Below are 115,074 nucleotides of genomic sequence, written 5' to 3'. Positions count from 1 at the left end.
GAACGCGCACAGCCGCGGATCGATCCGGTCGATCCGCTCCAGCGCCTCACCCACTGCCTCACCCACCGCCCATGAGGACCAGGACTCGCTCACCATGCACCCCCGGGATCAGTCTCGCAGCGCCGCCTCCATCACCGCCCGCGCGATCGGCGCCGCGTCACCGCCCCCGCTGATCTCGTCCCGCGCCGCCTCCGCGTCCTCCACCACCACGGCCACCGCCACCTCCGGCCGCGCCGCGCCCTCCGCCTGTGCCCAGGAGATGAACCAGGCGTACGGCGTACCGGAGTTGCCCACCCCGTGCTGCGCCGTGCCCGTCTTCCCGCCGACCGTCACGCCGTCGATCCCGGCGCTCGTCCCGGTCCCGCTCTCCACCGCCTCGACCATCAACTGCCGCAGTCTGTGAGCCGTTCGCGGGGTCATCGCCTGCCCGTACGTGCGGTCGCCCCGGCGGGAGACGACATCGCCGTCGGCGGCGAGCGTCCGCTCCACCAGATACGGGTACTTGAGATCCCCGCCGTTGGCGACCGCCGCCGCGACCATCGCCATCTGAAGCGGTGTCGCCGTCGTGTCGAACTGCCCGATCGAGGAGAGCGCGAGCTGGTCGTCGCCCATCTCCTGGTCGAAGTTGGACACCGCGACCCCCGACGGGATCCTCAACCGCTTGTCGTTGAAGCCGAATCCGCGGACCGTGTCCACCATGCCGTCGAGCCCGACCCGCACCCCCAGACCGGCCAGCACCGAATTGCAGGACCACTTGATCGCGTACGCCAGCGACTCCTTGTCGCACCCCTGTGCGTCGTTCGGGAGCGTGGTGCGGGTGCCCGGCAGGACGTACGGATCGGGGACGTCCGTCGGCGCGTCCACGTCGTCGACCACCCCGGCGTCCAGCGCGGCGGCGGCCGTCACGATCTTGAAGGCCGAACCGGGCGGATACGTCTGCCGGATGGCCCGGTTGAGCATCGGCTGGGCGGGCGCGCCGGTGTACCGCCGCCACGCGTCGGTCACCTCGCCGCCCGTGCCCGACAGCTTGCCCGGGTCGTACGACGGGCTGCTGACCAGCGCGAGGATCTTGCCGGACGAGGGCTCGATCGCGGCGACCGCGCCGCGCCTGCCGTCCAGGCCGGAGTAAGCGGCCTGCTGTGGAGCCCGCTTGATGGTGGTGACGACCTTGCCACCGGGCTGGTGGGAACGGGTGATGTCGTTCCAGAACGGCAGCGGGGCCAGCATCGGGTCGGTGCCGTTCAGGATGCCGTCCTCGGCGCTCTCCAGCAGGCTCGTGCCGTACGTCTGGGAGGAGTAGCCGGTCACCGGCGCGTACAACGGGCCCTGGGTGTAGGTGCGTTCGAACCGCAGTTGCTGGCCCGAGTCCCTTGACCCGGTGACCGGTCTGCCGTCGACGAGGATCTGGCCGCGCGGCTGCTCGTAACGGTCGATGGTCTTACGCCGGTTGGCGGGGTTGTTGTCGAGGGAACCGGCCTGGACGAGCTGAACGCGGGCCGCGTTGACGAGCAGGGCGACAAGGAGCAGCAGACAGAACACGGCGGCCAGCCGGATATGGCTGATCATCGCTCGCCCTCCGTCGCCGTCCCCGTCTCCGTCCCTGTCTCCCGCCGCGTCGAACTCCCCGCGTCGGGCGGGGGACCACCGGTCACCGTCGCCGGTGCGATCACGCCCGTCTCCACCGTCTCCGGGCGCGGTCTGCGCGCCGAGTCGCTGAGCAGGATGAGCAGCGCGACGATCACCCAGTTGGTGACGACGGACGAGCCTCCCTGCGCCAGGAACGGCATCGCCATGCCGGTGAGCGGGATCAGTCCCGTCACCCCGCCCGCGATCACGAACACCTGGAGCGCCACGATCGAGGCCAGACCGACCGCGAGCAGCCGCCCGAACGGGTCGCGCAGGGCAAGGCCCGCGCGGTAGCCGCGGGCGACGAGCAGCGCGTACAGCATGAAGATCGCCGTCAGCCCGATCAGGCCCAGCTCCTCGCCCGCCGTGGCGAGGATGAAGTCGGACTTGGCGGCGAAGCCGATGAGGACGGACCGGCCGAGCCCCAGCCCCGTACCGAACATGCCGCCGGCCGCGAACGCGAAGAGGGACTGGGCCAGTTGGCCGGGTCCCCGGCCGGCATCGATGGAGGCGAACGGGTCGAGCCAGTCCTCGACCCGGCCGTGGACGTGCGGTTCGAGCCAGCCGACCGCGAACGCGCCGACCCCGGCCAGCAGCAGCCCGACGGCGATCCAGCCGGTGCGTCCCGTCGCCACGTACAGCAGGATCACGAAGAGCCCGAAGAAGAGGAGCGAGGTGCCGAGATCGCGTTCCAGGACCAGTACGAGGACGCTGAGCAGCCAGATCGCGACGATGGGGCCCAGCACCCGGCCGGTGGGCAGTTGCAGCCTCCAGATCCTGCGGCCGGTGTACGCCAGGGCGCTGTGGTTGGCCGCGAGATAGGCGGCGAAGAAGACGGCGAACAGGATCTTCGCGAACTCGCCCGGCTGGAAGGAGAGTTCATCGATCCGGATCCAGATCCTGGCACCGTTCACGGCGGGGAAGAAGATCGGCACGGTCATCAGCAGCAGCGCGGCGACCACGGACAGATACGCGTACCGCTGGAGCACCCGGTGGTCGCGCAGCAGCACGACGACGGCGATGAACAGCGTGACACCGAGGGTCGACCAGACGAGCTGCGCGGGCGCGTCCCGCACGCCGGGGGTCGACAGGTCGAGACGGTGGAGCAGCACCAGCCCGACGCCGTTGAGCAGGACCGCGATCGGGAGCAGGAGCGGGTCCGCGTACGGGGCGCGGAACCGGACCGCGAGATGCGCGACGAGTGCGAGCAGACCCAGCCCGGCGCTGTGCCGCAGAGCGTCGGGCGGGGCGGCGTCGTCGTGGGCGAGACCGACGGCGAGGTAACCGAAGAGGGAGATGAGGACGGCGCACACGAGGAGCGAGAGCTCGACCCCGCGCCGCTTGCGGAGGCGTAGTTCGGGCGGGGGAGAGTCCGCCTTCGTTGCGGTCATGGAGCGCAACGTAGCAACCCGACATGCCTTATGTCCGCTTATGTAAAGACATAAGGCATGTCGGGTTCAGCCGGCCGGAGCCATCGGCGCCACCGGGCCGGCGCTACCGGATCAGCACCAGCGGGGCGCCTTGCCGATGTTGTCGATGTACGCGGCCGAGGCCCACGCCCAGGTGCCGTCCGCGAGGAGGTACCAGCGGTTGTTGCCGTTCACGTTGTCGCCCCGCACCTTGCAGAAGATGTGGACGATGGAGCCGTAGGGGAGGCTGCCGACGACCCGGCTGCTGCGGGTGGGCTTGTCGCGCAGCAGGAGCCCGGTCCTGGCGGTGACGCGGCCCTTGTACGTGTGGGAGCCCATCGCCTGCCCGGCGGTCTGGGCCTCCTCGGTTCGGGCCGCCTCGGCGGCTTCCGCGGTCTCGGGGTCGACGGCGGCGGGGCGGTCGACGGCGGTGTGGCCGCCGGAGCTGACGGGCGGCGGGGCCGGTACCGCCGCGATGGCGGGTGTCGCGGTCAGGGCCGCGACGGCGACGGCGAGGGTCGCGGCGTACGGGCCGAAGGAGCCCCGGACGCGCTGGGGGCGCGCGGAACGCCGGGCACGTGAGAAACGCAGGGAACGCTGTGACATGCGTGACTCCTGAAGTTCGGGAAGGGGTGAGGGATCGACGGGACCCTCGCCCGATTTACCCTAGTTTCGTCACATTGTGTCCGCAACCGTAACTCTGCGTACCCCTGCCGCTGTCAGTGCTGGTACGGGTTGCCGCCCTGGCCCGGCTGCTGCCCCTGGCCGCCCTGGCTGAACGGGTTCCCGCCACCCGCCTGGCCGCCCTGCGCACCCTGCGCGAACGGGTTGGCGCCGTGCTGCTGGCCGCCACCCTGCTGGGCCTGGGCCGCGCTCTGCGCGAGCAGCTGCTCCGCCTGCTCGTTGGGCACCTGGTGCTCCACGCCGCAGAAGGTGCACTGGGTGTAGTGCTTCGTCGAGTAGGGGAACAGCGGCACGAAGAAGAGCGTGAACTTGGAGACGCGCTTGCGCAGCGTGTGCGCCGACGGATTGCCGCACTGGCCGCACACGAGCGTCAGTATCGCCAGCTGGTAGATGTAGCCCTTGGTTCCGAAGATGATCATGCGTGATTCCTTCTCTGCTCGTGACGCTCATGACCGGCGCACTCCGCACCCCCATGGTGCACGCCGGTGACAGCGGCTGTCAGGGCAGGCGTCCCGCCCGGTTGAGATTGATGAGGGGGCCGAGGAGATCCCCGTACCGCTCCAGCCGCCCCGCGATGTCGCCGACGCGGAAGACCAGCTCGTCCGGCGCCGCGCAACTCCCCACCTCTTCCCAGGACACCGGGGTGGAGACGGTCGGTTCCGTACGGGCGCGCACCGTGTACGGCGCCGCCGTCGTCTTCGCCGCCGAATTCTGGCTGTGGTCGACGAAGACCTTGCCGGGACGGAGCGCGCGGGCCATCCGGTGGACCACCAGCTCCGGCAGGTCGGCCTGGGCCTCGACGGCGAGCGACTTCGCGTACGCGGAGACCTCGGGCGACGGTGTCGGCTCAAGCGGCACGAGGAGATGGAGGCCCTTCGAACCGGACGTCTTGGCGTACGCGTTCAGCCCGTCGGCCGCCAGCCGTTCGCGCAGCCAGAGCGCGGCCTCGCAGCACTCCACGATGGTGGCGGGCTCGCCGGGGTCCAGATCGAAGACGATGCGGTCGGCGCGGGCCGGGCTGTCGAACCGCCACTGCGGCGTGTGGAACTCCACGACCAGGTTCGCGGCCCACATCAGCGTCGCGAGGTCCTCCACGAGGACCTGCTCGGCGATCTGGTCCGCCGACCGCGGGACCGTCGCAGTACGCACCCAGGAGGGTGTGCCCGGCGGCGGGTTCTTGGTGAAGAAGCGCTCGCCCGCGGGGCCGTCCGGGAAGCGGAGGAAGGAGACGGGGCGGCCCGCCAGATGGGTGAGCAGGGCGCCGGCCGCCGTCGCGCAGTAGTGCAGGACCTCGCCCTTCGTGGTGCCGGTGGCCGGGTAGAGGACCTTCTCCAGATTGCTGAGGGCGATCCGCCGCCCCTCCACCTCCGCGATTGGCGTCATACGATGAGAATCCCACGAATTCCGATGTAAGGGATTAACCGTGCGATCCATCTGGAACGGCGCAATCTCCTTCGGTCTGGTCAACATCCCGATCAAGCTCGTGAACGCCACCGAGAGCCACTCGATCTCCTTCCGGCAGATCCATTTGGCGGACGGCGGCCGGATTCGTTACCGGAAGGTCTGCGAGCTGGACGAGGAGGAGGTCACCTCCGCCGAGATCGGCAAGGCGTACCAGGACGCGGACGGCTCGATGATCCCGATCACGGACGACGATCTGGCCCAGCTCCCGCTGCCGACCGCGAAGACGATCGAGATCCTCGGATTCGTGCCAGAGTCCTCCATCGATCCGCTCCAGGTGGGCTCGGCGTACTACATCGCGGCGAACGGCGTGCCCGCCGCGAAGCCGTACACGCTGCTGCGTGAGGCGCTGAAGCGGAGCGAGAAGGTGGCCATCGCGAAATTCGCGCTGCGTGGGCGCGAGCGGCTGGGCATGGTGCGGGTCCTGGGCGATGTCATCGCCCTGCACGGGCTGCTGTGGCCGGACGAGATCCGGCAGCCGGAGGGGGTGGCGCCGGAGACCGACGTCAGCATCCGGGACGCCGAACTCGACCTGGCCGACGCCCTGATGGACACGCTCGGCGAGGTCGAACTGGAATCGCTGCACGACGACTACCAGGAGGCCGTCGAGGAGCTGATCGCCTCCAAGGCGGGAGGCGCCGAGCTGCGGGCACCGGAGGGGGCGGGGGAGCGGCGCGGGGGCAAGGTGCTGGACCTGATGGCGGCGCTGGAGGGCAGTGTGCGGGCGGCGAAGGAGTCGCGGGGCGAGGCGGGCGGGGGCGAGAAGGAGGACGCGGAGGTGACGCATCTGCCCAGCCGCAAGAAGGCGGCGGGCGGGAAGAAGACCGCGTCGAAGACGGCCGCGAAGTCCACGTCGAAGACGGCGTCCAGGACCGCGGAGAAGAAGACGCCCGCGAAGAAGACCGCCGCCAAGAAGACGACGACGGGCAAGACCGCCGCGAAGAAGACGGCGGCCAAGAAGACGACGGCGAAGAAGGCTCCGTCGAGGAAGCGCTCGGCCTGACGCGTCGAGGGCTGAGGCGTCGGGGCTGACGCCGTCCAACTCCGCGCCGTACGCCTGCTATTGATTCTGTTGGATTTTGTGCGACGGACCCTGGCGGTTCCGGGGAATTCCGGTGGACAATCCGGGGCGCGGGCGCCCCTTCATGCTCAGCACTGTCATCTCCAACTCGGGCCCCGTGTTCGGCCGTTGAGCCCGGCTCCGAGTGAGAGGGACAAGCGATGACCAACAGCAGACCGAGTTCGGCGCGTCGATGGCGTGCCGCCTGTGCGACCGCGCTCGCTGGGGTGCTCTGTCTCGGGACCCCGGCGGGGGCCCAGGGCGACGCGGGCGGGCCCCGGCCCGCCGGGTCCGCCTGGACGGTGTCGCGCGGCGGGCCCGCCGCCACCGTACGGCTCGACCCCGCCGACGGCTCCGTCACCCTCGCCGTGAGCGACGGGCGCCGCACCCTTGTCGAGCCCTCGCCCGTCGGCATCGTCACCGAGGACGCCGACCTGACGCGCGGGCTGCGCCTGGTGGACCGGAAGGACCGTGGGGTCGCCGAGCGGTACACCACCGTCGTCGGCAAGGAGCGCCGCCGGACCGTCGACATGGCGGAGTCCCGCTTCACCCTGGAGGGGGCGGGCGGTGCCCGGGTCGACCTCGTCGTGCGCGCGGCCGACGACGGGGTCGCCTACCGCTACGTCCTCCCCGCCGGAGCGGCGGGCGGCGCCGTACTGCGCGAGGCGTCCGGCTTCGTCCTGCCGGCCGGCGCGCCCGCCCGGCTGAGCGACTACTCGGTCAACTACGAGCAGCCGTACGACGGTACGACCGCCGGCGGCGCCGAGAGCGGGCAGTACGCCTACCCCGCGCTCTTCCAGGTGGGCGACGACCACGTCCTGCTCTCCGAGGCGGACGTCGACGGCCGCTACCCCGCGAGCCGGCTCGTCCACACGGCGGGCAGTGGCCGCTACGACGTCGCGTTGGCCGACCCCTCGGTGCCCATGCCCACCGACGGCCCCCTCGCGACCCCCTGGCGGACCGTCATCGCGGGCGATCTGGCGACCCTGACCGAGTCCACGCTCGTGGACGATCTGGCGCCGCCCTCCCGGGTCGCGGACACCTCCTGGATCCGCCCCGGCACGGTCGCCTGGTCCTGGCTCGCCGGCTTCGGCGCGGCGCAGCGCAGCCTGGAGACCCAGCAGCGGTTCGTGGACTACGCGGCGGCGCACGGCTGGGAGTACTCCCTGGTGGACGACGGCTGGAACACCACCGACTGGATGCCCCAGCTGATGGAGTACGCCGAACGGCGCGGCGTGGGTGTCCTGTTGTGGATGCACTGGACCGATCTCGACACCGCCGCCGAGCGCACCGAACAGCTCGACAAGGTCAAGAAGTGGGGCGCCGCCGGGCTGAAGATCGACTTCATGGACTCCGACTCGCGCGACCGCATGGGGTGGTACGACGAGATCCTGCGGGAGACCGCCGACCGCGAGCTGATGGTCAACTTCCACGGCTCAACGCTCCCGCACGGCATTCAGCGCACCTGGCCGCATGTCATGACGATGGAGGGCGTCCACGGAGCCGAGCAAGGGGATGTCCAGGCGGACGACATGGCGACACTGCCCTACACCCGCAACGTGGTGGGCTCCATGGACTTCACACCCATGGGCTTCCAGTTCGGGCAGCGCGACAACACCGAGGCCGCCGAGCTGGCGCTCTCCGTGGTGTACGAGTCGGGCTTCCAGAACTACGCGGGCAGCGTCGAGGCGTACCGGGCCCGGCCGGAGGTGGCCCGCTTCCTCGAACAGGTCCCCACCGTCTGGGACGAGAGCCGGCTCGTGGCCGGTGCGCCGGGTGAGGCGGCGACCTTCGCGCGCAGGAACGGCGACCGGTGGTTCGTCGGATCCGTCCGGGCGGGTGGCGCGGGTACGGAGCGGCTGCCGCTGACGTTCCTGGGATCCGGTTCGTGGCGGGTCGACGTCGTACGGGACGGCCCCGACGGGCTGGTCCGGCAGAGCGAGGTGACGGACCGTCATAAGACGCTCACGGTACCCGTGTTGGCGGACGGCGGCTTCGCCGCACAGATCTGCCGCGCCGTGCCGGGCCGGGGCAGCTGCGACCGGCCGGTGGACACGGTGCCGGTGGGCACGCTGGCCGTCACCCCCGCGAAGACCGACGCCCGGCCGGGAGAGACGGTGAGCATCGAGGCGGGGTTCGTGCTGGACGAGGCAGGGCCCGCCGAGGACGTGCGGATCGGCGCGCGTACGCCCGACGGCTGGGCCGTCGACGGCGAGGGCGCGACGGCGGACGAACTGGCCGACGGCGCCGGGCTGTCGGCGGCCTGGCGGGTCACGGTCCCCGCGGACCCGGCCTACGGGGCGACGGAGATCCCGGTCACGGTCTCCTACCGGGACCCGGGCGCCCGGCGTGGCGCGCCGCCGCTGACGGTCGAGCGCACGGTTCGCGTGTTCGTGGCGCGCGAAGGCACCGTGTACGTCAGCGCGTTGCCGTTCGTCTCGGCGGAGAACGGCTGGGGCCCGGTCGAGCGTGACCTCTCCAACGGCGAGAACGCCGCGGGCGACGGCGGCCCTCTGCGGCTCGGCGACACCACGTACGACAAGGGGCTCGGGGTCCACGCGCGGTCCGAGGTGACCGTCGACCTGAACGGCGCGTACGAGCGCTTCGCCGCCCACGCGGGCATCGACGAGGAGAAGCCGGACAAGGGCTCGGTGGTCTTCGAAGTGGTGGGCGACGGCCAGGTGCTGGCCCGCAGCGGAGTCCTGGGGCCGACGGACGCGGCGTACGCGTTCGACGTCGACGTGAGCGGGGTGCGGCAGCTGGCGCTGCGTGTCACGGACGGCGGCGACGGCATCGACTCCGACCACGGGGACTGGGCCGACGCCCGACTGCTCAAGGGATAGCGGCAGTTCCGGACGGGCCGCCGCCGCTCGGCGGCGGCCCGTCCGCCCCGGCACGCGGCGGCGCTAGGCCGTGTCTTCGAAGTAACGCCGGCCGCCTGCAAGGCGGGGCCTGCGGCGTCTGGTGCGGTGCATCGCAAGGCGGAGGATCGTGCTCGTACTGGGCGTACTCGCACGACTCCGACAACGAAGCGAGGTGCCGTGCCAGGCGTCGCAGGCCAGGCGGGACTTTGAAGACACGGCCTACGGGCCCGGCGCGTCCGGGACGAAGACACTCAGCCGGTACGTGGTCGGCACCCGCGACCGGCCGCAGAGCGTGTCGAGCCGGAACATCGAGAGGTCCTTCACCTCGTGCTCCGCGATACGCCTCCGGACCTCCGCGCGCCATCGCGCCTCGTCGGCGGTCTCGAACACCACCGCCCAGCGCCCCGGCCCCAACTCGGCTTCCGAGGGGCCCCGTTGCCGCTCCCGGCTCCGTCTGCGCCTGCGCTGTCCCGGCACGTGTCGAGCATCGCAATTCCGTGCCCCCTCGGCAACGTAAACACCTACGCCACTCGAATAGGATTTCTCCCCAGTGTCACCACCAGCAGCACCAACAACTTCAAAAGAGTGGAGAAAAGGTATGCGTGGAGGCAACGTCGCCGTGGTCGGCGGCAGCATAGCGGGGTGTGCCACGGCTCTGGCCGTGTCTCGTGGCGGAGCCGACAACGTCACCGTCTTCGAACGGGCCGACGCCGGACTCCGTGACAGGGGTGTCGGAATAGCCCTCCACAACGACCGGTACACGGAGCTGGAGAGCGCCGGATACGTCGCGCCCGAGATGCCGTGGGCGCCGCTGACCCGCCGTGTATGGAGCGTGCGGGACGGCGAGTCGGAGTACGGACGGGCCATCGGCGAGCAGCCGTTCCCGTTCCGCGCCTACAACTGGGGCTCCCTCTGGAGCGAGTTGCGGCGCCGGGTGCCCGAAGAGGTCACCTATCGCTCGGGAGCGCTCGTCGATGTCGTGGAGCCCGATTCGGACGGAGTGACCCTGCGGCTCGCGGACGGAACGAAGGAACGTTTCGACGCGGTGGTCGGCGCCGACGGATACCGCTCCGTCGTGCGCGAAGCCATGTTCCCCGGCCGCGAGGCGTCGTACGCCGGTTACATCGGCTGGCGCGGCACCTCCGCCGATGTCGCCGATCTCCCCTCCGACGGCAACGACGCGCACAACGTCGTCTTCCCCGGCGGCCACTGCATGATCTACCGCATCCCCGACGGCGTCGGCGGCCACCGGCTCAACTGGGTCCTCTACACCTCACCGCCGGAGTCCGAGGGCCTTCACCCGGACCTCAGGACACCGACCTCCCTGCCGCCCGGCCGGCTCAACTCGGAGCTCACCGCGCACCTGAGGGCCCTCGTGGCGGACAACTTCCCGCCCTACTGGGCGGCCAGGGTGCTGCGTACGCCCGCCGAGACCACGTTCATCCAGCCCATCTACGACCTTGAGGTGCCGCACTACACCTCGGGCCAGATGCTGCTCGTCGGTGACGCCGCCAGCGTCGCCCGGCCGCACATCGGCGCCGGCAGCGTGAAGGCCCTCCAGGACGCCACGGCCCTTGAGGCCGCCGTGGTGGCCGGGGGGAGCTGGAAGGAGGTCCTGGAGTCGTACGACATCAGCCGTGGCGCCGTCGGCTCCGCCATGGTCGCGCTGGCCCGCAGGATGGGCAGTGCCCAGGTCGAGAACACCCCGGACTGGAGCGCCATGGACAAGGCGGGCTTCGAGACGTGGTGGCAGGGCCAGAACAGCGGCTCCGACCGCAGCAGCGGCTTCGGGGGCCACAGCCTCAAGCGCCCGTAGCGGCGGCCCGACCGGCTCCTGACGGAACGTCAGAAAGTGCCGGGCGGGCCGCACATGCGGCCCGCCCGGCACTTCGGCGTAGGTGATTCAGCGCGCCGCGCTTCGCACCGGAGTCAGCTCCAGCGCCTCGTGCAGCGCCGTCGGATCGGTCCTGGCGTCGGCGCCGTCCACCCGCAGGGTCACCCGTCCCGACGTGAGGACCGTGACCGTACGGGCGGACTCGGCGGCCTGTGCCGGGCTCGGCGAGACCAGCAGCACGGCGATCCCCTCGTCAGCCAGCGTGCCGACCAACTCGTAGACCTGCTTGACCAGCAGCGGCGCGAGCCCCTCCGTGGGCTCGTCCAGCAGCAGCACGCTCGGCGAACCGAGCAGCGCGCGGGCCAGGGCGAGCATCTGCTGCTCGCCGCCGGACAGATCCGTACCCCGGTTGCCCCGGCGCTCACCCAGCCGGGGCAGCAGCTCCAGGACGCGCTCCGGGGTCCACCGGCTGGGCCTGCTTGTGTCGCCGCGGCCCGGCGGGCGGTAGGAGAGCCGCAGATGCTCAGCGACGGTGAGCCCGGCGAAGACCCGGCGGCCCTGCGGTACGAGACCGATCCCGGCACGCGCCACCTTGTGCGCGGGCTGCCCGGTCATCTCCTGGCCGTTCAGCCGCACCGAGCCGGCGGAGGGGCGGATGAACCCCGCCACGGTGTGGACGAGGGTGGTCTTGCCCGCCCCGTTGTGGCCCACGATCGCGTGGACGGAGCCGGCGGGGACGGTCAGGTCGAGGTCGTGCAGGACGGTGCCGCCGTGGTAGCCCGCCGTCAGACCGGTGAGTTCCAGCATCGGTGGTCGCCTCACCCTCTCGCTTCCGCTGTGTCTCGGACACCGTCGGACGCGGCGTCAGGGGCGGCCTCGTCGGCCGCGGTGGCGTGGTACGCGTCGCGTACCTCGGGGTGGGCCAGCGCCTCCTTGGTCGGCCCGGTGATCAGAACCCGTCCGGCCGCCAGCACCGTGACGGTTTCGGCGAGTTCGGCGACGACCTCGACATGGTGCTCCACCAGGATGATGGCGACGCTCGAAGGCAGGCCGCCCAGGATCGTGAGCAGCCGCCCGATGTCGCCGTCGGTCAGCCCGGCCGCGGGCTCGTCGAGCAGCAGCAGACGCGGGTCGCCCGCGAGGGCCGCCGCGAGGTCGAGCATGCGGCGCTGCCCGTGGGACAGGTCGGCGGCGGGCCGGGCGGCGGAGCCGGCGAGGCCCACGGCCTCCAGATGCCGGGCGGCGGACTCGGCGTGCTTCCGGTAGCGCGAGGGCCGCCACCAGGCGCCCCGGCGCAGCGGATGGTGCCGCCAGCCGGCCAGCACGATGTTGTCGAGCACCGACAACTCGCCGATGACGGAGGGCTGCTGGAAGCTGCGGGCGATTCCGAGACCGCTGCGCTTGGCGGTCGCCGTACGGGTGATGTCGGCGCCGCCGAGGGCGATGGTGCCGTGGTCGGGGCGGTCGGTACCGGCGATGAGGTTCAGCAGGGTGGTCTTGCCAGCGCCGTTGGGACCGATGACGGCGTGCCGTGCTCCGGGTGGGAGCTGGAGGCTGACGTCGTCGACGGCGGTGAGGCTCCCGTACCGCCTCGTGAGGTTCCTCAGGTCCAGCACAGGCGCCGTGGACGGCGCGCCGGACGGTGCGGTGGTGGCTGTCATGGGGCGACCTTCCCGGCCGGAACGCTGTCGTGGTCGGGCGGGAGTTGATCGGCTTTCGCCGCTTCCCGCCCGCCGGGACCGGACCCGACGCGCAGCCCGGCCAGACCGCGCGGCAGCAGATACACGGCGGCGACGAACAGCGTGCCGAGCAGCAGCGGCCCGTGGCCCGGCCACGAACTGGCCACCCAGTCACGGGTGAAGACGATGAGTCCGGCGCCGAGCATGGCGCCGATCACGGACGTGCTGCCGCCGATGACGGCGGCCAGCAGCGCGAACGCGGCGATCTCGAAGCCGACGTCGGCGGGGGAGAGGTACTGCTGGACGGTGACCATCAGCGAACCGCCGATCCCGGCCAGCGCCCCCGCGCCGATGTGCGCGATGAGCAGATAGCGCCCCACCGGGTGGCCGGACGCGCGCATCCGCGCCTCGGCGTTACGGGTGCCGGTCAGCAGCTTGCCGGCGGGCGAGCGCAGGACGAGCACGGTCACGACGACGGCGACGACCGCGACGACGAGCGCGTAGTTGTAGACCTCGTCCTCATCGACCATCCCCTCCCCGCCGAACAGCGCCTGCGTGGCCGGGAAGCCGACGAGACCGTCGGCGCCGCCGGTGACGGACTTCAGCTGGTTGATCGCCGCACTGGCCAGCTCGCCGATCGCGAGCGTGATCATCAGGACCGTGGTCCCCCGGGCCCGGATCACCGCGGGCCCCGTCACCAGCGAGAACAGCGCGGCGGCGATCGCCGCGACGACGATCTGGACCGGACCCGCCGTCCAGCCGGCGTCGGCGAGATTCGCGGTGGCGTACGCGCCGACGGCGAACGGCGCGGTCTGGCCGAGGGTCGGCAGCCCGGCGTAGCCGGTCAGGATGCCGACGCTGATCGCCAGCAGCCCGAGAGCCAGCGCGGAGCCGGCCAGCGAGAGGGAGTACGCGTCGAGCAGAGTCGGCAGAGCGACGAGCAGGACGAGCAGAGCGAGGAGCGGCGCGGCCCGGCGGCCCCGCGCGGCGAGGCCGCCGTCGTCGGGACCGCCGCGGAGCATCCGGGCCAACGGCCCGCCGCTCGCGGGCGGTACGGGCTCCCGCCTGTCGGAGACGGCACCGGCAGGCGCCTTCGCGACAGCCTTACCGGCCGCCTTCTCCGCGCCGTCACCCCGCCGCCCCGCGAACGAGGCGGAGAGCCGTCGCCGCAGCCACTCCACCGGGTCGGAGCCGCTGTCCCCGCCGCCGTGCGCCCCCGCCGTCGCCGGCTCGGTGAACTGGGACCGCAGGATCAGCACGGCGGCCATGGCCGCGAACAGCAGGTACGGCGCCCAGTCCGGCGCGAGGGAGACACCGAGAGTCTGCACCTCGCCGACCGCGATCGCCGCGAGCAGCGTCATCCACAGCGACCGCAGCCCGCCGAGCACGACCACGACGAGGGAGAGCATCAGCACCGTGTCGGCGGTGCCGGCCCCCGGCCCGATGATGGGCGCGCCGAGCACTCCGGCGGCCCCGGCCAGCGCGCCCGCGGCGGCCAGGACCCCGGTGTGCACCGCGCGCGGGCTGTGCCCGGTGGTGGCCAGCATCTGCGGGTCGTCGGCGGAGGCCCGTACGGCAGCCCCCACCCGGGTGCGGGTGAGCACCCACGTACCGAACGCCGCGAGCAGCACGGCCATGAGGATGAAGCAGAGCCGGTACGCGGGGTACCGGTGGCCCAGCAGCGTCACCGAGGAGTCGAGCGCCTCGGGGACGCGTACCGGAAGTTCGTCGGCCCCGAAGAACTCGATGAGCAGATTGCCACCGATCAGGGCCAGTCCGAACGTCAGCAGTGCTTGCGCGAGATGCCCACGACGGGCCAGGGGGATCGTGGCCGCGGACAGACCGGCACCGGCGGCGGCAGCCGCAGCGGTTCCGGCCGCGAGTCCGACGGCGAGACCGCCCCAGGTCCCGTCGCTCAACTCGGCACCGGTATAGGCACCGATCGCGTACAACATGCCGTGCGAAAGGTTCAGTACGCCCGCGGTGCCGAAGGCGAGACTCAGGCCGGCGGCGACGACGAACAGCAGCAGCCCGTAGGCCACCCCGTCGATCGCCGGCACAAAGTGGGCATCAAGGAGATTCATTTCAGCTGCCGAGCGTCGCCAGGTCCTGGACCATGACGTTGGCCAGCTGGTCACCGTCCTTGCGCACCTGGCGCAGGTACCACTGCTGCACCGGCGAGTGCGCCTTCTCGCCGAACTCCCAGGCGCCGCGCGGGCTGTCGATCTGGCCGAGACCGCCGATGGCGGTGTTGATGGTCTCCGGCGTCACCTCGCCCTTCTCGGCGGCGTCGGCGATCGCCTGGTCCAGCACGGCGGCCGCGTCGTACGAGGCCATCGCGTAGGTCGTCGGCTGGGTGTCGTGCTTGGCCGTCCAGTCGGCGGCGAACTTACGGTTGGCCTCGTTGTCGAGGTCGGCCGCGTAGTTCAGGACCGAGTAGACGTCCTTCGCCGCGTCGCCCTGCGCCTGGAGCACGCTGCCCTCGGTGACGAAGGCCGTGTAGAGCGGCAGGTCGGCGACGTCGGACTGCGCGTACTGCTTGGCGAAGTCGATCGCGGCCTTACCGGCGTAGAAGCAGTAGACCGCCTTCGCGTCCGTCTTCGCGATGTCGGCGAAGTACGGCATGAAGTTGGTGGTCTTCGGGAACGGCGTCCACTTGGTCTCGCCGTCGGGGTTGGCGAGCTTGCCGCCGATCTTCTTGAACTCGTCGGTGAAACCGCGCAGTTCGTCGTAGCCACCCTGGTAGTCGGGGCCGATCGCGTAGACCGGGCCGTCCACCTTCTCCTTGATGTACGGGGCGATGGCCTTGCCGGGCTCGTCGGAGAGGAAGCTCGTCGTCCAGACGTACTTCATGTCCTTGACCGGCGGGCGGGCGTTCGACCCGAGCAGCGGGATCTTCGCCTGGTCGATCAGCGGCAGCACCGCGTTGACCGAACCACCACCGACGAGACCGGTCAGCGCGTCGACCTTGTCCTTCTTGATCAGCTTGGTGGCCGCGGGGACCGCGGTGGGCGGACCGTCACCCTCGTCGGCCACGACCAGCTCGGCCTTCCGGCCGCCCAGCTTGTTGTCATGGGTGGCCAGGTACAGCTCGAAGCCCTTGCGCAGCTCCGTGCCCACCGGCTCGTACGTACCTGACAGCGACGCCACCAGGCCGATCTTCACTGTGTCGTCGCCGGCGCCGCTGTCGCTGCTGCACCCGGTGACGGCTGCCAGACCGAGTGCGATGGCGGCTGCGCCGACCGGCCGGACTCTGCGGCGGCCTCGCGGGAGGGTTATGTCGAAGAACATTGAGGGCTCTCATCGGGAGGAATGAAAAACGGGCGGGAGAAGCACGTACGGCAAAGGAACCGGACGTTGGAGCTTGGACGACCCGGACGTCAGCGCGAGGGCTGGACGTTCACGTCGCCGCGTACCTGAGGAGTCAGGGAATCGCCGACCTGGTTGATCAGTTCGGACATCATGTAGCTGACCTCGCCGATGTCCGCGTCCCTGGTGGTCGTCACCAGCAGGGACGCGCCGCTCGATACGGCCATCGAGAACATGTAGCCGCCCTCCATGGCGGTCAGGCTGTGCTCGACGGGGTCGGTGTCGGTCAACTGGGCAGCTGCGGAGAGCAGGTTGACGATTCCCGATGCGATGGCGGCCAACCGGTCGGCGTCGTCGCGCTCCACCCCGGTGTAGGCCAGCGCCAGTCCGTCCACGGACACGGCTATCGCCTGTGTGACCTCCGGAATACGTCCGGCGAAGCCGCTCAGGATCCAGCTGAGGTCGGTGGGTGAGGTCGTCATTTTTTGCTCCGTTGGGTGTCGTCGTCAGTGGCGGAGCGCCCGCGGTTGCTCGTGCTCCTGTTGATCCCCTGTGCGTAGGCCGCGAGGACGTCAGAGACTTGTCGGGAGTCCCGGCGGCGGGGTGGTTTGGGCGCCGCACCGGATCGCTGGTCGGCGCCGTCGCGCTTGCCCAGCTTGGGCCACTGCTGAGGCGTGTTGCGCTGCCGCAGCGGAAGTCCAGAGGAACTGACTCCGGCGATCCGGGGAACCGGCTCAGCGTGGACGGGGTGCTGGGCAGGCTTGTTGGCGCGCTCGCGCTCGTCGCCCCGGGGATTGCCCTTGGCGTCGCTCCGCGAACTCCCCGTACCCCGCGGGTCGGTCGACCCGTTGGATCCCTGGGATCCGTTGGCCCCGGCGGCCACGGCACCGGCCGGGCTGTAGTCGCCCGCGCCGGCGGTCTTCCTGCGGCCGACGTTTCCGGGCGCGGTGATCGGGCGCGGTGCCTCGTACTGCACACCGGGACGCTCCCCGGGCCCGCCCTGCACGGGCGGCGCCGTCTCCTTCGGAGCCGGTGCCAGCACATTGGCCGGGAGAGTGACCTCGGCGATCGTGCCGGGTCCCGAGGAGTCGCGCAGTTCGACGACGATGCCGTGCCGGGCGGCGAGCCGTGCCACCACGTGCAGACCCATGGAACGCACGTCGCCGATGCCCGACTTCGGCTCCAGCAGACCCTTGTTGAGAGTGGCGCGCCGCTCGGCGGTGATGCCCACGCCCTCGTCGACTATCTGTACGACCGCCCGGTCCCAGAGCCGCCAGACCGCGACCCCGACCTGCTTGTCCGGGGGCGAGAAGCGCGTCGCGTTGTCGAGGAGCTCGGCCAGGATGTGCGCGACGTCGTGGACCACGCGCGCCGCGATGCCGATGCCGGACTCGATGACACCGAGGGAGACCCGGTCGAAGCGTTCGATCTGCTGCGCGGCGGCCACGATCACCGTCGAGCAGGAGATGTCCGCGGACCGCACCCGGCCGTGGCCGTAACCGCCCAGCACCAGCAGGTTGTTGGTGTTGCGCTCCATGCGGATGGCGAGGTGGTCGAGCGCGAACAGGATCTTCATGCGCTCGGGGTCGGCCTCGTCGCGCTGCACCGCGTCGAGCTCGGACACCATGACGGTGGTCAACTGGGCGCCCCTGCGGGCGACACCGACCAGTGTCTCGGCGAACTGCTCGTGGATGTGGGCCTGTTGGGCGGCCAGTCGGACGGCCTCGTGGTGAACGGCGTTGAACGCCTCACCGACCTCGCCGATCTCGTCCAGACCCGTGGTCTTCACCGGGTTGCCGGACCGTTCGGCGACCTGCTCGGGTGTGGCACCGCTGAGTGCCCCGGGCTGGGACAGGTCGGTCATCACCCGCGGCAGACCCGTGTGGGCCACCTCGTGTGCGGCGTTGCGCAGATCCCGCAGGCGGCGGATCATCACTCGGCCGAGCCGGACGGCGACGACGACGGCGCTGATGAGCGTGAGCAGCACCAGCGTCACCTCGCCCCCGGCCAGCCAGGCGAGCGCGGTGCGCGTCTCGGTGACCGTGTTGAGCACGGAGCTGTCGATACGGCTCTCGACCGACCGCAGCAGATCCAGCCGGTCGGTCGACGCCTTCTGCCACTCCTCCGGCTTGACGGTGAGTTCCTGGTCCGCCGCTGTGCGGCTCACCTCGTCCTCAAGTCGCCGGGCCTCCAGGGCCTTCGGGCCCGAGAGTGTGCGCTCCAGCCAGGTCCGCCACTGCTGCGGGCCCAGGTCGAAGAGCACGCCGGTCGCCTCGGTGTAACCGAGCCGGGTGGCGTCGAAGGTGCGCTTGGACGCCTGGGTGAAGCCACCCGTGGCCTGCGCCCTCATCACCGCGACCTGCTGCTGGCCGATGTGCTCGGAGGCCCGCGACAGCGCGGCGGCGGCACGGATCTGGTCGGCCACGTCGGAGTCCACGCCGTCGGCCTGCGCGATTCCGTCGCGGTAGTCGATGAGGTCGGCGATCACGATCCGGTAGCCGAAGGTCAGCGCGGTGACAGTGCTTCCTCCGGAGCGCACCTGGGCGCGCAGGGAGGGCAATTCCTCGATGAATTGGTCGATACGGTCCAGAGCGCGCTGCGCGTTGCCCGGTACGGACGACAGGCTGTCGCGCTGAGAACGGAATTTGGCGACACTCTTGTCCGTCGCGTTGGAACTTTTGCGGAACGCGTCCGTATCTCCTTGAGTGGAGACCAGTGCGGTCGCGGACGCTCGCTCACGTTGCAGATGGTGGGTCAACTCGCTTACGGACGAGGCGACATCGACCATGGCAGTGAGCCGGTTGGCCTGGAGCGCCTGTTGGGTCGCGGGAGCGAGGGCCAGCACCGCGAAGGTGACGGCCACTACGAGAGGCACGGTGACCAGCAGGACAAGGCGACGATTGATTTTCACTGCGCGGCTCCATCGCCGGAACCGGTGCTGAGTATCGGTGACACGCAGATACCTATTAACGGGTTGGGGGGTGTCGGTGGGGATCGCGAGTAGATCGTGTGCAACGTTACGGAAGGGACTGGCGAGGCCCCCGTGGCGCGGCTTGATCCTATGCTGTAGCACCTCGTTACGGACGCGTTCATCCGCGAAAAATGACGGTGCCCAAGCGGCCACGAACGATCCAACTCGGCCGAAAAACAGGGCAGAAGACGCCCTCGTGCGCGTAAGCGGAATCGTCGAATCGTTTCAACTCCCCACCCCCCGCCGCAGCCCACCGCCCTCTGGTGCCCTTCTGCCGCACGGCCACCGGAATGTCCCGTACCGCGCTTCGGCGTGGCGACTTGACTGGAGTGCGGACTTCCGGAATGAGTTCGCGGAACAAGAAAGATCACGGGGGCTTGAATTGGCCTCCAGGGGGCGGCATTTCGGTCGCCACGGGACAAGTCGCAGCGATCATATGGCGCCAGGATGCCGCGAGTTGGCGGGCTGGACGGGGGATCCGCGGGGTGAAGGGGGCCGTCTCGGGCGTCGCGGAGGGAAGGGGAAGGGGGCCGTCCGGGGCGGTGTTTCCACTGGCCCGTAAGGTCTGTCCGTAATCGGCCATGGCGGGATTACGACCCATGCGCCCGGCTTCCGGAACCGTCCGTTCGCGAGGAGATCGCGTGGAGAAGCGGTGTTGGACCTGAGGCCGGATCTGGCCGAAGTGTGGAGTGACGGAAGTCACGTTACATCCGGCGGAGTTTGAGGAGTCCGCCCAAAGCCTCACCGAGGGTCATACGGTGACAACGCTGGGCGTTCGGACCCCGCGACGGGACGGTGTCGACGCGATGAAGGCGAGAGGGCCGGCCGGTGACGCGCGGCAGGGGAGCCGGCACGAAGCGGAGGAGGGCGGATCGCGAGGGGTGATCTCGCGGGGCGGGCGGCGGACCCCCGCGGCATACGTTCGCTCGACGAAACGCGTCCGCTCGACGGACCACATCCGACCGACGCGGTCGTGGCATCCCGCCGGAGCATCACGCCCTCGGCAGCGGCCCGCGCCGGCCCTCATCGACCGGCTCCAGGCAGTACGGACCACACACTGTCGCCGGACATGAAGAAAGACCCTCCGATCTGGCTTCTCGCCTGATCAGAGGGTCTTCACGGCACCTGAACCACGGTGCCCCCGGCAGGATTCGAACCTGCGCACCCGGCTCCGGAGGCCGATGCTCTATCCCCTGAGCTACGGGGGCGTGTCGCCGTGGACCTTGGCGACAGGTGAAACCCTACCAGCCCTCATGGGGTCGTCGTGAACAGGTATTTGGCGTGGTGAGTGCCGGGACCTGCCCCACGCCGCGCGTCCCCCACCCGAGGGGAGAAGTGGGGAAAACCCGGACGCGGCCCGGGAGCCCGCCCTACTCTCGGATTGTGTCAGGCATGTCAGGCCGAGTACTCGTTGTCGATGACAACAGGGTCATCCGGCAGTTGATCAGGGTCAACCTGGAGCTGGAGGGCTTCGAGGTCGTGACCGCGGCCGATGGTGCCGAGTGTCTGGATGTCGTCCACCAGGTAAGGCCCGATGTGATCACCCTCGACGTCGTCATGCCGCGCCTCGACGGGATCCGCACCGCCGCCCGGCTGCGGGCCGATCCGATGACCTCGCACCTGCCCGTCGCGATCATCAGCGCCTGCACGCGGTACGAGGTGGAGACCGGGATCGCCGCGGGCGTGGACGCCTTCCTCGCCAAGCCGTTCGAGCCGAGCGAGCTCGTGAGGGTCGTCCGCCGGCTGGTGCGCCGGGAGGACCCGCCGTCGTTGGACGGCAGGCATGAAGTCGGGCGTGCGGGGAGCACGCCCCGAAGCGCACGCGGCTGACGTACGCCCCCGCCGCGGAACCGCGCGCCGCCGTCCAGACGGAGACCGTCCTGCGGCTGCTGCGCGCGCAGGGCGCCGACGCCCGCACCGGCGCCGACGCCACGGAGCGGCTGTCGGTACGGCCCGTGCCCGCCGCCCTCGCGGGGGACCTCTTCGCCCGCCTCGGGCCCGACGCCGCCCGCCGGGGCCTGCTGCGGCGCCGTCTTGGAGACCCGGGGCACCCGGGCAGCCGCCCGTATCGCGAAACCGGTTCGCGAAGACGCCCCCCTCCTCCCATACGCTTGTGCCGTGACACCCGCCGACCTCTCCCGAACCGTGCTGCACGCCGTGCGCCGCGCGGTCGACGAGGGTGTACTGGCCGGGCCCGTACCTACGAGCGTCCAGGTCGGGCGCCCCGGGCCCGGCGGCAGCGGCGACTACGCGACCTCCGTGGCGCTACGGCTCGCGGGCCCCGCCCGGCGCAGCCCCCACGACGTCGCGGAGATCCTCCGCACCGAGATCCTGCGCCGCACGCAGGGGCTCTCCCGCGTCGACATCACCGGACCGGGCTTCCTCAACTTCACGCTCGCCCCCGCCGGCCGCACCGCCCTCGTCCGCGCCGTCCTCGACGCCGGAATCCGTTACGGACACGGGGACGCCCTCGCCGGCACCACCGTGGTCCTCGCCCCCGCCGCGGAACTGCGCGCCGCCGTCCAGACGGAGACCGTCCTGCGGCTGCTGCGCGCGCAGGGCGCCGACGCCCGCACCGGCGCCGACGCCACGGAGCGGCTGTCGGTACGGCCCGTGCCCGCCGCCCTCGCGGGGGACCTCTTCGCCCGCCTCGGGCCCGACGCCGCCCGCTGGGGCCTGCTGCGGCCCGCCGCCCACGACCGGCCCGCGACCGGCGACGGACTTCTCGTACAGCACGAGAGCAACCCCCTGTTCACGGTGCGGTACGCCCACGCCCGTACCCGCGCCCTCGTCCGTAACGCCGCGGCCCTCGGCATCCCGGGGGACGGCGCTGGGTCGTGTCCGGAAAGTCCCGTCTGGCCCACGGCGTCTGGCACGCGCGCTCGCGGTGTTGTCGGAGTCGCTCAAGTACGTCCAGTACGAGAGCGATCCTCCGCCGTGCGATCGCACGCACCAGACGCCGTGGGCCCCGCCCCATGGGCGGACGACGCTACTTCCCGGACACGCCCCAGGGCGGAGGCCGTCGAACCGGCGGCCCGCGCCCTTCTCGACAGCATCGGCGACCACCCCGGCGTGCTCGCCGCCGCCGCCCGCCTGCGCGCCCCCGACCGGGTCGCCCGCCATCTCGAACGCACCGCGGAGGCGTTCCTGCACTTCCAGGAGACCTGCCGCCCGCTGCCCGCCGGCGACGAGAAACCCTCGGCCGCCCACCGGTCCCGGCTCGCACTCGCCGAAGCCGCCGGGACGGTGCTGGCCGGTGGCCTCACCCTCCTCGGCGTCGACGCGCCCGCACACCTCTGATGCCGTCCGCCGAGTCGGCCGCATCCGACGTAACCAAGAGAGCAGCAAGACGATGAGCCGTTCCGCCCACCCCGCCGGCCCCCGCTACGGCGACGTGCACACCGAGGGCCACTACTCCCCGCCGCCCGCCGACCTCAACACGCTGGACGACAAGATCTGGTCGCGCACGGTCCGGCGCGACGAGGACGGTGTCGCCACCGTCGCCGGGCTGCCGGTGACCCGCCTCGCCGAGGAGTTCGGCACCCCCGCGTACTTCCTCGACGAGGCCGACTTCCGGGCCCGCTGCCGCGCATGGACCGACGCCTTCGGCAAGGACGCCGACGTCTTCTACGCGGGCAAGGCCTTCCTGTCCCGCGCCGTCGTCCACTGGCTCAAGGAGGAGGGGCTCAACCTCGACGTCTGCTCCGGCGGCGAGCTGGCCACCGCGCTCGACGCGGGTATGCCCCCCGAGCGCATCGCGCTGCACGGCAACAACAAGTCCGTGCACGAGATCGAGCGCGCCGTCGCCGCGGGCGTCGGGCGCATCGTCCTCGACTCGTTCCAGGAGATGGTGCGCGTCGCGCACATCGCCAAGAGCCTGGGCCGGGTCCAGCCCGTGCAGATCCGGGTCACGGTCGGCGTCGAGGCACACACGCACGAGTTCATCGCCACCGCCCACGAGGACCAGAAGTTCGGCATCGCGCTCGCCGACGGCCAGGCGGCCGAGGCCGTCCGCCGGGCGCTGCGGCTCGACGGCATCGAACTCATCGGCATCCACTCGCACATCGGCTCGCAGATCTTCGACATGGCCGGCTTCGAGGTCTCCGCGCGCCGTGTCGTCGGGCTGCTGGCCGAGATCCGCGACGAGCACGGCGTCGAACTCCCCGAGATCGACCTCGGCGGCGGTCTCGGCATCGCGTACACCCCCGACGACGACCCGCGCGAGCCCCACGAGATCGCCAAGTCCCTCACCGCGATCGTCACCCGTGAGTGTGAGTCCGCCGGCCTCCGCACCCCCCGGATCTCGGTCGAGCCCGGCCGCGCGATCGTGGGCCCGACGGCCTTCACGCTCTACGAGGTCGGCACCATCAAGCCGCTGGACGGGCTGCGGACGTACGTGAGCGTCGACGGCGGTATGTCGGACAACATCCGCACCGCGCTGTACGACGCCGAGTACAGCGTCGCGCTCGTCTCCCGCCGCTCCGACGCCGAGCCGATGCTGTCGAGGGTCGTCGGCAAGCACTGCGAGAGCGGTGACATCGTCGTACGCGACGCGTTCCTGCCCGCCGACCTGGCGCCGGGGGACCTGATCGCGGTCCCTGCCACCGGGGCGTACTGCCGCTCCATGGCGAGCAACTACAACCACGCGCTGCGCCCGCCGGTCGTCGCGGTCAGGGACGGCGGGGCGCGGGTGATCGTCCGGCGCGAGACGGAGGAGGATCTCCTGCGGCTCGATGTCGGTTAGCAGAGATTGATGTCTCGTATGACGGACGGAGGGGAGAAACTTCCGTCCGGTGCGTGAGACTGGTCCACATCGCTGTGAGAGGGAATCGAGGTCGCATGATGCGTACGCGTCCGCTGAAGGTGGCGCTGCTGGGCTGTGGGGTCGTCGGCTCAGAGGTGGCGCGCATCATGGCGACGCACGCCGACGATCTGGCCGCGCGGATCGGCGCGCCCCTGGAACTCGCCGGGGTCGCCGTCCGCCGTCCCTCCAAGGTGCGCGAGGGCATAGACCCCGCGCTGATCACCACGGACGCGACGGCGCTGGTCAAACGCGGCGACATCGACGTCGTGGTCGAGGTCATCGGCGGCATCGAGCCCGCCCGCACACTGATCACCACCGCCTTCGAGCACGGCGCTTCCGTCGTCTCGGCCAACAAGGCGCTGCTCGCCGAGGACGGCGCGACGCTCTTCGCGGCGGCCGAGAAACACGGCAGGGACCTCTATTACGAGGCCGCCGTCGCCGGCGCCATCCCGCTGCTGCGGCCCCTGCGGGAATCCCTCGCGGGCGACAAGGTCAACCGCGTACTCGGCATCGTGAACGGCACCACGAACTTCATCCTCGACCGGATGGATTCCTCGGGTGCCGGCTACTCGGAGGCGCTGGACGAGGCGACGGCGCTCGGTTACGCGGAGGCCGACCCGACCGCCGACGTCGAGGGCTTCGACGCCGCGGCGAAGGCCGCGATCCTCGCCGGGATCGCCTTCCACACCCGCGTACGCCTGGACGACGTCCACCGCGAGGGGCTGACCGAGGTCACCTCCGCCGACATCGCCTCCGCGCGGCGCATGGGCTGCACCGTCAAGCTCCTCGCCATCTGTGAGCGCGCCGCCGACGGCAGGTCGGTCACCGCCCGCGTACACCCGGCGATGATCCCGCTGAGCCACCCGCTCGCCTCCGTGCGCGAGGCCTACAACGCGGTCTTCGTGGAGGCCGAGGCGGCCGGCCGGCTGATGTTCTACGGCCCCGGCGCGGGCGGCCCGCCCACCGCCTCCGCCGTGCTCGGCGACCTCGTCGCGGTCTGCCGCAACAAGATCGGCGGATCGACTGGCCCCGGCGAATCCGCGTACACGCGGCTGCCGGTGAGCTCGATGGGCGAGGTCGTGACCCGCTACCACATCAGCCTCGACGTGGCCGACAAACCGGGTGTACTGGCCCAGGTCGCCACCGTCTTCGCCGAGCACGACGTGTCGATCGACACCGTGCGCCAGCAGGGCCGGCTGGACAGTGAAGGACTGGGCGGCGAGGCATCCCTCGTCGTCGTCACCCACCGCGCGCCCGACGCCGCCCTCTCGGGGACCGTCGAGGCGCTGCGCAAGCTCGACACCGTGCGCGGTGTCGCCAGCATCATGCGTGTTGAAGGGGAGTAAGGGACCCATGACGAGCAATGGCACCCACCAGTGGCGCGGCATCATCGAGGAGTACCGGGACCGGCTGCCGGTCACCGGCACGACGGCGGTGGTCACGCTCCGCGAGGGCGGTACGCCGCTGGTCCCCGCCCAGGTCCTCTCCGAAGTCACGGGCTGCGAGGTGCACCTCAAGGTCGAGGGCGCCAACCCGACCGGGTCGTTCAAGGACCGCGGCATGACGCTGGCCATCACGCACGCCAAGGAGGCGGGCGCCCAGGCCGTCATCTGCGCCTCCACCGGCAACACCTCGGCCTCGGCCGCCGCGTACGCGGTACGGGCCGGCATGGTCTGCGCGGTCCTGGTGCCGCAGGGCAAGATCGCGCTGGGCAAGATGGGCCAGGCGCTGGTGCACGGCGCGAAGATCCTCCAGGTCGACGGGAACTTCGACGACTGTCTGACACTGGCGCGCGGGCTGTCCGACAACTACCCGGTGGCGCTGGTCAATTCGGTCAATCCGTCCCGTATCGAGGGCCAGAAGACCGCGGCGTTCGAGATCGTGGACGCACTCGGCGACGCCCCCGACATCCATGTGCTGCCCGTCGGCAACGCGGGCAACATCACGGCGTACTGGAAGGGCTACACGGAGTACGCGGCCGACGGCCCCGCGACCCGTACTCCGCGCATGTGGGGCTTCCAGGCGTCCGGTTCGGCGCCGATCGTGCGCGGCGAGGTCGTGAAGGACCCGCACACCGTGGCCACCGCGATCCGTATCGGCAACCCCGCGTCCTGGCGGCAGGCGCTCGCCGCCAGGGACGAGTCGGGCGGCTTCATTGACGAGGTGACGGACCGACAGATCCTGCGCGCCTACCGGCTGTTGGCCGCGCAGGAGGGCGTTTTCGTCGAGCCCGCGTCGGCCGCGTCCGTCGCGGGTCTGCTCAAGGCGGCGGAGGACGGCAAGGTCGATCCCGGGCAGCGGATCGTCTGCACCGTCACCGGGAACGGGCTCAAGGACCCGGACTGGGCGGTCGCGGGAGCGCCCCAGCCGGTCACGGTGCCGGTGGACGCGGTGACGGCGGCGGAGCGTCTCGGACTCGCGTAGGACCAGGCCCTGTCCGCGAAGATCCGCCGTCCGCCGATCCGCCGGACAACCCTGGTGCGCCCCCGTCGCAGCCCGCACGGGCCTTACGGGGCACGCACAAAGCACACCAAGACCCTGCATAGGCGCACAGGAAGCCACGCGACACGCATCGTGCGCCTCCTGTGCGCCCTATGTCGCGACAGAACCTTCCTTCGATAGGCTGTACCCGACCCGCCCCGCCGCATATGCCGTGGTGTTGTTGCCCTCGTGGCCGTCGGGTGTTTCCGTTTCTCGCCGAAACCCCGTGGTCTCGCAGCCTCGTCTCCCGTTCAGCCTTCCTCGCAGTCACACAAGGAGAGTCGTCTAAGCGATGGCCGGTCCAGCTTTCCGCGCCGCCGCCGTACGGGTGCGCGTCCCCGCCACCAGCGCCAACCTCGGGCCGGGATTCGACGCCTTCGGCCTGTCGTTGGGGCTCTACGACGACGTGGTCGTACGCGTCGCCGACGCCGGCCTGCACGTCGACATCGCCGGCGAGGGCGCCGGGACACTGCCCCGCGACGAGAACCACCTGCTCGTACGGTCCCTGCGCACCGCGTTCGACCTGCTCGGCGGCCAGCCGCGCGGCCTGGAGGTCGTCTGCGCCAACCGCATCCCGCACGGCCGCGGCCTGGGCTCGTCCTCCGCCGCGATCTGCGCCGGGATCGTCGCCGCGCGCGCCGTGACGATAGGCGGCGACGCCAGACTCGACGACACGGCGCTGCTGGAGCTCGCCACCGAGATCGAGGGCCACCCGGACAATGTGGCGGCCTGTCTGCTCGGCGGATTCACCCTCGCCTGGACCGACGGAAGCGCGGCGCGGGCCATCCGGATGGAGGTCGCCGACTCCGTGGTTCCCGTGGTGTTCGTGCCCGACCGGCCCGTCCTGACCGAGACCGCCCGCGGGCTGCTCCCGCGCTCCGTCCCCCATGTGGACGCGAGTTTCAACGCGGGCCGCGCGGCCCTGCTCGTACAGGCCCTGACCAGGCGTTCCGACCTGCTGTTCGCGGCCACCGACGACCGGCTCCACCAGGAATACCGCGCTCCCGCGATGCCGGGGAGCGTGGAGCTCGTGCACCGACTGCGGGCCGACGGCGTCCCCGCGGTCATCTCCGGCGCCGGACCCACGGTCCTGGCGCTGACCGAGGACAGTGCGGCCGACAAAGTCGTACAGCTGGCCGGCGATGGCTGGGCGGCGCACAGGCTCGGCCTCGACGCCACGGGGGCGAGTGTTCTGCCGCTGGGTCCTCAGTGACGGTGGATTGCCGGTGAGTGAGAGGGGGAATGTTTGTTGGAGCCGGTAGTGTTAACCTCAAGTCTGCACCCGAAGTCTTTGTGGCTCGGTGCTTCGCGTCCCCATTCGGGACCACCATTCTTCCGGGAGCCTCCCCAACTGCCTGAGCAGCCTGCCTGAGCAGTTCTGAGCACGCCCCGGAACCGGCACGACACCCCTCGCTATGTCCAGGAGTGGGCCGAGCAGGGGGACCTCGGGCCGGACCCATTGCACGTACGCAAGTCTTCCGCCGTACCCGGCGGGACCATCGCCCCGGCTGCGGCCGGTGATCGACACGATCACAACCCGCGGTCGGACAGCACAACCGGTCGCCGAGCCAGAAGGCCGACGTCCGCTCCAGGGAAGGACCCTTCGTGAGCGACACCACCGATCTGATGGGCGTGACTGCCGACAACAGCGTCGACACGACCGCGCCCGCCGAAGGTGCTGCCACTGGCACCACCTCACGGCGCCGCCGCTCCGGCACCGGCCTCGACGGCATGGTCCTGGCCGAGTTGCAGCAGGTCGCGTCCGGCCTCGGCATCAGGGGCACCGCGCGGATGCGCAAGAGCCAGTTGATCGAGGTCATCAAGGAGGCGCAGGGCGGCGGTTCGTCCGCCCCGAAGAGCGCCGAGACCGCCGGCGGCGACGCCGAGGCGAAGCCCAAGCGGCGCGCCACCTCCAAGGCCCGTACGGGCGACGCGGCCCCGGCCGCCGACGCCCCCGCGGGCAAGGCGGCCGACACGGCCGCCGCCCCGGCCCCGGCCGAGAAGGCCGAGAAGGCCGACGCGCAGATCGACATCCCGGGCCAGCCGGCCAGCGACGACCAGCCCGCGGGCGAGCGCCGTCGGCGCCGGGCCACCGCGCAGGCGGGCAGCCCGGACACCAAGACCGAGAGCCGCGCCGAGTCGGGCACCGACACCGTCGTGGACGAGCGCCCGGACGCCAGGGCCGAGGCCGCCGTCTCCGCCTCCGCCCAGTCCGACGCCGACGGACGCCGCGGCGACCGCCAGGAGCGCGGTCAGCGGGGCGAGCGCGGGGACAGGGACCGCGGGGAGCGCGGTGACCGGCAGAGCCGCCAGCGTGAGCGCCGTGGCAAGGGCGACGACCAGCAGGGCGGTGGCGGCCAGCAGACCGGCGGCCAGCGCCAGCAGCGCCAGGGCCAGGGCGGCGGTCAGAACCAGGGCAACGGGCCGCAGGACGACTTCGACGACGAGGCGGGCGGCCGGCGCGGCCGGCGCGGCCGGTACCGCGACAGGCGCGGGCGCCGTGGCCGCGAGGAGTTCGGTGGCGGCGGCGAGCCGCAGGTCGCCGACGACGACGTGCTGATCCCCGTCGCGGGCATCCTCGACATCCTCGACAACTACGCGTTCATCCGGACCTCCGGCTATCTGCCGGGCCCGAACGACGTGTACGTGTCACTCGCCCAGGTCCGTAAGAACGGCCTGCGCAAGGGCGACCACGTCACCGGCGCGGTGCGCCAGCCCAAGGACGGCGAGCGCCGCGAGAAGTTCAACGCGCTGGTGCGGCTGGACTCGGCGAACGGCATGGCGGCCGAATCGGGCCGCGGGCGGCCGGAGTTCCAGAAGCTCACCCCGCTCTACCCGCAGGACCGCCTCCGGCTGGAGACCGACCCGGGTGTGCTGACGACGCGGATCATCGACCTCGTCGCACCGATCGGCAAGGGCCAGCGCGGTCTGATCGTGGCCCCGCCGAAGACCGGCAAGACCATGATCCTCCAGGCCATCGCCAACGCGATCACGGTCAACAGCCCCGAGTGCCACCTGATGGTCGTCCTCGTCGACGAGCGTCCGGAAGAGGTCACCGACATGCAGCGGTCGGTGAAGGGCGAGGTCATCTCCTCGACCTTCGACCGCCCCGCCGAGGACCACACCACCGTCGCCGAGCTGGCCATCGAGCGCGCCAAGCGCCTCGTGGAGCTGGGTCACGACGTGGTCGTCCTGCTGGACTCCATCACCCGCCTGGGCCGCGCGTACAACCTCGCGGCCCCGGCCTCCGGACGCATCCTGTCCGGTGGTGTCGACTCGACCGCGCTCTACCCGCCGAAGCGCTTCTTCGGCGCGGCGCGCAACATCGAGGACGGCGGCTCGCTGACCATCCTGGCCACCGCGCTCGTCGAGACCGGCTCGCGCATGGACGAGGTGATCTTCGAGGAGTTCAAGGGCACCGGCAACATGGAGCTCAAGCTCGACAGGAAACTCTCGGACAAGCGCATCTTCCCGGCGGTGGACGTCGACGCGTCCTCCACCCGTAAGGAAGAGATCCTGCTCGGCAGCGACGAGCTGGCCGTGGTCTGGAAGCTGCGCCGGGTGCTGCACGCACTCGACCAGCAGCAGGCCATCGAGTTGCTGCTGGACAAAATGAAGAAGACGAAGTCGAACGCGGAGTTCCTGCTTCAGATTCAGAAGACGACTCCGTCGCCCGGAAACGGCAACGACTGACAGGTCGTTTCGGGAAAACCCGTCCCGATTGTTCAACTTCCGCCTGGATCCGCCCCGTTACTCCGGTGACGGGGCGGATTTCTGCCTGTAATATCCGACGAGCCGTTCCATCCCCCCACACGGCGCCAAACCAATTCCCTTGATTAGCGGGAGATTTGCGTGCGTGTGTCGCGTCAGGGCCGACCGGCCCGGAAAATGCGAAGACTGATTGCCGCCGGTGCGGCGACCCTTACCATGCTCGCCGGCGGACTGGTGGCCACCGCCCAGGCCGCGGACGGCAGCGGTGAGAAGTTCCTGCCGCCCAAGGGCGCCGAGGTCGTCAGTTCCAACGAAGCCTCACCCCGCATCATCGGCGGCACGAACACCTCGATCAGCAGCGCCCCCTGGATGGTGCAGGTGCTTTTCGAGTACGACAACGACGGACTCTTCTACTTCACCTGCGGTGGCACGCTCGTCGCGCCCAACAAGGTTCTCACGGCGGCGCACTGCGTCACCGACGAGAACGGCAAAGCGCTCGACATGGTCGGCCACGGCATCATTCTGGCCAACACCGCCAAGCTCGCCGGCGGCCCCAATGACGAAGGCACCGGGGTCACCATCAAGAAGTCCTACTTCGCGGGCTCGTACAACGCGGCCGAGATCGACAACGACTTCGCGCTGCTCACGCTCTCCAAGCCGCTGACGGGCACCCCGGCGCAGCCCGCGTCGTACGGTGACACCGCCCGGTACGCGCCGGGCACCACCGCCACCACCTACGGCTGGGGCATGACCGGCTCGGACCCGGACTTCGACAGTCTGGCCGACACCCTCCAGCGGGTGACGCAGCCGCTGCGCTCGGACGCGGAGTGCACCGAGAACCTCGACACCGCGCTCGGTACGCCGGGCGCCTTCAAGCCCGGCCACATGATCTGCGCGGGCGCCGGCGGCACGGGCGACAACAGCACGGGCAAGGCGACCTGCCCCGGTGACTCGGGCAGTCCGATGATGGTGAACGGCCGGATCATCGGCATCACCTCGTGGGGCGTCGCCACCCAGTCCGAGCTGTGCAACCTGGGCGGCCTGTACGACGTGTACACCAAGGTCTCGACGTATATGCCGGCCATCCAGCCGCGGGTCGACGACACCAACTTCAGCCGTGACCACCGGGCGGACCCGTGGGCCCGCACGACCTCGGACGGCAAGGCGTACACGTTCAGCTCCACCGGGGAGAAGCTGGCCGCCCGCAAGGCGTTCACCGGCACGTTCAGCGCGTACAACCTGGTCGTCCAGACCGACCTGAACAGGGACGGTTACGAGGACCTCGTCGCCCGGGGCAACTCCGGCGACGTGTACTGGCTGCACCGCTCGGCGAGCAGCGCCACCTACGTCAAGACGAAGATCTTCTCCGGCTGGAAGACGTTCCGGGCGATCGTCACCCCCGGCGATGTCAACGGTGACGGCAAGCCCGATCTGGTCGCGGTCGCCTCCACCGGGCAGCTCCGGCTCTACCCGGGCCAGGGCAACGGCAAGTTCAGTGCCTCCACCGCGGTCGGCACCGGCTACCAGGCCTACAACCAGGTACGCGGCCACGGCGACCTGACCAACGACGGCAAGCCCGACCTGCTGGTCCGCCGCGGCGGCACCAACGCGCTCTTCCTGGTCAAGGGCACCGGCAAGTCCACCGCCCCGTTCGAGGCTCCGGTCCAGGTCCGCGCCGACTGGTCCCTCTACAACCTCATCGTCACCCCGGGTGATGTGAACGGTGACGGCAAGGCCGACGTCCTCGTCCGTACGACCGGCGGCACCCTGTCGCTGCTCAAGGGCACGGGCAAGACCACGTCCGAGATCTTCGCCACACCGGTGAGCCTCGGCACTGGCTGGAACAGCTACTACTCCATCGCCTGAAACCCCAGGTGAGGACCTGACCGGTCACTCACCGCAGCCGCTCGACCCTGTGGCCCCCGCTCCGGCGGGGGCCACAGCTTGTTGTGCGACGCTGCCAGCTGCCCGACGAGAGCTGAGGACCGGATGAGTGACCAGAGCAGAGGCGGACGAATACGGGCGACCGGATCGCGCCGCAAGAAGCCCGGCGCGGGCCGCCGCGCCCTGACGCTGGCCGCCTGGGCCGCCGCCGCCCTGGTCCTCGTCGGCGGATCCGCTCTCGGATACGTGTACGTCAAGCTCAACGGCAACATCCAGGGCGTCGACATCAACGCCAGCCTCGGCACCGACCGCCCCGTGGACACCGACAACGGCTCGATGGACATCCTCGTGCTCGGCTCCGACTCGCGCTCCGGCGCCAACTCCTCGTACGGCCAGGACCAGGGCGGAGCCCGCTCGGACACCGCGATGATCGTGCACGTCGACGAGGGCCACCGGACGGCGAGCGTGGTCTCCGTACCGCGCGACACGATCGTCGAACGCCCCGACTGCGAGAACGGCCGGGGCGGCACAGCGGCCGGGGAGCGGCGCGCCATGTTCAACACGGCGTACGAGGTCGGCGGCCCCGCCTGCGCGGTGAAGACCGTCGAGAAGATGTCCGGCATCCGCATGGACCACTACATCGAGGTCGACTTCACCGGCTTCAAGCGGCTCATCGACGAGCTCGGCGGGGTGCGGATCACCACCACCGAGGCCATCGACGACTCCAAGAGCGGGCTGAAGCTCGGACCCGGCACCCACACCCTCGACGGCGAACAGTCCCTCGGCCTCGTCAGGACCCGCAAGAGCGTCGGCGACGGCAGCGACCTGGGCCGCATCCAGCTCCAGCAGGCCTTCATCAAGGCGCTGATCACCCAGGTCAAGGAGATCGGTCTGCTCAGCAGTCCGAAGAAGCTGTACGACATCGGCGACACCGCGACCCGCGCGATCACCCCCGACTCCGAGCTGGACTCGGTCAAGGAGCTCGCGTCGTTCGCCGGCGGCCTCAAGAGCCTCGGATCCGAGGACGTCAACATGATCACGCTCCCCGTCCGGTACGACCCGGCGGACCCGAACCGCGTCGTACCGCTGGAGAAGGCGTCCGAGCAGGTATGGACCGCGCTGCGGGCGGACCGGCCGATACCCGCATCGGCGACGAGGGAATCCGCGGGCGACAAGGGCGACGCGTCCGACGTGGTCACGGGCGGATGACGGTGCGTACGGGCCCGCCGGCGGACGACCGTACCGGCCCGCCGGCGGGCGCCGCCCCGGCGGAATAGATCCGGGACCACCCCGGTTTTGGAGATACGGCCGGTCCTGGCAGACTGGTCCGTCGGCCCCGGTTCACGTACGAGCATCCGCGCGTGCGACCCGGAGCCTCCTCGCCCCGCGAGGGACGTTCCCTAGGAGACACCTTGAAGCGCGACATCCACCCCACGTACGTCGAGACCCAGGTCAGCTGTACCTGCGGTGCGTCGTTCACCACTCGCAGCACGATCGAATCGGGCACCGTCCGTGCCGAGATCTGCTCCGAGTGCCACCCGTTCTACACGGGCAAGCAGAAGATCCTCGACACCGGTGGCCGTGTGGCCCGCTTCGAGGCCCGCTTCGGCAAGGCTGCCGCCGGCTCCGCCAACAAGTAGCGAGCCAACTGCGCCGGTTCTCGGCGCCCCTGCCCTGGGGCGTCGGGACCGGCGCTTTGCCGTCCCGCAGCACCTTCGCGCAGCACTCACGTACGCACCCCAGGAGCCCCCGAATGTTCGAGGCGGTCGAGGAACTGGTCGGCGAGCACGCCGACCTGGAGAAGAAGCTCGCCGACCCGTCGGTCCACACGGACCAGGCGCACGCCCGCAAGCTCAACAAGCGGTACGCCGAACTGACCCCGATCATCGGGACGTACGGCGCCTGGAAGCGGACCGGCGACGACATCGAGACGGCCCGTGAGTTCGCGGCGGACCCCACGGACGCGTCGGCCGGCGAATTCGCCGCCGAGGTCAAGGTGCTGGAGAAGCAGCGCGACGAACTGACCGAGAAACTCCGCCTCCTGCTCGTCCCGCGCGACCCCAGCGACGACAAGGACGTCATCCTGGAGATCAAGGCGGGCGCGGGCGGCGACGAGTCGGCGCTGTTCGCCGGGGACCTCCTGCGGATGTATCTGCGGTACGCCGAGCGCGTGGGCTGGAAGACCGAGATCATCGACGCCACCGAGTCCGAGCTGGGCGGCTACAAGGACGTCCAGGTCGCGGTGAAGACCAAGGGCGGCAACGGGGCCACCGAGCCGGGACAGGGCGTCTGGGCGCGGCTGAAGTACGAGGGCGGGGTGCACCGTGTGCAGCGGGTGCCGTCCACGGAGTCGCAGGGCCGGATCCACACCTCGGCGGCGGGTGTCCTCGTGACGCCGGAGGCGGAGGAGGTCGACGTGGAGATCCACGCCAACGACCTGCGTATCGACGTCTACCGCTCGTCGGGCCCCGGCGGTCAGTCCGTCAACACGACGGACTCCGCCGTCCGGATCACGCATCTGCCCACCGGAGTCGTCGCTTCCTGCCAGAACGAGAAGAGCCAGCTCCAGAACAAGGAGCAGGCCATGCGTATCCTGCGCTCGCGGCTGCTCGCCGCGGCACAGGAGGAGGCGGAGAAGAACGCGGCGGACGTCCGGCGCAGCCAGGTGCGTACCGTCGACCGGTCCGAGAAGATCCGTACGTACAACTTCCCGGAAAACCGGATCTCGGACCACCGGGTCGGCTTCAAGGCGTACAACTTGGACCAAGTGCTCGACGGTGAGCTGGCGGCAGTGATCCAGGCCTGCGTCGACGCCGACTCGGCGGCGAAGCTCGCGGCCGCCTGAGCCGTCCCTCACGCCACGTCACCGCCGATCACGTCACACCGATCACGTCCGTACCGATCACGTCCCCTCCCCGTCTACGTCTCAGGAGGAACCAGCGTGCAGCCACCTTCTGGGGGACCCAGCGACCCTCAGCGGCTCCGCCGCGGAACCGCCCCCCGCAGTCTGCTGCTTGCCGAGGTGGCCCAGGCCACCCAGCGGCTGGCGGACGCGGGCGTGCCGTCCCCGCGGTTCGACGCCGAGGAACTCGCCGCGTTCGTGCACGGCGTCAAGCGCGGAGAGCTGCACAGCGTCGTGGACGAGGAGTTCGACGCCCGCTACTGGGAGACCGTCGCGCGCCGCGAGGCCCGTGAGCCGCTCCAGCACATCACCGGGCGGGTCTTCTTCCGGTATCTGGAACTCCAGGTCGGGCCAGGGGTGTTCGTGCCCCGGCCGGAGACCGAGTCCGTCGTCGGCTGGGCCATAGACGCGGTCCGCGCGATGGACGTCGTCGAGCCGCTGATCGTCGATCTCTGCTCGGGATCCGGCGCGATCGCGCTCGCCATGGCGCAGGAGGTGCCGCGCTCGCGTGTGCACGCCGTGGAGCTGTCCGATGACGCCCTCACCTGGACGCGGAAGAACGCCGAGGGGTCCAGGGTCACCGTGCACCGCGGAGACGCTCTGACGGCCCTCCCGGACTTCGACGGCCAGGTCGATCTGGTCATCTCCAACCCGCCGTACATCCCGCTCACCGAGTGGGAGTACGTCGCGCCCGAGGCACGCGACCACGACCCGGAGATGGCGCTCTTCTCCGGCGAGGACGGCCTCGACACGATCCGGGGGATCGAACGCACCGCCCACCGGCTGCTGCGGCCCGGCGGCCTCGTGGTCGTGGAGCACGCGGACACCCAGGGCGGGCAGGTCCCGTGGATCTTCAACGAGGAGGCCGGCTGGGCGGACGCGGCCGACCACCCGGACCTGAACAACCGCCCCCGCTTCGCGACGGCCCGCAAGGCCCTGCCGTGACCACCGGAACGCATGCGAGTGAGCTGAAGGGGCGCGCGCCTGTCGAAAGGGAGAGCGCGCAGAGGCCCCGAGGTACGAGGGGGCGAGCACGGTCGACTGTCGACAGGTGCACAGAGCGCCCCGGAAGTGAACCGAGCACTCAAAAGACACAGAAAGAGGGCTGTTAGATGGCACGGCGATACGACTGCAACGACGCGACCGACCGTACGACCGGTCTGCGTGAAGCCGCGTCCGCCGTCCGTCGCGGCGAGCTCGTCGTCCTGCCCACCGACACCGTCTACGGGCTCGGCGCCGACGCCTTCAGCGGCGAGGCCGTCGCCGACCTCCTCGACGCCAAGGGCCGCGGCCGCAACATGCCCACGCCCGTGCTCATCGGCTCCCCGAACACCCTGCACGGCCTGGTCACGGACTTCTCCGAGCAGGCGTGGGAGCTCGTCGACGCGTTCTGGCCCGGCGCCCTCACGCTCGTCGCCAAGCACCAGCCCTCGCTCCAGTGGGACCTCGGCGACACCCGTGGCACCGTCGCGATCCGGATGCCGCTGCACCCCGTCGCGATCGAGCTGCTGACCGAGGTCGGCCCGATGGCGGTCTCCAGCGCGAACCTGACCGGACACCCCGCGCCGGAGGACTGTGACGCGGCGCAGGAGATGCTCGCGGACGCCGTGTCGGTCTATCTGGACGGCGGGAGGACCCCCGGCATCGTGCCGTCGTCGATCGTCGACGTGACCGGCAAGGTCCCGCTGCTGCTGCGCGCGGGCGCCGTCGACGCCGAGGACCTCCGCAAGGTCGTACCCGACCTTGAGGTGGCCAATTGACCGCCCCTGAGGGGCGTGGCATAGCGGGACTCCCCGACACCTTCCGCATCCTCCACGTCAGCACCGGCAACGTGTGCCGCTCGCCCATCACCGAGCGGCTGAATCGGCATGCCCTGAGCGACCGCCTCGGCGAGCGCCTCACGGGCGGGCTCATCGTGGAGAGCGCGGGCACCTGGGGACACGAGGGGGCCTCGATGGAGGCCAACGCGGAGGCCGTCCTCGCGGACTTCGGCGCGGACCCGTCCGGCTTCGTCGGGCGTGAGCTGCTGGACGAGCACGTGATCCGCGCGGACCTGGTGCTCACGGCGACACGTGACCACCGGGCGCAGGTCATCTCGATGGGGCACTCGGCGGGGCTGCGGACCTTCACGCTGAAGGAGTTCACGCGTCTCGTACGGGCGATAGACCCGGCGACGCTGCCCGACCCCCTCGACGAGGGCGTGGTCGAGCGGGCCCGTGCGCTGGTGCGTGCCGCCGCGGCTCTGCGCGGGTGGCTCCTGGCCCCGAACGCGGAGGCGGACGAGGTCTACGACCCGTACGGGGCCCCCATCACCTTCTTCCGCTCCATCGGCGACGAGATCCACCAGGCTCTCGATCCGGTGGTGACGGCACTCACGGGCGTGCCGACCCCGCACTGATTCCGCACTGATCCCGTGCCGCTCGCGCACCGTTGAACAGGGGCGACGTACCGTGAGAAATTCGGCGGGCGATATGGTGAGACGAATTTGTGCAACCGACGAGCCGCCGTGTATGTCCTTCCTCATGTGGCTACACGCATTCCAACGGTCCTTCTGTCGCGGGTTAGTGTGTGTGCCTCGGATGGCCGGCGATTCCTGTGGGGCAGCCTGTGCGTGATTATCTGCTGACGCTCTGCGTGACGGCCGCGGTGACTTATCTGCTGACCGGTCCGGTGCGGAAGTTCGCCATCGCGATCGGCGCGATGCCCGCGATCCGCGCGCGCGACGTGCACCGCGAACCGACACCGCGTCTCGGCGGAATCGCCATGTTCTTCGGCCTGTGCGCCGGACTGCTGGTCGCCAGCAACCTGGAGAATCTCAGCGGGGTCTTCGAGCGGTCGAACGAGCCGCGCGCGCTGCTCTCCGGAGCCGCGCTGATCTGGCTGATCGGCGTCCTGGACGACAAGTTCGAGATCGACGCCCTCATCAAGCTCGGCGGCCAGATGATCGCCGCCGGCGTGATGGTGATGCAGGGTCTGACGATCCTGTGGATCCCGGTGCCGGGTGTCGGGACCGTCGCGCTGACGTCCTGGCAGGGCACGCTCCTCACCGTCGCCCTCGTCGTGATCACGATCAACGCGGTCAACTTCGTCGACGGACTCGACGGTCTGGCCTCCGGCATGGTCTGCATCGCGGCGGCGGCGTTCTTCCTGTACGCGTACCGGATCTGGTACGGGTACGGCATCGAGGCCGCGGCCCCCGCCACTCTCTTCGCCGCGATCCTGATGGGCATGGGCATCGGCTTCCTGCCGCACAACATGCATCCGGCCCGGATCTTCATGGGTGACTCGGGTTCGATGCTGATCGGTCTGGTGCTCGCGACGGGCGCCATCTCCGTGACGGGCCAGGTCGATCCGGACGCCCTGAAGATCTACGCGGACGGCTCGACCCGCGAGGCGACCCACGCCGCGCTGCCGGTCTTCATCCCGCTGCTGCTGCCGCTGACGATCATCGCGATCCCGGTCGCCGACCTCGTCCTCGCGATCGTGCGCCGCACCTGGAACGGCCAGTCGCCGTTCGCCGCCGACCGCGGTCATCTCCACCACCGGCTGCTGGAGATCGGGCACTCGCACAGCAGGGCCGTACTGATCATGTACTTCTGGTCGGCGCTGATCGCCTTCGGCGTGGTCCTGTACTCGGTCCACTCCTCGTCCACCATGTCGACGATGTGGATCGTGCTGGCGGTCGTCGCGCTGAGCGCCCTGGGGCTGCTGCTCCTGCTGCTGCCCCGCTTCACCCCGCGCGCACCGCGCTGGGCGGAGGCCGTCGTGCCGCCCCGCTATCGGCGCCGTAAGCCGATCGCCCAGGGGGAGTTGGCGGAGGCCGGGGAAGCCGCGGAGGACGCCGCCGAGGAGTCCGGGCCACGGGAGGGCCGGCCAGCCGCCGGATCACAGGTGCCTCACGATTCCCGGCCCACGGGCGACGTACCGCCGGCCGACGGGGTCCCTGCGGGCGAGCCCGCTCCGGTCCCGGCGGGCGTCAACGGGGCGACAGCGATCGGGCCGCGATCTCGGTTCTCCGACCGGCGCAGGGCGGATTCGGCGTACTGAGAATTACGTCAACGGGCCTCATTACCAGACAAGACGGCGTGTTGCCCGACTCACACGGGCAGATTCGCCCTCATGTGTGACGGTGAGCACACCTTCATGGTAAAGACCTCATCAAATAGTTTGTGATACCGTTCACGAGACCCGGCGCCAGAGCCGAAGGACCGTAGTGCGACGGTCCGTTGGCCCGAGAATCCAACTCTCGGACCGGGCCTACGCTCGTCCATGACGACACCATCTGCCCCACCCAGCAAGCGGAGCTGCCGCCATGCCATCGAACGACGTCCGGACCCTCCTCCAGGCCGCCGTACCCACCGCCGCCGTCGGCGTTGTCGCCACGGTGGTCAGCGGTGTGGTCGCGGGCGGGAAGGGGGCGCTGGGCGCCGGCGTGGCCACGGTGGTGGTGACCGTCTTCATGGGTATCGGTCTCATCGTGCTCCAGCGCACGGCCAGGACGCTGCCTCATCTCTTCCAGGGGATGGGCCTGCTGCTCTATACGACCCAAGTGCTGGCGCTCTTCGTCTTCATGGCCGCCTTCAAGGACACCACCCTGTTCAACCCCAGGGCGTTCGCGCTGACGCTGGTGATCGCGACGCTCGCCTGGATCGCGGCCCAGGCCCGTGCCCATATGAAGGCGAAGATCCTTTACATCGAGCCGGAGAAGACGGGTACGTCGGCGTGAGAGGTAGGGGCGGGATAAGCGCGAGTTCGAGATCCTGCTATCGTCCGGTTCCAACTGCGGCATCGAGGGCGCGGGCTCCCCAGCTGACGCCTGCTCTTACGACGCGAGGCTCGGAGCAGCCCGGTCGCGGTTCCCACATCCGAAACACCAGTCCAGTGCCGAACCGCGGCTTCCCGCCGCGCCGACACAACGAGGTTGCCGTACCTATGCGCCATGTTGAAGGAGCCCGCGGTGAGTGCTGACCCGACGCAGGTGCTCGCCTTCGAGACCGACTGCCACATCTTCGACGGCTGTGGCTTCCCGGCCCCCGGCCTGCATTCGTTCCTGTTCAAGCCGCTGTTCGGCGACGGGGACAGCAACTTGTACTTCAACAAGACGATGCTGCTGGCGCTGCTCGGCTCGATCATCATCGTCGCCTTCTTCTGGGCGGCTTTCCGTAACCCGAAGGTTGTCCCGGGCAAGCTCCAGCTGGTCGCCGAGGCGGGCTACGACTTCATCCGGCGCGGAATCGTCTACGAGACGATGGGCAAGCGGGAGGGCGAGAAGTACGTCCCCCTCGTCGTCTCGATCTTCTTCTTCGTCTGGATGATGAACCTCTGGTCGATCATTCCGGTCGCCCAGTTCCCCGTCACGTCGATCATCGCCTACCCGATCGTCCTCGCACTCATCGTCTATGTGCTCTGGGTCTCGCTGACCTTCAAGCGGCACGGCTTCGTGGGTGCGTTCAAGAACTTCACCGGCTACGACAAGTCGCTCGGCCCGGTGCTTCCGCTGGCCATGGTGATCGAGTTCTTCTCGAACCTGCTGGTCCGCCCGTTCACGCACGCGGTGCGACTCTTCGCGAACATGTTCGCGGGCCACACCCTGCTGCTGCTCTTCACCATCGCGAGCTGGTATCTGCTCAACGGGATCGGGATCGCCTACGCCGGTGTCTCGTTCGTGATGGTGCTCGTGATGACGGCCTTCGAGCTGTTCATCCAGGCCCTTCAGGCGTACGTCTTCGTGCTGCTCACCTGCACCTACATCCAGGGCGCGCTCGCCGAGCACCACTGAGTCCCCGCCCCCAGCCCTCAGTCGTCCGGTGGCCAACCCCCATCGGTCCGTGAAAGAGAAGGAAGAACTGGCATGTCCCAGAACCTTGCCGCCGTCTCCGGTTCGCTCGGCTCCATCGGCTACGGTCTTGCGGCCATCGGTCCCGGCGTCGGCGTCGGCATCATCTTCGGTAACGGCACCCAGGCCCTCGCCCGTCAGCCCGAGGCCGCCGGTCTGATCCGCGCCAACCAGATCCTCGGTTTCGCCTTCTGTGAGGCGCTCGCCCTTATCGGTCTGGTCATGCCGTTCGTCTATGGCGTGTGATCTTCTCGATCCGATCAGCACCACTAGACGAAAGGCACTGATGTGAACCCTCTGTTGGTTCAGCTCGCGGCCGAGGAGGAGCAGAATCCTCTCATTCCGCCGATTCCCGAGCTCGTCATCGGCCTGCTCGCCTTTGTCATCGTCTTCGGCTTCCTTGCCAAGAAGCTCCTCCCGAGCATCAACAAGGTTCTGGACGAGCGCCGTGAGGCCATCGAAGGCGGCATGGAGAAGGCGGAAGCCGCCAAGACCGAGGCGCAGAGCGTCCTGGAGCAGTACAAGGCCCAGCTCGCCGAGGCGCGTCACGAGGCGGCCCGGCTCCGTCAGGAGGCCACCGAGCAGGGTGCCGCCATCATCCAGGAGATGAAGGCGGAGGGGCAGCGGCAGCGCGAGGAGATCGTCGCCGCGGGCCACACCCAGATCGAGGCCGACCGCAAGGCCGCCGCCTCGGCGCTGCGCCGTGACGTCGGCAAGCTCGCCACGGACCTCGCCGGCAAGCTCGTCGGTGAGTCCCTTGAGGACAGCGCCCGGCAGAGCCGCACCATCGACCGCTTCCTCGACGAACTTGAGGACGGCGCGTCGGCGGCGGAGGCGGCCCGATGACTGCGCACGGGGCGAGCCGCGCGGCGCTGGCCGCCGCACGCGAGCGTCTCGACGCGCTGACCGACAGCACGTCGGTCGACGCGTCGAAGCTCGCCGAAGAGCTCACCGCCGTCACCGCGCTGCTCCACCGCGAGGTGTCGCTGCGCCGGGTCCTGACCGACCCCGCGCGGTCCGGTGAGTCCAAGGCGGAACTGGTCGGCGGACTCCTCCGCGGACAGGTCGGCGGCGAGAGCACCGACCTGGTCACCGGCATGGTGCGGGCCCGCTGGTCGCAGCCCCGTGACCTGGTCGACTCGCTGGAGGAGCTGGCGGCCGTCGCCGAGCTCACCGCCGCGCAGCGGGCCGGCGGGCTCGACGAGGTGGAGGACGAGCTGTTCCGGTTCGGCCGGATCATCGAGTCCAGCACCGCGCTGCGGGCCGCGCTGACCGACCAGGCGGCGACGGTACCGGCGAAGACGGGGCTGCTGACCACGCTGCTCGGCGGCCGGGCCAACCCGAGCACCGAGCGTCTGGTCGCGCGCCTCGTCACCCAGCCCCGTGGACGTAGCCTGGAAGCGGGTCTTCAGACACTGTCCCGGCTCGCCGCGGCGCGCCGGGACCGGATGGTGGCGGTCGTCACGACGGCGGTGCCCCTCACCGACGGCCAGAAGCAGCGCCTCGGCGCGGCCCTGGCCAGGCTGTACGGTCACCCGATGCATCTGAACCTCGACGTGGACCCCGAGGTCCTCGGCGGAGTCTCGGTCCGCGTCGGTGAAGAGGTCGTCAACGGCACGGTCGCCGAGCGTCTCGAAGAGGCGGAACGGCGGCTCGCCGGCTGAGGGCCGACGGCCGGTACTCGATACCCGATTACAGATACATACCGAGACCAAGAACTGCGGCCCGGTTGGGCCGTGCAGAAATTGCAGAAGATTTCTGGGGGTAGCCCCCAGACCCCCATAGAACTTCGGGCCCAACAAGGAGAGCAGGGAATCCAGATGGCGGAGCTCACGATCCGGCCGGAGGAGATCCGGGATGCGCTGGAGAACTTTGTCCAGTCGTACAAGCCGGACGCGGCCTCGCGCGAGGAGGTCGGGACGGTCAGCGTTGCCGGTGACGGCATCGCGAAGGTCGAGGGTCTGCCCTCGGCCATGGCGAACGAACTGCTGAAGTTCGAGGACGGGACCCTCGGTCTCGCCCTGAACCTGGAGGAGCGCGAGATCGGCGCGGTCATCCTCGGTGAGTTCAGCGGTATCGAGGAGGGGCAGCCGGTCACCCGTACCGGCGAGGTGCTCTCCGTCGGCGTCGGCGAGGGCTACCTCGGCCGTGTCGTCGACCCGCTCGGTGCCCCGATCGACGGCCTCGGCGAGATCGCGACCGACGGCCGCCGCGCCCTGGAGCTCCAGGCTCCGGGCGTCATGGTCCGTAAGTCGGTGCACGAGCCGATGCAGACCGGCTACAAGGCCGTCGACTCGATGGTGCCGATCGGCCGTGGCCAGCGTCAGCTGATCATCGGCGACCGCCAGACCGGCAAGACCGCCCTGGCCGTCGACACCATCATCAACCAGCGCGACAACTGGCGCTCGGGCGACGTGAACAAGCAGGTCCGCTGCATCTACGTCGCCATCGGCCAGAAGGGCTCCACCATCGCGTCCGTACGCGGTGCCCTGGAGGAGGCCGGCGCCCTGGAGTACACGACGATCGTCGCCGCCCCGGCGTCCGACCCGGCGGGCTTCAAGTACCTGGCCCCGTACACCGGTTCGGCCATCGGCCAGCACTGGATGTACCAGGGCAAGCACGTCCTGATCATCTTCGACGACCTGTCGAAGCAGGCCGACGCCTACCGCGCCGTCTCGCTGCTGCTGCGCCGTCCGCCGGGCCGCGAGGCCTACCCGGGCGACGTCTTCTACCTGCACTCGCGTCTGCTGGAGCGCTGCGCCAAGCTCTCCGACGACATGGGCGCCGGTTCGATGACGGGTCTGCCCATCGTCGAGACCAAGGCGAACGACGTGTCGGCGTTCATCCCGACCAACGTCATCTCCATCACCGACGGCCAGTGCTTCCTGGAGTCCGACCTGTTCAACGCCGGCCAGCGGCCCGCGCTGAACGTCGGTATCTCGGTCTCCCGAGTCGGCGGTTCCGCCCAGCACCGGGCCATGCGCCAGGTGTCGGGACGACTGCGCGTGGACCTCGCCCAGTACCGCGAGCTGGAGGCGTTCGCCGCCTTCGGTTCCGACCTGGACGCCGCGTCGAAGGCGTCGCTCCAGCGTGGTCAGCGCATGGTCGAGCTGCTGAAGCAGCCTCAGTACGCGCCGTACCCCGTCGAGGAGCAGGTCGTCTCCATCTTCGCCGGCACCACCGGAAGGATGGACGACGTCCCGGTCGAGGACATCAGCCGCTTCGAGAGCGAGCTGCTGGAGCACCTGCGCCGCGAGCGCAAGGAGCTGCTGACCAGCATCGCCGAGGGCGGCAAGATGTCGGACGACACGGTCGAGTCCATCGGTGACGCCATCGCCGCCTTCAAGAAGCAGTTCGAGACCTCGGACGGCAAGCTTCTGGGCGACGACGCCCCGGCCGGCGTCAGCGTCTCCAAGTGACGACGGAAGGGACCTGACTCATGGGAGCCCAGCTCCGGGTCTACAAGCGTCGCATCAAATCCGTCACCGCGACCAAGAAGATCACCAAGGCGATGGAGATGATCGCCGCCTCGCGGATCGTCAAGGCGCAGCGCCGGGTGACGGCCTCGACACCGTACGCGACCGAGCTCACCCGCGCGGTCACGGCGGTGGCGACCGGATCCAACACCAACCACCCTCTGACCACGGAGGTCGAGGCGCCGGTACGGGCCGCGGTCCTGCTCATCACAAGCGACCGCGGACTGGCGGGCGGCTACTCCTCCAACGCCATCAAGGCGGCGGAGCGGCTCACCGAGCGGCTCAGGAGCGAGGGCAAGGAGGTCGACACGTACATCGTCGGCCGCAAGGGTGTCGCCTACTACGGCTTCCGTGAGCGCACGATCACGGACTCGTGGACCGGCTTCACCGACAGTCCGACCTACGCGGACGCGAAGGACGTCGCCGGACCGCTGATCGAGGCGGTCCAGCGGGACACGGCGGACGGCGGCGTGGACGAACTCCACATCGTCTTCACCGAGTTCATCTCGATGCTGACGCAGACGCCGGTGGAGAGCCGGCTGCTGCCCCTCTCCCTCGACGACACGGCGGAAGACGTGGACGGTGAGGCGGGGGCGGAGAAGAAGGACGAGATCCTTCCGCTGTTCGACTTCGAGCCGTCGGCGGAGGACGTCCTCGACGCCCTGCTGCCGCGCTACGTCGAGAGCCGTATCTACAACGCGCTGCTCCAGGCCGCCGCCTCCAAGCACGCGGCCACCCGCCGCGCGATGAAGTCGGCGACCGACAACGCCGGGGATCTCATCAAGAGCCTCTCCCGGCTTGCCAACGCGGCCCGCCAGGCCGAAATCACCCAGGAAATCAGCGAGATCGTCGGTGGCTCCAGCGCCCTGGCCGACGCGACCGCGGGGAGTGAAAAGTAATGACGACCACAGTTGAGGCGGCCACCCCGGGAAGCACGGCCACGGGCCGCGTCGCCCGGGTCATCGGCCCGGTCGTCGACGTGGAGTTCCCCGTCGACGCGATGCCGGAGATCTACAACGCACTGCACGTCGAGGTGGCCGACCCGGCCGAGGACGGCAAGCAGAAGACGCTGACGCTCGAAGTCGCCCAGCACCTGGGTGACGGAGTCGTACGCGCCATCTCGATGCAGCCGACCGACGGTCTGATCCGCCAGGCCGTGGTGACGGACACCGGCTCCGGCATCACGGTGCCCGTCGGTGACGTGACCAAGGGCAAGGTGTTCAACACCCTCGGCCAGATCCTGAACGACCCGGACGGCGAGGCTCAGATCACCGAGCGCTGGCCGATCCACCGCAAGGCCCCGGCCTTCGACCAGCTTGAGTCGAAGACCGAGATGTTCGAGACCGGCCTGAAGGTCGTCGACCTGCTGACCCCGTACGTCAAGGGCGGCAAGATCGGTCTCTTCGGTGGAGCGGGCGTCGGCAAGACGGTCCTCATCCAGGAAATGATCATGCGTGTGGCGAAGCTGCACGAAGGTGTTTCCGTGTTCGCCGGTGTCGGTGAGCGCACCCGTGAGGGCAACGACCTCATCGACGAGATGACCGAGTCGGGCGTCCTGGACAAGACCGCGCTGGTCTTCGGCCAGATGGACGAGCCGCCGGGCACCCGTCTGCGGGTCGCCCTGTCCGCCCTGACCATGGCGGAGTACTTCCGCGATGTGCAGAAGCAGGACGTGCTGCTCTTCATCGACAACATCTTCCGCTTCACCCAGGCCGGTTCCGAGGTCTCCACGCTGCTCGGCCGTATGCCGTCCGCGGTGGGTTACCAGCCGACCCTGGCGGACGAGATGGGTGTGCTCCAGGAGCGCATCACCTCGACCCGCGGTCACTCGATCACCTCGATGCAGGCGATCTACGTGCCGGCGGACGACCTGACCGACCCGGCCCCGGCCACGACCTTCGCGCACCTCGACGCGACGACCGTGCTGTCGCGTCCGATCTCGGAGAAGGGCATCTACCCGGCGGTCGACCCGCTGGACTCGACGTCCCGCATCCTGGACCCGCGTTACATCTCGCAGGCGCACTACGACGCGGCCAGCCGCGTCAAGGGAATCCTGCAGAAGAACAAGGACCTCCAGGACATCATCGCGATCCTCGGTATCGACGAGCTGGGCGAGGAGGACAAGCTCGTCGTCCACCGCGCCCGTCGTGTCGAGCGCTTCCTGTCGCAGAACACCCACGCCGCCAAGCAGTTCACCGGCCTGGACGGCTCCGACGTACCGCTCGACGAGTCGATCTCCGCGTTCAACGCGATCTGCGACGGGGACTACGACCACTTCCCCGAGCAGGCGTTCTTCATGTGCGGTGGTATCGACGACCTGAAGGCGAAGGCCAAGGAGCTCGGCATCTCCTGAGTCCCCAGGGACTCGACGGTGGGGGGCGGCCTCGTACCGCCCCCCACCGAACCGCCGATCGTGAACCCCATAGAATCTAGACCGACACCCGGCTGCCAAGCCGGGTGGTGACCCGAGGAGCCACCCTTGGCTGCTGAGCTGCACGTCGAGCTGGTCGCCGCGGACCGCAGTGTCTGGTCCGGCGAGGCCACCCTGGTCGTCGCGCGCACCACCTCCGGCGACATCGGCGTCATGCCCGGTCACCAGCCGCTGCTCGGTGTGCTGGAATCGGGCCCCGTGACCATCCGTACGACCGACGGCGGAACGGTCGTCGCCGCTGTGCACGGCGGTTTCCTGTCGTTCGCCGACAACAAGCTCTCGCTGCTCGCGGAGATCGCCGAGCTGGCGGACGAGATCGACGCCCAGCGTGCCGAGCGCGCGCTGGAGCGTGCGAAGTCCGACGACGACGATGCCGCCGAGCGGCGTGCGGATGTCCGGCTTCGCGCTGTGGCGGTGCGTTGACGCACCGCTTCTGGAATTACCCTCAGCCGCGGCCCGTTCTGGAGTCATCCAGACCGTGTCGCGGCTGAGGCGATGCGGAAGCTGTTTCTGTTCGTTCGTGCGGGTTACTCGATAGGCGAGGAGGTCGGTACAGATGGTCCTCGCGCTGCTTGTCTGCGGACTGGTCGTCGTGCTGGTTGCGGTGGGGCTCTTCGTCTTCGGGCTGCGCCGGCGGCTGATCCAGCGGTCCGGCGGCACCTTCGACTGTTCGCTGCGCTGGAACGTGGCGGAGGAGCCCGATACGACCGGCAAGGGCTGGGTGTACGGCGTGGCCCGCTACAGCGGCGACCGGATCAACTGGTTCCGGGTCTTCTCGTACGCGCCCAGGCCCCGCCGGAGCCTTGAGCGCTCGGCCATCGAGGTGCGCGCCCGGCGCGCCCCCGAGGGCGAGGAGGAGCTGGCGCTGCTCTCCGACTCCGTCGTGCTCGGCTGTGTCCACAAGGGGACGCGCCTGGAGCTGGCGATGAGTGAGGACGCGCTGACCGGCTTCCTCGCCTGGCTGGAGGCGGCACCGCCCGGCCAGCGGGTGAACGTGGCCTGAGCGGGCCTGAGATCGGGTCTGAGGGGGTCGCCTGACCGGGCCTGGGCCGAACGCATGACGAGGGGGACGGTGCACGGGCACCGTCCCCCTCGCGTATGAGTGTCGTGCTACTTCAGACCGTTGCTGATCGCGGTGACCAGTTCGCCGTTGGCGGTGTCACCGGTGAAGTCCCAGAAGAACGCGCCGCCGAGGCCCTGGCCCTTGGCCCAGGTCATCTTGGACGCGATCGTCGCCGGGGTGTCGTAGCTCCACCAGTTGCTGCCGCACTTGGCGTACGAGGTGCCGCCGACGGTGCCGGTGGGCGGGCAGGTGTTCTTGAGGACCTTGTAGTCCTCGATGCCCGCCTCGTACGTGCCGGGCGCGGCGCCCGTCGCCGTACCGCCGGGAGCGGCCTGGGTGACGCCGGTCCAGCCGCGTCCGTAGAAGCCGATGCCGAGGAGCAGCTTCTTGGCCGGGACGCCCTGCGCCTTGTACTTGGCGATCGCGTCGGCGGAGTTGAAGCCGGCCTGCGGGATGCCCGGGTACGAGGTGAGCGGGGAGTGCGGGGCCGTGGGGCCCTGCGCGGCGAAGGCGCCGAAGAAGTCGTACGTCATGACGTTGAGCCAGTTCATGTACTGCGAGGCGCCCGCGTAGTCGGTGGCGTCGATCTTGCCGCCGCTGGAGGCGTCGGCGGTGACGGCCGCGGTGACCAGGTAGTTGGCACCGAACTTGGCGCGCATGGCCTGCACCATGTTCTTCATCGCCGCGGGGCCGCTGGTGTCACAGCTCAGACCACAGGCGTTCGGGTACTCCCAGTCCAGGTCGATGCCGTCGAAGACATCGGCCCAGCGCGGGTCCTCGACCAGGTCGTAGCAGGACTGCGCGAAGGCGGCCGGGTTCTTCACCGCGTCACCGAAGCCGCCGGACCAGGTCCAGCCGCCGAAGGACCAGAGGACCTTGATGTTCGGGTTGGCGGCCTTGAGCTTGCGCAGCTGGTTGAAGTTGCCGCGCAGCGGCTGGTCCCAGGTGTCGGCGACGCCGTCCACGGACTGGTCGGCGGTGTACGCCTTGTCGTACGCGGCGTAGCTGTCACCGATGGTGCACTTGCCGCCCTGGACGTTGCCGAACGAGTAGTTGATGTGCGTGATCTTCGACGCGCTGCCGGACGTCACGATGTTCTTGACGTGGTAGTTGCGGTCGTAGACGCCCCACTCGGTGAAGTAGCCGAGCTTGACCTGGTCGCCGGGGGTGCCCGGGTCCGTGCCGCCGCCGGTGGTCTTCACGGCGACCGAGCCGCTGACCGGTCCGGTCTGGTCGGCCGTGTCACGGGCCTGGACGCTGTAGGAGTAGCTGGTGCCCGCGGTCAGGCCGGTGTTCGTGTACGTCGTACCGGTGACCGTGGCGATCTTCGAACCGTCGCGCAGGACGTCGTAGTTCTTGATGCCCTTGTCGTCGGTGGCGGCGCTCCAGCTGAGCTTGGCCGACGTGTTGGTGATCTCGCTCGCGGTGGGCGTGCCCGGGGCGGTGGGTGCCGAGTCGCCGGGGACGCTGCCGCCGTCGCAGGACGCGCCGTTGAGCTTGCAGTTGGTGGGGGAACCGGCGCCGGAGCCGGTGCCGTTGAAGCCGAAGGTGACGGAGGCGCCCGGGTTGAGGGTGCCGTTCCAGCCGACGTTCTTGGCGGTCCAGTGGTTGGTGCCGCTCTTGGTCACCGTGGCGTCCCAGGCGGAGCCCACGCCGGTGCCGGCGGGGAAGTCCCACTCGACGGTCCAGGAGCTGAGGGTCGTGGTGCCGGTGTTCTTCACCGTCCACGAGCCTTCGAAGCCGGTGCCCCAGTCGGACTTCTTGGTGTACGTGGCGGTCGCCGACGTCGCGGCCTCGGCGGGGGAGGCCAGGCCGACCATGGCGGCGAGGGGGAGGAGCAGTGCGGTCAGCGCCGCGACGGATCTGGATCTGAGTCTGGTTCTTCGGGCGGGTGTGCTGGTGCTCAAGGGGTACTCCTCTGGTGAGTGCAGAGCAGTTCGGGGATGGTCCGGATGGTCCGTTTGACCCGACTCTTGCGACAGCTCGCGCACTAGTCAGTGGCGTGAGAGTAAGGAGGTCTGGACCAATCGTCAATAGGTCCAGACCAAAGGTGACAGGTCGGGTACGCCACCAGGTACGTCCCCGGCCCGGTGTCCGTTCAGATCCCCAACTCTTGTGCCAGCACCGCCGCTTGCACCCGGCTGCGCAGCTCCAGCTTGCCCAGCAGCCTGCTCACATGCGTCTTGACCGTCGCCTCGGCCATGTCGAGCCGTACCGCGATCTCCGCGTTCGACAGCCCGTCACCCAGACTCGACAGCACCTCGCGCTCGCGCCGGGTGAGCGCGTCCAGCACCGAGGGATCCGGCGCGTCCGGCGACCGTACGGCCTTCGGGGCGGCGAACTCCGCGATCAGCCGCCGCGTCACGGCCGGCGCGATCAGCCCCTCGCCGCGCGCCACCGTCCGCACCGCCTCGATCAGGGCCTTCGCCTCGGTGTTCTTCAGCAGGAACCCGGACGCCCCGGCGCGCAGCGCGCCGAAGACGTACTCGTCGAGGTCGAACGTCGTCAGTACGAGGACGTCGGCCAGCTTCTCGCCGACCACCTGCCGGGTCGCCGACACCCCGTCGAGCCGGGGCATCTGCACATCCATCAGCACCAGGTCCGGGCGGAGTTCACGGGCCAGCCGGACGGCCTCCTCGCCGTCCCCCGCCTCGCCGACGACCTCGATCTCCGGCGAGCTGCGCAGGATCAGCACGAGCCCCGCGCGCACCGCCGACTGGTCCTCGGCCACCAGAACCCGGATCGTCATGGAGTGCCGCCCCTCTCCTCGACGGGCAGTTCCGCCCGTACCCGCCATGTCTTCGGCCCGGCCCCGTCGTCCGCCGTGACAGGGCCTGCCCCGAACTCGCCGTCCAGCAGCGCGACTCGCTCCCGCATCCCGACCAGCCCCGCGCCGGAGCCCGGTGCGCGGGGGCCCGGCCGGTCGCCGTACGGGCTGACGACCTCGACACGCAGAGCGAGCCGCGAGCGTTCCAGACAGACCGTCACCTGGCCGCGCGGCGCGTGCTTGAGCGCGTTGGTCAGCGACTCCTGGACGATGCGGTACGCGGCCATCTCCACCGGAGCCGGCAGCGGCGCGTCCTCGCCCCGCCGGTCCTCAAGGACGAACGTGAGCCCACTGGACGCGCCGGTCGTACGCGCCTGCTCCACGAGCGAGTCGAGCGCCCCCAGCGTCGGCGCCGGGGCCGGCTCCCGGTCGTCGCCGCTGTCCCGCAACAGCCCGATCAGCCGCCGCATCTCCGCCAGTCCGGCGACGCTGTTCTCCCGGATCACCGCCAGCGCGTCCTCGGTGGTGCGCGCGTCGCGGAGGGAGAGCGCGGCGGTGGAGTGGATCGCGATGGCCGACAGATGGTTGGCGACCATGTCGTGCAGCTCACGGGCCATCCGCGCGCGCTCGGCCGTCACGGCCTGGGTGCGGTCGATCTCCGCGAGCAGGGCGGTCTGCTGGGCCCGCAGTCGGGCCGCCTCAGCGGCGTCGCGGTGGTTGCGCACCAGCACCCCGGTGAAAGCCGGGCCGACACTGATCGCGGCGGCGACCACCCCGAGCACCAGCGCCTCGGGCGAGCGGAGCCAGCTCAGGGCCGCGACGGTGACGACGACCGAGAGCAGCACCGTGCCCCAGGGGATACGGCGTGCGGCGGAGGGGCTGCCGTACAGCACCGCCGCGTAGACGATGTCCGTGAACATGGCGACCGTCGCCAAACTGCCCTGGGTGAACTGGTCGGCGACCAGCGAGAGGGCGGCGACGAGGAGGGCTGTGCGGGGCGCGCTCCTGCGCACCAGCTCCGTCAGGGAGATGGCGACGAGCGGAACCAGCACCCAGAGGCCGGGCAGCACACGGCCGCCCTGGGTGTGCAGCCCGAGTGCCCACAGCAGGACGCCGCCCAGCAGGCCGGCGGCCGAGATCAGGACATCCTCGCGGTGCGGGCGGGGAAAGACGGTCACCCCACCATCCAACACGGAGCCGTGTACGGGCACCTCCACGTACCGGCCGAGGCGGCGGTACATCGAAGGATGCAGTCATGGTTCGTCACTGCCGACGACGATCGGCGCCCGGACCGGCGGGAGGCTTGGAGTGGGCCCGAACCCGGGCCGGAAGGGGGCTGACGTGATCGTCACGCTGATCATCATCTGTGAGGTCGGATTCTGGGTGCTGCTGGGCCTCGGACTGTCCTTGCGCTACTTCGCCAGGATGCCGCGGGCGTCGGTCGCGGTGCTGCTGTGCGAGCCGCTGCTGGAGGTCCTGCTGCTGGTCGTGACGGCGATCGACCTCAAGAACGGCGCCGAACCCGACTGGAAGCACGGGCTGGCCGCGGTCTACATCGGGTTCTCGGTGGCCCTCGGCCCGGAGCTGATCAAGTGGGCCGACGCGCGCTTCGCCCACCGCTTCGCGGGCGGTCCGCCGCCGGTGAGGCCGCCGAAGTACGGCAGGGCGCGCGCCGTCCACGAGTGGCGGACGGCGGCCCGCTGGGTGGCCGCCTCGGCCATCGCGATCGGTCTGCTCCAGTCCGCGATCTGGTACGTCGGCTCCGACGGGGACATCGGGTCGCTCCAGATGTGGCAGCAGAAGATGGCCTTCGTGATCGGGATCAACCTTGTGATCGCGATCGGCTACACGCTCTTCCCGAAGAAGGACCCGACAGGCCACGCGACGGCGGAGCGGCCCAGCTCCTACAGCGAACGATAGGCGTCAGCGCTCGCCGCCCGGCACCCACAGCACGTCTCCGACCTCCTTGTTCGCCACCCTGGCCAGGATGAACAGGAGGTCGGAGAGCCGGTTGAGATACGTCGCCGTCAGCGGGTTCATGGTCTCCCCGTGCGTCTCGAACGCCCCCCACGTCGAGCGCTCCGCGCGCCGTACGACGGTGCACGCCTGGTGCAGCAGCGCCGCCCCCGCCGTACCCCCGGGCAGGATGAAGCTCCGCAGCTTCTCGACCTCCTCCAGGAAGCGGTCGCAGTCCGACTCCAGCTTGTCGATGTATGTCTGCTCGACCCGCAGCGGCGGATACTCCGGTGCCTCGACGACCGGTGTGGAGAGGTCGGCGCCGACGTCGAAGAGGTCGTTCTGGACCCGGACGAGGACCTTCACGACGTCGTCCCTGAGCTGCCCCAGAGCGATCGCCGTACCGATGACGGCGTTGGCCTCGTTGGCGTCGGCGTAGGCGGCGATCCGCGGATCGGTCTTGGCGGTCCGGCTCATGTCGCCGAGCGCCGTGGTGCCCTTGTCGCCGGTGCGTGTGTAGATACGCGTCAGATTGACCATGCGGCCAGCCTAGGCCGTGCGTCGGCCCCCGGTGGGAGGCACGATGGGTCGTCTGCCACACGGAACGACATCGGGGAAGTGCCGGGAGAAAAGGTGCCCAAGTACGCGGTACGGCAAGGCTGATGGGCGCCCCGGCGCGCCTGCGGATGTGATGTCCGTCATGTGAGACGTGACGCGCATCTCTTCATCACCACAGGGCAGCTCACGACCGATAACCTCCGGGCAGGAACAATGTAAAGCGCGTGTTAAGCCGCGCGTGGGTCCGCAGCGGAAATCAAGGGGTACGTCGTGGCCAGGAAGCTCGCCGTCATCGGTGCCGGACTCATGGGGGCCGGCATCGCGCAGGTCTCGGCCCAGGCCGGCTGGGACGTCGTACTGCGGGATGTGACCGATGGGGCCCTGACCCGTGGCAGGGACGCGATCCGCGCCTCGTACGCCAAATTCGTCACCAAGGGCAAGCTCGAAGAGGCGGACGCGGACGCCGCGCTCGCCCGGATCACCACGACCACCGACCTGGACGCCGCGGCCGACGCCGACATCGTCGTCGAGGCCGTCTTCGAGAAGCTCGACATCAAGCACGAGATCTTCCGGACGCTCGACAAGCTCGTACGTGACGACACCGTCCTCGCCTCCAACACCTCGGCCATCCCGATCACCAAGATCGCCGCGGCGACGACGCGCCCCGAACGGGTCGTGGGCGCGCACTTCTTCTCGCCCGTACCGATGATGAACCTCTGCGAACTGGTACGCGGCTACAAGACCAGCGACGAAACCCTCGCCACCACACGGGAGTTCGCCGAATCGGTCGGCAAGACCTGCATCGTCGTCAACCGTGACGTCGCGGGCTTCGTCACCACCCGTCTGATCACCGCCCTGGTCGTCGAGGCCGCCAAGCTCCAGGAGTCGGGCGTCGCCACGGCCGAGGACATCGACATCGCCTGCAAGCTCGGCTTCGGCCACGCCATGGGGCCGCTCGCCACCGCCGACCTCACGGGCATCGACATCCTGCTGCACGCCGCCGACAACATCTATACGGAGTCGCAGGACGAGAAGTTCGCGGCGCCCGAGCTGATGCGCCGGATGGTGGACGCGGGTGACATCGGGCGCAAGAGCGGGCAGGGCTTCTACAAGCACTGACCGCGTCCGGTGGGCACTGGGCCACATCGACCGCCCGCCCTCACTCCACCGGGTGAATTCGGTATCAGTTCGCTCACGGACGGCAACTTCCTCAGCCGCAGGGCTGTCAGTTGTTGCACAAAGACATCGCACGAACACAGAGAAGACCGACGCGGAGCACATAAGCATTCGGGGAGCGCATATGTACATCAGGGGCGACCACGCCGAGCTGGTCGTCGAGGGCCGCCTCGACGTCCGCAGCGCGGCGGACGCCCGTACGGTCCTGCACACGGCTGTCGACGACGGAGCCGGCGACCTGGTGCTCGATCTGACCGGACTCGATTCCTGGGACGCTACGGGCCTCGGCGTCATCATGGGCGCGCACCGGCGGGCCGGCCGGTGCGGTCGCAGACTCGTCCTGCGCGGTGTGCCCGCCCAGATGCAGCGTCTGCTGGTGGCCACTCGGCTGCACCGCATCCTCGCCATCGAGGGCGGGATCGCAGCAGAATCGCTTCCGCGCGTCTGACCGTTCCGAGCTGTCCGGGCCTCCGGCACCGCCCGCCGGGCCACGCACAATCCTCACGAGACCGTGACGTCTCGGACGAGGTGGCACCCCGGCTGTTCCTGGATACTGTGCGGAGGTTTAGGGTTTCGGCCGTCGGCCGACCCACACGGCGGGCACCGGACCAGAAGTGACAGCGGGGCGTGCGAGGCCGGGAGAGCAACCGCACGCCACGATCTGGGGGGCTTTGACGATGAACCCGACCGACCCGACCCATCAGGCGGACCCAGGTCCCGAGGGTGCCGGTCCCACGGGCACAGGTCCCGGCGGCACCGGGCGCGCCGATGACAGGGCCGCCGAAGCCGTGGACCGGCCGAACCCGTGGGGGACGCACCCGGCGCCCGCGCGCACCGTCGAGCTGATCTCGGGCGACTTCCTGATCACCGTCAACCCGGTCGACGGCAGCGAGATCGAGCCCTGCCCGCCGGGATCGCAACCGCCCACCCCTGTCAGGCTCGACGCCGACGAGCGCGCCGAGCAGCGCCGTGCCGGCCGTCCGCCGATACCGCCCGGCCCCGGCGCGCCTCCGCTCCCGCTGCTGGAGCGTCAGGAGGAGCGCGAGCGACTGGCCGAACTGCTGGGGCGCGGCCACTCCGTACGGCTCACCGGCTCCGCCGGCTCCGGCCGTACCTCACTGATCGAGGCAGTCGCCGCCGAGTGCGAGGACCTCGCGCCGGACGGGGTCGTACGGCTCTCCGGCCACCACCGCACCGTCACCGAGCTGTTGTACGAGCTGTACGCGGCGGTCTACCGGTCCGCGCTCCACCGCCCCGACCGCGCGGGCCTGTTGGAACTGGTGCGCGGCATCGGCGCGGTCGTCGTCGTGGACGACCTCGAATTCGGCGGCGAGCCGCTGGACGAACTCCTCGACGCCGCACCGGAATGCGCCTTCCTCCTCGCCGTCACGCCGGACGTGGACGCCCCCATCTCGCGCTCGCCCCTCGAAGAGGTCCTGCTCGGCGGACTCGGCCGCGCCGCCTCGCTCGATCTGCTGGAGCGCGCCACCGGGCGGTCGTTGACCGACGAGGAGTCGAACTGGGCCGGTGACCTATGGTTCGAGTCCGAGGGACTGCCGCAGCGCTTCGTCCAGGCCGCGGCGCTGCTGCGCGGACGCGACCGGCTGCGCGGCGAATCGGAGGCGTACGAGGCGGACGGGGTCTTCGTCCATGAGCCGGCCGGCTCTCCGCAGGGCCAAGGGCCGGGCCAGGATGGTCTGTTCGATGACAGCGGGCTCACCGCCGACGGGTACGACATCCCGCTGCCGACCCTCGGGGAGGGCGCCGCGCCCGCCGCACTGCTCGCCTCCCGGCTCTCCGAGGCCGCGCGTGAGACCTTGCGCTTCGCCGTCGCGCTCGGCGGCGAGGTCCCGCACCAGGCCCATCTGCCCGCCCTGGTGGGCGACACCCACGCCGACGCCGCCGTCGGCGAACTGATGGTCGCCGGCCTGCTCTCACCCGTCGGCCCGCGCTACCGGCTCGCCGCCGGAGCCCTCGCGCAACTGGAGGCGCAGGGGTACGGCGACGAGGCCACGTCCCGAGCGCATGTCGCCGTCCAGCACTTCACCTGGTGGGCCGGCCATCCGTCGGTCACCGCGCGCCGGGCCTCCGCCGAGGCCGACGCGCTGCTGGCCGCGATGACGCCCCTGGTCTCCAGCGGCGAGGCGGGGCACGCGAGCGCCGCAGTCCTGCTGGCCAGGGGCGCGGCGCCCGCCTTCATGGCGGGACTGCACTGGGGCGCCTGGGAGCGCGCGCTGCGGATCGGCCAGGAGGCGGCGCGGATCGCCGGAGAGGTCGCCGAAGAGGCGTATTTCCACCACGAGTTGGGGATTCTCGCGCTCTGCGTCGGGAGCCTGGACCGGGCCCGCGCCGAACTGGAGACCTCGATCGGCATGCGCGGGGCGGTGGCGGACAAGCAGGGCACGGTGTCCGGCCGCAGGGCGCTGGCCCTGGTCAGCGACCGCGAGAACGGGAACACGGTGATCGTCCCCCGCCACCGGGCGGACGACGAGCTGCCGGTGTCGCCGTCGCGCGGCGTCTCGATGATCGTGCCCGTGTCCCACCCGCGGTCGCCGGACGACCGGATGACGCTGGTGACCCGGCGCGACGACACCCCGCCGACGGGCGGTTCGGGCGCCGCGCCGCGCCGCCGCCGTCCGGTGCTGGGCGGCGCCCGCCGCAACCTGGTCGCCGCGGGCGCGGGCGCGGTGCTCGCCGCCGTACTGGGCACGGTCGTGACACTCGGGGCGTCGGGCAACGACACCTCGCCCACGGACCGGGTCCAGACGGACAACTCGACGGACGACGACGGCACCGCCGGATACGACGACTCGACGCCGACGGACGCGGACACGGAGAAGCCGGCCAAGCCCGCCGGGGTCCCGGCCAGGACGGACTCGGACACCCCGACACCCACCACCAGCGGCGGCTCGCAGTCCCCGGACCCCTCCGGCACCCCGTCGGACGCCCCGTCGAAGCCGGACGACGACCCGGCATCCCCGGACCCGGACCCGTCCGACACGAAGCCCACCCCGACGAAGACGAGTCCGTCGCCGACCCCCACGAGGACCACCTCGCCCCCGCCGTCGTCACCGCCGCCGTCCTCCACGCCGCCGGACCCCTCGGACCCGCCGGAGTCGGCGACGATGAGCAACCCGGCGCAGCCGACGTCGGCTTCCCCGTCGGACTCCCCGGACACCACGGCGTCGATGATCTGACGGCGCCGGCCTCCGTGGATCGATCCACAGAGGCCGGGGCGGTTCGAGGGGCGGTGTCAGTCCTTCGCGGCAGGGGTCGCGACCGTGGCTGCCGGCGCGGGACGGTCGGGGTCCGGTGTGTAGTAACGGCCCCCGGTGGCCTTCGTGAGGGCGATGTGGACGAGTGGCCCGAGGAACATCGCGATGAACGACGCGTAGGCCACCGGGTAGACCTCCACGATGCCGAGGGCGCCGACGAAGACGGCGAGACCGAGGGAGACCAGACCGCACGGGTTCCACTCCCGTACCTCGGTGTCGCGGAACTCGATGTTCTCGGCCCGGCCGAGACCCAGCCAGCGACGGCAGATGAAGTAGTCGGCGAGGATGATCAGCACCCAGGTGTTGGTCAGCACACCGGTGATGGCCAGGAACGTGCCGAGGTGGTTGATGACGTTGGTCGCGTAGAACATGACACCGAAGATCCAGACCGCGAACATCCACCAGGGGCGTCCCGGGCGGAACTTGGCCACCGCGTCGAACCCGCTGGAGAGGGTGATGGAGCCGCCGTAGAGATTCATCACGTTGATGCGGATCTGTGTGATGACGACGAACACGACGCCCGCCAGGCCCATGAGGTGGACGAAGACGAAGCCGGGGTCCTGCGCCTTCTCCTGGCCGAAGGAATCGACCAGGGAGGATCCGAGCATGGCGCCGATGAGGATGATGACGAGCATCGGGACGAGTTCGAGCAGCATGATGGTCGCGGTGCCGCGGTAGCGGATACGGCGCTTGGCGAAACGCCCGTAATCGGTGGCCATCAGCCCCTGGAAGATCATCTGTCCGTTGGCGAAGCTCATCGCGGTCCACAGTGCCGCCCCGCCACCCGTGGCGGTGGAGTGCCACTGACTGACGCCGGCCACGTCGTGCTCCGAGCCGAGGGCGACCAGCGCCCACACGAGGAGGCCGACGAAGATCGGGAAGCCCCAGGTCTGGAGCACCGACATCGCGTACATTCCGCGCCAGACGAAGGCGATCGTGATGAGGCCGATCAGGGCGAAGATCCCGATGCCGACGAAGGAGTCGATCGGGATGTCGAAGTAGTACGCGATCGCGTGCGAGACGATCGTCCCCTCGAACAGGAAGTAGTAGACGAAGTTGACCGCGTAGATGAACGAGGTCAACGCCGCCCCGCGGCTGCCGAAGCCCAGCCCCCGGGAGATCAGGCTCTGCGAGAGGCCCTCACGGCTGGCCATGCGCATGGTCAGTGAGCCTATGAGGATCGCGCCTATGAAGAAGTAGCCGATCGGCAGCAGCATCAGCGGCCAGCCCACCAGGAAGGTCTGCTGGGCGCCGAAGCTGAAGAAGAACATCGCGGTGGCGTTGCCGAGCAGCACGAGGCTGATGGCGGGGATCGGCCAGCGCTTGCTGTCCGGGACGCGCTCGACGGCGAAGCTCTCGATCTGGTCGTCGAGTGATGCTTCCGGGCCGCGGAAGGACTCTCTGATGGACATGAGGGTGGCTCTTTCCAGGAGGGGACTGTCGGTTCTCGTGAGGGGTGGACGGTGAGGGGTCGCAGGCGGTGAGGGCGCCAGAGCGGTCAGAGTGGTGAGGGTGGTCAGAGCGGTGAGGGTGGTCGGGGCGGTCAGGCGGCGGAAGCCGTCCAGCGGCTGTCCAGGGCCAGGCCGGGGTCCGCGCCGAACTCCCGTGCGAGCGAGGCGGCTTCGGCACGGGCCTCGTCCAGGCAGCCGCGGGTGAAGGTGGTCAGGGCCGCCGGATCGTCGGCCAGGGCGGGCAGGGCGTCCGCCCAGCGCGCTTCGAGGACGTCGAAGGAGGCGCGCAGCCTGGCGGCGCGCGCGGTGAAGTCCCGGGCGCCGGGCTCCTTCGCGGCGTCGAGCAGGTGCTGCCACTGCCACCAGACCGATGCCGGGTCGTGGGTGGCCCGCGGGTGGTCGCGGGGGTCCCGGGAGGGACCGGGCAGCGGGAGCGTCAGCGCCCCGGGGAGCGTCTCCACCTCCAGCGGCACCGGCAGATAGACGCCCGTACAAGGGGTGGTGGGACACCACCACAGGGTCAACGGGCCGGGGCCCGCGTGCAGTTCGACGATCAGCGATGCGGCGGTGTTGCCCCAGGTGAAGCCGGACGGGTGCTCGTGCATGCACAGCGTGTGGAAGTCCGGCCGCGCTGCGTCGAAGGAGGGCCCGCCGAGGAACGTGTCCTCCAGGTGGTCGCGCAGCACCCGCTTCGCCGTGCCGATCCCCACGCCGGTCGCGGTGGCCGCGCCTTCGGCGAGCAACTGGCGTGCCCTGCGACGGCGGATGTGCGAGACCTGGAGCGGAGTGCCGGGGTCGGTGAAGGCGTCGGCGACGTCCAGCGGCCGGTCCGCCGGCCACCCGGCGGCGGTGGCCGCGTCCCGCAGTCCACGACTGGTGAGGTCCGCGTCGGTACGAAGGGAGAGTTCGTTGCTGACCGGGGCGACGCCCGTGGTGATCCGGCGGGCCGCCCAGTCACGTCCGAGCGTCTCCAGCACCCATGCCTCGTGGGGGTCGGCGATCACGTACGCGTTGTCGTAGGCGCCGTCGGCGTGCGGGGCGCCGACCGTCGCCGAGCCCCACTGGCCGTACCGCTCCAGCAGCGTGGTGATCACGTCCAGCGCCTCGCGCGCGGTGCCGCCGCGCTCCAGGCCGAGGCGGACGAGTTCCATGCCGAGTACGCCGGGCCGCTGGTGGTCGCCGGCCTTCTCGCGGGCGACGGCATCGGCCCAGGGGCGGGTGAAGACCGCTTCGTTGCCGATGGCGACGCGCCGCTCGTTCACCCCCATCTCGTAGCCCCAGCACCAGTAGGGCGCGGACCCGATGTGGGCGTAGGCCGGCGCGTCGTCGAGGGAGACGTAGGCCAGCCGCAGAGGCTCGCCGGCCGGCCGGGCCGGAGCGTGGCGCAGCGGCTGGGCCTCGCCCGCGGGGCGGTCGCTGTTCTTGCCGAAGAGGACGGTGGGGCGGCGGGTGGCGTCCGGGAGTGCGACGAAGGTGTCGCAGCTCCAGGGGCGGATGGTCACGAGCGGGCTCCGTTCCTGGCAGGGGTGCCGGGGCCCGGATGGGCCGCGAGCAAGGTGTGAACGGCGCGGCCGACGAGGCGGCCGGTCAGCTCCGGGTCGTCGGCGCAGGCGGGGTCGATGCGGTCGAGGGCGACGACATCGGCGAACGGCCCTGATCCGCGCTGATCGGTGGTGAGCAGGTCGCTGCCGACGACCGCGACCGTCCGCACTCCGTACGTGGCGGCGAGCCGGGCGACGGCGACGGGAGCCTTGCCGCGCAGACTCTGCTCGTCGAGGCGGCCCTCCCCGGTGATGACGAGGTCGGCCCCGCGGATCAGTTCGGCGGCGCCCAGCAGGTCCAGGAAGACCTCGGCGCCCGAGCGCGGCAGGCCGCCGAGCAGCAGACCGGCCCAGCCGAGTCCGCCCGCGGCCCCGGAGCCCGGCCGCAGCGAAGCTCCGGAGGCTCCGAAGGCGTGCTCCAGCAGGGGCGCCGCGTGGGCCAGGCCGGCCGAGAGGCGCGCGATCGTCGCGTCGTCGGCGCCCTTCTGCCGGGCGAACATCTCGGCCGACCCGTCCGGCCCGACCATCGGGGTGTCGACATCGCACGCCAGGACCAGCCGCAGCTCGCGCAGAGCCGGATGGAGGCCGTCGGTTCGCACCCGCGCGAGGCCCGCCAGCGCCGTGCCGCCGGGAGCGAGCGGGCTGCCCCCGGCGTCGCACAGACCGACGCCGAGAGCGGCCAGCATTCCCGTACCGCCGTCCGTGGCGGCGGCGCCGCCGAGCGCCAGGGTGATCTCGCGGACCCCGTCGTCCAGCAGGGCGGCGAGGGCCAGGCCGACGCCGTAGGTCGTGGCGGAAGCGGCCCGGACGGGGCCGGGGCGGCGTGCGCCGAGGCCGCAGACGGATGCCACCTCGACGATCGCCCGGTCGCCGAGCCGGGCGACAGGCGCTTCCAGTGTCTGGCCCCACGCGTCGGCGGCGGGGACGGCGACGGCGGTCCAGCCGGCCGACAGCGCGGCCGTCACACTGCCGTCGCCGCCGTCGGCGACGGGCAGGAGCGTGACGGTCGTGTTGCCGTCCCGCTCGGTGACAGCGGCGGCCATGAGCTCGACAAGGCGCTGCGCCGTCACTGTCCCTTTGAACTTGTCCGGGGCCAGGACCACCCGCCGGGCGGCGTCTACCTGCATGTACCTGTTCCTCCTGAAAATTGTTCGTCAAGTTATCTCACCCAACTTGTCTGCTTGTCCAGGGTCGGGTCGCTATCCTTCTCCCAGGGTCTTGCGCCGGGATCAGGCCGGGTCGAGGAGCGGGCGCGCACTGGGCGCGCGAGCCCGGCGTGATCCGAACGAGAGGCCCTACGGTCAGGCACCCCCCCCTCGATGCAAAGGACCCGTCCATGGCGATCCGGCTCGCGACCCAATCCATCGGCGACGCTCTCGTGACGTCGCTTCGCGAGCGGATACTGACCGACGGGATCCGCGTCGGCACCCCGGTGACCGAGGCGTCGGTCACCGCCGAGTACGACGTCGCGCGGCAGACCGCGAAGGCGGCGATCGAGCGGCTGGTCGGTGAGGGCCTGCTGGAACGCACCGCGCACCGCAGCGCGCGTGTCCCCTCGCTGGACGAGGCGCGGGTGCGCGACCTCTACTTCGCCCGCGGTGTGGTGGAGGTGAGGTCCTACCAACTGCTCGCCGAGAAGCGGCTGTTGACGACCGAGGTGAAGAAGGCGCACGAGGCGTTCCGGGCGGCGGCGACCGGCTCCGACGTCGCCCGGTTCGTGCAGACGGATGTGGAGTTCCACCGCGCGCTGATCGACAGCCTGGGGAGCGAGCGGCTGTCCCGGGCGCACGGCCTGATCATCAACGAGATCCGGCTCTGCCTCGCCCAGGTCCAGCACGCGCACCTGCTCGCGCCCGCCGCGATCATGGAGGAGCACGAGAGCATCCTCGCGGCCATCCGCGACGGCGAGGCGGACCGGGCCGGCGAGGTCGGGCGGCAACACCTGGAACACGCCGAGGGGAAACTGCTGTCGTATCTGCGGGGCTGACGGGACATCACGGTGCCGGTGATCTGACGGCGCCGACGGAGGCGCCGGCGTCGGCCCCGGGCTCGCGGCCGCACGTCCGGCGCCGGATGCCGCGCTGGAAGGAGCTCCAGCCGCTCCTTCGGCCCCGGCCCTTCATCCGGGACGCCGTGGACCGCCGCCTGGCTCGCGCCGAGACCGTCGCCGCCCTGCGGAAGATGGCGCGTGGGCGCGTGCCCCGCGCCGTATTCGACTACACCGACGGCGCGGCGGGCGAGGAGCGGTCGCTGCGGCGCAACCGTGAGCTGCTGGAATCCGTCTCCTTCCGGCCCCGGGTGCTGCGCGACGTGTCGGTGGTCGACACCAGCGCCAAGATCCTGGGGGAGGTCAGTGCGCTGCCGATCGGTCTGGCACCCACCGGATTCACCCGGATGATGAATCACGAAGGCGAAGCGGCGGTGGCACGTGCGGCGCGCCGGCACGGTGTGCCCTACGCGTTGTCCACGATGGGCACCACTTCCATCGAGGAGGTCGCCCGTGCGGCTCCCGGCGGGCGGAAGTGGTTCCAGCTCTATCTGTGGCGGGACCGCGAGGCGTCCATCGGGCTGATCGACCGGGCGGCCCGCCACGGCTACGAGGCACTGGTGCTGACCGTGGACACCCCCGTCGCCGGGCCCCGCCTGCGCGATGTCCGAAACGGCTTCACCATCCCTCCGACGCTCACGGCCAGGACGGTGGTCGACGCCGCCCGCAAGCCGCGCTGGTGGTTCGACCTGCTCACCACGGAGCCGCTTCAGTTCGCCTCCCTCTCCTCCTGGAGCGGCACCGTCGCCGATCTCGCCAACTCGATGTTCGACCCGTCCGCGACCCTCGCCGACCTGGAGTGGCTGCGCGAGCGCTGGCAGGGGCGACTCGTGGTCAAGGGGGTGCAGCGGGTCGAGGAAGCCGAGGCGGCGGTCGCCGCCGGGGCGGACGCCGTGGTCGTCAGCAACCACGGCGGGCGTCAGCTCGACCGGGCGGCCACGCCCCTGAGCGTTGTCGGGGACGTCTCCCGGGCGGTGGGGGACCGGGCCGACGTGATCGTCGACGGCGGCATCATGTCCGGGTCGGACGCCGTCGCCGCGCTCTGCCTGGGGGCCGACTTCGTACTGGTCGGACGCGCCTATCTGTACGGCCTCATGGCGGGTGGCGAGCGTGGCGTCGACCGGGTCCTCGACCTCTTCAAGGCCGAGATGACCAACACCATGCAGCTCCTGGGCGTCACCAACCTCCACGAACTCGGTCCCGACCTGCTCGAAGGAGCGGGGGAACCGGGTGCCTGACCCGGGGTGAGGCGACGGCGGCCTCCGCCGCGTGGACGGACGCGGGTCTCAGCCCGCCGCGGCCTCGATCCGCTCCATCAGCCGCTCCATGTGGCGGACCGCCTGCGTCTCGGCTTCCGTCGCCTCGCCCGCACCGAGCGCGTCCAGGATCGCGCGGTGCTCGGCCACGGCCTGCCGCTGCGCCGGCGACCACGCGATCGTGTACGTGCCGACGATCACCCGGGCCTGGATACGGGTGAGGTCCTCGATGAGATAAGGATTACCGCCGATCCCCATGACCGACTGATGGAACTCCAGGTCCAGGGCGCGGGCGGAGCTGAAGTCGCTCTCCTCGACGGCCCGTTCGAACCCGGCGTGGATCTCTTCGAGCCCGGCGAGAGTGTCCGGTTCGACTCGCGGTGCGGCCAGGCGGGCGGAGAGCCCCTCAAGTACGGTGCGGACCTTGAGGAGTTGGAGAAGATCGGCATGGCTGTGCTGTACGAGCGTGACACCGGCGGGCTGCAGATTGACCAGCCCTTCGGCGACCAGCCGTTCAACCGCGCTGCGCACGGGGCTCCGGCTCATACCGAGCCGGTCGGCCAGCGCGACCACGCTCAGCCGCTCCCCGTTCAGCAGGCGCCCGGCCAGGATGCCCTCCCGAAGCTGCGAGTGGGCCAGATCTGTCAATGAGGCGGGGCGGACCACCGGCTCCAACATAGGTACCTCCATCCTGCATCCAGAATACAGGGCCGGATGGCATGACCTGCGTCGATATCGAGCCTCAGTCCCACCCGCCCCGGCCGATTCCGGCCTCTGCCGCCGCCGGAAAGGTTGTCACGGGGTCACCCGAAGGATCAGGTCGTGGTCGGGGCCGGTGCGGCCGTTCGTCAGTACCCACAGCGAGCCGTCCGGGGCCTCCGTCACGAGTCGTAGCCGGCCGTACTGGCCGGTCAGCAACTGTTCGGGGGACGAGCCGTCGGTGGCTATCCGGTAGAGCCGCTCTCCGCGCAGGCAGGCGACCCAGATCCGTCCCTCGTGGTATGTCATCCCGCTCGGTGAGGCGTCGGCGGGTTTCCAGGTCGCGATCGGGTCCGTGAAGCCGGCCTTCCCACCGGTGCCTTCCACCTCGGGCCAGCCGTAGTTTGCGCCGGGTTCGACCCGGTTCAGCTCGTCGAGGTTGTGGTGGCCGAACTCGGAGACGTAGAGCTGACCCTTGTCGTCCCAGGCGAGCCCCTGAGGGTCGCGGAAGCCCCAGCTGTAGACCGGTGAACCCTCGATCGGGTTGCCCGGTGCGGGCTTGCCCGCCGGTGTGATCCGCAGGATCTTGCCGCCCAGGTCGTCGCGGTCCTGGGCCCTGGCACGCTCGTCGGCTTCCCCGGTGGTCACGTAGAGCATGCCGTCGGGGCCGAATCTGATCCGCCCGCCGTTGTGGATCTCACCGCTCGGGATCCCGGTCAGGATCGGCTCGGGTGGAGCCGGCGAATCCAGCCGCAGCCGGCCCACCCGGCTGTCCTGCCCGGTGGTGTAGTAGACGTAGACCCAGCCGTCCCGCTCGTAGGTGGGGGAGACCGCCACCCCCTGCAACCCGGCCTGGACGACCGGCTCGGCGATCTCCTGGATCGTCCGGACCTCGGTGAGCTGCCCGCCCTGGGTGACCTTCCGCAGGCGCCCGCTCTCACGCTCGGTGACCAGCGCCGACCCATCGGGGAGGAACGCCAGGTCGAACGGATAGCGCAGCCCGCTCACCACCTCCTCCACGTCCGCCGGTTTCGCCACCGGGGCGTCGCGGACGGTCGGTCGGGCCCACCAGCCGAAGAAGGAACCGTAGGAGTAAACGCCGACGGCCGCTGCCGCCACCAGCAGACCAGCCAGGCCGAGCACGAGTATCCGTCGCCATCGCATGCGGTGACCTTAGGAATCGCCCCGTCGGGGCATCCACCCCGGAACGGTGACCATCAGCTGAAAGGTTGCGGCCCAACCGACGGCGATTTCCCCGTCGGGCCACCCGGACACCACGGAGGCCCCGGACGCCAACAGCCCTCAGAACAGCCGGAGTTTGTCGTCCTCGATGCCCCGCAGCGCGTCGTAGTCCAGCACCACGCATCCGATCCCGCGGTCCGTCGCCAGGACGCGGGCCTGGGGTTTGATCTCCTGGGCCGCGAACAGGCCGCGGACCGGGGAGAGATGGGGGTCGCGGTTCAACAGGTCGAGGTAGCGCGTCAGTTGCTCGACGCCGTCTATGTCGCCGCGCCGTTTGATCTCGATCGCGACCGTCGCGCCGTCCGCGTCGCGGCACAGGATGTCCACCGGGCCGATGGCGGTGGGGTATTCGCGGCGGATCAGGCTGTAGCCGTCGCCGAGTGTCTCGATGCGGTCGGCGAGTAGCTCCTGGAGGTGTGCTTCCACGCCATCCTTGATCAGGCCTGGATCGACGCCGAGTTCGTGTGACGAGTCATGGAGGATCTCCTCCATCGTGATGATCAGTTTCTCGCCCGCCTTGTTCACGACCGTCCATACCCCGACATCGTCGCCGGTGCCCTCTTTGAGGGTGCAGGGCGGCGACATCCAGTTGAGCGGTTTGTACGCCCTGTCGTCCGCGTGGATCGACACGCTCCCGTCGGCTTTGACCAGGATCAGGCGGGGTGCGATGGGCAGATGGGCGGTGAGACGGCCCGCGTAGTCGACGGAGCAGCGGGCGATGACGAGACGCATGGTCCGCAACGCTACTCGACTGTCGCCGTTCATCGCGATTCGCCCCCCAAGCCCCTTTCGTTTGTGGCCGGTTGTGTTCCCATTCGCCTGGTGCGGTCCGGACAGCACGCATAACGTGGATGCAGGAGGTCGCCGGTCGTGCACGCTGCGTCGTCGTCTCCCCCTTCCCTGCCCGTAAGGCCCCGCTTTGGTGGGGTCGCGAGAGGAGAACCCATGTCGCTCGACGTCTCACCGGCACTGTTGGAGCAGGCCGAGCGAGGCGAGGTCGACGAAGCCGAATTCGTCGACTGCGTCCGGACCTCCCTGCCCTTCGCGTGGGAGATGATCAGCTCCTTGGTGGCTCAGCTGAAGGTGGACGGCGGAGAGTTCGCCGACAACCAGACGCCGCCGCCGGACGAGCAGGCACGTGGTCAGCTGCTGCGCGCGCTCGCCAGTGACGCCATCCGCGGTGCGCTTCAGCGCCACTTCGGGGTACGGCTGGCATTCCAGAATTGTCACCGGGTCGCGGTGTTCCCCCTGGACCCCTCGGTGGACGAGAGGCTCGCCCGCTTCACTTCCATCAGGGGTCAGCTGCTCAACCAGTCCCCGGAGCTCAGGGACTGCTGACGGGCTCCGGTCTGTCGGCGGATTCCTGGGCCGACACAGGGATCCGCCGGACGACCGGCGACGATCGGGCGCGCTGCCGCGTCGCCCTCAGCGCAACTGGGGCAGCACCTCGGCGCCCATCCTCCGTACGTTCTCCTCCGTGGCCACCAGGTCCCCGGAGCCCTCGACGAGCAGCGCGAAGCGCGTGATTCCGGTCCGTTCCGCCGTGGCCGCGAGGCGGTCGGCGGCGAGCCGGGGAGACCCCACCGGATGCAGTGCGCACAGCAGTTCCGTGTACGCGACGGGATCGCGCATGGACCTGTGCCTGCCGTCCACCGTCACATGGGCGCCGAGCCCCTGCCGCAGCCAGCCGGGCATGGCCTTCACCAGCGCCTCGGCCGCCTCCGTGGGGCCGTCCGCGATCTGGGCCACCCCCGCGGACACGTGCGCGGCGCCGGTCACCTCGTCGGGAGCGTGGCCGGCGGCGGTGGCGTGTGTCCGCCACAGGGCCACCATCTCGGCCTTCTCCTCGTCCCCGCAGTGCATCCCCAGCAGCATCGGCAGCCCGCGCTCGGCCGCCAGCCGCACGCTCTTCGCGGACGTGCACGCCACGACGACCTCGGGTCCGCCCGCGCCCCCGATCAGCTCGTCCGTCCTTGGTACGACGGGGACTTCACGGAACCGGTAGCGCTCGCCGTCCGCCGACACCCGCGGCTCGCGCAGCCACCGCAGCAGCAGATCGAGCGACTCGGGGAAGTCCCTTTCGTACGCCTGGAGCCCCGACCCGAAGACCTCCAGGTCGACCCAGGGCCCGCCCCGTCCCACGCCGAGCGAGAACCGTCCGCCGGAGAGCAGATGCAGCAGCGCCGCCTGCTCGCCGAGGGTCACCGGATGCGTGTTCGGCAACACGCTGACCGCCGTACCCACCCGTATGCGCCGGGTTCGTCCCAGGAGCAGACCGGCCAGTGTCACGGCCGACGGGCAGGTGCCGTACGGCACGAAGTGGTGCTCGGCCAGCCAGACCGAGTCCAGTCCGGACTCCTCGCCGACCTCCGCCGTGCGCACCGCCCGGTGCAGTGCTTCCCCCTGGCCCTGGCCCGGGAACTGGGCCGCCAGTACAAAAGCTCCAACTCGCATCGCCTTCTGCCTCCTTGCGGCTGACGCGGCTGCCCTCCACTGGCATTAACGTCTGACACGTGCCATGGGCACGGGCGCCACAGAAGTTGTTGCGATTGTCCGCTAACTGCCCCGCTCGGGTGCCCACCGTCTCACGCCGTGCCGCCATGGCCGGGGCTGTGCGGCCCGTACGCTGGAGGGGAACCGTGCTGTCTGCCCCGTGAGGTGTCCCGTGTCCCCGCGCCGCAACCGCCCCCGAGGCGGCGAACCCTCGACCGACCACGCCGGTGAGGCGTCGGACCGGTACGGCGGCTTTCAGCGGACCGAGTCGTGGCAGGGCGAGGAGTGGGCGGTCCGGCAGGTCGCCGGCGCGAGCGCCGCGGGCAAGCGGTACCGGTGCCCCGGGTGCGACCAGGAGATCCCCTCCGGTGTGCCGCACGTGGTGGCGTGGCCGGAGTACGGTGGCGTGGACGACCGGCGCCACTGGCACAAGGCGTGCTGGAACGCGAAGGACCGCCGCACCTCGCGGGTGCAGCGGTCCCGTAACGCGCCGAAGTTCTGAGCCGGGCCGACGGCGGGCACGGCAACGGCCCCGGCGCCGGCGTGCCCAACTGTCCTACACGTCACGGCGGTTGAGCGAGAAGAAGGCGAAGCCCATCACCACGGCCGTGACACCCGTCGCGATGAACACCGGGTCCCAGCCGTTCGGTCCCGACCCGGTCATCGAGACGGCGTAGAGCACCGAGATCTGGCTCGGGATCGAGTACTCGAAGAGGGCCTCCTGCACCTTGGCCAGCGACGACGAGAACATGAACATCGCCATCACCAGCGGCAGCAGCACCACCCCGATCATGAGGGTGATCGCCCCCGCCGAGTGCCGGATCAGCGCGCCGACGGCCAGCGACAGCAGGCCCAGCAGCGCCATGAACAGGCCCACGCCGAAGGTGGCCCGCAGCCACTCCTGGCCGGTGGGAGCGCGGCCGTCGAGCATGGCGACATGGATGGCGCCGACCAGGGTCGCCGTCACCGTCGTGATCGTCAGGACGAGCAGGAAGAAGACGATCGACTTCGCCGCCAGCACCCGGCCCCGGCTGGGGCAGGCGGTCAGGGTGGTGCGGATCATCCCCGTGCCGAATTCGGACGCGATCGTCAGCACGCCGAGGGTGATCACACAGATCGACCCCAGCAGCACACCGAAGAAGCCCAGCGGCAGCGGCGACTCGTCGCCGAGACTGGCCTCCGAGATGGAGACACCCCAGGCCACGAGCACGCCGATGCCCACCATCAGGACGATCATGGTGCCGAGTGTCCACATGGTCGAGCGGACGGAACGGATCTTGGTCCACTCCGATGCCACCGCGTCACCGAGGGTGGCCCGGCGGACCGGGATCGGCGAGACGTACGACCCCAGGGGCTGCCCGCCCTGCCAGATCGGGGCCTGCTGCTCGTACGGGGCTGTCATCGGTCGTCCTCGGTGGTCTTGGTCCGGGTCCCGGTCTGGGTCCCGGTCTCGGTCTTCGCCCCGGTCTCGTCCGACTCGCCGGCCGTGGCCGCCTTCTCGTCGCTCACGTGCTTGACGAGATCGGCGGCGCTCGCCGGCGCGGGCCCGGCGCTCACGGGCGCCGGCGCGGCAGCCGGGGCCTTCGCGGTCGTCGCGGCGGCCACGGGCGCGTCCGTCGGTGCGTCCACAGGTGCCTCTGCGGGCGCCTGCGCGGGCGCGGCGGCCCCGACCGGGGAGTCCGAGGCGTACGGGTTCTCCCCGGGCGGCGGCGGCGCGTACCAGCCCTGCGTCGGCACCTCGGGCACGACCGGAGGCTCGTACAGCCGCACCCCGTAGCCCGGCTGCGGCGGCGGCGCGAAACCGGCGAGCTGGTCGGCCGTCGACCGGTAGTCCACGGCGTTCTGCGTCAGCCGCATGTACGCCTCCTCCAGCGAGGCCTGGTGCGGGGAGAGTTCCCAGAGTCGTACGTCCGACTCGTGCGCCAGATCGCTGATGCGGGGGAGCGGCAGCCCGGTGACCCGCAGCGCGCCGTCCCGCTCGGACAGCACCTGGCCGCCCGCCTCACCGAGCGCGGCGACGAGCTTCTCGCGGCCCTCGGGATCGCCCTCCGCGGGGCGGACCCGGGCGAAGTCCGCCGAGTTGTGCGAGATGAAGTCCTTCACGCTCATGTCGGCGAGGAGCTGTCCGCGCCCGATCACGATCAGATGCTCGGCGGTCAGGGCCATCTCGCTCATCAGGTGCGAGGAGACGAAGACCGTACGGCCCTCGGACGCGAGCTGCTTCATCAGATTGCGGACCCAGAGGATGCCCTCGGGGTCGAGGCCGTTCACCGGCTCGTCGAAGAGCAGCACCTGCGGGTCGCCGAGCAGCGCGGCGGCGATGCCGAGCCGCTGGCCCATACCGAGCGAGAAGCCGTTGGAGCGGCGCCGTGCCACCTCCTGGAGACCGACCACGCCCAGGACCTCGTCGACCCGGGCCGCCGGGATGCCGGAGAGCTGCGCGAGCGAGAGCAGATGGTTGCGCGCGCTGCGCCCGCCGTGCACCGCCTTGGCGTCCAGCAGTGCGCCGACCTGACGGGGCGCGTTGGGAAGCTCCCGGAAGGGATGGCCCCCGACCGTCACCCGGCCCGCGGTCGGCTGGTCGAGACCGAGGATCATCCGCATCGTCGTGGACTTGCCGGAGCCGTTGGGGCCCAGGAACCCGGTGACGGCACCGGGCCTGACCTGGAAGGAAAGGTTGTACACGGCCGTCTTGGCGCCGTAGCGCTTCGTCAGGCCGACTGCCTCGATCATTCTCCAGCCCCGTCGAAAGTTCTGTCTGGTGGTCGGGGCAGTGGCCGTTTCGGACCGAAAGCCCCCGTAAGAGTTAGGAGGATATCCGGGCCCTGACGGTTCCGGCCAAGCCGTTGGGATCGGGGCCTGTCGGCCGGGACACGTCCTACGCGTCGCGCTTCTTCAGGACGAGGTAGCCGCCGATCAGCGCCGCGATGACCCACAGCGCCATGATTCCCATGCCCTGCCAGGGGCTGTACGGGGCCTTGTCCGAGTTCAGCGCGTCGGGGACCACCTGCATGATCTTGGCGCCGGCCTGGTCGGGGAAGTACCGGGCGACGTTCTTCGCCTTCGGTACGGAGGCGAGGATCTGCGAGACGAGGAAGAAGAACGGCATCAGGATGCCGAGCGACAGCATCGAGCTGCGCAGCATCGTCGCGACGCCCATCGAGAAGAGCGCGATCAGCCCCATGTAGAGACCGCTGCCGATGACCGCGCGCAGCACGTTCGGCTCGCCGATGGTCGTCCCGTGGTCGCCGAGCGCCGCCTGGCCGAGGAAGAACGAGACGAACCCCGTGATGAGCCCGACGATGAGGGCCAGCATCCCGGCGACGAAGATCTTGCTGAAGATGAAGGTGCCCCGCTGCGGTACGGCGGCGAGCGAGGTGCGGATCATGCCCGAGCTGTACTCCGAGCCGACGACCAGGACGCCGAAGACGACCATCGCCAGCTGGCCCAGGATCATCCCGGAGAAGCTCACGAAAGTCGGGTCGAAGGTGATGCGCTCGGCCTCCGACAGATCGTCGAACGTGGTGCTGAACAGCAGGGACAGGGCGAACCCCATGGCCACGGTCACGAGGAACGCGACGGCGAGGGTCCAGATCGTGGACGAGACCGTACGGATCTTGGTCCACTCGGACTGGAGGACCGCTGGTACCGATGCCATGGGTCAGGCTCCCTTGCCCTGGTTGCCGTGCTGTCCCCACTGGGGACCGGGGCCCGCCGGGGGTGCGCCGCCCGCATCGGAATGCGCGTGGTACTCGACCGACTCCGCCGTCATCTGCATGAACGCGTCCTCCAGCGAGGCGCGTTGGGAGCTCAGCTCGTGCAGGACGACCTGCTGCCGCGCCGCCAGCTCACCGATCTGCTCGGAGCTGGAGCCGTCGATCTCCAGCGTGCCGTCCTCGGCCTCGACGACGGTGAAGCCGCCCTCGGACAGCGCGTCGAGCAACTGCTCCCGCTGCGGGGTGCGGACCCGGACGAAACTGCGCGAGTTCTCGTGGATGAAGTCGGCCATCGAGGTGTTCGCCAGGAGCTTTCCCTGGCCGATCACGATCAGGTGCTCGGCGGTCAGCGACATTTCACTCATGAGATGGCTGGAGACGAAGATCGTGCGGCCTTGGCCCGCGAGGGTTTTCATCAGATTGCGAATCCAGTGAATGCCCTCCGGGTCCAGACCATTCACCGGCTCGTCGAACATCAGGATCTCGGGATCACCGAGCAGCGCCGCGGCGATACCCAGCCGTTGGCCCATACCAAGAGAGAAGCCTTTCGACTTCTGCTTGGCCACGGCCGTCAGACCGACGGTGTCCAGAACCTCGTTGACCCGGCGCACCGGAATGCGGTTGCTCTGGGCGAGACACAGGAGGTTGTTGTACGCGCTGCGCCCGCCGTGCATGGCCTTCGCGTCGAGGAGGGCGCCGATGTACTTCACCGGCTCTTCGAGGTCGCGGTAGTGCTTCCCGTCGATCCGGACCGAACCGCCGGTCGGGATGTCCAGGTCGAGCATCATCCGCATGGTGGTCGACTTACCGGCTCCGTTGGGTCCCAGAAAACCCGTCACCACTCCGGGCCTGACCTGGAAGGAGAGGTGGTCGACCGCGATCTTCTTCCCGAAACGTTTGGTGAGCCCTTCGACCTCGATCATGCCGACAACCTAAGGGCGCGCAAAGCCCCCCGCCACTCCACTGGCGGGGGGCTTGCACGATCGTTACTTACGGAACGAAGCCGTCTACCAGCCGTACGGCTAGCGCGACTGCTGCGCCGGGACACCACGCGAGATGGGCTCGTCCTCGGCCGGCGTACCCGCCGCGGCGACGGCCGCACCGGTCAGCGTGGCCAGCATCTCGCGGACGTTGGTCAGCTGGGCGTTGATCGAGTCGCGGCGGTTGGTGAGCGCCGCCAGCTCGCGCTCCGATTCGCTGCGGATCCGGTCGGCCTTGGCGTTCGCGTCGGCCACGATGTCCTCGGCCTGGCGCTGCGCGGTCTCCACCGTCTGACGGGCGCGGCGCTCCGCGTCCGTACGGAGCTTCTCGGCCTCAAGACGCAGCTGCTCGGCGCGGTGCTCGATCTCCGCCAGGCGCTTCTCGGCCTTCGCCTGACGCGACGCCAGGTCACGCTCGGACTGCTCACGCCGCTTGGCGAGGTTCGTCTCGAAGTCCGCGGCGGCCTGGGCGGCCTTGGCGCGGGTCTCCTCGAAGAGCGCGTCGGCCTCCTCGCGCTTCTGCTGCGCGTCCTTCTGCGCCTCGGAGCGCAGGGTCTGGGCCTCGCCCTTCGCCTTCTCGACGATACGGACGCCCTCGTCCTCGGCCTTCGCCTTGCGGTCGACGGAGAACGCCTCGGCGTCGTTCCGCACCTGCTGGGCCGCCGACTCGGCGAGCTCGCGGTGCTGTTCGGCCGCGCGACGGGCCTCTTCGCGCAGGTCCTTCGCCTCCTCCTCGGCGAGGCGGAGGATCTTCTCAACGCGCGCTCCCAGGCCGGCGTACGACGGCTCCGCGTCGGTGACCTGGGCCTGAGCGTTCTGCGTTTCGAGGTGGAGCTCCTCGATGCGCTTTTCCAGTGCGGTGATCCGTGCGAGAGCACTGTCACGGTCGGCGACGAGCTTGGTAATGCGGTCATCCACCTGACCGCGGTCGTAACCACGCCGCACGAGCTCGAAGCCGAATGGGGAGGAAGTGTCGCTCATGAGGTTCCTGTCGAATGAGACCGGTGAGGTGATAGGGGGAATCCTAGGGGCCAAAGCGGCGTGTCATCGTGCGGATGCGGGTTTGATCTGGAGAATGTCCAGCCTTTTGAGTGGCACGGGCCTGTCGTGTGGAACTTGCCGGGCTCGCGTGCCCTGGCGCCGCGACTCGCCGCGTTGTCGTCGGTCGGCATGGCTCCGCCATGACTCCCTCCTCCGCCTTGCGATCCACGACACCAGACCCCGCTCACTGATCCGGCCTGCTCCACACGACAGGCCCTAACTGTCGGACGACTTGCCACCCGAACGAGTCACACCCGCCGCCGCGCCCGCCTTGACGCTACCCCCGCCGGCGCCGCCACCGGACCCCGTCTTGCCGCCCGCGCCCGGAGTCTCGAAGGATTCCAACGCTTCCAGCACATCCTGCACACGGGAGATCTCCGCCTGGATGTCCTCGCGCCTGCGTACCAGCACGTCGAGTTCACGTCTGCCCTCGTCGACCATCCGGCCGGCCTCCGCCTCGGCGTCGGCGCGGAACTTCTCGCCCTCGCGGGTCAGTTCGGCCTTCTTCTGCTCCGCTTCCTTCAGCAGCGCCTCGGCCCGCTTCACCGCCGCGATCCGGACCTTGCTCGCCTCCGAACCGGCCTCCGCCACCAGGGCCTTGGCCTTCCGCTCGGCCTCCTGCTGCTGTTCGGTGGCCGCCTTGACGAGTTTGTCGACGCGTTCGCCGGCGTTCTTCATCTGCTCGGCCGTCTCCCGGCGTGCCCGCTCGTGGAGTTGGTCGATCTCGCCCTCGATCCGCGCCCGCAACTCCTCGGTGCGCTCACGGATGGCGGTGGCGTCCCGGCGCGCCCCGACGAGCAGTTCGTCGGCGTCCGTACGGGCCTTCTCCACCAGGGAGTTGCCCTCGACCGTCGCGTCCGCCTTGAGCCGCGCCGCCTCGGTGCGCGCGGCGCCCACCATCGTGTCGGCCTGGGCCTCGGCCTCGGTGGCGGCGCGGAGCGCCTCCTCCTGGGCCTTGTTGATGAGCTGGTCGGCCTGCTCGGCCGCGTCGCCCCGGCGCTTGGACGCGTTCGCCCGCGCGTCGTCGAGCAGCCGGTCCGACTCCGTGATCGCGTCGCTGACGGTCCGTTCGGCCGTCGCCTCGGCGTCCGACCTGATCCGCTCGGCCTCCGCGCGGAGCCGTTCGGCCGCCCGCTGGGCCGAGTTGACGGTCTCGGCGGCGTCGGCGCGCATCCGCTCCGACTCGCTGGTCGCCTCGCCGATGAGCCGGTCCGCCTGCTCCGCGGCGTCGCCCCGGATGCGGTTGGCGTCGTCGCGCGCCTCCTGGCGGGCCCGGGACGCGTCCTGCTCGGCCGCGGCCAGCGAGTCCGACGCCTCGGTCCGTACCCGCTGTGCGTAATCGGCGCTCTCCGCGCGCAGCCGCTCCGCCTCGGCGACCGCCTCGCCGACGGTGCGCTCGGCGAGCGCCTGGGCGGCGTCCGTCTCCTCCTGGGCGCGGGCACGCAGCCGGGCCGCGTCGTCCGAGGCACGCTCGCGCTCCGCGTACGCGTCGGCGCGGACCCGGTCCGCCTCCTCCTGCGCCTCCGACTTCGTGCGCTGCGCCGCGTGTTCGGCGGCGGAGCGCAGTCCGGCGATCTCCTGCTCGGCCTGGTCGTGCAGCCCGGAGACCGCGTCCCGTACCTGCTGCGCGGTCTGTTCGGCGGCCGACACCATCTCGGTGGCGCGGAAGTCGGCCTCCTCGACCAGCCGCGCTGCCTCGGTCTGCGCCTCGTCGACCCGCTTACGGGCGGAGGCCAGCAGCTCCTCGCTCTGCTCGCGGGCCCGCTCGCGCTCCTGGTCCGCCTCCGTACGGGCGGCGCTCAGCAGGTTCTCGGCCTCGCGGCGGCGGCGTACCGCCTCCTCCTGCGCGGCGTCGAGCGCCTCGGCCGCCTCGGTGCCCACACGCTCGGCCGCGGCGGCGGCCTCGGCGCGCAGCCGGTCCGCGCTGTCCTGGGCCTCGGACTTGATCCGCTCGGCCTCCTGAGTGGCCTCGTCCCGCAGCCGTACGGCGGTCGACTCGCCCTCCGCGCGGGAGCGTCCCGCGTCCTGCGCGGCCTCGTCCCGCAGCCGCTCGGCCTCCTGCTCGGCCTGGGCCTGGAGCGTACGCAGCCGCTCGGCGGACTCCGCCCGCAGCCGCTCCGTCTCCTCGGCGGCCTCGCGCCGGATCCGCTCGCTCTCGGCGCGGGCGTCGGTCAGCGCCGACTCGGCGCCGCTCAGGCGCTGTTCGGCCTCGGTGTGCAGCCGCGTCAGCTCGTCGGCGGCCTCGGACCTACGGGCCTCGACACCGCGCTCGGTCTCCTCGCGCAGTTCGCCGGCGGCCCGCTCGGCGGCGGTCTTCACCGCCTCGGCCTGCTCCTCGCCCTCGGCGCGCAGCCGGTCCGCCTCGGCCCGCGCGCGCTCCAGGGTCTCCTCGGCCTGCTTGCGCAGCGTCGTGGCGCGCTCGATGGCCTCCGTACGGACCCGCTCGCTGTCCGTGGACGCGGTGGCGCGCATCTCGTCGGCGTCGGCGCGCGCCTTGGTCAGCAGCTCCTCGGCGGTGCTGGCCGCCTCCTCGATCTGCTGGACGGCCTCACGGCGCGCCTCGCTGCGGATGCGCTCGCCCTCGGCGACGGCCTCCGAGCGCAGGGTCTCGGCCTCGCCGCGCAGCCGGCGCGCCTCCTCCTGGAGCTCGACCGTCTTGGCGCGGTACTCCTTGGTGTCGTCCTTGGCCGCGCCCTTGAGCTGGTCGGCCTGCTCGGCGGCCTCGCCGCGCAGCCGGTCCGCCTCGGCCTCGGCCTCGCGGCGGATCCGGTCGGCCTCCTCGCTCGCCGCGCGGGTGGTGGCCCTGGCGTCGTCGGACGCCTTGGTGAGGACCTCCTCGGCCGTACGGGCCGCCTTGGCCAGCTGGGCCGCGGAGTCCTCGGAGGCGGCCGTACGGGCCTTCTCGGCGGCCTCGGTGACCATCTTCTCGGCCTCGGCGCGGGCGTCGGCGAGCGCCTGCTCGGCCTCCGCCTTCAGCGCCTCGGACTCCTTCGTCGCCTCGCCGACGAGCCGGGCGATCTCGGACTTGGCGGTACGGGTGCGCTGCTCGTACTGGGTCTCGGCGCCGGCCAGCCGCTTGACCGCGGTCTCCTTGGCCTCGGTGACGAGCTTCTCGGCCTCGGCTCGGGCCTCGCGCAGCCGCTCGTCCGCCTCCTGTATGCGCGCTTCGGCGGACCGGCTCAGCTCGCCTGCCTGCTGGCGCGCCTGGTCGGACTCGGCCGTCGTCGCCGAACGGAGCTGCTCGGCGTGGGTGGTGGCCTCCTGCGCCTGCGTGGACGCGGCGTTGAGCAGCCGCTCGGCGTCCTTGCGGGCCCGCTGAAGAATCGCTTCGGCCTCGGCGCGGGCCGTCTCCGCCTCGGCGCCCAGCCGGCGGCGGGCGTCCTCTGCGACCCGGGTGGCCTCGGCGCGGGCGGCGGCCAGGGATTTCTCGGCCTCGCCGCGTGACTCTTCCAGCAGCCTGCGGGCCTGTGTCTCCGTACGGCCGCGCAGCTGCTCGGCCCAGGCGACGTTCTCGTTGACGTGCGACTCGACGGTCTGGCGGCGCTCGGCCAGCTCCTGGTCGAGGCGCTGGCGGCGCTGTACGGCCTCGGCGTGCAGCTCGGCCTGGAGCCTGGCCTGGTGCTCGGCGTGCTCCTGGAGGATGCGCTGCGTCTGGGCGCGGGCCTCGCGCAGCTCGCGTTCGGCGTCGGTGCGCAGCTGGTCGGCCTGGATCTGCGCGTTACGGAGCATCTGCTCCGCCTGGTAGCCGAGGTCGGCGTTGTCGTAGGAGGGCCGGGACGCCAGGTTGCGGCGCGCCTCGTGCAGTTTCGCGCGCAGTACTTCGACCTGGTAACCGAGGTCCTCGGCGTGCTGGACGGCCTTCTCCCGCGCGGTCTTCAGCCGATCCATCTCGGCTTCGAACCGCGAAAGGTGGTCGTCGTCAGCTCGGTGGCTCTCCTGGCGTTCGTAGCCCCGCACTGCGCGGTCCCATCCGTCCCCTGGTCGCAACTCAGCATTCGGTACCGCCCGACGGGCGAACGGCCCCCCGGGGAATGGTGACAGATCATCGGCCGAGGCGCCGCCCCGACCCGGCCCCGGCCCGGAGCGGCCCACTCTACCGGGCCGGGAATCGTTCGGGTCAGTGCTCTTGGGGCTTAGGGCCTGTCGTTCGGATCTTGCCGGGCTCGCGGTCCGTGGTGCCGCGCCTCGCCGCGTTGTCGTCGGTCGTCATGGCTCCGCCATGCCTCCCTCCTCCGCCTTGCGATCCACGGCACCAGACCCCGCTCCCTCATCCGGCCTGATCCGAACGACAGGCCCTAGCGGCCGAGGTGACCAGTTCGGTCAGGACGCCGTGACAGTCCTTGGGGTGCAGAAACGTGATGCGGGAGCCCATCGATCCGTTGCGCGGCTCCTCGTAGAGAACCCGTACACCCTTCTCCCGGATCGCCTCGGAGTCGCCGTCGACGTCCTCGGTACCGAAGGCGATGTGATGGACGCCCTCGCCGTTCTTGGCCAGCCATTTGCCCACGGCCGAGTCCTCGCGGACCGGTTCGAGCAGCTGGAGGTACGAGGCGCCGCCGTCGGACGTCTCGTTGATCTTGAGCATGGCCTCCCGTACGCCCTGCTCCTCGTTGATCTCGGTGTGGAACACCTCGAAGCCGTAGGTGGCCCGGTAGAACTCGACGGTCGCGTCGAGGTCGTGGCAGGCGATTCCGATGTGGTCGATACGCGTCAGCATGCGCACAGTGCAGCGCCAACCGAGCGGTTACGCAACGTGCGCGCTGTCACACTCACGGCCGGGTGACCCGGGACCTGTGCGCTCAGTACATTTGGTGAACCCTCGTTAACCCTCAATCGTCAGGCAAAGGGGTCGCATCTCATGCCGGATTCGAACACCACCACTTCCGTCATCGTCGCCGGTGCGCGTACGCCCATGGGCAGGCTGCTGGGGTCGCTCAAGTCCTTCTCGGGCGCCGATCTCGGCGCCTTCGCCATCAAGGCCGCGCTGGAGCGGGCCGGCGTCACCGGCGAGCAGGTGCAGTACGTGATCATGGGGCAGGTGCTCCAGGCCGGGGCGGGGCAGATCCCGGCGCGGCAGGCGGCGGTCAAGGCCGGCATCCCGATGAGCGTCCCCGCGCTCACGGTCAACAAGGTCTGTCTCTCCGGCCTCGACGCGATCGCCCTGGCGGACCAGCTGATCCGCGCGGGCGAGTTCGACATCGTGGTCGCGGGCGGGCAGGAGTCCATGACGAACGCGCCGCATCTGCTGCCGAAGTCCCGTGAGGGCTACAAGTACGGCGCGATCGAGATGCTGGACGCGATGGCCCACGACGGTCTGACCGACCCGTTCGAGTCCATCGCCATGGGCGCCTCCACGGAGAAGCACAACACCCGGCTCGCCATCGCCAGGCCCGAGCAGGACGAGGTCGCGGCGGCCTCCCACCAGCGGGCCGCGGCGGCGCAGAAGAACGGCGTCTTCGAGGCCGAGATCACGCCCGTCGAGATCCCGCAGCGCAAGGGCGACCCGGTCGTCTTCGACCGGGACGAGGGCATCCGCCCGGACACGACCGCCGAGTCCCTGGGCAAGCTGCGGCCCGCCTTCTCCAAGGACGGCACGATCACGGCGGGCTCCTCGTCGCAGATCTCCGACGGCGCCGCCGCCGTCGTGGTCATGAGCAAGGCCAAGGCGGTCGAGCTGGGCCTGGAGTGGCTCGCGGAGATCGGTGCGCACGGCAACGTGGCGGGACCGGACAACTCGCTCCAGTCGCAGCCCGCGAACGCGATCAGGCACGCCCTCAAGAAAGAGGGCATCGCCGTCGACGATCTGGACCTCATCGAGATGAACGAGGCCTTCGCCGCGGTCGCCGTCCAGTCCACCAAGGAGCTGGGTGTGTCCCCCGAAAGGGTGAACGTAAACGGTGGAGCCATCGCACTCGGCCACCCGATCGGGATGTCCGGCGCCCGGCTGGTGCTGCACCTGGCGCTCGAACTGAAGCGGCGCGGCGGCGGCGTGGGCGCGGCGGCGCTCTGCGGCGGCGGCGGTCAGGGCGACGCGCTGATCGTGCGGGTGCCGAAGGCGTAGGCGTACGCGTACGCCCGGGTCAGGACGCGGGCGTCCCGGCGAAGGCCGGGCACGGAACCCATCGGCGAGCAGGAACGGAGCGCGGTACGGATGACGGTGGACGTCCCCCAGCTGGTGGCCCAGGCGCGGGAGGGCCGGCCCAGGGCGGTGGCCCGGCTGATCTCACTGGTCGAAGGGGCGTCGCCGCAACTGCGCGAGGTGATGGCGGCGCTGGCCCCGCTCGCGGGCGGGGCGTACGTCGTGGGTCTCACCGGGTCGCCCGGTGTCGGCAAGTCGACATCGACCTCCGCGCTGGTGGCCGCGTACCGGAAGGCGGGTAAACGTGTCGCCGTCCTGGCCGTCGACCCGTCGTCCCCCTTCTCGGGGGGAGCGCTGCTCGGGGACCGGGTCCGGATGTCCGACCACGCGTCGGACCCCGGCGTCTACATCCGCTCGATGGCGACCCGCGGCCATCTCGGCGGGCTCGCCTGGTCGGCGCCGCAGGCGATCCGGGTGCTCGACGCGGCCGGCTGCGACGTGATCCTGGTGGAGACCGTGGGCGTCGGGCAGTCGGAGGTGGAGATCGCCTCCCAGGCCGACACCTCGGTGGTGCTGCTGGCGCCCGGCATGGGCGACGGCATCCAGGCGGCCAAGGCCGGAATCCTGGAGATCGGTGACATCTACGTCGTCAACAAGGCGGACCGGGACGGCGCCGACGCGACCGTCCGCGAGCTGAACCACATGCTCGGCATCGGCGAGGCCCGCGCCCCCGGCGACTGGCGCCCGCCGATCGTCAAGACGGTCGCCGCGCGGAACGAGGGCATCGACGAGGTCGTCGATGCACTGGACAAGCACCGCGCGTGGCTGGAGAAGAACGACGTCCTCACCGAACGGCGGGCCAGGCGCGCGGCCCGCGAGGTGGAGACCATCGCCGTCACCGCGCTCCGCGAGCGCATCGGCGACCTGCGCGGCGACCGCCGGCTGGGCGCGCTGGCGCGGCGGATCGTCGCGGGCGAACTGGACCCGTACGCGGCGGCGGACGAACTGGTGGCGGGGCTGACGGGCGGGTAGCGCACCGGGCGCGCACAGCGCGAAGTGCCGGTGGCAGAGGAGGGGGTTGTCCTCTGCCACCGGCTGCCCAGGCCGCCGCCGGGCCGTACGGCGCACGTACGGCTCAGGCGTCAACTGTCCCGCGCACGGCGTCAGTCGTCGTCGCCGTCGTCCCCGTCGTCGTCACCACCGCGGTCGTCGTCCCGGTCGTCGTCACCACCGCGGTCGTCGTCCCGGTCGTCGTCACCACCGCGGTCGTCGTCCCGGTCGTCGCGTCCGTCGTCGTCCCTGTCGTCCTTGTCGTCGCCCCGGCCCGCCGCCACGGCGCCGGAGGCCATGTCGACCGTCACCGCGTGCGTACGGCCGTCGTCACCGCGCACCGTCACCTCCCAGTGGCCCGCCTCGCGGTCGTCGTCGTCCGCGTCGACCGATGTCACGGCGCCCGGGTGCTTCTTGAGCGCTGCCGCCGCCGCTCCCGAGGCGTCCACCGCGGCGCCGTTCACCGCCGCGCGCTCGTGGCGGTCGTCGTCGCTGTCGTCATCGTCGTCGTTGTCCGCGCGGACCGAGCCGGTCGTGGCGTCGACCCGCAGGTCGTACCACTTGCCGTCCTGGCCGATGATGTCGACTTCCCAGTGCCGGCGGCCGGACGAGCCGTCGTCGTCATCGTCGTCGTCCAGGTCGACGGACTCCACCTTGCCGGGGTGCCGCTTCAGCGCCGCCGCGGCCGCCTGCTCCGCGGTGAGCCCCGGCTTCGCCGCCGAGGTGTCGTCCTTCCCGTCGCCGCCGTTGCTCCCGGCGCCGTCGTCCCGGTCGTCGTCACCGCCGCCCGCGCCGTTCACCAGCGACGCCGATGACACCGACTCCGGTACGGCGCCGCCGCCGGAGCCGGTGGCGCCCCCGGCGACCGCGGTGTACGTACCTCCGCCGATCACAGCCGCTGTCGCGATGCCGGCGATGACAAGATTGCGCTTCATGAGGGTTCCTCCCCGTCGGGCCGATTCGCCTGACCTCAATCTGGCTGAGGGAAGCTGAAGGCAGCCTGAAGCCACCTGAAGGGTTCTTCAGGTTCGGTTTGGGAGGCTGTGCGCATGCGCCTGTTGATTGTCGAGGACGAGAAGCGGCTCGCGGTGTCGCTGGCCAAGGGCCTGCGCGCCGAGGGCTTCGCCGTGGACGTCGTGCACGACGGCCTCGAAGGGCTGCATCTGGCCGGTGAGGGCACGTACGACCTGATAGTGCTCGACATCATGCTGCCTGGCATGAACGGCTACCGCGTCTGCGCCGCCCTGCGCGCCGCCGGCAACGACGTACCGATCCTGATGCTGACGGCCAAGGACGGCGAGTACGACGAGGCCGAGGGCCTCGACACCGGCGCCGACGACTATCTGACCAAGCCGTTCTCGTACGTCGTGCTCGTCGCCCGGGTCAAGGCGCTGCTGCGCCGCAGGGGTTCGGCCGGCGCCTCGCCCGTACTGCGGATCGGCACCCTCACCGTGGACACCGCGACCCGCCGCGTCCACCGGGCGGACATCGAAGTCGCGCTCACCGCCAAGGAGTTCGCGGTCCTCGAACAACTCGCGGTGCGGGCCGGGCAGATCGTGGGCAAGCCCGAGATCCTGGAGCATGTCTGGGACTTCGCGTACGACGGCGATCCCAACATCATCGAGGTCTACATCAGCGCGCTGCGCCGCAAACTGGGGGCCACGACGATCCAGACGGTGCGCGGCGCCGGCTACCGGCTGGTGGCCGTATGAGAGCCCCGTTCTCCTCCGTACGGTCCCGGGCCGCGCTCGCCGCGACCGCCGTGGTGGCGGTGGCGCTGGTGGCCGCCGCGTTCGCCCTGCTGTTCGCGCTGCGCTCCAATCTGACCGACCAGGCGGCACGCCAGGCCGACCAGTTCTCGCTGGAGGTCGCCCAGCAGATCGCGAACCGGGTGCCCCTCGGCGAGCTGGATCTGCCGGGGAGCGAGGACCACCCGACCCAGGTGCTCGACGGGAAGGGCCGGCTGGTCGTCGCGAGCGAGGACCTGGAGAAGATCACCGGCACCGGCGTGCCCGCCGTACGCCCCGCGTCGCCCCCGCCCACCGCGGCGCCGACCCCCGCTCCCACCCCGTCGCCCACGCCGACCGGCGACGACGATGACGATGACGACGACAGCGGCGGTGACGACGACACCGACGACGACACCGACGACGACAGCAAGGCTCCTGAGGTCCCGGCCGACGGAGCGGTCTCCCGGGCCCTGGACCACCGCACCGGAAGCGCCACCGTCGACGGCAGGTCCGTGGACCACCTCTTCTCCGAGCGCCGGGTCACCGGCCTCGCGGGCGGCCCGTACACCGTCCTCACGGGCTCCTCGCTCGGCCCGCAGGAGAGCGCCGTCCGCGCGACCACGATCGCGATGATCGTCGGCGTGCCCGCCCTGCTGGTGGTCGTCGGCGGGGTGACCTGGCTGGTCACACGGCGCGCGCTGCGGCCCGTGGAGGGCATCCGGCGCGAGATGGCCGCGATCACCGCCTCCGAGGACCTGACGAGGCGGGTGCCGGAGCCGGCGACCCACGACGAGGTCGCCAAGCTGGCCCGTACGACGAACGAGACGCTCACCGCCCTCGAAGCCTCCGTCGACCGTCAGCGGCGCTTCGTCGCGGACGCCTCGCACGAGTTGCGCAGCCCGATCGCCTCGCTGCGTACCCAGCTCGAAGTGGGGGAGGCGCACCCGGAGTTGCTCGACGTGCCGGGCGCGGTGGCCGACACCGTACGGCTCCAGCAACTCGCCGCCGACCTTCTGCTCCTCGCCCGTCTGGACGCGGGGGAGCACGCCGGGAGTACGCGGCTGGATCTGGCCGCACTCGTACGTGAGGAGGTCTCGCAGCGCTCGGCCGACCGGATCCCGGTGACGCCGGACGTCCGGGGCAGCGCCGAAGTGGCGGGCTCGCGCGGCCAGTTGGCGCGGGTGCTGGGCAATCTGCTGGACAACGCGCAGCGCCACGCGGCGGGGGAGGTGCGGGCGACGGTGCGCCGGGAGGACGGCCAGGTGGTGCTCGCGGTCTGCGACGACGGGGCCGGGGTGCCCGAGGCGGAGCGGGAGCGGATCTTCGAGCGGTTCGTACGGCTCGACGACGCCCGCAGCAGGGACGACGGCGGCGCGGGGCTCGGCCTCGCGATCGCCCGCGACGTGGCACACCGGCACGGCGGGACGCTGGACGTCGGCCGTGCCGAGGCGGGCGGCGCCAGGTTCGAGCTGCGCCTGCCCGCCGCCGGCCGGGACCAGGCCGTGCCGGTACCGGCCCCCGCGTCAGCTCTTGGCGCGGCGCCCGCGCAGGTGCTCGGCGACCGGCGTGAGTGACGCGCTCAGCGCTTCGAGCGCCTCGGCGGGCAGCAGATCGATGAAGTGCGCCCGTACGGAGGCGACATGGTGCGGAGCGACCTCCTGCATCGTCTCCATGCCCTTGTCGGTGAGGACGGCGAAGAGGCCGCGGCGGTCGGACTCGCAGTTCTCGCGGCGGACCAGGCCCACGTTCTCCAGCCGGGTGATCTGGTGCGAGAGACGGCTCTTGGACTGAAGCGTGCCGGCGGCGAGGTCGCTCATCCGCAGCCGCCTGTCCTCGGCCTCGGAGAGGTTGACCAGGATCTCGTAGTCGTTGTTCGTCAGTCCGAAGGGCTGGAGGTCCTTCTCCAACTGGTGCATCAGCAGTCTGCTGACATCCAGATGGGTGCGCCAGGTGCACTGCTCCGCGTCACTCAGCCAGCGGGTGGCCGTCTCGGTCTCCATAAATGAATTCTACCTAAGATGTTGAAAGTTGGACGAAATCGGTGAGTGTGATGCCCGACACAGAAAAGGCGCACACGTTCGAGGTTACGCTCCGCAGAATAGCGGTCACCGGGTGCCTCCGAGATCCCCGCTCTTCGGTGGAGTGTGGGGTTGGGCTGTCGGCTCATACTCGTGTTTGAGCGTTCGGTCGATCGTGTGGTTGTCGGGGAACTTGTGAGCGAAACGAATGGGCGCTGCTAGAAGTTGGTTCATGGCGACACTACGGAGCGACGGAGATGCCGGGCATGCCCGGTGGACCTTCCGTGTCCGCGTACCGTCGACCGCCCGCACCGCCCTCCTCGCGGAGTGGGACCGGTGCCGGTGGATCTGGAACGAGTGCTGCGCCAAGTCCAAGAAGACCCACCAGTGGAACAAGCAGCGGCTTGCGGTCACCGGCGGACGGACCTGCGGTCCGGCGCAGCTCGACAAGATGCTGACCGAGGCCCGCACCCGCAGCGTATGGCTGCGTGAGGGCTCCAGCGTTCCTCAACAGCAGATCATCCGGGACTTCGGGAAGTCACGCGCCAAGGCGCAGAAGGACATCAGCGAGCGGCTGCCGATGCGGCAGCGGGCCGGGATGCCGAAGTTCAAGAGGAAGCGTGGGTCGAGGCCGAGCCTGAACTACACCAGGCGCGGTTTCCGGTTGAGGGACGGGAAGCTGCACTTGGCGGGCGGGATCGTGCTGAGCGTGGTGTGGTCGCGGGAGCTGCCTGCGGGGCCGTCCAGTGTGCGTGTCTGTCAGGACAGTGTCGGACAGTGGTACGCGAGTTTTGTCGTACCTGTCGAAGTTGAGCCGCTCCCCGAAACGGGTGCGGTGATCGGTATCGACTGGGGCGTGAAGGAGACCGCGACCACTACCGGCGATGACCACGACCTTCCCCACTCCCGCCATGGCGCGAAGTCGGCGGCGAAGCTCGCCCGCTACCAGCGGATGATGGTCCGCCGGAGGCCGGCGCGCGGGCAGGCCGGCTCGAAGGGGTACCGCCGGGCGAAGAAGCTGACGGCGAAGCTGCACAAGAAGGTCGCCCGGCAACGGCAGGACACGGGCCGCAAGTGGGCCAAGGGCGTGGTCCGGGACCATGACGCCGTCGCGGTGGAGGACTTCCGGCCGAAGTTTCTCGCGAAGTCGACCATGGCGCGCAAGGCGGCCGACGCGGCGATCGGCGCGACGAAGTCGGCCCTGGTCGAGATGGGCCGCAAGCACGGACGCGCTGTGCATCTGGTACACCCCGCGTACACCACGATGGACTGCGCACGGTGCGGAGCGAGAGCCAAGCACGCACTGCCGCTTTCAGAGCGAACCTATTCCTGCGCCGCGTGTGGAGCCGTGTCCCCCAGGGACAAGAACTCCGCACGCGTGATGCTGGTCCGGGCTGGTCTCAACCCGGCTGGTGCCGATCGCACAAGACCAGACGGGGCGCAGCCCCGCCTGGCAGCGTGAGCCAGAGATCCCCGCAAGAGCCCTGGAGGGTGAGGAAACCCTCCATCCTCGGAGGGGAGGATTCAAAGCCCGAAGCGTCGCTGGAGGTCTCCCAGCTGGCCCGGCATACGCGGGACACCGCCCGGCTGTCCGGCGGGTTGTCCACCGCCGCCCGGCACCCCGGGCTCGTTCGGCACCACACCGCGGGCCGTCTCGGCCAGCAGGGCTTCGCTCGACTGGAGCAGTACCGTACCCGCCCCGACGAACTCGAACTGGTGCTCCTCGCCCGACGACCCGCCGAGCCCGGTCATCGCCCGCAGCCCGCCCATCACCCCGGTCATATAGGCGTGGTCGTAGTGGTGGCACGGCGATGGGCAGTCGGCCCAGCCCACCAGCGCCTGCGGATCGACCCGGATCGGCGGCTCCATGAAGACCACCGGACCGTTCGAGGCGGCCACGAACTTCCCCGTACCGATCAGGGTCAGAAAGCCCGGCACGATCGACTGCTTGAGCGCCAGCGACGGCTCGTACGCCAGCAGATTCCCGGACCGGACGGTCAGATTGCCGTTCTCCAGGTCGAAGGAGTTGACGTCGAAGGCGCGGTCGGCCAGCAGCATCTTGCCGCTGCCCTCCGCCACCACCCAGTCGGCCGCGTGCAGCGGCGAGTGGAAGCTGCCGCGCACCAGCCGGTCGAGCCGGCCGTGCCCGATCCCGTTGAACTCGATGCGCCCGTAATAGGCGATCATCTTGCCCTTCTGGAGGAACCACTGGCTCCCTTTGAGTTCCACACAGAAGGTGTACGCGTTGACGTTGTCGTCGCTCGGCAGCGTCGTCGGGTCATGGATCACGGGCGTGCTCACAGCTTCTCCTCCGACGCCTGGACGTACACCGCACCGTTGCCGCTCAGCTCCAGCTGGAAGGCCTCGCCCGAGCCCCGGCCCACCATGTCGCGCCAGCCGACGGCGGTCGAGAGCTTGTTGCGTACGTCGCCGTGGTGGGCGACGTACGCCTGCGGGTCGACATGGACCGAACGGCCCTGGCCGATCGGCAGCTCGATGATCCCGCCGTGCGCCATCACGGCGACCGAGCCATGGCCCCTGAGCGTCGTCGTGAACAGGCCCTGGCCCGTCACCTGGCCGCGCACCATGCCCATGACGCCGCCCTGCGCGCCCATGAACATCGTGCCCTGCTCCAGCGTCCCGTCGAAGGCGAGCAGCCGGTCCGCCTCCACGTACAGGGTGTCGCCGGTCAGTCCGATCACCTGGATGTGATGGCCGCCGTGGCCGAACATCACCGTGCCGCTGCCCTCGACCGTCATCAGCGGGGTGGCCTCGCCCGCCACGCGCCGGCCGATCATCGACATCAGACCGCCCTGGCCGCCCGCCGTGTTCGGCGTGAAGGTGACGTCGCCCCGGTAAGCGAGCATGGCGCCGCGCTGGCTGAACATCCGCTGACCGGGCGCCACCGTCGCCTCGACCATCTTCGAGTTGATCTCCCGGAACGGCATCAGACATCGCCCCCGACGGTGTTGCGCTCGCTCGGTTGTACGTAGACGAGTCCGTCGCCCTCGAAGCGCATCTGGAAGGCCTCGCCGCCGCCCTCGCCCATGATGGTCCGGAAGTTCACCCCGGACTGGAGATGCTGCTGGAGGTTGCCCTGGTGCGCCACGTACGCGCCGGGGTCGACGGAGAGCGGGTACTGGGGTGTCACCCGCAGCACCACGGCCGTGCCGTCCGACATGATCGCCGCCTGGCCCGTGCCCTCGACGGTCGTGGTGAACAGGCCGTTGCCGCTCGCGCCGCCGCGCAGACCGGTGAAGCTGGTGCCGGTCCGCAGCCCGCCGTCCGTGCACAGGAGATTGCTCGCCTCCACATAGAGCTTGTCGCCGTGCAGCGAGACGAGACTGATCTGGCTCGCCCGGTCCGCGAAGAAGCAGGTGCCTTCGCCCTTCACCTCCATCATGACCATCTGTTCGCCGGTGAGGCGCCGGGTCACCATGCCCCGGATGCCCTCACCGCCACCGGACAGCTTCTTGAACGCCATCCGGCCGTCGTAGGCGACCATCGAGCCGTTCTTCGCCCTCACGGAGTCGCCCGCCATGTCGACGGCGAGCACCTTGCTGCCTTGGAGTCGCAACTGAGCCACGGGTCGACGGTATCCGGGCCCGGATAAAAAGCGGGCAAAGCCCGGTGTCACAATGGGACGTCGCTTGTGCGCGCGTTCACAAGATGATCATGCGCGCGGGTGATCCGCGGTGATCCCGCGCGTGCGGCGATCACGGGGGACCACTCGGCGACGATCGCGACGCCCCCGACGACGAAGGTGCCTGCCCCGTGGACATCAAGACCGCCTCATCCCTCCACCGTCTCCGCCTGGTATCGGCGCCGGAGGCCGTGTCGTTCCTGCTGCTGCTCGTCTGCTCCGTGCTCAAGCGCACGACGGACTTCAACGCCGTCCCGGTGATGGGCGCGATCCACGGACTGCTCTTCGTCCTGTACGTGATCTTCTGGCTGGACGCCTGGCGGCGCGTGCGCTGGCCGCTGGGGACCGCCGCCCTCTACTTCGTGCTGTCGGTCCTGCCGACCGGCGGCTTCTTCGCGGAGCGCAAGCTCAAGCGGGAGGCCGAGGACGAGGTCATCGCGTCGCGCGCCCGCCGCGAGGGTACGGTCAGCGCATGATCGTCGCCTTTTCCATCACACCGCTGGGTGTGGGTGAGGACGTCGCCGAGTACGTCGCCGACGCCGTCCGCGTCGTACGCGAGTCCGGCCTGCCGAACCACACCGACGCCATGTTCACCTCCGTCGAGGGCGAGTGGGACGAGGTGATGGACGTGGTCAAGCGCGCGGTCGCCGCCGTCGAGGCGCGGGCACCGCGGGTCTCGCTCGTCCTGAAGGCCGACGTACGACCGGGGGTCACCGACGCCCTCAACTCGAAGGTCGAGTCACTGGAACGGCACCTCGCCGGCTGACGCCACCTCGCCGGCCGACGGCGCCCCGCCGGTGCGTCGCGCCGGGCGCAGCCCTTCGGCCCTGTCCCGCCGTCAGGTCCCGCCGGGCGGGAGCCGGCCCGTCCTCGGGCCGGCCCGCGCGCCGCCGGGCGTCCGCGCGGGGTTGGGCCGTTGGTGGTGGTCGGCGGGCGGCGCGCCGGACCGTCCGGCCCTGTTCCCCTTCCGCGCCACCCGGCCTCCCCGCTTCCCCGCCTCCCCGTCGCCGGATCCGGCGTCAGATCCGGGATCCCCGCCGCCGGTTAGGTGTGCCCTACCGACACTCGCACGGACGACTCCAGTCGACACGCCGAGATATATCCACTTTTCTGAGGATATGGACCTCGCTCGAACGCTGGAGTTGCTGGAGGCACTGTGCGGCCGGAGGGCTACGACTACGACACCTACAGCTGTCTCGCCGGCCCACTGACCGAGCCGGACCGGACGGCCGCCTACCAGGTGCGGTACCGGAGTCTTCTCGCGCGCGAACCCCACCGCGTGCGCGCCGTCGTACTGATGATCATGGCCCCCCTCCTCTCCGGAGTGCTGCTGGTCTATCTCGTCTGGCCCACCCACTGGACCGAACGCGAGGGCGCCGCCCGCTGGCTTGTCGCCTTCGACACCGTGATGCTCGTGTCGATCGGGCTCATCGGCCTCTTCATGCTGGTCAACGTCGCCTCCATCGCGCACGCGACACTCGTCGCCAGGGACCCCGTCCCGGTCGTCGCCGAGGTCGGCACCCGCGTCGCCTTCGTCACCACGTACGTCCCCGGCAAGGAACCGCTCTCCATGCTCCGGGCCACCCTCGAAGGCGCCGTACGGCTGCGGCACCGCGGCCCCCTCGACATCTGGCTCCTCGACGAGGGCGACGATCCGTCCGCCCGGCTGCTCTGCCGGGAGCTGGGGGTGTGTCACTTCAGCCGCCTCGGCGTACCGGAGTGGAACAGGAAGAAAGGCGTCCACAAGGCCCGTACCAAACACGGCAACTACAACGCCTGGCTCGCGATGCACGGCGACGACTACGACTTCTTCGCCTCCGTCGACACCGACCACGTCCCCCTGCCCAACTTCCTGGAGAGGATGCTGGGCTTCTTCCGTGACCCGGACGTCGCCTTCGTCGTCGGACCGCAGGTCTACGGCAACTACGACGCGGCGGTCACCAAGGCGGCCGAATCCCAGCAGTTCCTCTTCCACGCGCTGATCCAGCGCGCCGGCAACCGCTACCACGCGCCCATGTTCGTCGGCACCAACAACGCCGTACGGGTCACCGCCATCAAGCAGGTCGGCGGCTTCTACGACTCCATCACCGAGGACATGGCCACCGGCTTCGAACTGCACCGCAGGAGGAACCCGCAGACCGGACGGTTCTGGCGGTCCGTCTACACGCCGGACGTCCTCGCCGTCGGCGAGGGCCCCGCCTCCTGGACCGACTTCTTCACCCAGCAGCTGCGCTGGTCGCGCGGGACGTACGAGACCATCCTCCGGCAGTACGGCAAGGCGGTCTTCCGGGTGCCGCCCGGACGGCTCCTCAGCTACACGCTGATGCTCGTCTACTACCCGATGACCGCGGTCAACTGGCTGCTCGGCATCCTCAGCTGCGTCCTGTTCCTCTGGCTCGGCGCCTCCGGCACCCAGGTGTCGTCCTCGCTGTGGCTGATGCTCTACAGCGACGCCGCCGCCTGCCAGATCGGGCTCTACCTCTGGAACCGGCGCCACAACGTCTCGCCCCACGAGCCCAGCGGCTCAGGCGGGATCGCCGGAATGGCCATGTCGGCGCTGTGCGCGCCCATCTATCTCAAGTCCCTGGGCTCGGCGCTGCTGCGGACCCAGGGCCGTTTCGTGGTCACCCCCAAGGGGGGCGAGACCAGCGCCGACCGGCTCATGACGTTCCGGCTGCATCTGTTCTGGGCCGCTGTGCTGGCGACGTCACTCGTGGCGTCCGTGCGTCTCGGCAACACGCACGCCGCCATGCGTACCTGGGCCGTCCTGGCCCTGGTCATCTCGCTCGCCCCGGTCGCCGTCTGGGGCTGGACCACCCTGCGCGCGCGCCGCGCCGGGCCGCGCGTCCCGGCGGTGGCGGTCGAGGACGGGCCGGAGCAGCCGGAGCCGGCTCTCGCCACGACGACAGGAGGGAACTGACCCATGGCCTACCGGCCCTCGCACAAGTTCAAGAAGACGCTGCTCGGTGGCGGAGCGGTGGTGCTGCTGATGTCGCTCAACGCGCCGGCGGCCATCTCCTTCGCGGAGGACAAGTACCACGCGTACAAGATCGCGCAGCCCGGTTACAAGGCGCGGTACGGCTCCTGGGAGGTGCTCGACGTCCCGAAGGAGTACCGCACCAACGCCATCCACGCGGCGCTGCTGCGCACCGGCAAGGTGCTGCTCATCGCCGGGTCCGGCAACAGCCAGGAGAAGTTCGACGCGGGCACCTTCGACACCGTCCTGTGGGACCCGGCGGACAACTCGTACCGGAAGATCCCCACCCCCGAGGACTTCTTCTGCTCGGGCCACTCCCAACTGGCCGACGGGCGGCTGCTGGTGGCGGGCGGCACCGCGCGCTACGAGGTCCTGGACGGCGAGGTCGACCGGGCGGGCGGCGGGATGCGGGTGAAGAACGAGAGCCCGGACAAGGAGCGGACCTTCAGGAAGGGGACCCGCTTCCGGTCCCCGTCGGGTGTCGAGTACGTGACCAAGTTCGACGTCACCGTGCCCAAGGCGAAGCGCGACTTCAAGATCACCTATGCCAAGGGCGGCCGGATGCTGCCCTGGAAGACCAAGGTCACGGCGGGCGAGGCACGGGTCTTCGTGGAGGCCGTCGACAAGGGGCCGAAGGCGCTGACGACGGAGGCCGCGCAGTACGAGATCGTCGGTCTCAAGGGCAAGGACGCGGACAACTACTACGGCATGGCCCAGAAGCTGACCACCGAGAAGCAGGACTTCCAGGGCATCAAGGCGGCGTACGAGTTCGACCCGGTGGCGGAGAGGTACATCCGGGTGAACCCGATGAAGGAGGCGCGCTGGTACCCGACGCTGGTCACCCTCCAGGACGGCCGGGTGCTCGCCGTCTCGGGCCTGGACGACGTCGGCGCCGTACTCACCGGGGACAACGAGATCTACGACCCCAAGTCCAAGAAGTGGTCCAAGGGCCCGACGCGCTACTTCCCGACGTATCCCGCCCTCTTCCTCACCAAGGGCGGCAAGATCTTCTACTCGGGGTCGAACGCGGGGTACGGCCCCGCCACGGCGGGCCGGCAGCCGGGCCTCTGGGATCTGCGGCGCAACCTCTTCACGAAGGTCGACGGGCTCGGCCATCTCGACCAGACGGAGACCTCGGCCTCACTGGTGCTGCCGCCCGCGCAGGACCAGAAGGTGATGGTCATGGGCGGCGGCGGGGTCGGCGAGTCGTCCAAGGCCACCTCTCGTACGGCGATCGTGGATCTCAAGGAGGACAGTCCCGCCTTCAAGGCCGGGCCGGATCTGCCGCAGGGGACGCGCTACCTGAGCAGCGTGATCATGCCGGACGACACGGTCTTCACCAGCGGCGGCTCGTCCGACTACCGGGGACGGAGCGCCAGCGACATCCTCAAGGCGCAGTTCTACGACCCGAAGACCAACACCTTCCGTAAGGCCGCCGACCCGACGGTGGGCCGCAACTACCACTCCGAGGCGCTGCTGCTGCCCGACGGGCGGGTGGCGACCTTCGGTTCGGACCCGCTCTTCGACGACGCGGACAACACGAAACTCGGCACGTTCGAGCAGCGGGTGGAGATCTACACGCCGCCCTCCCTGGAAGGCGAGCGCGCGAAGCGGCGGCCGGTGCTCGGGGAGGGACCGGCTGAGCTCGACCAGAACGGGCGGGCCACCTTCCGTACGGACGCGCCTCAGCGGATCGCGAAGGCGCGGCTGATGCGGCCGAGCGCCGTCACGCACAGCACGGACGTGGAGCAGCGCTCGATCGACCTCGCGATGACGAAGCGGGGCGGCTCGCTGACGGTTGACGTGCCGTCGGACCCGACGCTGGTGCCGCCGGGCTGGTACATGCTGTTCGTGACGGACACGGAGGGGGTGTCGTCGGAGGCGAAGTGGATCCAGGTGAAGGGGGAGTCCTGAGCGCCCGTCAGACCGCCGGCAGCTGACGAGGGCCTAGCTTCGCGCGCGGCGGGCGAGGCCGAGTGCGTAGTCCGGCCACCAGGTACCGGCCGCCGGGCCGCCCCGGCAGGGGCCGTCCGAGTCGCCGGGCCGTTTGATCCACAGATACGCGTCGACCAGGGCGTCACCGGTGTCGGCGGTCGGCGGCGTACCGAGCGATCTGCCCGGCGGATTGCACCAGGCCTCGTCCTGCCCGCCCGTGAAGGGGCCGGCGCCGTTGCGGCTCGTGTCGACGGTGAAGTGGGCGCCGTCCAGGAGCGCGGAGAGCTTGGTGCCGAAGGTCTTGACGGCCTCGTCGGTCTGGAAGTTGGAGACGTTGAGCGAGAAGCCGTCCGCCCTCGCGACCCCGGCCGTGCGCAGCGGCTCCGCGATCTTCGACGGCTCCTTGATCCAGGCCGGGTTGCCCGCGTCCAGATAGACCTTGGTGGCCGGCTGCCGCTTCAGCCTGTCGATCGCCGCCGAGAGCAGTCGGTTGCGCTCCCCGTGGTGCTCGGCCGGTGTGCAGCCGTCCACGACGTGTGAGACGGCGTCCGGCTCCAGGATCACCAGGGCGCGCGCGTCGCCGATGGCGGCGGCGAAGGAGTTGATCCAGTCGAGATAGGCCTGGCCGTCGCGGGCGCCGCCGGCGGAGTAGAGGCCGCAGTCACGGTGCGGGATGTTGTACGCGACGAGGACCAGCGTGCGCTTCCCGGCGGCGCCCTTCACGGCCCTGCGGATCTCGGGCGCGGGGTCGTCACCGGCGGGCCAGTCGGCCACGGGGCGTTCGGAGATCCGCTTGAGTGCCTTCGCGTCCTCGGTACGCCCCTGCGCCTCCCACTGCTCGACCTGGCGCGCGGCGTCGCTGCGCGGATCGACCCAGAAGGGCGAACCTGCGGTCGGGGCCGCCTCGCCCCGTACGGCCGCGGCCCCCGTCCCGTCCGGCTCCCGCTCGGGGGCGTCGGAGCCGGATGAGCAGCCGGCGAACGCGAATACGGCGGTGGCGGCGGTGGCTACGGAGACGAGGCGCGTGGTGCGGCTGGACATCCAGCCCCCTTGAACGACCGGAGAAGCACAGGACCGGGTAATCGTGACATAACGGTCACACTCTGTGCCGTTACGACACCGCCAGCGCGATCCCGAGCGGTGTCCGCTCGTACAGCACCTGGTGCGCGTGGCGCCGCGACGTCAGCAGTCCCGCGTCCCGCAGCACCGCCAGATGCGCGGACACGGAGGAGGGCGCGAGCCCCAGCCGGTGCGCGAGCGCGGTGGTCCCCGCGGGTTCGTCGAGCGCGCACAGCACGTCGGCGCGGGCCCGGCCGAGCAGCCGGGCGAGCGCGTCCGGCGTACGGTCGGCGGCCTCCGTCCACAGCCCGCCGATACCGCGCGCCGGGTAGATCACGGCGGGCTGCCACGGCGGCTCGTGGCCGCCGATGATCTCGGGCCAGGTGAAGACGCTCGGTACGAGGACGAGACCGCGCCCGCCGAGGTCCCGGCTCCACTCCCCGCGCGTCCCGACGACGGAGAGCGTGGAGTCCGCCCAGACGAGCCGGGGGCTCAACTCGCCCAGCAGCCGCCCCAATCCGACCTCGGCGAGGCGTCGCGAGTGATAGGCGATGTCGGCTTCCAGGAGCGCGCGCAGCCGGGGCCAGTCCGGCTCGACCAACTGCCGCCAGACCTGCTCCAGCAGTCCGGCGAACTCCCGCACGGTCCGCCCGGGATCGGCCAGCATCTCGCGCCCGGCGTCGCTCCCGGCCGCGCCGGGCGTCTCCGCGAGCGCGAGGGCCAGGTCCCGGCGGGCGACCTCCGGGGGCGTGGCCCGCACCAGCGCGATCTCCTCGGCGAAGGTGGCGACGGGGCTCTCGGGCGGCGGGCAGAAGAAGTCGGGGTTGTGCCCGACCCGGGGCATCACCAGCCACAGCCGCCGCAGATCGAGGCCGTCCGCGGCGGCTCTGACGCGCCGCAGCCACGGCAGGTGGTATCCGTGCCGCTCGGGCCGCGCGAGGGTGCGTACGGCCTCCTGCGTCTCCCAGAGGGGCGACAGGGCGAACCGGCAGCGGAGCAGATCCCGCTCCCCGAAGTGCAACTGGAACGCCACGGGGGTTCCCTCGCTCTGATACGGAAGATTCGGCTGGAGCCGAAAGTCTAGAGTCGGGCCCCGGCCGCGACGAGGCTGTACCCCATGCCGGCCCCGGACCCCACCCACCCCGACCTCGCGCCGGAATCCGCCGACGGCGCCGCCATGGGCGGCCCGTCGGCGCGGGTGCCGCACGGCACGGCGGACCAACCACCGGCGAGCCCCACGGGGCCGCGGCCTCCGGCGGGCGAGCCGACCGCGCCGCCGCCCGCCACGGCGGCAGGAGCGCCCCGGTCGCCCGGTCGCAGCGAACGGACGCCGCGGGCGGGCGCGGGCACCGACCCTGCTGGAGCCGTGCCCACGCCCGACCCCGGTGGGGCCGCGCCCGCGCGACGCGGATACCTCGCTGTCTTCGCCGTTCGCGAGTTCCGTGCCGTGTTCGGGGCGCATCTGCTGTCTCTTCTCGGGGTCGTCATCACCGAGATCTCCCTCACCGTCCTCGTCTACGACCTCACCGGGTCGCCCCTGCTCAGCGCCCTCACCTTCGCCCTCGGGATGCTGCCGTACCTCTTCGGCGGGACGCTTCTCGCCGGGGTCGCCGACCGGTATCCGGCGCGGCGGGTGCTCGTCGTCTGTGATCTCGTCTGCGCCGGGTTCGTCGCCGTCATGGTGCTGCCCGGGACCCCCGTCCTCGGGCTGCTCGCCCTGCGGTGTGCCGTCGCCGCCGTCGCGCCCGTGTTCACCGGGACCCGGACCGCCGCGCTCGCCGACATCCTCGGGGAGGGGGATCTCTACGTCCTCGGGCGCTCCCTCCTGCGGATCGTGTCGCAGACCTCGCTCCTCGCCGGGTTCGCCGTCGGCGGCGTGCTCCTCGCCGTCGTACCCCCGCGCGGTGCGATCGCGATCACCGTCGTCACCTTCCTCCTCTCCGCCGCGCTGCTGCGCTTCGGTACGAAGGACCGCCCGGCCCGCCTTCTCAAGAAGGACGGCGGCGCGAGCCTGCTCCGGGACTCGGTCGGCGGCGCCCGGCTCGTCTTCGCCGACCGCCGGATCCGCGCGCTGATGCTGCTCTTCTGGGTGCCCGCGATGTTCGTCGTCGCGCCGGAGGCGCTCATGGCGCCGTACGCCGACCGGATCGGTGTCGGCCCCGCCGCGCTCGGCCTGATGATGTGCGCGATGCCGGTCGGGCACATCGCGGCGGAACTCGTCGCGGGCTCCGCCCTGAGCCCCCGCTCGCGCTCGCGGATCGTGCTCCCGACGGCCGCCGCCGGGCTGCTGCCCCTGCTCGTCTACGCCGTCACCCCCGGCATGACCCTGGCGCTGGTCGCCCTCGCGCTGTCCGGCGTCGGCGCCGTGTACGTCATCGGCCTCGACCAGTGGTTCGTGGACGCGGTCCCGGACGAACTGCGCGGCCGGGCCATGACCCTGATGACCGCGGGACTGATGACGATCCAGGGTCTCGGCATGGCACTGGCCGGTCTCGCCGGCGAGTTCTTCCCCGTCCATCAGGTCGTCGCCGGCTCAGGTCTGATCGGAACTGTCTGCTCCGTCCTTCTCGTGCGCGAGGTCCGCCGAACCGATCCGGGCAATCCGGGAGTAGGGGCAGACCGCCCCCTGACCACTGGGTAAGGTCGTCGGCGTGTCCAAGCCGCTCAGCCTCGCCTTCGATCCCATCGCCCGAGCCGACGAGCTCTGGCAGCAGCGCTGGGGGCCCGTGCCGTCGATGGGCGCGATCACCTCGATCATGCGGGCCCACCAGATCCTGCTCGCCGAGGTCGACGCGGTGGTCAAGCCGTACGGACTGACCTTCGCCCGGTACGAGGCGCTGGTGCTGCTCACCTTCTCCAAGGCCGGTGAGCTGACCATGTCCAAGATCGGCGAGCGGCTGATGGTCCACCCGACGTCCGTCACGAACACGGTCGACCGCCTGGTCAGGTCCGGCCTGGTCGACAAGCGCCCCAACCCCAACGACGGCCGCGGCACCCTCGCCTCCATCACCGGCAAGGGCCGCGAGGTCGTCGAGGCCGCGACCCGCGATCTGATGGCGATGGAGTTCGGCCTCGGGGCGTACGACGCGGAGCAGTGCGCCGAGATCTTCGCGATGCTGCGCCCGCTGCGCGTATCGGCCCAGGACTTCGACGACAGCTGAGCCCCGCTGTCCGGCCTGCCCCGTGCCCCCGCCGTCCGACGGGATTCTTCGGGTCGTTACGCTCGTAGCCATGAAACAGAGCATCCTGACCCGCTACCGGGTCATGGCGTACATCACCGCCGTCTGGCTGCTGGTCTTCACCGTCGCCATCGTCATGAAGTACGGCTTCGACACCGGCGACACCATGGTGATCTCCCAGATCCACGGTGTGCTCTTCATCGTCTACGTCGTCTTCGCCTTCGACCTGGGCTCCAAGGCGAAGTGGCCCTTCGGCAAGCTCCTGTGGGTGCTGGCCGCCGGCTGCATCCCGGTCGCCTCGTTCTTCGTCGAACCGAAGATCACCAAAGAGGTCCAGCCCCTGATCACCCGGGACGAGACCGCCCCCGTCGAGGCCTGAGCCCCGGCCCCTTCACCGCCGCGAGGACAACTCGTGGCGGTGTGCGTTCGACATTTACTAGGACGTCCTAGTAAATTCGAGGTATGGATGCTCACGCGCACGCCGACACCGCAGCCATCGAGGAAGGCCGCCAGCGCTGGCAGGCCCGTTACGACAAGGCCCGCAAGCGCGACGCGGACTTCAGCACGCTCTCCGGCGATCCCGTCGAGCCGGTCTACGGACCGCGTCCGGGTGACACGTACGAGGGCTTCGAGCGGATCGGCTGGCCGGGTGAGTACCCCTTCACCCGCGGCCTGTACGCGACCGGCTACCGGGGCCGTACGTGGACGATCCGCCAGTTCGCGGGCTTCGGCAACGCGCGCCAGACGAACGAGCGCTACAAGACCATCCTCGCCAACGGCGGCGGCGGTCTCTCCGTGGCCTTCGACATGCCGACCCTCATGGGCCGCGACTCCGACGACCCGCGCTCACTCGGCGAGGTCGGCCACTGCGGCGTCGCGATCGACTCCGCCGCCGACATGGAGATCCTCTTCGGCGACCTCCCGCTCGGTGACGTCACGACGTCCATGACCATCAGCGGCCCCGCCGTCCCGGTCTTCTGCATGTACCTGGTCGCCGCCGAGCGCCAGGGCATCGACCCCGGCGTACTGAACGGCACGCTCCAGACCGACATCTTCAAGGAGTACATCGCCCAGAAGGAGTGGCTCTTCCAGCCCGAGCCCCATCTGCGCCTGATCGGCGACCTGATGGAGCACTGCGCGGCGTCCATCCCCGCGTACAAGCCGCTCTCCGTCTCCGGCTACCACATCCGCGAGGCCGGGGCCACGGCCGCGCAGGAACTCGCGTACACCCTCGCCGACGGCTTCGGCTATGTGGAGCTGGGCCTCTCGCGCGGCATGGACGTCGACGTCTTCGCGCCCGGCCTCTCCTTCTTCTTCGACGCGCATCTCGACTTCTTCGAGGAGATCGCCAAGTTCCGCGCCGCGCGCCGGATCTGGGCGCGCTGGATGAAGGAGATGTACGGCGCGCGGACGGACAAGGCCCAATGGCTGCGCTTCCACACCCAGACGGCGGGCGTCTCGCTCACCGCGCAGCAGCCGTACAACAACGTCGTACGGACCGCGGTCGAGGCCCTCTCGGCGGTCCTGGGCGGCACCAACTCGCTGCACACCAACGCCCTGGACGAGACGCTGGCGCTGCCCAGCGAGCAGGCCGCCGAGATCGCGCTCCGGACGCAGCAGGTGCTGATGGAGGAGACCGGCGTCGCCAATGTCGCGGACCCGCTGGGCGGTTCCTGGTACGTCGAGCAGCTCACGGACCGCATCGAGGCCGACGCGGAGAAGATCTTCGAGCAGATCAAGGAGCGCGGCCTGCGGGCGCACCCCGACGGGCGGCACCCCATCGGCCCGATGACGTCGGGCATTCTGCGCGGCATCGAGGACGGCTGGTTCACCGGCGAGATCGCGGAGTCCGCGTTCCAGTACCAGCGCGCGCTGGAGAAGGGCGAGAAGCGCGTCGTCGGCGTCAACGTCCACCACGGCTCGGTCACCGGCGACCTGGAGATCCTGCGTGTCAGCCACGAGGTCGAGCGCGACCAGGTGGTGGAGCTGGCGGAGCGCAAGGCCGCCCGCGACGACGCCCGTGTCCGTACGGCGCTGGACGCGATGCTGGCCGCCGCGCGCGACGGGTCGAACATGATCGGCCCGATGCTGGAGGCGGTCCGCGCGGAGGCGACGCTGGGCGAGATCTGCGGCGTACTGCGGGACGAGTGGGGCTCGTACACGGAACCGCCCGGCTTCTGACACCGCACAGCCCCGTGGACACCGCGGCGTGCGGTGGGCGCCGGGCGCCTCAGCCGCCGGCCCGCGGGCTGGTGCGCGGCAGGTCGCTGTCGCCGCCCAGGTTGTCGATCATGCGGCGCAGGACGTTCAGGGCCGCCGCGTACTCGTCCGGCGTGATGCCCTGGTGCACCCGCTCGTTGACCTTCATGAGCCGCTCCCGGGCGCGGAGCCGGCCGGCCTCGCCCGCCTCGGTGAGGACGAACGTGCCCGACTCCTCGGCCAGCCAGCCGCGGTCGGTCAGATCGGCGTACACGGCGTCGAAGTCGCTGACCTGGTCGTCGTAGGGCGTGAGCTGCTCGGTGAGCCGGGCCCGGCCCCATGCGCCGGGCGCGCCCGCGACATGGTTGAGCGTCCACCAGTGCGGCTGGGTGAGCCGCTCGGCGGCCAGCTCCGCGCGGATGCTGCCGACGACACGGCGCATGGTCGCGCCGCTCCAGTAGCCGATGGGCTGGGTGGCCAGTTCCTCGGTCGTGTACTGCGACACGGTCATGGCGGCGTCCTCCGTGGTGCGGGATCGGGTGTGATCCGCGGGATCGGTACGGCCGCGACGCTAGAACCCCAAGCCGACTTGAGGTCAAGGGACTCCGCGCACACGGCCAGGACCTAGGAGCCCTGGATCGCGGCGAGTCCTCCCACCAGCAGCAGCGTGAAGCTCCGCGCCCAGTCCTCGTCCACCGGCTCCGCGCTCACCAGCGTCCGGTGCACCACCGCTCCCGCGATCACGTCGAAGATCAGGTCGGCGTTGCGGGCCGATGTCCCCGGATCGCTCTCGTACGCCAACTCGCCCCGTGCCTGCGCCCGTTCACGGCCCTTGAGCACCAGGCCCTTCTGCCGGTCGACGATCGCCGTACGGATCCGGCCCCGCAGCGCGTCGTCCCGCGTCGACTCGGCGACCACCGCCATCAGCGCCGTCTTGGTCTCCGGCCGCTCCAGCAGGGCGGCGAACTGGAGCACCACGCCCTCGATGTCGGCCGTGAGGCTGCCCCGGTCGTGGATCTCGATCTCGTCGAAGATGAGGGCGACCGCGTCGACCACCAACTCGTGTTTGCTCGCCCAGCGCCGGTACAGCGTCGTCTTGGCGACGCCCGCGCGTGCGGCGACGTCCCCCATCGACAGCTTGGACCAGCCCAGTTCCACCAGCGCCGCCCGCGTCGCCAGCAGGATCGCGGTGTCGGCCGCGGCGCTGCGGGGGCGGCCGGAACGGGCGGGACTGTCGTGGCGGCGGCTCAGCATGCCCGCGACCATACCCGTCGGTAGCCAATCCGTTGTGAGTCAGTTCACCGGATGAATCTCACACGTACGGGGGAGGTTGCGGTTACGCTACGACCCGTAGCGAAAGACCGTTTCTTCTCAGGCGGTTCTTGAGCGACGACCACTGGTACGGGGTGGGGACCCCTACCGAACCCATGTCCCCCACGGGGGACTTGCCCCGTTCGTGTTCAGGTCATGCGCGGGGCCAGGTGAGGCGTGACGACCGTGTCCGCCCGTGCGCCCCGCAGCCCGCGGGGGGTCCGGAGGTGGGCGCGGTTCTGTGTGGGCGGTGCGAACTGTCCGATTGCTTTTCACTTGCGCGCGCGGAGAGGGGAGGATGTACTCATGCAGCCTAGGAACATGTCCATGAGCGGCGTCGTCGATCTCGCCGCGGTGAAGGCGGCCGGTGAGGCCAAGGCCAAGGCCGAGCAAACCCGCGCCGAGGCGGCCCGTCGGGGCGACACCGGTGCCGTACCCCCCTCCAGCCTGGTGATCGACGTCGACGAGGCGGGCTTCGAGCGCGACGTCCTCCAGCGCTCCGCCGAGGTCCCGGTCGTCATCGACTTCTGGGCCGAGTGGTGCGAGCCGTGCAAGCAGCTCAGCCCCGTGCTGGAGCGGCTGGCCCGGGAGTACAACGGCCGGTTCGTTCTTGCCAAGGTCGACGTCGACGCGAACCAGATGTTGATGCAGCAGTTCCAGATCCAGGGCATCCCGGCGGTCTTCGCCGTGGTGGCCGGCCAGGCGCTGCCCCTCTTCCAGGGCGCGGCCCCGGAGACCCAGATCCGCGAGACCCTCGACCAGCTGATCCAGGTCGGCGAGCAGCGCTTCGGGCTCACCGGCCTGACCGTCGACGCGGAGGCAGGCGCGGCGGACGAGGGCGCCGAGCCGGTGGAGCAGGTGGGTCCGTACGACGCGCTGCTCGAAGCCGCCGTACGAGCCCTGGACGCCAACGACTTCGGCGGCGCCGCGCAGGCGTATCGCAACGTGCTCGCGGACGACCCCGGCAACACGGAGGCCAAGCTCGGTCTCGCCCAGGCCGAACTGCTCGCCCGGGTCCAGGGGTTGGACCCGCAGCAGGTGCGCAAGGACGCGGCGGAGCAGCCCGGCGACGTCGGTGCGCAGATCACCGCCGCCGACCTCGATCTGGTCGGCGGTCATGTGGACGACGCCTTCGGCCGGTTGGTCGAGACCGTACGGCGCACGGCGGGGGACGACCGGGACAAGGCGCGGCTGCGGCTGCTCGAACTCTTCGAAGTGATCGGCTCGGACGACCCCCGGGTGACCGCGGCCCGGTCGGCACTCGCCCGGGTTCTTTTCTGACGCCGCACCGGCTCCGTGCCGCCCTCCCGGGCGGCGCGTAACGATTTGCCCAACCGAAGACACCGACGACCCCGTTTTACCAAAACTTGGTAAAACGGGGTTGCTGTTACTGCGAGTAAATCAACCGGCTTGTTCTGTCCGGTTATTGGCGGTATTCGCGAGTTCTGTCGGGGCGATTCGAGGCACCCTGCGTGCCCGCCCGACGGCGCCCCGTCGCCCCTCGGACAGCCTCCCATTACCAGCCAGTAACGAACCCCCTTGTGTCCCGAGCGCGAATACACCACGATCGTCCACGCTCGGTCCAACAGCGCACCGGCGCGGCGATCCGGCCGTGGCCACCGCGAGTTGGATCCCCACCGGGCGGGCCGGCGGAGCAGTGGCGCCGACCCACGGACAGGGGGGTTCCCGCCGACCGGCGGGGCCTGTCCGGCGGCCACGCGCCACGCGTGGTCCAGTGGTTGTCGCTCGGGGGTGATCGTCGGTGATTCTGACGCGGCCCGGTCCGCGTGAACGCACGGACGCTCTCCTTCCCGAGGACGTAGCACTTCTCCCATCCCAGGACGGGCCGAGGCCCGATCCGGAGATGTACGTCCGAGAAGGAGGAAAGTGATGGAGTCCCAAGCACGTGGCGGGACCAGATGGAAGCGGTTCGCCGTCGTCATGGTGCCGAGCGTGGCCGCCACGGCCGCGATAGGTGTCGCTCTCGCACAGGGCGCGCTCGCCGCGTCGTTCAGTGTGTCGGGGCAGAGTTTCAAGGTCTCGGCCGACCAGTTGGTGGGCCAGGACTTCGTTCAGTACGGCAGCCTCGCCGACGGCACCGATCTCAAGGGCAACAAGACGGCCCATCCGGTGGCCGTTTCCGGCTTCAGCTCGGCCACGATCAGCAACATGTGCCAGTCGGTGGTCACTCCGGACGTCCCGATCTTCGGCAACATCAGCCTTGAGCTGCGTGCCGGCCGGGACACCCAGAAGCCGGTCAAGGCGACCAACCTGTATCTGGACGTCGCCCAGCTCGAAGCCGACGCCAAGTTCAAGAACATCGACATCGGTGTGGCGGCCGGCGACACGAGGATCCAGCCGGGGACCGAGAAGAAGGTCAACCCGTTCGGCTTCGCGCAGCGCGCCGAAGAGGCGACGCTGACCGATGTGAGGCAGACGGCGTGGGCGACCACGGCCGGCACCTTCGAGCTCAGCGGTCTGAGCCTGAAGCTGCACAAGGGCGTCAAGGAGTGCTACTAGACCCTGACCGGGTCCTGAGCACTTCGCCCCCTGGGCGGGCGCGCCCCGTCTGACGCGGTCGCGTCCGCCCACTCCCCAAATCTCTCACAGCAACACCGGTACCAGGGAGCTGTTTTCCATGAGCGCCGAGTCTTCGGAGCCCCGCGGCCGATTCACGTACTGGCGGCTGCGCTTCCGCGCCTGGCGGGGTACTCGGCCTTTCTGGGCGGGGCTTCTGACACTCCTGAGCGGAGTGCCGATCGCCTACTTCCCTTACGCCGAACTGAAGTTGGGCCATCTCACCCTGACGATGGCCACCACGGCGGGCGCCGGCTCGCTGATCATCGGTGTCCTGCTCGTCACGCTGGGTCTGACGATGTGGTTCCAGAGCATCGTGCGGGTCTTCGCCGGCGTCGCCACGATCCTCCTGGGACTCGTCTCGATCCCCGTGTCCAACCTCGGTGGATTCATGATGGGCGCCATCCTCGCCCTCATCGGCGGAGGTCTCTCCATATCGTGGGCGCCCGGCCGGCCGGTGGATCCGGACGAGGAGCACGCCGACGATCCGGGTGACGGCCGGCCGGCCAAGCACGCGGCCGTACGGCGGCAGACGTTCACACCCGACGGTGCCGTCGACCAGGGCACCCCGGACGGGGGCGGGGACGACCCTTTTCTCCCCGGCCCGCATGACGGGGGCCCGAATCTGACGGACACGACTGTCCATGCCAACGGCGGGAGGAACAGTGCGGGGTGAGGACACGCGGTCGGAGACGGCCGGCGGCGGGCAGGCCCGCGAGAGAAGCGGCCCGCGCCACGCCGCCCCCAGGAAGTCGCTGCTGACGAAGCTCCAGATCCCGGCCGGCAAGGCGTTCGCACTGGCCGCGATGCCCACGGCGGTGTTCGTCGGGATGGGGCTGACGCCCCGGCTCGCGCTCGCCGAAGGCGACAAGGACATCCCGTTCGCGCCGGGGCCGTGCGTCACGCGTTCCGACGAGCCGCCGGAGGAGTCGGCGTCGCCGTCCGAGAAGCCGTCCGAGAAGCCGTCGGACGAGGCGTCAGGCGATTCGTCCGGGGATCCGTCAGGGGATTCCACGGACGGGCCGAAGCCTCCCGCGGGCGATGACGGGGACGACGACGGTCCCGAGCCCTCGCCCGGGGGGACGCCGCCCGCGTCCGACGCGGACAAGCCCGCCGCGCCCAAGGAGCCCGCGCCGGAGCCGAGCGGTTCGAAGTCCAAGGACCCGCTGGACCCGCTGGGTCTGGGGGACGCGCTGGGCGACCTTCTCGGCGTACCGGAGAAGGAGACGGACGAGCCGGCCGACCCGTCGCCCGAGAAGCCCGACGAGGAGAAGCCCGCGGACTCCGGCACGGACGCCGGTGCAGGGACGGACAAGCCCGACAGCGACAAGCCGCGGTCGGACGCGGACTCCGACTCGGACTCCGACAAGTCCGGTGACGACGACAGCGCCGCCGACCGCACCGAGGACGCCATCAGGGACGCCGCGGACAAGGCCGGGGCTGAGGTCGAGGAGCTGGACGACGCCGCGAAGGGCCTCGAAGCCCGCAAGGACGACGACATCCCCGAGGGCGCCGACGGCAAGCCGCGCTTCCCCTGCCCGGAGGCCGACCCGGAGGCGCTGGCCGCCGCTGAACTGGAGCCCGGCATCCCGCTGTTGCCGGACGACCCGTGGAAGCTGGAGAGCACCAAGCTCACGCTGCGGGGTCTGGACTACCACGGCATCGTCGAGGTGAAGACGGGCAGCGGCAAGATCAAGAAGGCCCTGAAGTTCACATCCTCGGAGGTGGACATCAAGGACCTGCACCAGAAGGTTGTCTACCCGGAGGGCCGCACGGCGCACGTGGCGAGCAGGCAGGGCTCCACGTCGACCATCCGCGACGGCCAAGTCACCATGTACACAGAGAAGTTGACGGGCAATCTGTTCGGGCTGATCCCGATCGAGTTCAGCCCCGACACCCCGCCCCCGCTCAACGTCCCGTTCGCGTTCTTCACGGACGTCGAGGTCCTTCAGGCGGGCCAGTTCGGCGGCACACTCACCGTTCCCGGACTCAACAACTACATCACCGACTGACGCGCACGCGCGTCGAGAAGACGCCGCCGTCCCCCCACGCACGACGGGCCGCACAGCTGACTGTGCGGCCCGCTCTGCGGTCGGTGTCCGGCCCCTGTTCAGCCCTGGACGACGCGGGTGTCTCCCAGCCGGTGGACACGCACCATGTTCGTCGTGCCGGGGACGCCGGGCGGCGAGCCGGCCGTGATGATCATCGTGTCCGACTCGCTGTAGCGCTGAAGCTTCAGCAGCTCCGCGTCCACGAGGTCGACCATCGCGTCGGTGGTGTTCACGTGCGGTACGACGAAGGACTCCACGCCCCAGCTCAGCGAGAGCTGGTTGCGCGTCGCGGGGTCCGAGGTGAAGGCGAGGATCGGCTGAATGGTGCGGTAGCGCGACAGCCGGCGGGCGGTGTCGCCGGACTGGGTGAACGCGACCAGCGCCTTGCCGCCCAGGAAGTCCGCGATCTCGCACGCCGCGCGGGCGACCGAACCACCCTGCGTACGGGGCTTCTTGCCCGCCACGAGCGGCTGGAGGCCCTTGGACAGCAGCTCGGTCTCGGCCGCGACGACGATCTTCGACATAGTCTTGACCGTCTCGATCGGATACGCGCCGACGGACGACTCCGCCGACAGCATGACCGCGTCGGCCCCGTCCAGGATCGCGTTCGCCACGTCCGACGCCTCGGCGCGCGTCGGGCGGGAGTTGGTGATCATCGACTCCATCATCTGGGTCGCCACGATCACCGGCTTGGCGTTGCGGCGGCACAGTTCGATGAGGCGCTTCTGCACCATCGGGACCTTTTCGAGCGGATACTCGACCGCCAGGTCGCCACGGGCCACCATGATGCTGTCGAACGCGGCGACGACAGCCTCCATGTTGGCGACGGCCTGCGGCTTCTCGACCTTCGCGATGACGGGGACCCGGCGGCCCTCCTCATCCATGATCTTGTGTACGTCGTTGATGTCGTCCGCGTCGCGCACGAAGGACAGCGCGATCATGTCGCAGCCCATCCGCAGGGCGAAGCGCAGGTCCTCGACGTCCTTCTCGGAGAGCGCCGGCACATTGACCGCCGTACCCGGCAGGTTGATGCCCTTGTGGTCGGAGATGACCCCGCCCTCGACGACCAGCGACTTGACCCGCGGGCCCTCGACCTCGGTCACCCGGAGTTCGACGTTGCCGTCGTTGATCAGGATCTGGTCGCCCTTGGTGACATCGCCCGGCAGGCCCTTGTAGGTGGTGCCGCAGATGCCCTTGTCGCCGGGGACATCCTCGGTCGTGATGATGAACTCGTCGCCGCGCATCAGCTCGACGGGACCCTCGGCGAAGGTCTCCAGACGGATCTTCGGGCCCTGGAGGTCGACGAGCACGCCCACGGCCCGGCCGGTGGCCTCGGCCGCCTTCCGGACGCGGTGGTACCGCTCCTCGTGCTCGGGATGGGACCCGTGGCTCATATTCAGTCGGGCCACGTTCATACCGGCCTCGATGAGCGCTTTCAACTGCTCGTACGAGTCGACGGCGGGGCCAAGTGTGCAGACAATTTTGGAACGGCGCATAAGGCGGATCCTATCGGTTTGTTTCGCCACGGAATATTCCGTCTGGCGGAAAGTACAAATGGGCGGGGTGGCGCTCAGGCGTCGACCAATGCGAAGGTCTGGCGGGCGATCTCCATTTCCTCATCCGTCGGTACGACGGCGACCGCGACGCGCGCGTGTGCCGGCGACACGAGGCGCGGTTCGCCGGACCGTACGGAGTTGAGCTCCGCGTCCACGACCAGCCCCAACCCGTCCAGTCCGGCCGTCGCGGCTTCCCGTACGGGCGCCGCGTTCTCGCCGACGCCCGCGGTGAACACCACCGCGTCCACCCGGCCGAGTACCGCGTAATAGGCGCCGATGTACTTCTTCAGCCGGTGGATGTAAATGCCGAAGGCCAGCCGGGCCCGCTCGTCACCCTCGTCCACCCGGCGGCGGATCTCCCGCATGTCGTTGTCGCCGCACAGTCCCATCAGCCCGCTCTTCTTGTTGAGCAGTTCGTCGATCTCGTCGGTGTCCATTCCCGCGACCCGCTCCAGATGGAAGACCACCGCCGGATCGATGTCTCCGGAGCGCGTACCCATCACCAGCCCCTCCAAGGGGGTCAGCCCCATCGAGGTGTCCACGCAGCGCCCGCCGGCGACGGCCGACGCCGACGCCCCGTTGCCCAGGTGCAGCACGATCAGGTTCAGCTCCTCCGGCGGGCGGCCCAGCAGCTCGGCCGTGCGCCGGGAGACATACGCGTGCGACGTGCCGTGGAAGCCGTAGCGCCGGATCCGGTGCGCGTCGGCCGTCTCGACGTCGATCGCGTACCGCGCGGCGTGCTCCGGCATCGTCGTGTGGAACGCGGTGTCGAAGACCGCGACCTGCGGCAGGTCGGGACGGAGCGCCCGCGCCGTCCTGATGCCGGTGATGTTCGCCGGGTTGTGCAGCGGCGCTACGGGCACCAGCCGCTCGATCTCCGCGAGTACGGCGTCGTCGATCACCGTCGGGGCGCTGAACTCCGCCCCGCCGTGCACCACCCGGTGACCGATCGCCGCCAGATCGGGGGAGTCGATGCCGGTGCCGTCCAGGGCCAGTTCGGCGGCGACGGCCTTCAGTGCCTGCTCGTGGTCGGCGATCCGCTCCGTACGCTCGCGCGCGCCCTCGCCGGCCGGCGTGTGCACCAGGCGCGAGGTGCTCTCGCCGATGCGCTCGACGAGACCGACGGCGAGACGGGTGCCGTCACGCATGTCCAGCAGCTGGTACTTCACCGACGAGGAGCCGGAGTTGAGTACGAGGACTCGGGTGGCCTGCGAGGTCACGGGTGGTTCGCCTTTCGGGGAGGGAGCGTTGTGCGGGACCGGTGCGGACGGGTGCCCAGGCGGTACGGCCCTGGGCTCACGCGCCGTCGCCCTGCGCCTGGACGGCCGTGATGGCCACGGTGTTCACGATGTCCTGGACGAGGGCGCCGCGCGAGAGGTCGTTCACCGGCTTGCGCAGCCCCTGCATCACCGGGCCCACCGCCACCGCGCCCGCCGAACGCTGCACGGCCTTGTACGTGTTGTTGCCGGTGTTCAGGTCGGGGAAGATCAGCACCGTCGCGCGCCCCGCCACCTCCGAGTCCGGCAGCTTCGTCGCGGCCACGCTCGGATCCACTGCGGCGTCGTACTGGATCGGCCCCTCGATCTTCAGCTCCGGCCGCGCCGCGCGCACCAGCTTCGTCGCCTCGCGCACCTTGTCGACGTCGGCGCCGGAGCCCGAGGTCCCCGTCGAGTACGAGAGCATCGCGATCCGGGGCTCGACCCCGAACCGGGACGCCGTCTCGGCGGCCTGCACCGCGATGTCCGCGAGCTGCCGGGCGTCCGGGTCCGGGATGACGGCGCAGTCGCCGTACACCAGCACCTTGTCGGCCAGGCACATGAAGAAGACCGAGGAGACACTGGACGACGGCGAAGAAGCCCGCCCGTCGCCCGCCACCACGCCGCCCGGCGCGGCGCCCTTCGTCTTTATGATCTCGAACGCCGGGCGGATCGTGGCCGCCGTCGAGTGGACCGAGCCCGACACCATGCCGTCGGCCAGACCCGCGTCGACCATCAGGGTGCCGAAGTAGTTCACGTCGGCCACCACGTCGTACGCCAGCTCCACCGTTACACCCCGGTGGGCGCGCAACTCCGCGTAGCGCACGGCGAACCGCTGCCGCAGCTCGTCCTCCGCCGGGTCGATGAGCTGGGTGCCCGCCAGGTCGATACCGAGATCGGCGGCCTTCTTGCTGATGACGTCGACGTCCCCGAGGAGCGTCAGGTCGCACACGTCGCGGCGCAGCAGTATGTCGGCCGCGCGCAGCACCCGCTCCTCCGTGCCCTCCGGCAGGACGACCCGGCGGCGTACGGCACGGGCCTGCTCCAGCAGGTCGTGCTCGAACATCATCGGCGTCACCCGGCCGCTGCGTACCACCGACATCCGCGCCAGCAGGTCGCCGGTGTCCACGTACCGCTCGAAGAGCCCCAGGGCGGTCTCCGCCTTCCGGGGCGTATCGGCGTTCAACTTCCCTTCCAGCGCGAAGAGTTCACCGGCCGTCGGGAAGGACCCCGCGACCACCGAGACGACCGGTGTGCCGGGCGCCAGCCGGGAGGCGAGCGTGAGGACCGAGTCGGCCGGCCGCTCGTCCAGCGTCAGCAGAACGCCCGCGATGGGCGGCGTCCCCGCCGAGTGCGCGGCGAGCGCGCCCACCACCAGATCCGCCCGGTCCCCCGGTGTCACCAGCAGACAGCCCGGCGTCAGCGCGTTCAGCATGTTCGGCAGCATCGCCCCGCCGAAGACGAAGTCGAGCGCGTCGCGCGCCAGCCCCGCCTCGTCACCGAGCAGCACCGTGCCGCCGAGGGCCCGGGTGATCTGCGAGACGGTCGGGGCGGCCAGCGCCGCCTCGTCGGGGAGCGTGTAGCAGGGCACCGGCAGCTGCTGCCCGAGCTGCGCGTCGATCGTGTCGCGGTCCTCGGGGGCGACCCGGTTCACGACCATCGCAAGGATGTCGCAGCCGAGCACCGCGTACGCCCGGTGGGCGTTGCGCGCCTCGGCCTGTACGGACTCGGCGTGCTGGCCCTTGCCGCCGACCACCGGTATCACCGAGGCGCCGAACTCGTTGGCCAGCCGCGCGTTGAGCGACAGCTCGTCGGGCAGCTGGGTGTCGGCGAAGTCGGTGCCGAGGACGAGCACCACCTCGTAATCCCTGGCGACCTCGTGGAAGCGCCGCACGAGCTGCTGGACCAGCTCGTCCGTACCGCCGTCGGCCTGGATACCGGCTGCCTCCGCGTACCCGAGGCCGTAGCCGGACGCCGGGTCCTGCGAGAGGCGGTAACGGGCGCGCAGCAGATCGAAGAGGCGGTCGGGGCCGTTCGCGTGGACCAGCGGGCGGAAGACACCCACCCGGTCCACCTGACGGGTCAGGACCTCCATGACCCCCAGCTCGACGACCTGCCGGCCGTCGCCGCGGTCGATCCCGGTCACGTACACGCTGCGTGTCACGCGCGCTCTCCTGTTCGGCGAAGATGGTGGAGGTGGTGCGGACCGGCAGTGGTGGGGCGGGAGGAAATTCCTGTTTCTGCCGTTAGGCCCGTTAGGGTGGCACAGCCCTCTTGACAATACCTGTGAGGGTAGGTACGGCGCCTCCGAGACAGGACCTGGACAGGCCCCTGGCAGGACCCGCACCGGACCACATCCTTAGCGAGCAGGAGACACAGCGCGATGCGTATCGGAGTTCTCACCGCAGGCGGCGACTGTCCCGGCCTGAACGCCGTGATCCGTTCGGTCGTCCACCGCGCCGTGACCGGGCACGGGGACGAGGTCATCGGCTTCGAGGACGGCTTCAAGGGGCTGCTCGACGGCCACTACCGCCCCCTCGACCTCGACTCCGTCAGCGGCATCCTGGCGCGCGGCGGCACGATCCTCGGCTCGGCCCGGCTGGAGCGCGGGCGGCTGCGGGAAGCCGCCGAGAGCGCGGACGAGTTGGGGCGAAAGTACGGCATCGACGCGCTCATCCCGATCGGCGGCGAGGGCACCCTCACGGCGGCCCGGATGCTCGCCGACGCGGGGATGCCCGTGGTGGGCGTACCGAAGACGATCGACAACGACATCTCGTCCACCGACCGCACGTTCGGCTTCGACACGGCCGTGATGGTGGCCACCGAGGCCATCGACCGCCTCAAGACCACGGCCGAGTCGCATCAGCGCGTGATGGTCGTCGAGGTGATGGGCCGGCACGCCGGATGGATCGCCCTGGAGTCGGGCATGGCGGGCGGCGCACACGGCATCTGTCTGCCGGAGCGGCCGTTCGAGGTCGACAGCATCGTGAAGATGGTCGAGGAACGCTTCGCGCGCGGCAAGAAGTTCGCGGTCATCTGCGTCGCCGAGGGCGCGCATCCGGCGGAGGGCTCGATGCACTACACGAAGGGCGAGATCGACCAGTTCGGCCACGAGCGCTTCCAGGGCATCGGCAACCGCCTCGCGGGCGAACTGGAGCGGCGCATGGGCAAGGAGGCCAGGCCGGTGATCCTCGGGCATGTGCAGCGCGGGGGCACACCGACGGCGTACGACAGGGTGCTGGCGACGCGCTTCGGCTGGCACGCGGTGGAGGCGGTGCACAACGGCGACTTCGGCAAGATGACGGCGCTGCACGGGACGTCGGTGGCGATGGTGCCCCTGGCGGAGGCGGTCACCCGCCTGAAGACGGTCCCGGAGAACCGCATGTTCGAGGCGGAGTCGGTCTTCTAGCCCTTGTCGACGATCTTCCAGGACGGGTCCGACGACGCGCTCCCGCGGGAAACCGGTTCACTCCCCGCGGGAGGAGCGTTCTACCCCTTCACCGCGCCCCCGAGCGCGAAGCCACCGCCCAGCCGGCGTGAGATCAGGATGTAGAGCAGCAGCACCGGCGTGGAGTAGAGGATCGAGAACGCCGCGAGCTGCCCGTAGATCACCGAGCCGTAGTTGCCGAAGAACGTGAAGATCGAGACGGACGCGGGCAGTTGGTCGGGCGACAGCAGCAGCATGAAGGGGACGAAGAAGTTCCCCCAGAGCTGGATGAACGTGTAGATCATCACGACCGTCATGCCCGGCCCCATCAGCGGCAGCACGATCCGGGTCAGCGTCTGGAGCATCGACGCCCCGTCCGTCCACGCCGCCTCCTCCAGGACGGTCGGCACCCCGTCCATGAAGTTCTTCATCAGCCAGATGGAGAAGGGCAGTTGGGAGGTGGCGAGGAAGAGCGACGTGCCGTACATCGTGTCGATCAGATTGACCTGGACGAACAGCCCGTACACCGGGACCATGATCGCGGTGATCGGCAGACACGTCGTGAACAGGATGGTCAGCAGATACGGGCGGCTGAACCGCGAGCGGTAACGGGACAGCGGATACGCCGCCAGGGCCGCGCACGCCACCGTCAGCAGCGTCGCACTGCCGCACAGCAGCAGGCTGTTGAGCATCGGCGTGAACGTGATCTCGTCGGTGAGGACGGCGCTGAAATTCTCCGTCGTCGGCGAGGACGGCAGCCGTACCCGCAGGTCCGCCCCGGCGTCGAGCGAGGACAGCACCAGCCACAGCAGCGGAAGCAGGAAGGCCACGGCCACCACGACCAGAGCCGCGTCCGATGCGAGCCGGACACGTGTGGCGCGCTTCATCACACCTCCACCTTGAGCAGGCGTACGTAGACGATCGAGAACAGCGCGCCCACGAGAAGCAGCAGCAGCGCGACCGCCGTGCCATACCCGATCAGGCTCTTGAGGAACGCCTGGTCGTACATGAACACCGGCAGCGTCTGGCTCCGGTTGCCCGGCCCGCCGCGTGTCATCGCCCAGATCAGACCGAAGACGGACAGCGTGGAGAGGGTGTTGAGCATCAGATTGGTGCCGATGGAACGCCGGATCATCGGCAGCGTGATGTGCCACAGCCGGCGCACCCCGTTGGCGCCGTCGACCTCCGCCGCCTCCGTGATGTCCTTCGGGATCTCGGACAGCGCGGCGGAGTAGATCAGCATGGAGAACGCCGTGCCGCGCCATACGTTGGCGAACGACACCGCCAGGATCGGCAGGGTGAACAGCCAGTTCTGGGACGGCAGATGGAGCCAGTCCAGGATGGCGTTCAGCGTCCCCTCGCGGCGGAAGAACGCGTACAGCAGGAACGCCGCGACGATCTCCGGCAGCACCCACGCCGCGATGACGACGGCACCCGTCGCGGTGCGCACCGGCCGGGACGCGGCCCGCATCAGCCCGGCCAGCGCCAGCCCGATGGTGTTCTGGCCGACGATCGACGACACGAAGGTGAAGACGAGCGTCAGCCAGACCGCGTTACGGAAGTTGTCGTCCGCGAAGGCCCGCCGGAAGTTGGCCAGGCCGACGAAGTCCGAGGTGGACGAGCCGGTCAACTGCGTGTTGGTGAAAGCGATCCAGACGCAGTAGCCGATCGGCCCGGCGAGGAACAGGAGCAGCAGCAGCGTCGCGGGGGCGAGCGGCAGCCAGCGCAACGCCCGCGCCCTGGGACCGCCGCGGCTCTCGCGCCCGTCGGCCGGCGCGGCGGGCCCGCCCTTGCTCACGGGCCCGCCCGCCGTACTCACCGCACTCACGGTGCCGCCGCCGGCACCGCCGCGGCAGGCGTGCTCACTTCTCGGCCACCGCGCCGTCGGCGATGGTCCTCAACTGCTCGTCGTACTCCTTCGCCGCCTCGGCCGCGGACGCGTCCCCCGTCGTCACCGACTCCATCGCCTCGCCGATCGCGGACGACACCTGCGGGTAAACGGGCAGCGCGGGGCGGTAGTTGGTCACCTCGACGAGCTTGGTGAAGAAGTCGATACCGGGCATCGACTTCAGATACTTGGGATCGGCCGCCACATCCTTACGGACGGCGATCTGCGCGCCGACGACATCCCACTCGACGGCGTTCTCCTTCGTCTGCTGCGTCTTGATGAACTCGAAGGCCAGGTCGGGGTTCTGGGCCTTCTGCGGGATCGACCACGCCCACCCGCCGGACATCGACACGCTGCCGGGCGCCTGCCCGTTCTGCGTCGGCATCGGTGTCTGGGCCAGCTCGGTGGACCACTCGGGCCACTCCTTGGGGCCCTCGTTGATCCAGTTCTGCCCCATCCAGGAGCCGTCGAGGGAGATCGCCAGCTTGCCATCGGGGAAGAACTCGGTCGCCACGCGCGTACCGATGTTGGGGTCGAGCGCGTCGGATACGTCGGGCCCCAGCTTCTCTGAGTACACGGTCCGTACGAAGTCGAGCGCGTCCGTGAAGCCCTTGTCGCCCGCGACCCACTTCTTCGACGCCGGGTCGTAGAGCGGGTCCGCGCCCGTGCCGTACAGCAGCATCTCGAAGCCCTGCATCACCGCGGCCTCGCCGGGGCCCTTGCCGGTGTAGACGTTGAGGGGGATCACGTCCGGGACCTCGCGCTTGACGGTGCGCGCCGCGTCCAGGACCTCCGCCCAGTCCTTGGGCCGCCAGTCGGCTGGCAGCCCCGCCTTGGCGAAGATCTTCTTGTTGAACCAGAGGCCACGGGTGTCCGTGCCGTCCGGTACGCCGTACGTCTTGCCGTCCTCCGCCTTGGCGGCCGACTTCGCCGTGTCGACGAACTGGTCCCAGGAATCCCACTTGTCCAGATACTCGTCCAGCGGGCGCAGATAGCCGGCCTTGATGTCGGAGTTGATACGGAAGGTGTCCTCGTAGACCAGGTCTGGCGCGGTCTTCGGGGAGCGCATCATCTGCTGCGCCTTGGTGGCGTAGTCGTTGTCGGGGGCCTGGATCGGTATCAGTTCGACCTTCTTGCCCGGATTGGCCTTCTCGAACTGCTTCTTCATGGACTCCAGATAGTTGTCCTTGAAGCGGATCTTGTTGTCCGTCGATCTGTTGTAGGCCACCTTCACGGTGTCCGGATCGCTGCCGGACCCGCCGCCGCACGCCGTGAGCGCACCGGCGGCGAGGACCGTGACGAGGATCAGTGGGGCGGTGGGGCGCACGGGCACGACCTCCTCTTAATAGGTCCTGTCCGGCGGATCTTCGCGGGCCCGGAACGCCTGGCACGGCACCTCGCCGCGTTGCCGAAGTGCCCACAGGAAACCACCCTGCGGGCACTTCGGCGCCTTGCG

Annotated in this window: 100 protein-coding genes and 1 tRNA gene (1 of these 101 only partly in view); 54 read left to right on the top strand and 47 right to left on the bottom strand. The window is 70.3% G+C overall.

Going from position 1 to position 115,074, the window contains the following annotated elements:
- The 6 genes from ACFWV8_RS04625 to ligD all read right to left on the bottom strand — a co-directional run.
- Positions 1–96, bottom strand: the 5' portion of a protein-coding gene (locus ACFWV8_RS04625) for an amidase family protein (RefSeq protein ID WP_384197943.1). Its footprint begins 1,029 nt before the window's first position; only the first 96 of its 1,125 coding nucleotides appear in the window; the start codon lies at positions 94–96; its stop codon lies off the left edge, out of view.
- A gap of 12 nt (positions 97–108) precedes the next feature.
- Positions 109–1,566, bottom strand: coding sequence for a penicillin-binding transpeptidase domain-containing protein (locus tag ACFWV8_RS04620; RefSeq protein WP_384197941.1), 1,458 nt, complete (start codon positions 1,564–1,566; stop codon positions 109–111).
- Positions 1,563–3,017, bottom strand: coding sequence for an FtsW/RodA/SpoVE family cell cycle protein (locus ACFWV8_RS04615; protein ID WP_384197940.1), 1,455 nt, complete (start codon positions 3,015–3,017; stop codon positions 1,563–1,565). Before ACFWV8_RS04615 ends, ACFWV8_RS04620 begins: the two co-directional genes overlap by 4 nt.
- A gap of 111 nt (positions 3,018–3,128) precedes the next feature.
- A complete protein-coding gene (locus ACFWV8_RS04610; RefSeq protein WP_384197939.1) occupies positions 3,129–3,641 on the bottom strand; it encodes an SH3 domain-containing protein in 513 nt (170 codons plus the stop codon).
- A 113-nt stretch (positions 3,642–3,754) separates the two neighbouring features.
- Complete coding sequence (locus ACFWV8_RS04605; RefSeq protein WP_384197937.1) at positions 3,755–4,138, bottom strand: zinc-ribbon domain-containing protein; 384 nt, start codon at positions 4,136–4,138, stop codon at positions 3,755–3,757.
- 79 nt (positions 4,139–4,217) lie between these two features.
- Positions 4,218–5,102: a non-homologous end-joining DNA ligase gene (ligD, locus tag ACFWV8_RS04600; RefSeq protein ID WP_384197935.1), complete on the bottom strand. Its 885-nt coding sequence runs from the start codon at positions 5,100–5,102 to the stop codon at positions 4,218–4,220.
- Positions 5,103–5,142: 40 nt separating this feature from the next.
- Here ligD and ACFWV8_RS04595 point away from each other — a divergent pair, with 40 nt between their 5' ends.
- Complete coding sequence (locus tag ACFWV8_RS04595; protein ID WP_384197933.1) at positions 5,143–6,183, top strand: Ku protein; 1,041 nt, start codon at positions 5,143–5,145, stop codon at positions 6,181–6,183.
- A 218-nt stretch (positions 6,184–6,401) separates the two neighbouring features.
- On the top strand, positions 6,402–9,083 hold the full coding sequence (locus ACFWV8_RS04590; protein ID WP_384197932.1) for a glycoside hydrolase family 97 catalytic domain-containing protein: 2,682 nt from the start codon (positions 6,402–6,404) through the stop codon (positions 9,081–9,083).
- 240 nt (positions 9,084–9,323) lie between these two features.
- Here the strand turns inward: ACFWV8_RS04590 and ACFWV8_RS04585 are convergent, their stop codons facing one another.
- Positions 9,324–9,581: a hypothetical protein gene (locus tag ACFWV8_RS04585; protein ID WP_384197930.1), complete on the bottom strand. Its 258-nt coding sequence runs from the start codon at positions 9,579–9,581 to the stop codon at positions 9,324–9,326.
- 121 nt (positions 9,582–9,702) lie between these two features.
- Here ACFWV8_RS04585 and ACFWV8_RS04580 point away from each other — a divergent pair, with 121 nt between their 5' ends.
- A complete protein-coding gene (locus ACFWV8_RS04580; RefSeq protein ID WP_384197928.1) occupies positions 9,703–10,920 on the top strand; it encodes an FAD-dependent monooxygenase in 1,218 nt (405 codons plus the stop codon).
- An 87-nt stretch (positions 10,921–11,007) separates the two neighbouring features.
- Here the strand turns inward: ACFWV8_RS04580 and ACFWV8_RS04575 are convergent, their stop codons facing one another.
- The 7 genes from ACFWV8_RS04575 to ACFWV8_RS04545 all read right to left on the bottom strand — a co-directional run bounded on the left by ACFWV8_RS04575 (position 11,008) and on the right by ACFWV8_RS04545 (position 20,105).
- The gene (locus tag ACFWV8_RS04575; protein ID WP_384197927.1) at positions 11,008–11,745 is read right to left on the bottom strand and encodes an ABC transporter ATP-binding protein; all 738 of its coding nucleotides are present in this window, start codon (positions 11,743–11,745) and stop codon (positions 11,008–11,010) included.
- A gap of 11 nt (positions 11,746–11,756) precedes the next feature.
- Positions 11,757–12,599, bottom strand: coding sequence for an ABC transporter ATP-binding protein (locus tag ACFWV8_RS04570; protein ID WP_384197925.1), 843 nt, complete (start codon positions 12,597–12,599; stop codon positions 11,757–11,759).
- Positions 12,596–14,701, bottom strand: coding sequence for a branched-chain amino acid ABC transporter permease (locus tag ACFWV8_RS04565; protein WP_384197923.1), 2,106 nt, complete (start codon positions 14,699–14,701; stop codon positions 12,596–12,598). The genes ACFWV8_RS04570 and ACFWV8_RS04565 overlap by 4 nt, the downstream gene beginning before the upstream one ends.
- Position 14,702: 1 nt before the next feature.
- Positions 14,703–15,908 carry an ABC transporter substrate-binding protein gene (locus tag ACFWV8_RS04560; protein ID WP_384197921.1) on the bottom strand — a complete coding sequence of 402 codons (1,206 nt, stop codon included), beginning with the start codon at positions 15,906–15,908 and terminating at the stop codon, positions 14,703–14,705.
- Positions 15,909–15,997: 89 nt separating this feature from the next.
- Positions 15,998–16,408 carry a roadblock/LC7 domain-containing protein gene (locus tag ACFWV8_RS04555; RefSeq protein ID WP_384197919.1) on the bottom strand — a complete coding sequence of 137 codons (411 nt, stop codon included), beginning with the start codon at positions 16,406–16,408 and terminating at the stop codon, positions 15,998–16,000.
- Complete coding sequence (locus ACFWV8_RS04550; RefSeq protein ID WP_384197918.1) at positions 16,405–18,837, bottom strand: nitrate- and nitrite sensing domain-containing protein; 2,433 nt, start codon at positions 18,835–18,837, stop codon at positions 16,405–16,407. Before ACFWV8_RS04550 ends, ACFWV8_RS04555 begins: the two co-directional genes overlap by 4 nt.
- A 1,196-nt stretch (positions 18,838–20,033) precedes the next feature.
- Positions 20,034–20,105 (bottom strand) — tRNA-Arg (locus ACFWV8_RS04545).
- A gap of 184 nt (positions 20,106–20,289) precedes the next feature.
- On the opposite strand from ACFWV8_RS04545, the gene ACFWV8_RS04540 reads away from it, so the two are divergent.
- The 25 genes from ACFWV8_RS04540 (at position 20,290) to ACFWV8_RS04420 (ending at position 47,425) form a co-directional block, all read left to right on the top strand.
- Positions 20,290–20,727 (top strand): response regulator, encoded by a 438-nt coding sequence (locus tag ACFWV8_RS04540; RefSeq protein WP_384197916.1) that lies wholly within the window; start codon positions 20,290–20,292, stop codon positions 20,725–20,727.
- Positions 20,728–21,015: 288 nt separating this feature from the next.
- Positions 21,016–22,197, top strand: coding sequence for an ArgS-related anticodon-binding protein NrtL (gene nrtL / locus ACFWV8_RS04535; RefSeq protein WP_384197914.1), 1,182 nt, complete (start codon positions 21,016–21,018; stop codon positions 22,195–22,197).
- 52 nt (positions 22,198–22,249) lie between these two features.
- Positions 22,250–23,641 carry a diaminopimelate decarboxylase gene (gene lysA, locus ACFWV8_RS04530; RefSeq protein WP_329381560.1) on the top strand — a complete coding sequence of 464 codons (1,392 nt, stop codon included), beginning with the start codon at positions 22,250–22,252 and terminating at the stop codon, positions 23,639–23,641.
- A 95-nt stretch (positions 23,642–23,736) separates the two neighbouring features.
- Complete coding sequence (locus ACFWV8_RS04525; RefSeq protein WP_384197913.1) at positions 23,737–25,047, top strand: homoserine dehydrogenase; 1,311 nt, start codon at positions 23,737–23,739, stop codon at positions 25,045–25,047.
- A 7-nt stretch (positions 25,048–25,054) separates the two neighbouring features.
- On the top strand, positions 25,055–26,125 hold the full coding sequence (gene thrC / locus ACFWV8_RS04520; RefSeq protein ID WP_384197911.1) for a threonine synthase: 1,071 nt from the start codon (positions 25,055–25,057) through the stop codon (positions 26,123–26,125).
- A 349-nt stretch (positions 26,126–26,474) separates the two neighbouring features.
- The gene (thrB, locus tag ACFWV8_RS04515; protein WP_384197909.1) at positions 26,475–27,395 is read left to right on the top strand and encodes a homoserine kinase; all 921 of its coding nucleotides are present in this window, start codon (positions 26,475–26,477) and stop codon (positions 27,393–27,395) included.
- Positions 27,396–27,787: 392 nt separating this feature from the next.
- Positions 27,788–29,875 carry a transcription termination factor Rho gene (rho, locus tag ACFWV8_RS04510; protein WP_384197907.1) on the top strand — a complete coding sequence of 696 codons (2,088 nt, stop codon included), beginning with the start codon at positions 27,788–27,790 and terminating at the stop codon, positions 29,873–29,875.
- 195 nt (positions 29,876–30,070) lie between these two features.
- Complete coding sequence (locus ACFWV8_RS04505; RefSeq protein ID WP_384197905.1) at positions 30,071–31,759, top strand: trypsin-like serine protease; 1,689 nt, start codon at positions 30,071–30,073, stop codon at positions 31,757–31,759.
- 123 nt (positions 31,760–31,882) lie between these two features.
- Positions 31,883–32,986: an LCP family protein gene (locus tag ACFWV8_RS04500; RefSeq protein WP_384197904.1), complete on the top strand. Its 1,104-nt coding sequence runs from the start codon at positions 31,883–31,885 to the stop codon at positions 32,984–32,986.
- Between the two features lie 203 nt (positions 32,987–33,189).
- Complete coding sequence (rpmE, locus tag ACFWV8_RS04495; protein WP_189105450.1) at positions 33,190–33,417, top strand: 50S ribosomal protein L31; 228 nt, start codon at positions 33,190–33,192, stop codon at positions 33,415–33,417.
- A 113-nt stretch (positions 33,418–33,530) separates the two neighbouring features.
- Complete coding sequence (gene prfA, locus ACFWV8_RS04490; RefSeq protein WP_329381544.1) at positions 33,531–34,622, top strand: peptide chain release factor 1; 1,092 nt, start codon at positions 33,531–33,533, stop codon at positions 34,620–34,622.
- Positions 34,623–34,784: 162 nt separating this feature from the next.
- Complete coding sequence (gene prmC / locus ACFWV8_RS04485) at positions 34,785–35,624, top strand: peptide chain release factor N(5)-glutamine methyltransferase (RefSeq protein WP_384198070.1); 840 nt, start codon at positions 34,785–34,787, stop codon at positions 35,622–35,624.
- A 167-nt stretch (positions 35,625–35,791) separates the two neighbouring features.
- Complete coding sequence (locus tag ACFWV8_RS04480) at positions 35,792–36,439, top strand: L-threonylcarbamoyladenylate synthase (RefSeq protein ID WP_384197901.1); 648 nt, start codon at positions 35,792–35,794, stop codon at positions 36,437–36,439.
- On the top strand, positions 36,436–37,077 hold the full coding sequence (locus ACFWV8_RS04475; protein WP_329381540.1) for a protein-tyrosine-phosphatase: 642 nt from the start codon (positions 36,436–36,438) through the stop codon (positions 37,075–37,077). Before ACFWV8_RS04480 ends, ACFWV8_RS04475 begins: the two co-directional genes overlap by 4 nt.
- Before the next feature lie 209 nt (positions 37,078–37,286).
- Positions 37,287–38,726: an MraY family glycosyltransferase gene (locus ACFWV8_RS04470; protein ID WP_384197899.1), complete on the top strand. Its 1,440-nt coding sequence runs from the start codon at positions 37,287–37,289 to the stop codon at positions 38,724–38,726.
- Positions 38,727–38,991: 265 nt separating this feature from the next.
- On the top strand, positions 38,992–39,405 hold the full coding sequence (locus tag ACFWV8_RS04465) for a hypothetical protein (protein WP_384197897.1): 414 nt from the start codon (positions 38,992–38,994) through the stop codon (positions 39,403–39,405).
- A gap of 216 nt (positions 39,406–39,621) precedes the next feature.
- Positions 39,622–40,458: a F0F1 ATP synthase subunit A gene (gene atpB / locus ACFWV8_RS04460; protein ID WP_384198068.1), complete on the top strand. Its 837-nt coding sequence runs from the start codon at positions 39,622–39,624 to the stop codon at positions 40,456–40,458.
- Positions 40,459–40,530: 72 nt separating this feature from the next.
- Positions 40,531–40,761: an ATP synthase F0 subunit C gene (gene atpE, locus ACFWV8_RS04455; protein WP_242571200.1), complete on the top strand. Its 231-nt coding sequence runs from the start codon at positions 40,531–40,533 to the stop codon at positions 40,759–40,761.
- Positions 40,762–40,803: 42 nt separating this feature from the next.
- Positions 40,804–41,361, top strand: a complete 558-nt coding sequence (locus tag ACFWV8_RS04450; protein WP_384197895.1) for a F0F1 ATP synthase subunit B — start codon at positions 40,804–40,806, stop codon at positions 41,359–41,361.
- Positions 41,358–42,179 carry a F0F1 ATP synthase subunit delta gene (locus ACFWV8_RS04445; RefSeq protein WP_384197893.1) on the top strand — a complete coding sequence of 274 codons (822 nt, stop codon included), beginning with the start codon at positions 41,358–41,360 and terminating at the stop codon, positions 42,177–42,179. Before ACFWV8_RS04450 ends, ACFWV8_RS04445 begins: the two co-directional genes overlap by 4 nt.
- 156 nt (positions 42,180–42,335) lie before the next feature.
- Positions 42,336–43,934, top strand: a complete 1,599-nt coding sequence (gene atpA / locus ACFWV8_RS04440) for a F0F1 ATP synthase subunit alpha (RefSeq protein ID WP_329381523.1) — start codon at positions 42,336–42,338, stop codon at positions 43,932–43,934.
- Between the two features lie 20 nt (positions 43,935–43,954).
- Positions 43,955–44,890: a F0F1 ATP synthase subunit gamma gene (locus ACFWV8_RS04435; protein ID WP_384197891.1), complete on the top strand. Its 936-nt coding sequence runs from the start codon at positions 43,955–43,957 to the stop codon at positions 44,888–44,890.
- Complete coding sequence (atpD, locus tag ACFWV8_RS04430) at positions 44,890–46,344, top strand: F0F1 ATP synthase subunit beta (RefSeq protein ID WP_329381519.1); 1,455 nt, start codon at positions 44,890–44,892, stop codon at positions 46,342–46,344. The genes ACFWV8_RS04435 and atpD overlap by 1 nt, the downstream gene beginning before the upstream one ends.
- A 126-nt stretch (positions 46,345–46,470) precedes the next feature.
- Positions 46,471–46,845, top strand: a complete 375-nt coding sequence (locus tag ACFWV8_RS04425) for a F0F1 ATP synthase subunit epsilon (protein WP_189105439.1) — start codon at positions 46,471–46,473, stop codon at positions 46,843–46,845.
- Between the two features lie 133 nt (positions 46,846–46,978).
- A complete protein-coding gene (locus ACFWV8_RS04420) occupies positions 46,979–47,425 on the top strand; it encodes a DUF2550 domain-containing protein (protein ID WP_329381516.1) in 447 nt (148 codons plus the stop codon).
- A gap of 107 nt (positions 47,426–47,532) precedes the next feature.
- Here the strand turns inward: ACFWV8_RS04420 and ACFWV8_RS04415 are convergent, their stop codons facing one another.
- The 3 genes from ACFWV8_RS04415 to ACFWV8_RS04405 all read right to left on the bottom strand — a co-directional run bounded on the left by ACFWV8_RS04415 (position 47,533) and on the right by ACFWV8_RS04405 (position 51,493).
- Positions 47,533–49,392, bottom strand: coding sequence for a glycosyl hydrolase family 18 protein (locus ACFWV8_RS04415; protein WP_384197888.1), 1,860 nt, complete (start codon positions 49,390–49,392; stop codon positions 47,533–47,535).
- 191 nt (positions 49,393–49,583) lie between these two features.
- A complete protein-coding gene (locus ACFWV8_RS04410; RefSeq protein WP_384197886.1) occupies positions 49,584–50,234 on the bottom strand; it encodes a response regulator in 651 nt (216 codons plus the stop codon).
- Positions 50,231–51,493 carry a sensor histidine kinase gene (locus ACFWV8_RS04405; protein WP_384197885.1) on the bottom strand — a complete coding sequence of 421 codons (1,263 nt, stop codon included), beginning with the start codon at positions 51,491–51,493 and terminating at the stop codon, positions 50,231–50,233. The genes ACFWV8_RS04410 and ACFWV8_RS04405 overlap by 4 nt, the downstream gene beginning before the upstream one ends.
- Before the next feature lie 100 nt (positions 51,494–51,593).
- Between ACFWV8_RS04405 and ACFWV8_RS04400 the strand changes: the two genes are divergently transcribed.
- Positions 51,594–52,172, top strand: a complete 579-nt coding sequence (locus ACFWV8_RS04400; RefSeq protein ID WP_384197884.1) for a hypothetical protein — start codon at positions 51,594–51,596, stop codon at positions 52,170–52,172.
- A 3-nt stretch (positions 52,173–52,175) separates the two neighbouring features.
- Here the strand turns inward: ACFWV8_RS04400 and ACFWV8_RS04395 are convergent, their stop codons facing one another.
- Positions 52,176–52,748: a cob(I)yrinic acid a,c-diamide adenosyltransferase gene (locus tag ACFWV8_RS04395; protein WP_329381508.1), complete on the bottom strand. Its 573-nt coding sequence runs from the start codon at positions 52,746–52,748 to the stop codon at positions 52,176–52,178.
- A gap of 288 nt (positions 52,749–53,036) precedes the next feature.
- Between ACFWV8_RS04395 and ACFWV8_RS04390 the strand changes: the two genes are divergently transcribed.
- The 3 genes from ACFWV8_RS04390 to ACFWV8_RS04380 all read left to right on the top strand — a co-directional run bounded on the left by ACFWV8_RS04390 (position 53,037) and on the right by ACFWV8_RS04380 (position 57,139).
- A complete protein-coding gene (locus tag ACFWV8_RS04390; RefSeq protein ID WP_329381506.1) occupies positions 53,037–53,885 on the top strand; it encodes a 3-hydroxyacyl-CoA dehydrogenase family protein in 849 nt (282 codons plus the stop codon).
- 181 nt (positions 53,886–54,066) lie between these two features.
- Positions 54,067–54,390 carry an STAS domain-containing protein gene (locus ACFWV8_RS04385; RefSeq protein WP_189105430.1) on the top strand — a complete coding sequence of 108 codons (324 nt, stop codon included), beginning with the start codon at positions 54,067–54,069 and terminating at the stop codon, positions 54,388–54,390.
- Between the two features lie 229 nt (positions 54,391–54,619).
- On the top strand, positions 54,620–57,139 hold the full coding sequence (locus tag ACFWV8_RS04380) for an ATP-binding protein (protein ID WP_384197881.1): 2,520 nt from the start codon (positions 54,620–54,622) through the stop codon (positions 57,137–57,139).
- A gap of 56 nt (positions 57,140–57,195) precedes the next feature.
- Here ACFWV8_RS04380 and ACFWV8_RS04375 read toward each other — a convergent pair whose 3' ends face one another.
- The 3 genes from ACFWV8_RS04375 to ACFWV8_RS04365 form a co-directional block, all read right to left on the bottom strand.
- On the bottom strand, positions 57,196–58,629 hold the full coding sequence (locus ACFWV8_RS04375) for a purine-cytosine permease family protein (RefSeq protein ID WP_384197879.1): 1,434 nt from the start codon (positions 58,627–58,629) through the stop codon (positions 57,196–57,198).
- 131 nt (positions 58,630–58,760) lie between these two features.
- The gene (locus ACFWV8_RS04370) at positions 58,761–60,170 is read right to left on the bottom strand and encodes a C69 family dipeptidase (RefSeq protein WP_384197877.1); all 1,410 of its coding nucleotides are present in this window, start codon (positions 60,168–60,170) and stop codon (positions 58,761–58,763) included.
- Positions 60,167–61,336, bottom strand: coding sequence for a glycerate kinase (locus tag ACFWV8_RS04365; protein WP_384197875.1), 1,170 nt, complete (start codon positions 61,334–61,336; stop codon positions 60,167–60,169). The genes ACFWV8_RS04370 and ACFWV8_RS04365 overlap by 4 nt, the downstream gene beginning before the upstream one ends.
- A gap of 209 nt (positions 61,337–61,545) precedes the next feature.
- On the opposite strand from ACFWV8_RS04365, the gene ACFWV8_RS04360 reads away from it, so the two are divergent.
- Together ACFWV8_RS04360 and ACFWV8_RS04355 are read left to right on the top strand one after the other, a co-directional pair.
- Positions 61,546–62,196 (top strand): GntR family transcriptional regulator, encoded by a 651-nt coding sequence (locus ACFWV8_RS04360; protein WP_384197873.1) that lies wholly within the window; start codon positions 61,546–61,548, stop codon positions 62,194–62,196.
- Between the two features lie 86 nt (positions 62,197–62,282).
- Positions 62,283–63,494, top strand: a complete 1,212-nt coding sequence (locus ACFWV8_RS04355) for an alpha-hydroxy acid oxidase (protein ID WP_384197871.1) — start codon at positions 62,283–62,285, stop codon at positions 63,492–63,494.
- Positions 63,495–63,542: 48 nt separating this feature from the next.
- Here ACFWV8_RS04355 and ACFWV8_RS04350 read toward each other — a convergent pair whose 3' ends face one another.
- The 3 genes from ACFWV8_RS04350 to nucS form a co-directional block, all read right to left on the bottom strand.
- The gene (locus ACFWV8_RS04350) at positions 63,543–64,190 is read right to left on the bottom strand and encodes a GntR family transcriptional regulator (protein ID WP_384197870.1); all 648 of its coding nucleotides are present in this window, start codon (positions 64,188–64,190) and stop codon (positions 63,543–63,545) included.
- Between the two features lie 117 nt (positions 64,191–64,307).
- Entirely contained in the window at positions 64,308–65,375 is a 1,068-nt protein-coding gene (locus tag ACFWV8_RS04345; RefSeq protein ID WP_384197868.1) for a PQQ-dependent sugar dehydrogenase, read from the bottom strand.
- A gap of 138 nt (positions 65,376–65,513) precedes the next feature.
- Positions 65,514–66,185 (bottom strand): endonuclease NucS, encoded by a 672-nt coding sequence (gene nucS, locus ACFWV8_RS04340; protein WP_189105426.1) that lies wholly within the window; start codon positions 66,183–66,185, stop codon positions 65,514–65,516.
- Positions 66,186–66,398: 213 nt separating this feature from the next.
- On the opposite strand from nucS, the gene ACFWV8_RS04335 reads away from it, so the two are divergent.
- Positions 66,399–66,791: an SCO5389 family protein gene (locus tag ACFWV8_RS04335; RefSeq protein WP_023538618.1), complete on the top strand. Its 393-nt coding sequence runs from the start codon at positions 66,399–66,401 to the stop codon at positions 66,789–66,791.
- 87 nt (positions 66,792–66,878) lie between these two features.
- Here ACFWV8_RS04335 and ACFWV8_RS04330 read toward each other — a convergent pair whose 3' ends face one another.
- Positions 66,879–67,907: an LLM class flavin-dependent oxidoreductase gene (locus tag ACFWV8_RS04330; RefSeq protein WP_384197866.1), complete on the bottom strand. Its 1,029-nt coding sequence runs from the start codon at positions 67,905–67,907 to the stop codon at positions 66,879–66,881.
- Between the two features lie 211 nt (positions 67,908–68,118).
- Between ACFWV8_RS04330 and ACFWV8_RS04325 the strand changes: the two genes are divergently transcribed.
- Complete coding sequence (locus ACFWV8_RS04325) at positions 68,119–68,448, top strand: ATP/GTP-binding protein (protein WP_329381477.1); 330 nt, start codon at positions 68,119–68,121, stop codon at positions 68,446–68,448.
- Between the two features lie 54 nt (positions 68,449–68,502).
- Here the strand turns inward: ACFWV8_RS04325 and ACFWV8_RS04320 are convergent, their stop codons facing one another.
- The 7 genes from ACFWV8_RS04320 to mce form a co-directional block, all read right to left on the bottom strand.
- Entirely contained in the window at positions 68,503–69,348 is an 846-nt protein-coding gene (locus ACFWV8_RS04320) for an ABC transporter permease subunit (RefSeq protein ID WP_384197865.1), read from the bottom strand.
- Positions 69,345–70,679: an ABC transporter ATP-binding protein gene (locus ACFWV8_RS04315; RefSeq protein WP_384197863.1), complete on the bottom strand. Its 1,335-nt coding sequence runs from the start codon at positions 70,677–70,679 to the stop codon at positions 69,345–69,347. The genes ACFWV8_RS04320 and ACFWV8_RS04315 overlap by 4 nt, the downstream gene beginning before the upstream one ends.
- A 145-nt stretch (positions 70,680–70,824) precedes the next feature.
- The gene (locus ACFWV8_RS04310) at positions 70,825–71,604 is read right to left on the bottom strand and encodes an ABC transporter permease subunit (RefSeq protein WP_384197861.1); all 780 of its coding nucleotides are present in this window, start codon (positions 71,602–71,604) and stop codon (positions 70,825–70,827) included.
- A 3-nt stretch (positions 71,605–71,607) separates the two neighbouring features.
- On the bottom strand, positions 71,608–72,585 hold the full coding sequence (locus ACFWV8_RS04305; protein WP_384197859.1) for an ATP-binding cassette domain-containing protein: 978 nt from the start codon (positions 72,583–72,585) through the stop codon (positions 71,608–71,610).
- Positions 72,586–72,684: 99 nt separating this feature from the next.
- Positions 72,685–73,623 (bottom strand): cellulose-binding protein, encoded by a 939-nt coding sequence (locus ACFWV8_RS04300; RefSeq protein WP_363241320.1) that lies wholly within the window; start codon positions 73,621–73,623, stop codon positions 72,685–72,687.
- Positions 73,624–73,899: 276 nt separating this feature from the next.
- Positions 73,900–77,640, bottom strand: coding sequence for a polarized growth protein Scy (scy, locus tag ACFWV8_RS04295; RefSeq protein WP_384197857.1), 3,741 nt, complete (start codon positions 77,638–77,640; stop codon positions 73,900–73,902).
- Between the two features lie 310 nt (positions 77,641–77,950).
- Entirely contained in the window at positions 77,951–78,400 is a 450-nt protein-coding gene (mce, locus tag ACFWV8_RS04290) for a methylmalonyl-CoA epimerase (protein WP_384197855.1), read from the bottom strand.
- 141 nt (positions 78,401–78,541) lie between these two features.
- Between mce and ACFWV8_RS04285 the strand changes: the two genes are divergently transcribed.
- Positions 78,542–79,744, top strand: a complete 1,203-nt coding sequence (locus ACFWV8_RS04285) for an acetyl-CoA C-acetyltransferase (protein ID WP_329381456.1) — start codon at positions 78,542–78,544, stop codon at positions 79,742–79,744.
- Between the two features lie 90 nt (positions 79,745–79,834).
- The gene (gene meaB, locus ACFWV8_RS04280; RefSeq protein WP_384197853.1) at positions 79,835–80,794 is read left to right on the top strand and encodes a methylmalonyl Co-A mutase-associated GTPase MeaB; all 960 of its coding nucleotides are present in this window, start codon (positions 79,835–79,837) and stop codon (positions 80,792–80,794) included.
- Positions 80,795–80,925: 131 nt separating this feature from the next.
- Here the strand turns inward: meaB and ACFWV8_RS04275 are convergent, their stop codons facing one another.
- Complete coding sequence (locus ACFWV8_RS04275; RefSeq protein ID WP_384197851.1) at positions 80,926–81,747, bottom strand: PepSY domain-containing protein; 822 nt, start codon at positions 81,745–81,747, stop codon at positions 80,926–80,928.
- A 114-nt stretch (positions 81,748–81,861) separates the two neighbouring features.
- Between ACFWV8_RS04275 and ACFWV8_RS04270 the strand changes: the two genes are divergently transcribed.
- Both ACFWV8_RS04270 and ACFWV8_RS04265 read left to right on the top strand, forming a co-directional pair.
- Complete coding sequence (locus ACFWV8_RS04270; protein WP_384197849.1) at positions 81,862–82,524, top strand: response regulator transcription factor; 663 nt, start codon at positions 81,862–81,864, stop codon at positions 82,522–82,524.
- Positions 82,521–84,116 carry a sensor histidine kinase gene (locus ACFWV8_RS04265; RefSeq protein WP_384197847.1) on the top strand — a complete coding sequence of 532 codons (1,596 nt, stop codon included), beginning with the start codon at positions 82,521–82,523 and terminating at the stop codon, positions 84,114–84,116. Before ACFWV8_RS04270 ends, ACFWV8_RS04265 begins: the two co-directional genes overlap by 4 nt.
- Here the strand turns inward: ACFWV8_RS04265 and ACFWV8_RS04260 are convergent.
- Positions 84,066–84,542, bottom strand: coding sequence for a MarR family transcriptional regulator (locus tag ACFWV8_RS04260; RefSeq protein ID WP_329381442.1), 477 nt, complete (start codon positions 84,540–84,542; stop codon positions 84,066–84,068). The genes ACFWV8_RS04265 and ACFWV8_RS04260 overlap by 51 nt on opposite strands.
- A gap of 250 nt (positions 84,543–84,792) precedes the next feature.
- Here ACFWV8_RS04260 and ACFWV8_RS04255 point away from each other — a divergent pair, with 250 nt between their 5' ends.
- On the top strand, positions 84,793–86,022 hold the full coding sequence (locus ACFWV8_RS04255; protein WP_384197845.1) for an RNA-guided endonuclease InsQ/TnpB family protein: 1,230 nt from the start codon (positions 84,793–84,795) through the stop codon (positions 86,020–86,022).
- A gap of 62 nt (positions 86,023–86,084) precedes the next feature.
- On the opposite strand, the gene ACFWV8_RS04250 is transcribed toward ACFWV8_RS04255, so the two are convergent.
- From ACFWV8_RS04250 to ACFWV8_RS04240, 3 genes are read right to left on the bottom strand one after another with little or no spacing between them, the layout of a single operon-like run.
- Entirely contained in the window at positions 86,085–86,861 is a 777-nt protein-coding gene (locus ACFWV8_RS04250) for an AIM24 family protein (RefSeq protein ID WP_384197843.1), read from the bottom strand.
- Positions 86,858–87,508 (bottom strand): AIM24 family protein, encoded by a 651-nt coding sequence (locus ACFWV8_RS04245; protein WP_384197841.1) that lies wholly within the window; start codon positions 87,506–87,508, stop codon positions 86,858–86,860. Before ACFWV8_RS04245 ends, ACFWV8_RS04250 begins: the two co-directional genes overlap by 4 nt.
- Positions 87,508–88,146: an AIM24 family protein gene (locus ACFWV8_RS04240; protein WP_329381435.1), complete on the bottom strand. Its 639-nt coding sequence runs from the start codon at positions 88,144–88,146 to the stop codon at positions 87,508–87,510. The genes ACFWV8_RS04245 and ACFWV8_RS04240 overlap by 1 nt, the downstream gene beginning before the upstream one ends.
- Before the next feature lie 188 nt (positions 88,147–88,334).
- Here ACFWV8_RS04240 and ACFWV8_RS04235 point away from each other — a divergent pair, with 188 nt between their 5' ends.
- From ACFWV8_RS04235 to ACFWV8_RS04220, 4 genes are all read left to right on the top strand, one after another.
- Entirely contained in the window at positions 88,335–88,679 is a 345-nt protein-coding gene (locus ACFWV8_RS04235) for a DUF3817 domain-containing protein (RefSeq protein ID WP_329381433.1), read from the top strand.
- Positions 88,676–88,969, top strand: coding sequence for an MTH1187 family thiamine-binding protein (locus tag ACFWV8_RS04230; RefSeq protein WP_384197839.1), 294 nt, complete (start codon positions 88,676–88,678; stop codon positions 88,967–88,969). The genes ACFWV8_RS04235 and ACFWV8_RS04230 overlap by 4 nt, the downstream gene beginning before the upstream one ends.
- 390 nt (positions 88,970–89,359) lie before the next feature.
- Entirely contained in the window at positions 89,360–91,123 is a 1,764-nt protein-coding gene (locus ACFWV8_RS04225; RefSeq protein WP_384197837.1) for a glycosyltransferase family 2 protein, read from the top strand.
- Between the two features lie 3 nt (positions 91,124–91,126).
- Complete coding sequence (locus ACFWV8_RS04220; protein ID WP_384197835.1) at positions 91,127–93,094, top strand: galactose oxidase-like domain-containing protein; 1,968 nt, start codon at positions 91,127–91,129, stop codon at positions 93,092–93,094.
- 33 nt (positions 93,095–93,127) lie between these two features.
- On the opposite strand, the gene ACFWV8_RS04215 is transcribed toward ACFWV8_RS04220, so the two are convergent.
- Positions 93,128–94,156: a glycoside hydrolase family 6 protein gene (locus tag ACFWV8_RS04215; RefSeq protein WP_384197833.1), complete on the bottom strand. Its 1,029-nt coding sequence runs from the start codon at positions 94,154–94,156 to the stop codon at positions 93,128–93,130.
- 70 nt (positions 94,157–94,226) lie between these two features.
- The gene (locus ACFWV8_RS04210; protein ID WP_384197831.1) at positions 94,227–95,207 is read right to left on the bottom strand and encodes a DUF5937 family protein; all 981 of its coding nucleotides are present in this window, start codon (positions 95,205–95,207) and stop codon (positions 94,227–94,229) included.
- 144 nt (positions 95,208–95,351) lie between these two features.
- Between ACFWV8_RS04210 and ACFWV8_RS04205 the strand changes: the two genes are divergently transcribed.
- The 4 genes from ACFWV8_RS04205 to ACFWV8_RS04190 all read left to right on the top strand — a co-directional run bounded on the left by ACFWV8_RS04205 (position 95,352) and on the right by ACFWV8_RS04190 (position 99,534).
- Entirely contained in the window at positions 95,352–96,815 is a 1,464-nt protein-coding gene (locus ACFWV8_RS04205) for an MFS transporter (RefSeq protein ID WP_384198067.1), read from the top strand.
- Between the two features lie 10 nt (positions 96,816–96,825).
- Positions 96,826–97,335, top strand: coding sequence for a MarR family winged helix-turn-helix transcriptional regulator (locus tag ACFWV8_RS04200; protein WP_384197829.1), 510 nt, complete (start codon positions 96,826–96,828; stop codon positions 97,333–97,335).
- 70 nt (positions 97,336–97,405) lie between these two features.
- Positions 97,406–97,732 (top strand): DUF3817 domain-containing protein, encoded by a 327-nt coding sequence (locus tag ACFWV8_RS04195; protein WP_189105400.1) that lies wholly within the window; start codon positions 97,406–97,408, stop codon positions 97,730–97,732.
- 83 nt (positions 97,733–97,815) lie between these two features.
- Positions 97,816–99,534, top strand: a complete 1,719-nt coding sequence (locus ACFWV8_RS04190) for a methylmalonyl-CoA mutase (RefSeq protein ID WP_384197827.1) — start codon at positions 97,816–97,818, stop codon at positions 99,532–99,534.
- A 49-nt stretch (positions 99,535–99,583) separates the two neighbouring features.
- On the opposite strand, the gene ACFWV8_RS04185 is transcribed toward ACFWV8_RS04190, so the two are convergent.
- The gene (locus tag ACFWV8_RS04185) at positions 99,584–100,063 is read right to left on the bottom strand and encodes a MarR family transcriptional regulator (RefSeq protein WP_384197825.1); all 480 of its coding nucleotides are present in this window, start codon (positions 100,061–100,063) and stop codon (positions 99,584–99,586) included.
- Positions 100,064–100,176: 113 nt separating this feature from the next.
- Positions 100,177–100,806 carry a TetR/AcrR family transcriptional regulator gene (locus ACFWV8_RS04180; RefSeq protein WP_384197823.1) on the bottom strand — a complete coding sequence of 210 codons (630 nt, stop codon included), beginning with the start codon at positions 100,804–100,806 and terminating at the stop codon, positions 100,177–100,179.
- 363 nt (positions 100,807–101,169) lie between these two features.
- On the opposite strand from ACFWV8_RS04180, the gene ACFWV8_RS04175 reads away from it, so the two are divergent.
- The 4 genes from ACFWV8_RS04175 to ACFWV8_RS04160 all read left to right on the top strand — a co-directional run bounded on the left by ACFWV8_RS04175 (position 101,170) and on the right by ACFWV8_RS04160 (position 105,452).
- The gene (locus tag ACFWV8_RS04175) at positions 101,170–102,144 is read left to right on the top strand and encodes a tetratricopeptide repeat protein (RefSeq protein WP_384197821.1); all 975 of its coding nucleotides are present in this window, start codon (positions 101,170–101,172) and stop codon (positions 102,142–102,144) included.
- A gap of 609 nt (positions 102,145–102,753) precedes the next feature.
- Positions 102,754–103,383, top strand: a complete 630-nt coding sequence (locus ACFWV8_RS04170) for a DUF6230 family protein (RefSeq protein WP_384197819.1) — start codon at positions 102,754–102,756, stop codon at positions 103,381–103,383.
- A gap of 118 nt (positions 103,384–103,501) precedes the next feature.
- Entirely contained in the window at positions 103,502–104,116 is a 615-nt protein-coding gene (locus ACFWV8_RS04165) for a DUF6114 domain-containing protein (RefSeq protein WP_384197817.1), read from the top strand.
- Positions 104,106–105,452, top strand: a complete 1,347-nt coding sequence (locus ACFWV8_RS04160; protein WP_384197816.1) for a hypothetical protein — start codon at positions 104,106–104,108, stop codon at positions 105,450–105,452. Before ACFWV8_RS04165 ends, ACFWV8_RS04160 begins: the two co-directional genes overlap by 11 nt.
- Before the next feature lie 98 nt (positions 105,453–105,550).
- Here ACFWV8_RS04160 and pyk read toward each other — a convergent pair whose 3' ends face one another.
- The 3 genes from pyk to pta form a co-directional block, all read right to left on the bottom strand.
- Positions 105,551–106,987 carry a pyruvate kinase gene (pyk, locus tag ACFWV8_RS04155; RefSeq protein WP_384197814.1) on the bottom strand — a complete coding sequence of 479 codons (1,437 nt, stop codon included), beginning with the start codon at positions 106,985–106,987 and terminating at the stop codon, positions 105,551–105,553.
- Between the two features lie 74 nt (positions 106,988–107,061).
- Positions 107,062–108,267, bottom strand: a complete 1,206-nt coding sequence (locus ACFWV8_RS04150; protein WP_384197813.1) for an acetate kinase — start codon at positions 108,265–108,267, stop codon at positions 107,062–107,064.
- Between the two features lie 76 nt (positions 108,268–108,343).
- Positions 108,344–110,467, bottom strand: a complete 2,124-nt coding sequence (gene pta / locus ACFWV8_RS04145) for a phosphate acetyltransferase (protein WP_384197811.1) — start codon at positions 110,465–110,467, stop codon at positions 108,344–108,346.
- Positions 110,468–110,686: 219 nt separating this feature from the next.
- Between pta and ACFWV8_RS04140 the strand changes: the two genes are divergently transcribed.
- Positions 110,687–111,712, top strand: a complete 1,026-nt coding sequence (locus ACFWV8_RS04140) for an ATP-dependent 6-phosphofructokinase (protein WP_329381384.1) — start codon at positions 110,687–110,689, stop codon at positions 111,710–111,712.
- Positions 111,713–111,792: 80 nt separating this feature from the next.
- Here the strand turns inward: ACFWV8_RS04140 and ACFWV8_RS04135 are convergent, their stop codons facing one another.
- From ACFWV8_RS04135 to ACFWV8_RS04125, 3 genes are all read right to left on the bottom strand, one after another.
- On the bottom strand, positions 111,793–112,617 hold the full coding sequence (locus tag ACFWV8_RS04135) for a carbohydrate ABC transporter permease (RefSeq protein WP_384197809.1): 825 nt from the start codon (positions 112,615–112,617) through the stop codon (positions 111,793–111,795).
- Positions 112,617–113,459, bottom strand: a complete 843-nt coding sequence (locus ACFWV8_RS04130; protein ID WP_384198065.1) for a carbohydrate ABC transporter permease — start codon at positions 113,457–113,459, stop codon at positions 112,617–112,619. Before ACFWV8_RS04130 ends, ACFWV8_RS04135 begins: the two co-directional genes overlap by 1 nt.
- Positions 113,460–113,592: 133 nt before the next feature.
- On the bottom strand, positions 113,593–114,945 hold the full coding sequence (locus ACFWV8_RS04125) for an extracellular solute-binding protein (protein WP_384197807.1): 1,353 nt from the start codon (positions 114,943–114,945) through the stop codon (positions 113,593–113,595).
- Positions 114,946–115,074 lie beyond the last annotated feature (129 nt).

The sequence above is a fragment of the Streptomyces sp. NPDC058665 genome, assembly GCF_042714995.1.
Classification (GTDB): domain Bacteria; phylum Actinomycetota; class Actinomycetes; order Streptomycetales; family Streptomycetaceae; genus Streptomyces.
The sequence above is the reverse complement of the archived record's forward strand: the minus strand, read 5'-3'. Positions and strand labels throughout refer to the sequence as shown.

Bases quoted from the DNA above. Each gene is read 5' to 3' on its own strand.
- ACFWV8_RS04580 (WP_384197928.1), top strand. From the start codon at position 9,703: ATGCGTGGAGGCAACGTCGCCGTGGTCGGCGGCAGCATAGCGGGGTGT.
- ACFWV8_RS04175 (WP_384197821.1), top strand. From the start codon at position 101,170: ATGCAGCCTAGGAACATGTCCATGAGCGGCGTCGTCGATCTCGCCGCG.
- ACFWV8_RS04555 (WP_384197919.1), bottom strand. From the start codon at position 16,408: ATGACGACCTCACCCACCGACCTCAGCTGGATCCTGAGCGGCTTCGCC.
- ACFWV8_RS04255 (WP_384197845.1), top strand. From the start codon at position 84,793: ATGGCGACACTACGGAGCGACGGAGATGCCGGGCATGCCCGGTGGACC.
- atpE (WP_242571200.1), top strand. From the start codon at position 40,531: ATGTCCCAGAACCTTGCCGCCGTCTCCGGTTCGCTCGGCTCCATCGGC.
- ACFWV8_RS04575 (WP_384197927.1), bottom strand. From the start codon at position 11,745: ATGCTGGAACTCACCGGTCTGACGGCGGGCTACCACGGCGGCACCGTC.
- ACFWV8_RS04140 (WP_329381384.1), top strand. From the start codon at position 110,687: ATGCGTATCGGAGTTCTCACCGCAGGCGGCGACTGTCCCGGCCTGAAC.
- ACFWV8_RS04420 (WP_329381516.1), top strand. From the start codon at position 46,979: ATGGTCCTCGCGCTGCTTGTCTGCGGACTGGTCGTCGTGCTGGTTGCG.
- ACFWV8_RS04610 (WP_384197939.1), bottom strand. From the start codon at position 3,641: ATGTCACAGCGTTCCCTGCGTTTCTCACGTGCCCGGCGTTCCGCGCGC.
- thrB (WP_384197909.1), top strand. From the start codon at position 26,475: ATGGCCGGTCCAGCTTTCCGCGCCGCCGCCGTACGGGTGCGCGTCCCC.
- ACFWV8_RS04385 (WP_189105430.1), top strand. From the start codon at position 54,067: ATGTACATCAGGGGCGACCACGCCGAGCTGGTCGTCGAGGGCCGCCTC.
- ACFWV8_RS04190 (WP_384197827.1), top strand. From the start codon at position 97,816: ATGGATGCTCACGCGCACGCCGACACCGCAGCCATCGAGGAAGGCCGC.
- ACFWV8_RS04310 (WP_384197861.1), bottom strand. From the start codon at position 71,604: ATGGCATCGGTACCAGCGGTCCTCCAGTCCGAGTGGACCAAGATCCGT.
- ACFWV8_RS04135 (WP_384197809.1), bottom strand. From the start codon at position 112,617: ATGAAGCGCGCCACACGTGTCCGGCTCGCATCGGACGCGGCTCTGGTC.
- ACFWV8_RS04315 (WP_384197863.1), bottom strand. From the start codon at position 70,679: ATGATCGAGGCAGTCGGCCTGACGAAGCGCTACGGCGCCAAGACGGCC.
- ACFWV8_RS04330 (WP_384197866.1), bottom strand. From the start codon at position 67,907: ATGCGAGTTGGAGCTTTTGTACTGGCGGCCCAGTTCCCGGGCCAGGGC.
- ACFWV8_RS04185 (WP_384197825.1), bottom strand. From the start codon at position 100,063: ATGACCGTGTCGCAGTACACGACCGAGGAACTGGCCACCCAGCCCATC.
- ACFWV8_RS04605 (WP_384197937.1), bottom strand. From the start codon at position 4,138: ATGATCATCTTCGGAACCAAGGGCTACATCTACCAGCTGGCGATACTG.
- ACFWV8_RS04365 (WP_384197875.1), bottom strand. From the start codon at position 61,336: ATGCAGGTAGACGCCGCCCGGCGGGTGGTCCTGGCCCCGGACAAGTTC.
- atpA (WP_329381523.1), top strand. From the start codon at position 42,336: ATGGCGGAGCTCACGATCCGGCCGGAGGAGATCCGGGATGCGCTGGAG.
- ACFWV8_RS04465 (WP_384197897.1), top strand. From the start codon at position 38,992: ATGCCATCGAACGACGTCCGGACCCTCCTCCAGGCCGCCGTACCCACC.
- ACFWV8_RS04300 (WP_363241320.1), bottom strand. From the start codon at position 73,623: ATGAGCGACACTTCCTCCCCATTCGGCTTCGAGCTCGTGCGGCGTGGT.
- ACFWV8_RS04525 (WP_384197913.1), top strand. From the start codon at position 23,737: ATGATGCGTACGCGTCCGCTGAAGGTGGCGCTGCTGGGCTGTGGGGTC.
- ACFWV8_RS04285 (WP_329381456.1), top strand. From the start codon at position 78,542: ATGCCGGATTCGAACACCACCACTTCCGTCATCGTCGCCGGTGCGCGT.
- ACFWV8_RS04560 (WP_384197921.1), bottom strand. From the start codon at position 15,908: ATGTTCTTCGACATAACCCTCCCGCGAGGCCGCCGCAGAGTCCGGCCG.
- ACFWV8_RS04615 (WP_384197940.1), bottom strand. From the start codon at position 3,017: ATGACCGCAACGAAGGCGGACTCTCCCCCGCCCGAACTACGCCTCCGC.
- ACFWV8_RS04180 (WP_384197823.1), bottom strand. From the start codon at position 100,806: ATGCTGAGCCGCCGCCACGACAGTCCCGCCCGTTCCGGCCGCCCCCGC.
- ACFWV8_RS04270 (WP_384197849.1), top strand. From the start codon at position 81,862: ATGCGCCTGTTGATTGTCGAGGACGAGAAGCGGCTCGCGGTGTCGCTG.
- ACFWV8_RS04375 (WP_384197879.1), bottom strand. From the start codon at position 58,629: ATGTCCATCAGAGAGTCCTTCCGCGGCCCGGAAGCATCACTCGACGAC.
- ACFWV8_RS04380 (WP_384197881.1), top strand. From the start codon at position 54,620: ATGAACCCGACCGACCCGACCCATCAGGCGGACCCAGGTCCCGAGGGT.
- lysA (WP_329381560.1), top strand. From the start codon at position 22,250: ATGAGCCGTTCCGCCCACCCCGCCGGCCCCCGCTACGGCGACGTGCAC.
- ACFWV8_RS04445 (WP_384197893.1), top strand. From the start codon at position 41,358: ATGACTGCGCACGGGGCGAGCCGCGCGGCGCTGGCCGCCGCACGCGAG.
- ACFWV8_RS04360 (WP_384197873.1), top strand. From the start codon at position 61,546: ATGGCGATCCGGCTCGCGACCCAATCCATCGGCGACGCTCTCGTGACG.
- ACFWV8_RS04195 (WP_189105400.1), top strand. From the start codon at position 97,406: ATGAAACAGAGCATCCTGACCCGCTACCGGGTCATGGCGTACATCACC.
- pyk (WP_384197814.1), bottom strand. From the start codon at position 106,987: ATGCGCCGTTCCAAAATTGTCTGCACACTTGGCCCCGCCGTCGACTCG.
- nucS (WP_189105426.1), bottom strand. From the start codon at position 66,185: ATGCGTCTCGTCATCGCCCGCTGCTCCGTCGACTACGCGGGCCGTCTC.
- ACFWV8_RS04220 (WP_384197835.1), top strand. From the start codon at position 91,127: ATGGCCTACCGGCCCTCGCACAAGTTCAAGAAGACGCTGCTCGGTGGC.
- ACFWV8_RS04565 (WP_384197923.1), bottom strand. From the start codon at position 14,701: ATGAATCTCCTTGATGCCCACTTTGTGCCGGCGATCGACGGGGTGGCC.
- ACFWV8_RS04540 (WP_384197916.1), top strand. From the start codon at position 20,290: ATGTCAGGCCGAGTACTCGTTGTCGATGACAACAGGGTCATCCGGCAG.
- ACFWV8_RS04260 (WP_329381442.1), bottom strand. From the start codon at position 84,542: ATGGAGACCGAGACGGCCACCCGCTGGCTGAGTGACGCGGAGCAGTGC.
- atpD (WP_329381519.1), top strand. From the start codon at position 44,890: ATGACGACCACAGTTGAGGCGGCCACCCCGGGAAGCACGGCCACGGGC.
- meaB (WP_384197853.1), top strand. From the start codon at position 79,835: ATGACGGTGGACGTCCCCCAGCTGGTGGCCCAGGCGCGGGAGGGCCGG.
- ACFWV8_RS04620 (WP_384197941.1), bottom strand. From the start codon at position 1,566: ATGATCAGCCATATCCGGCTGGCCGCCGTGTTCTGTCTGCTGCTCCTT.
- ACFWV8_RS04435 (WP_384197891.1), top strand. From the start codon at position 43,955: ATGGGAGCCCAGCTCCGGGTCTACAAGCGTCGCATCAAATCCGTCACC.
- ACFWV8_RS04405 (WP_384197885.1), bottom strand. From the start codon at position 51,493: ATGTACCGCCGCCTCGGCCGGTACGTGGAGGTGCCCGTACACGGCTCC.
- ACFWV8_RS04230 (WP_384197839.1), top strand. From the start codon at position 88,676: ATGATCGTCGCCTTTTCCATCACACCGCTGGGTGTGGGTGAGGACGTC.
- ACFWV8_RS04355 (WP_384197871.1), top strand. From the start codon at position 62,283: ATGCCGCGCTGGAAGGAGCTCCAGCCGCTCCTTCGGCCCCGGCCCTTC.
- ACFWV8_RS04480 (WP_384197901.1), top strand. From the start codon at position 35,792: ATGGCACGGCGATACGACTGCAACGACGCGACCGACCGTACGACCGGT.
- ACFWV8_RS04335 (WP_023538618.1), top strand. From the start codon at position 66,399: ATGTCGCTCGACGTCTCACCGGCACTGTTGGAGCAGGCCGAGCGAGGC.
- ACFWV8_RS04350 (WP_384197870.1), bottom strand. From the start codon at position 64,190: ATGTTGGAGCCGGTGGTCCGCCCCGCCTCATTGACAGATCTGGCCCAC.
- ACFWV8_RS04345 (WP_384197868.1), bottom strand. From the start codon at position 65,375: ATGCGATGGCGACGGATACTCGTGCTCGGCCTGGCTGGTCTGCTGGTG.
- ACFWV8_RS04275 (WP_384197851.1), bottom strand. From the start codon at position 81,747: ATGAAGCGCAATCTTGTCATCGCCGGCATCGCGACAGCGGCTGTGATC.
- ACFWV8_RS04165 (WP_384197817.1), top strand. From the start codon at position 103,502: ATGAGCGCCGAGTCTTCGGAGCCCCGCGGCCGATTCACGTACTGGCGG.
- ACFWV8_RS04245 (WP_384197841.1), bottom strand. From the start codon at position 87,508: ATGCCGTTCCGGGAGATCAACTCGAAGATGGTCGAGGCGACGGTGGCG.
- ACFWV8_RS04410 (WP_384197886.1), bottom strand. From the start codon at position 50,234: ATGACGATCCGGGTTCTGGTGGCCGAGGACCAGTCGGCGGTGCGCGCG.
- ACFWV8_RS04395 (WP_329381508.1), bottom strand. From the start codon at position 52,748: ATGGTCAATCTGACGCGTATCTACACACGCACCGGCGACAAGGGCACC.
- ACFWV8_RS04170 (WP_384197819.1), top strand. From the start codon at position 102,754: ATGGAGTCCCAAGCACGTGGCGGGACCAGATGGAAGCGGTTCGCCGTC.
- ACFWV8_RS04320 (WP_384197865.1), bottom strand. From the start codon at position 69,348: ATGACAGCCCCGTACGAGCAGCAGGCCCCGATCTGGCAGGGCGGGCAG.
- ACFWV8_RS04215 (WP_384197833.1), bottom strand. From the start codon at position 94,156: ATGTCCAGCCGCACCACGCGCCTCGTCTCCGTAGCCACCGCCGCCACC.
- ACFWV8_RS04500 (WP_384197904.1), top strand. From the start codon at position 31,883: ATGAGTGACCAGAGCAGAGGCGGACGAATACGGGCGACCGGATCGCGC.
- ACFWV8_RS04265 (WP_384197847.1), top strand. From the start codon at position 82,521: ATGAGAGCCCCGTTCTCCTCCGTACGGTCCCGGGCCGCGCTCGCCGCG.
- prfA (WP_329381544.1), top strand. From the start codon at position 33,531: ATGTTCGAGGCGGTCGAGGAACTGGTCGGCGAGCACGCCGACCTGGAG.
- ACFWV8_RS04590 (WP_384197932.1), top strand. From the start codon at position 6,402: ATGACCAACAGCAGACCGAGTTCGGCGCGTCGATGGCGTGCCGCCTGT.
- ACFWV8_RS04205 (WP_384198067.1), top strand. From the start codon at position 95,352: ATGGGCGGCCCGTCGGCGCGGGTGCCGCACGGCACGGCGGACCAACCA.
- mce (WP_384197855.1), bottom strand. From the start codon at position 78,400: ATGCTGACGCGTATCGACCACATCGGAATCGCCTGCCACGACCTCGAC.
- ACFWV8_RS04570 (WP_384197925.1), bottom strand. From the start codon at position 12,599: ATGACAGCCACCACCGCACCGTCCGGCGCGCCGTCCACGGCGCCTGTG.
- ACFWV8_RS04305 (WP_384197859.1), bottom strand. From the start codon at position 72,585: ATGATCGAGGTCGAAGGGCTCACCAAACGTTTCGGGAAGAAGATCGCG.
- thrC (WP_384197911.1), top strand. From the start codon at position 25,055: ATGACGAGCAATGGCACCCACCAGTGGCGCGGCATCATCGAGGAGTAC.
- ACFWV8_RS04505 (WP_384197905.1), top strand. From the start codon at position 30,071: ATGCGAAGACTGATTGCCGCCGGTGCGGCGACCCTTACCATGCTCGCC.
- ligD (WP_384197935.1), bottom strand. From the start codon at position 5,102: ATGACGCCAATCGCGGAGGTGGAGGGGCGGCGGATCGCCCTCAGCAAT.